The 115,343-nt window shown below is 46.4% G+C and carries 102 protein-coding genes, 5 tRNA genes, 1 other RNA gene and 3 pseudogenes (1 of these 111 running past the window's edge); 75 read left to right on the top strand and 36 right to left on the bottom strand.

Annotated elements, in window-relative coordinates; all coding sequences use genetic code 11:
- Positions 1-1,522 carry the 3' portion of a monovalent cation:proton antiporter-2 (CPA2) family protein gene (locus tag W04_RS11645; protein WP_053910949.1) on the top strand. The gene continues 446 nt to the left of window position 1, outside the view, so 1,522 of the gene's 1,968 nt are visible here — the last part of the coding sequence; its start codon lies off the left edge, out of view; the stop codon is at positions 1,520-1,522.
- Here the strand turns inward: W04_RS11645 and W04_RS11640 are convergent.
- Positions 1,519-2,658 carry a patatin-like phospholipase family protein gene (locus W04_RS11640; RefSeq protein WP_022946669.1) on the bottom strand — a complete coding sequence of 380 codons (1,140 nt, stop codon included), beginning with the start codon at positions 2,656-2,658 and terminating at the stop codon, positions 1,519-1,521. The genes W04_RS11645 and W04_RS11640 overlap by 4 nt on opposite strands.
- A 146-nt stretch (positions 2,659-2,804) precedes the next feature.
- Between W04_RS11640 and W04_RS11635 the strand changes: the two genes are divergently transcribed.
- On the top strand, positions 2,805-3,695 hold the full coding sequence (locus tag W04_RS11635; RefSeq protein WP_053910948.1) for a DUF3014 domain-containing protein: 891 nt from the start codon (positions 2,805-2,807) through the stop codon (positions 3,693-3,695).
- A gap of 45 nt (positions 3,696-3,740) precedes the next feature.
- Here W04_RS11635 and W04_RS11630 read toward each other — a convergent pair whose 3' ends face one another.
- On the bottom strand, positions 3,741-5,585 hold the full coding sequence (locus W04_RS11630; RefSeq protein WP_053910947.1) for a M20/M25/M40 family metallo-hydrolase: 1,845 nt from the start codon (positions 5,583-5,585) through the stop codon (positions 3,741-3,743).
- Between the two features lie 59 nt (positions 5,586-5,644).
- A complete protein-coding gene (locus tag W04_RS11625) occupies positions 5,645-7,846 on the bottom strand; it encodes a M4 family metallopeptidase (protein ID WP_373432703.1) in 2,202 nt (733 codons plus the stop codon).
- A 447-nt stretch (positions 7,847-8,293) separates the two neighbouring features.
- Here W04_RS11625 and ffs point away from each other — a divergent pair.
- From ffs to W04_RS11610, 4 genes are all read left to right on the top strand, one after another.
- An RNA gene (ffs, locus tag W04_RS18730) (signal recognition particle sRNA small type) lies at positions 8,294-8,390 on the top strand.
- 131 nt (positions 8,391-8,521) lie between these two features.
- Positions 8,522-9,154, top strand: coding sequence for a TnsA endonuclease N-terminal domain-containing protein (locus tag W04_RS11620; protein ID WP_053910946.1), 633 nt, complete (start codon positions 8,522-8,524; stop codon positions 9,152-9,154).
- The gene (locus tag W04_RS11615; protein WP_053910945.1) at positions 9,144-10,982 is read left to right on the top strand and encodes a Mu transposase C-terminal domain-containing protein; all 1,839 of its coding nucleotides are present in this window, start codon (positions 9,144-9,146) and stop codon (positions 10,980-10,982) included. The genes W04_RS11620 and W04_RS11615 overlap by 11 nt, the downstream gene beginning before the upstream one ends.
- A gap of 2 nt (positions 10,983-10,984) precedes the next feature.
- On the top strand, positions 10,985-11,989 hold the full coding sequence (locus tag W04_RS11610) for a TniB family NTP-binding protein (RefSeq protein ID WP_053910944.1): 1,005 nt from the start codon (positions 10,985-10,987) through the stop codon (positions 11,987-11,989).
- A gap of 6 nt (positions 11,990-11,995) precedes the next feature.
- Here the strand turns inward: W04_RS11610 and W04_RS11605 are convergent, their stop codons facing one another.
- Complete coding sequence (locus W04_RS11605) at positions 11,996-12,688, bottom strand: HNH endonuclease (protein ID WP_053910943.1); 693 nt, start codon at positions 12,686-12,688, stop codon at positions 11,996-11,998.
- On the bottom strand, positions 12,685-13,761 hold the full coding sequence (locus W04_RS11600) for an AAA family ATPase (RefSeq protein WP_053910942.1): 1,077 nt from the start codon (positions 13,759-13,761) through the stop codon (positions 12,685-12,687). The genes W04_RS11605 and W04_RS11600 overlap by 4 nt, the downstream gene beginning before the upstream one ends.
- 198 nt (positions 13,762-13,959) lie before the next feature.
- On the opposite strand from W04_RS11600, the gene W04_RS11595 reads away from it, so the two are divergent.
- The 9 genes and pseudogenes from W04_RS11595 to W04_RS19185 all read left to right on the top strand — a co-directional run.
- Entirely contained in the window at positions 13,960-14,292 is a 333-nt protein-coding gene (locus W04_RS11595; protein ID WP_053910941.1) for a helix-turn-helix domain-containing protein, read from the top strand.
- 22 nt (positions 14,293-14,314) lie between these two features.
- Positions 14,315-16,570: a restriction endonuclease gene (locus W04_RS11590; protein WP_053910940.1), complete on the top strand. Its 2,256-nt coding sequence runs from the start codon at positions 14,315-14,317 to the stop codon at positions 16,568-16,570.
- Positions 16,571-16,637: 67 nt separating this feature from the next.
- Positions 16,638-17,816 (top strand): TniQ family protein, encoded by a 1,179-nt coding sequence (locus W04_RS11585; protein ID WP_053910939.1) that lies wholly within the window; start codon positions 16,638-16,640, stop codon positions 17,814-17,816.
- Between the two features lie 3 nt (positions 17,817-17,819).
- The gene (locus tag W04_RS11580; RefSeq protein ID WP_053910938.1) at positions 17,820-19,901 is read left to right on the top strand and encodes a type I-F CRISPR-associated protein Csy2; all 2,082 of its coding nucleotides are present in this window, start codon (positions 17,820-17,822) and stop codon (positions 19,899-19,901) included.
- A gap of 14 nt (positions 19,902-19,915) precedes the next feature.
- Complete coding sequence (csy3, locus tag W04_RS11575) at positions 19,916-20,908, top strand: type I-F CRISPR-associated protein Csy3 (protein WP_231658126.1); 993 nt, start codon at positions 19,916-19,918, stop codon at positions 20,906-20,908.
- On the top strand, positions 20,905-21,513 hold the full coding sequence (gene cas6f, locus W04_RS11570; RefSeq protein ID WP_053910936.1) for a type I-F CRISPR-associated endoribonuclease Cas6/Csy4: 609 nt from the start codon (positions 20,905-20,907) through the stop codon (positions 21,511-21,513). The genes csy3 and cas6f overlap by 4 nt, the downstream gene beginning before the upstream one ends.
- Before the next feature lie 935 nt (positions 21,514-22,448).
- On the top strand, positions 22,449-23,153 hold the full coding sequence (locus W04_RS11565; protein WP_053910935.1) for a hypothetical protein: 705 nt from the start codon (positions 22,449-22,451) through the stop codon (positions 23,151-23,153).
- An 88-nt stretch (positions 23,154-23,241) separates the two neighbouring features.
- Positions 23,242-24,279, top strand: coding sequence for a DUF5677 domain-containing protein (locus W04_RS11560; protein WP_053910934.1), 1,038 nt, complete (start codon positions 23,242-23,244; stop codon positions 24,277-24,279).
- Positions 24,280-24,673: 394 nt separating this feature from the next.
- Positions 24,674-24,826, top strand: a pseudogene (locus tag W04_RS19185) (endonuclease); the annotation flags it as partial.
- Between the two features lie 278 nt (positions 24,827-25,104).
- On the opposite strand, the pseudogene W04_RS11555 reads toward W04_RS19185, so the two are convergent.
- Positions 25,105-26,076: pseudogene (locus tag W04_RS11555) on the bottom strand (integron integrase).
- Positions 26,077-26,344: 268 nt separating this feature from the next.
- Between W04_RS11555 and W04_RS19095 the strand changes: the two are divergent.
- Complete coding sequence (locus W04_RS19095) at positions 26,345-27,556, top strand: AIPR family protein (protein ID WP_053910933.1); 1,212 nt, start codon at positions 26,345-26,347, stop codon at positions 27,554-27,556.
- A 6-nt stretch (positions 27,557-27,562) separates the two neighbouring features.
- The gene (locus tag W04_RS19245) at positions 27,563-28,168 is read left to right on the top strand and encodes an AIPR family protein (RefSeq protein WP_053910932.1); all 606 of its coding nucleotides are present in this window, start codon (positions 27,563-27,565) and stop codon (positions 28,166-28,168) included.
- 34 nt (positions 28,169-28,202) lie between these two features.
- Here the strand turns inward: W04_RS19245 and W04_RS11540 are convergent, their stop codons facing one another.
- On the bottom strand, positions 28,203-29,141 hold the full coding sequence (locus tag W04_RS11540; RefSeq protein WP_045979742.1) for an IS110 family transposase: 939 nt from the start codon (positions 29,139-29,141) through the stop codon (positions 28,203-28,205).
- 326 nt (positions 29,142-29,467) lie between these two features.
- Here W04_RS11540 and W04_RS11535 point away from each other — a divergent pair, with 326 nt between their 5' ends.
- From W04_RS11535 to W04_RS11510, 5 genes are all read left to right on the top strand, one after another.
- Positions 29,468-29,845: a hypothetical protein gene (locus W04_RS11535; protein WP_045979741.1), complete on the top strand. Its 378-nt coding sequence runs from the start codon at positions 29,468-29,470 to the stop codon at positions 29,843-29,845.
- Between the two features lie 91 nt (positions 29,846-29,936).
- Positions 29,937-30,227, top strand: coding sequence for a hypothetical protein (locus W04_RS11530; RefSeq protein WP_045979740.1), 291 nt, complete (start codon positions 29,937-29,939; stop codon positions 30,225-30,227).
- Between the two features lie 121 nt (positions 30,228-30,348).
- Complete coding sequence (locus W04_RS11525) at positions 30,349-30,906, top strand: GNAT family N-acetyltransferase (RefSeq protein WP_045978484.1); 558 nt, start codon at positions 30,349-30,351, stop codon at positions 30,904-30,906.
- 542 nt (positions 30,907-31,448) lie between these two features.
- On the top strand, positions 31,449-31,991 hold the full coding sequence (locus W04_RS11515) for a hypothetical protein (RefSeq protein WP_045978456.1): 543 nt from the start codon (positions 31,449-31,451) through the stop codon (positions 31,989-31,991).
- Between the two features lie 111 nt (positions 31,992-32,102).
- Entirely contained in the window at positions 32,103-32,555 is a 453-nt protein-coding gene (locus W04_RS11510; protein ID WP_045978455.1) for a hypothetical protein, read from the top strand.
- 433 nt (positions 32,556-32,988) lie between these two features.
- Here W04_RS11510 and hmpA read toward each other — a convergent pair whose 3' ends face one another.
- Genes hmpA through W04_RS11495 form a run of 3 tightly spaced genes read right to left on the bottom strand, consistent with a single transcriptional unit; the run spans position 32,989 to position 35,655 of the window.
- Positions 32,989-34,170 carry an NO-inducible flavohemoprotein gene (gene hmpA / locus W04_RS11505; RefSeq protein WP_045978454.1) on the bottom strand — a complete coding sequence of 394 codons (1,182 nt, stop codon included), beginning with the start codon at positions 34,168-34,170 and terminating at the stop codon, positions 32,989-32,991.
- Positions 34,171-34,185: 15 nt separating this feature from the next.
- Positions 34,186-35,382 carry an NnrS family protein gene (locus W04_RS11500; RefSeq protein ID WP_053910930.1) on the bottom strand — a complete coding sequence of 399 codons (1,197 nt, stop codon included), beginning with the start codon at positions 35,380-35,382 and terminating at the stop codon, positions 34,186-34,188.
- Complete coding sequence (locus W04_RS11495) at positions 35,383-35,655, bottom strand: hypothetical protein (protein WP_022945157.1); 273 nt, start codon at positions 35,653-35,655, stop codon at positions 35,383-35,385. It abuts the gene before it with no gap.
- A 174-nt stretch (positions 35,656-35,829) separates the two neighbouring features.
- Between W04_RS11495 and norR the strand changes: the two genes are divergently transcribed.
- The 6 genes from norR (at position 35,830) to W04_RS11465 (ending at position 47,835) form a co-directional block, all read left to right on the top strand.
- Complete coding sequence (gene norR, locus W04_RS11490) at positions 35,830-37,452, top strand: nitric oxide reductase transcriptional regulator NorR (RefSeq protein ID WP_053910929.1); 1,623 nt, start codon at positions 35,830-35,832, stop codon at positions 37,450-37,452.
- Between the two features lie 219 nt (positions 37,453-37,671).
- Positions 37,672-39,783 (top strand): EAL domain-containing protein, encoded by a 2,112-nt coding sequence (locus W04_RS11485; protein WP_053910928.1) that lies wholly within the window; start codon positions 37,672-37,674, stop codon positions 39,781-39,783.
- Positions 39,774-40,691 (top strand): diguanylate cyclase, encoded by a 918-nt coding sequence (locus W04_RS11480; RefSeq protein ID WP_053910927.1) that lies wholly within the window; start codon positions 39,774-39,776, stop codon positions 40,689-40,691. The genes W04_RS11485 and W04_RS11480 overlap by 10 nt, the downstream gene beginning before the upstream one ends.
- 84 nt (positions 40,692-40,775) lie before the next feature.
- The gene (locus tag W04_RS11475; protein ID WP_053910926.1) at positions 40,776-42,044 is read left to right on the top strand and encodes a PotD/PotF family extracellular solute-binding protein; all 1,269 of its coding nucleotides are present in this window, start codon (positions 40,776-40,778) and stop codon (positions 42,042-42,044) included.
- A 9-nt stretch (positions 42,045-42,053) separates the two neighbouring features.
- Positions 42,054-44,345, top strand: coding sequence for an ATP-binding protein (locus tag W04_RS11470; RefSeq protein ID WP_053910925.1), 2,292 nt, complete (start codon positions 42,054-42,056; stop codon positions 44,343-44,345).
- Between the two features lie 13 nt (positions 44,346-44,358).
- A complete protein-coding gene (locus W04_RS11465) occupies positions 44,359-47,835 on the top strand; it encodes an ATP-binding protein (protein ID WP_053910924.1) in 3,477 nt (1,158 codons plus the stop codon).
- A 101-nt stretch (positions 47,836-47,936) separates the two neighbouring features.
- Here the strand turns inward: W04_RS11465 and W04_RS11460 are convergent, their stop codons facing one another.
- Positions 47,937-48,116 carry a DUF6435 family protein gene (locus tag W04_RS11460; RefSeq protein ID WP_053910923.1) on the bottom strand — a complete coding sequence of 60 codons (180 nt, stop codon included), beginning with the start codon at positions 48,114-48,116 and terminating at the stop codon, positions 47,937-47,939.
- 112 nt (positions 48,117-48,228) lie between these two features.
- Here W04_RS11460 and W04_RS11455 point away from each other — a divergent pair, with 112 nt between their 5' ends.
- The 4 genes from W04_RS11455 to W04_RS11440 all read left to right on the top strand — a co-directional run bounded on the left by W04_RS11455 (position 48,229) and on the right by W04_RS11440 (position 50,549).
- A complete protein-coding gene (locus W04_RS11455; protein WP_022945154.1) occupies positions 48,229-48,549 on the top strand; it encodes a cupin domain-containing protein in 321 nt (106 codons plus the stop codon).
- Between the two features lie 77 nt (positions 48,550-48,626).
- On the top strand, positions 48,627-49,262 hold the full coding sequence (locus W04_RS11450; protein WP_053910922.1) for an energy transducer TonB: 636 nt from the start codon (positions 48,627-48,629) through the stop codon (positions 49,260-49,262).
- A gap of 41 nt (positions 49,263-49,303) precedes the next feature.
- Positions 49,304-49,942, top strand: coding sequence for an RNA polymerase sigma factor (locus W04_RS11445; protein WP_053910921.1), 639 nt, complete (start codon positions 49,304-49,306; stop codon positions 49,940-49,942).
- A complete protein-coding gene (locus W04_RS11440; protein WP_053910920.1) occupies positions 49,935-50,549 on the top strand; it encodes a hypothetical protein in 615 nt (204 codons plus the stop codon). Before W04_RS11445 ends, W04_RS11440 begins: the two co-directional genes overlap by 8 nt.
- Positions 50,550-50,586: 37 nt before the next feature.
- Here W04_RS11440 and W04_RS11435 read toward each other — a convergent pair whose 3' ends face one another.
- The 5 genes from W04_RS11435 to cmoA all read right to left on the bottom strand — a co-directional run bounded on the left by W04_RS11435 (position 50,587) and on the right by cmoA (position 54,832).
- Positions 50,587-51,384 carry a DUF3108 domain-containing protein gene (locus W04_RS11435; protein WP_082342220.1) on the bottom strand — a complete coding sequence of 266 codons (798 nt, stop codon included), beginning with the start codon at positions 51,382-51,384 and terminating at the stop codon, positions 50,587-50,589.
- Positions 51,317-51,976: a phosphoribosylglycinamide formyltransferase gene (gene purN, locus W04_RS11430; protein WP_045978443.1), complete on the bottom strand. Its 660-nt coding sequence runs from the start codon at positions 51,974-51,976 to the stop codon at positions 51,317-51,319. The genes W04_RS11435 and purN overlap by 68 nt, the downstream gene beginning before the upstream one ends.
- A complete protein-coding gene (gene purM / locus W04_RS11425; protein ID WP_053910919.1) occupies positions 51,976-53,028 on the bottom strand; it encodes a phosphoribosylformylglycinamidine cyclo-ligase in 1,053 nt (350 codons plus the stop codon). The genes purN and purM overlap by 1 nt, the downstream gene beginning before the upstream one ends.
- Positions 53,029-53,126: 98 nt before the next feature.
- Positions 53,127-54,095 carry a tRNA 5-methoxyuridine(34)/uridine 5-oxyacetic acid(34) synthase CmoB gene (gene cmoB, locus W04_RS11420; RefSeq protein ID WP_053910918.1) on the bottom strand — a complete coding sequence of 323 codons (969 nt, stop codon included), beginning with the start codon at positions 54,093-54,095 and terminating at the stop codon, positions 53,127-53,129.
- Between the two features lie 11 nt (positions 54,096-54,106).
- Positions 54,107-54,832 carry a carboxy-S-adenosyl-L-methionine synthase CmoA gene (cmoA, locus tag W04_RS11415; protein ID WP_053910988.1) on the bottom strand — a complete coding sequence of 242 codons (726 nt, stop codon included), beginning with the start codon at positions 54,830-54,832 and terminating at the stop codon, positions 54,107-54,109.
- 223 nt (positions 54,833-55,055) lie between these two features.
- On the opposite strand from cmoA, the gene W04_RS11410 reads away from it, so the two are divergent.
- Positions 55,056-55,745 carry a DUF3334 family protein gene (locus W04_RS11410; RefSeq protein WP_022945145.1) on the top strand — a complete coding sequence of 230 codons (690 nt, stop codon included), beginning with the start codon at positions 55,056-55,058 and terminating at the stop codon, positions 55,743-55,745.
- Between the two features lie 85 nt (positions 55,746-55,830).
- On the opposite strand, the gene W04_RS11405 is transcribed toward W04_RS11410, so the two are convergent.
- A complete protein-coding gene (locus tag W04_RS11405; protein ID WP_053910987.1) occupies positions 55,831-56,688 on the bottom strand; it encodes a DUF72 domain-containing protein in 858 nt (285 codons plus the stop codon).
- Positions 56,689-56,874: 186 nt separating this feature from the next.
- On the opposite strand from W04_RS11405, the gene aspS reads away from it, so the two are divergent.
- From aspS to W04_RS11325, 16 genes are all read left to right on the top strand, one after another.
- A complete protein-coding gene (gene aspS, locus W04_RS11400; protein ID WP_053910917.1) occupies positions 56,875-58,653 on the top strand; it encodes an aspartate--tRNA ligase in 1,779 nt (592 codons plus the stop codon).
- A gap of 111 nt (positions 58,654-58,764) precedes the next feature.
- Positions 58,765-59,286, top strand: coding sequence for a crossover junction endodeoxyribonuclease RuvC (gene ruvC, locus W04_RS11395; protein ID WP_022945142.1), 522 nt, complete (start codon positions 58,765-58,767; stop codon positions 59,284-59,286).
- Positions 59,287-59,288: 2 nt separating this feature from the next.
- Positions 59,289-59,909, top strand: a complete 621-nt coding sequence (gene ruvA / locus W04_RS11390; protein ID WP_053910916.1) for a Holliday junction branch migration protein RuvA — start codon at positions 59,289-59,291, stop codon at positions 59,907-59,909.
- A gap of 13 nt (positions 59,910-59,922) precedes the next feature.
- The gene (gene ruvB, locus W04_RS11385; protein ID WP_053910915.1) at positions 59,923-60,930 is read left to right on the top strand and encodes a Holliday junction branch migration DNA helicase RuvB; all 1,008 of its coding nucleotides are present in this window, start codon (positions 59,923-59,925) and stop codon (positions 60,928-60,930) included.
- A 798-nt stretch (positions 60,931-61,728) separates the two neighbouring features.
- A complete protein-coding gene (gene tolQ / locus W04_RS11380) occupies positions 61,729-62,430 on the top strand; it encodes a protein TolQ (RefSeq protein ID WP_022945138.1) in 702 nt (233 codons plus the stop codon).
- The gene (gene tolR / locus W04_RS11375) at positions 62,417-62,842 is read left to right on the top strand and encodes a protein TolR (protein ID WP_022945137.1); all 426 of its coding nucleotides are present in this window, start codon (positions 62,417-62,419) and stop codon (positions 62,840-62,842) included. The genes tolQ and tolR overlap by 14 nt, the downstream gene beginning before the upstream one ends.
- 1 nt (position 62,843) lies before the next feature.
- On the top strand, positions 62,844-63,776 hold the full coding sequence (gene tolA / locus W04_RS11370; protein WP_053910914.1) for a cell envelope integrity protein TolA: 933 nt from the start codon (positions 62,844-62,846) through the stop codon (positions 63,774-63,776).
- An 18-nt stretch (positions 63,777-63,794) separates the two neighbouring features.
- Entirely contained in the window at positions 63,795-65,141 is a 1,347-nt protein-coding gene (gene tolB, locus W04_RS11365; protein ID WP_371741523.1) for a Tol-Pal system beta propeller repeat protein TolB, read from the top strand.
- A gap of 122 nt (positions 65,142-65,263) precedes the next feature.
- Positions 65,264-65,797, top strand: a complete 534-nt coding sequence (pal, locus tag W04_RS11360) for a peptidoglycan-associated lipoprotein Pal (protein ID WP_022945134.1) — start codon at positions 65,264-65,266, stop codon at positions 65,795-65,797.
- Positions 65,798-65,814: 17 nt separating this feature from the next.
- On the top strand, positions 65,815-66,600 hold the full coding sequence (gene ybgF / locus W04_RS11355) for a tol-pal system protein YbgF (protein ID WP_053910913.1): 786 nt from the start codon (positions 65,815-65,817) through the stop codon (positions 66,598-66,600).
- Between the two features lie 186 nt (positions 66,601-66,786).
- Positions 66,787-66,862, top strand: a tRNA-Lys gene (locus tag W04_RS11350).
- A 47-nt stretch (positions 66,863-66,909) separates the two neighbouring features.
- A tRNA-Lys gene (locus W04_RS11345) sits at positions 66,910-66,985 on the top strand.
- Between the two features lie 42 nt (positions 66,986-67,027).
- Positions 67,028-67,103: transfer RNA gene (locus W04_RS11340), tRNA-Lys, on the top strand.
- 58 nt (positions 67,104-67,161) lie between these two features.
- A tRNA-Lys gene (locus tag W04_RS11335) sits at positions 67,162-67,237 on the top strand.
- Between the two features lie 143 nt (positions 67,238-67,380).
- Positions 67,381-68,424: a quinolinate synthase NadA gene (gene nadA / locus W04_RS11330; protein WP_053910912.1), complete on the top strand. Its 1,044-nt coding sequence runs from the start codon at positions 67,381-67,383 to the stop codon at positions 68,422-68,424.
- Positions 68,425-68,526: 102 nt separating this feature from the next.
- Positions 68,527-68,617, top strand: a tRNA-Ser gene (locus W04_RS11325).
- Between the two features lie 726 nt (positions 68,618-69,343).
- Here W04_RS11325 and W04_RS11320 read toward each other — a convergent pair.
- The 6 genes from W04_RS11320 to W04_RS11295 all read right to left on the bottom strand — a co-directional run bounded on the left by W04_RS11320 (position 69,344) and on the right by W04_RS11295 (position 74,720).
- Positions 69,344-69,628, bottom strand: a complete 285-nt coding sequence (locus W04_RS11320; RefSeq protein ID WP_053910911.1) for a hypothetical protein — start codon at positions 69,626-69,628, stop codon at positions 69,344-69,346.
- 14 nt (positions 69,629-69,642) lie between these two features.
- Entirely contained in the window at positions 69,643-70,581 is a 939-nt protein-coding gene (locus W04_RS11315; protein ID WP_022945972.1) for a LysR family transcriptional regulator, read from the bottom strand.
- A gap of 61 nt (positions 70,582-70,642) precedes the next feature.
- Positions 70,643-72,349 (bottom strand): bifunctional isocitrate dehydrogenase kinase/phosphatase, encoded by a 1,707-nt coding sequence (gene aceK / locus W04_RS11310; RefSeq protein WP_053910910.1) that lies wholly within the window; start codon positions 72,347-72,349, stop codon positions 70,643-70,645.
- 65 nt (positions 72,350-72,414) lie between these two features.
- Positions 72,415-72,897, bottom strand: a complete 483-nt coding sequence (locus W04_RS11305; protein ID WP_130147574.1) for a DUF4124 domain-containing protein — start codon at positions 72,895-72,897, stop codon at positions 72,415-72,417.
- A 115-nt stretch (positions 72,898-73,012) separates the two neighbouring features.
- Positions 73,013-74,503 (bottom strand): DUF3413 domain-containing protein, encoded by a 1,491-nt coding sequence (locus W04_RS11300; RefSeq protein WP_022945969.1) that lies wholly within the window; start codon positions 74,501-74,503, stop codon positions 73,013-73,015.
- 4 nt (positions 74,504-74,507) lie between these two features.
- The gene (locus W04_RS11295; protein ID WP_022945968.1) at positions 74,508-74,720 is read right to left on the bottom strand and encodes a DUF1414 domain-containing protein; all 213 of its coding nucleotides are present in this window, start codon (positions 74,718-74,720) and stop codon (positions 74,508-74,510) included.
- Positions 74,721-74,782: 62 nt separating this feature from the next.
- On the opposite strand from W04_RS11295, the gene yejK reads away from it, so the two are divergent.
- Positions 74,783-75,793, top strand: coding sequence for a nucleoid-associated protein YejK (yejK, locus tag W04_RS11290; protein WP_053910909.1), 1,011 nt, complete (start codon positions 74,783-74,785; stop codon positions 75,791-75,793).
- 101 nt (positions 75,794-75,894) lie between these two features.
- Here the strand turns inward: yejK and rne are convergent, their stop codons facing one another.
- Positions 75,895-79,116 carry a ribonuclease E gene (gene rne / locus W04_RS11285; RefSeq protein WP_053910908.1) on the bottom strand — a complete coding sequence of 1,074 codons (3,222 nt, stop codon included), beginning with the start codon at positions 79,114-79,116 and terminating at the stop codon, positions 75,895-75,897.
- 637 nt (positions 79,117-79,753) lie between these two features.
- Between rne and rluC the strand changes: the two genes are divergently transcribed.
- Together rluC and W04_RS11275 are read left to right on the top strand one after the other, a co-directional pair.
- Complete coding sequence (rluC, locus tag W04_RS11280) at positions 79,754-80,710, top strand: 23S rRNA pseudouridine(955/2504/2580) synthase RluC (RefSeq protein ID WP_045978430.1); 957 nt, start codon at positions 79,754-79,756, stop codon at positions 80,708-80,710.
- Positions 80,703-81,353 (top strand): HAD-IA family hydrolase, encoded by a 651-nt coding sequence (locus W04_RS11275; protein ID WP_269432204.1) that lies wholly within the window; start codon positions 80,703-80,705, stop codon positions 81,351-81,353. Before rluC ends, W04_RS11275 begins: the two co-directional genes overlap by 8 nt.
- Here W04_RS11275 and W04_RS11270 read toward each other — a convergent pair.
- Positions 81,342-81,929, bottom strand: a complete 588-nt coding sequence (locus W04_RS11270; protein ID WP_053910907.1) for a nucleoside triphosphate pyrophosphatase — start codon at positions 81,927-81,929, stop codon at positions 81,342-81,344. The genes W04_RS11275 and W04_RS11270 overlap by 12 nt on opposite strands.
- A gap of 120 nt (positions 81,930-82,049) precedes the next feature.
- Between W04_RS11270 and yceD the strand changes: the two genes are divergently transcribed.
- The 14 genes from yceD (at position 82,050) to W04_RS11200 (ending at position 93,774) form a co-directional block, all read left to right on the top strand.
- Positions 82,050-82,574, top strand: a complete 525-nt coding sequence (gene yceD, locus W04_RS11265) for a 23S rRNA accumulation protein YceD (protein ID WP_022945961.1) — start codon at positions 82,050-82,052, stop codon at positions 82,572-82,574.
- Positions 82,575-82,584: 10 nt separating this feature from the next.
- A complete protein-coding gene (gene rpmF / locus W04_RS11260) occupies positions 82,585-82,755 on the top strand; it encodes a 50S ribosomal protein L32 (RefSeq protein WP_045978428.1) in 171 nt (56 codons plus the stop codon).
- Between the two features lie 11 nt (positions 82,756-82,766).
- The gene (gene plsX, locus W04_RS11255; protein WP_022945959.1) at positions 82,767-83,801 is read left to right on the top strand and encodes a phosphate acyltransferase PlsX; all 1,035 of its coding nucleotides are present in this window, start codon (positions 82,767-82,769) and stop codon (positions 83,799-83,801) included.
- A 79-nt stretch (positions 83,802-83,880) separates the two neighbouring features.
- Complete coding sequence (fabD, locus tag W04_RS11250; RefSeq protein WP_022945958.1) at positions 83,881-84,810, top strand: ACP S-malonyltransferase; 930 nt, start codon at positions 83,881-83,883, stop codon at positions 84,808-84,810.
- A gap of 12 nt (positions 84,811-84,822) precedes the next feature.
- Complete coding sequence (gene fabG / locus W04_RS11245) at positions 84,823-85,569, top strand: 3-oxoacyl-ACP reductase FabG (RefSeq protein ID WP_053910906.1); 747 nt, start codon at positions 84,823-84,825, stop codon at positions 85,567-85,569.
- Positions 85,570-85,811: 242 nt separating this feature from the next.
- Entirely contained in the window at positions 85,812-86,048 is a 237-nt protein-coding gene (gene acpP, locus W04_RS11240; RefSeq protein ID WP_022945956.1) for an acyl carrier protein, read from the top strand.
- Between the two features lie 85 nt (positions 86,049-86,133).
- Positions 86,134-87,372 carry a beta-ketoacyl-ACP synthase II gene (gene fabF / locus W04_RS11235; protein ID WP_045978427.1) on the top strand — a complete coding sequence of 413 codons (1,239 nt, stop codon included), beginning with the start codon at positions 86,134-86,136 and terminating at the stop codon, positions 87,370-87,372.
- Between the two features lie 79 nt (positions 87,373-87,451).
- Positions 87,452-88,264, top strand: coding sequence for an aminodeoxychorismate lyase (pabC, locus tag W04_RS11230; protein ID WP_157576422.1), 813 nt, complete (start codon positions 87,452-87,454; stop codon positions 88,262-88,264).
- Positions 88,264-89,253 (top strand): endolytic transglycosylase MltG, encoded by a 990-nt coding sequence (gene mltG / locus W04_RS11225; RefSeq protein ID WP_053910904.1) that lies wholly within the window; start codon positions 88,264-88,266, stop codon positions 89,251-89,253. Before pabC ends, mltG begins: the two co-directional genes overlap by 1 nt.
- Complete coding sequence (gene tmk, locus W04_RS11220) at positions 89,243-89,866, top strand: dTMP kinase (protein ID WP_053910903.1); 624 nt, start codon at positions 89,243-89,245, stop codon at positions 89,864-89,866. Before mltG ends, tmk begins: the two co-directional genes overlap by 11 nt.
- Positions 89,866-90,765, top strand: coding sequence for a DNA polymerase III subunit delta' (gene holB / locus W04_RS11215; RefSeq protein ID WP_053910902.1), 900 nt, complete (start codon positions 89,866-89,868; stop codon positions 90,763-90,765). Before tmk ends, holB begins: the two co-directional genes overlap by 1 nt.
- Positions 90,766-90,778: 13 nt before the next feature.
- A complete protein-coding gene (locus W04_RS11210; protein ID WP_022945950.1) occupies positions 90,779-91,105 on the top strand; it encodes a PilZ domain-containing protein in 327 nt (108 codons plus the stop codon).
- Between the two features lie 34 nt (positions 91,106-91,139).
- Positions 91,140-91,919, top strand: a complete 780-nt coding sequence (locus W04_RS11205; RefSeq protein WP_053910901.1) for a TatD family hydrolase — start codon at positions 91,140-91,142, stop codon at positions 91,917-91,919.
- 19 nt (positions 91,920-91,938) lie between these two features.
- Positions 91,939-93,774 (top strand): alkaline phosphatase D family protein, encoded by a 1,836-nt coding sequence (locus W04_RS11200; RefSeq protein ID WP_053910900.1) that lies wholly within the window; start codon positions 91,939-91,941, stop codon positions 93,772-93,774.
- 3 nt (positions 93,775-93,777) lie between these two features.
- Here W04_RS11200 and W04_RS11195 read toward each other — a convergent pair whose 3' ends face one another.
- The 4 genes from W04_RS11195 to rsmF form a co-directional block, all read right to left on the bottom strand.
- Positions 93,778-94,095: a hypothetical protein gene (locus W04_RS11195; RefSeq protein WP_045978420.1), complete on the bottom strand. Its 318-nt coding sequence runs from the start codon at positions 94,093-94,095 to the stop codon at positions 93,778-93,780.
- 505 nt (positions 94,096-94,600) lie between these two features.
- On the bottom strand, positions 94,601-94,819 hold the full coding sequence (locus tag W04_RS19240; protein WP_373432704.1) for a polysaccharide deacetylase family protein: 219 nt from the start codon (positions 94,817-94,819) through the stop codon (positions 94,601-94,603).
- 77 nt (positions 94,820-94,896) lie between these two features.
- Positions 94,897-95,061, bottom strand: coding sequence for a hypothetical protein (locus W04_RS18885; protein ID WP_157576419.1), 165 nt, complete (start codon positions 95,059-95,061; stop codon positions 94,897-94,899).
- 527 nt (positions 95,062-95,588) lie between these two features.
- Positions 95,589-97,031 (bottom strand): 16S rRNA (cytosine(1407)-C(5))-methyltransferase RsmF, encoded by a 1,443-nt coding sequence (gene rsmF, locus W04_RS11190; protein WP_053910899.1) that lies wholly within the window; start codon positions 97,029-97,031, stop codon positions 95,589-95,591.
- Between the two features lie 229 nt (positions 97,032-97,260).
- On the opposite strand from rsmF, the gene W04_RS11185 reads away from it, so the two are divergent.
- The 6 genes from W04_RS11185 (at position 97,261) to azu (ending at position 104,509) form a co-directional block, all read left to right on the top strand.
- Positions 97,261-97,947, top strand: a complete 687-nt coding sequence (locus W04_RS11185; RefSeq protein WP_022945943.1) for a GntR family transcriptional regulator — start codon at positions 97,261-97,263, stop codon at positions 97,945-97,947.
- A gap of 24 nt (positions 97,948-97,971) precedes the next feature.
- Complete coding sequence (prpB, locus tag W04_RS11180; protein ID WP_053910898.1) at positions 97,972-98,850, top strand: methylisocitrate lyase; 879 nt, start codon at positions 97,972-97,974, stop codon at positions 98,848-98,850.
- 42 nt (positions 98,851-98,892) lie between these two features.
- The gene (gene prpC, locus W04_RS11175; RefSeq protein WP_053910897.1) at positions 98,893-100,017 is read left to right on the top strand and encodes a 2-methylcitrate synthase; all 1,125 of its coding nucleotides are present in this window, start codon (positions 98,893-98,895) and stop codon (positions 100,015-100,017) included.
- A 57-nt stretch (positions 100,018-100,074) separates the two neighbouring features.
- A complete protein-coding gene (gene acnD / locus W04_RS11170; protein WP_045978415.1) occupies positions 100,075-102,663 on the top strand; it encodes a Fe/S-dependent 2-methylisocitrate dehydratase AcnD in 2,589 nt (862 codons plus the stop codon).
- A gap of 43 nt (positions 102,664-102,706) precedes the next feature.
- Positions 102,707-103,876 carry a 2-methylaconitate cis-trans isomerase PrpF gene (gene prpF / locus W04_RS11165; protein WP_053910896.1) on the top strand — a complete coding sequence of 390 codons (1,170 nt, stop codon included), beginning with the start codon at positions 102,707-102,709 and terminating at the stop codon, positions 103,874-103,876.
- Positions 103,877-104,068: 192 nt separating this feature from the next.
- Positions 104,069-104,509 (top strand): azurin, encoded by a 441-nt coding sequence (gene azu, locus W04_RS11160; RefSeq protein WP_022943820.1) that lies wholly within the window; start codon positions 104,069-104,071, stop codon positions 104,507-104,509.
- A gap of 49 nt (positions 104,510-104,558) precedes the next feature.
- Here azu and W04_RS11155 read toward each other — a convergent pair whose 3' ends face one another.
- On the bottom strand, positions 104,559-105,461 hold the full coding sequence (locus tag W04_RS11155) for an AraC family transcriptional regulator (protein WP_053910895.1): 903 nt from the start codon (positions 105,459-105,461) through the stop codon (positions 104,559-104,561).
- Positions 105,462-105,599: 138 nt separating this feature from the next.
- Here W04_RS11155 and W04_RS11150 point away from each other — a divergent pair, with 138 nt between their 5' ends.
- On the top strand, positions 105,600-107,120 hold the full coding sequence (locus W04_RS11150; protein WP_053910894.1) for an aldehyde dehydrogenase family protein: 1,521 nt from the start codon (positions 105,600-105,602) through the stop codon (positions 107,118-107,120).
- Positions 107,121-107,224: 104 nt separating this feature from the next.
- On the opposite strand, the gene W04_RS11145 is transcribed toward W04_RS11150, so the two are convergent.
- The 4 genes from W04_RS11145 to W04_RS11130 form a co-directional block, all read right to left on the bottom strand.
- The gene (locus tag W04_RS11145; protein ID WP_053910893.1) at positions 107,225-108,736 is read right to left on the bottom strand and encodes a leucyl aminopeptidase; all 1,512 of its coding nucleotides are present in this window, start codon (positions 108,734-108,736) and stop codon (positions 107,225-107,227) included.
- 93 nt (positions 108,737-108,829) lie between these two features.
- Positions 108,830-109,864, bottom strand: coding sequence for a CNNM domain-containing protein (locus W04_RS11140; protein WP_053910892.1), 1,035 nt, complete (start codon positions 109,862-109,864; stop codon positions 108,830-108,832).
- Positions 109,865-110,017: 153 nt separating this feature from the next.
- Entirely contained in the window at positions 110,018-110,434 is a 417-nt protein-coding gene (locus W04_RS11135; protein WP_053910891.1) for a hypothetical protein, read from the bottom strand.
- 54 nt (positions 110,435-110,488) lie between these two features.
- Complete coding sequence (locus W04_RS11130) at positions 110,489-110,977, bottom strand: helix-turn-helix domain-containing protein (protein WP_053910890.1); 489 nt, start codon at positions 110,975-110,977, stop codon at positions 110,489-110,491.
- A 247-nt stretch (positions 110,978-111,224) separates the two neighbouring features.
- Between W04_RS11130 and W04_RS11125 the strand changes: the two genes are divergently transcribed.
- A complete protein-coding gene (locus W04_RS11125; protein ID WP_053910985.1) occupies positions 111,225-112,541 on the top strand; it encodes an AarF/ABC1/UbiB kinase family protein in 1,317 nt (438 codons plus the stop codon).
- A 63-nt stretch (positions 112,542-112,604) separates the two neighbouring features.
- Positions 112,605-112,874 carry a hypothetical protein gene (locus W04_RS11120; RefSeq protein ID WP_053910889.1) on the top strand — a complete coding sequence of 90 codons (270 nt, stop codon included), beginning with the start codon at positions 112,605-112,607 and terminating at the stop codon, positions 112,872-112,874.
- Positions 112,875-112,881: 7 nt separating this feature from the next.
- On the opposite strand, the gene W04_RS11115 is transcribed toward W04_RS11120, so the two are convergent.
- Positions 112,882-113,367 carry an acyltransferase gene (locus W04_RS11115; protein WP_306341152.1) on the bottom strand — a complete coding sequence of 162 codons (486 nt, stop codon included), beginning with the start codon at positions 113,365-113,367 and terminating at the stop codon, positions 112,882-112,884.
- Positions 113,368-113,621: 254 nt separating this feature from the next.
- Positions 113,622-113,771: pseudogene (locus tag W04_RS11110) on the bottom strand (transposase); the annotation flags it as partial.
- Positions 113,772-115,343 lie beyond the last annotated feature (1,572 nt).

The raw sequence follows: 115,343 nt of genomic DNA, 5'->3' as shown, positions 1-115,343 counted from the left end.
CGTGTTGCTGTTCCAAGATTTAGCCGTGGTGCCGCTGCTTATTACCATCCCGTTACTGGCCAGTGATACTGAGCAATCATTAACCTATAGTTTGGCAATGGCTTTGGCTAAAGGGGCCGTTGTGTGCACCTTGCTGTGGGCCATCGGCAAATGGTGTTTGCCACGGATCTTCAATGAAGTGGCGCGAATGCGTAATGAAGAGCTGTTTGTATTAACCACTTTATTGGTGACGTTATTTGCCGGTGGGCTGACCTACTGGTTCGGGTTATCCATGGCTTTAGGGGCTTTTTTAGCGGGAATGATGTTGGGTGAAAGCCAGTACCGTCACCAACTTGAAAGTGATATTCGGCCGTTCCGGGACATCCTTATGGGGCTCTTTTTTGTCACCGTGGGGATGCAGTTAGACCTGGCCTATGTATTAACGCATGCCCATATTATTTTCGCCGCGTTAGCGGTATTGATGCTCAGTAAGCTGGTGTTACTGGCTGGTATTGCGCAACTGATGGGAGAGCGCAAAAGCGATGCTTTAAGTGCAGGCCTGATGCTCTGTCAAATGGGGGAGTTCGGCTTTGTATTGGTGGCTTTAGCTGGAAACCAGGGAATTTTTGCCGGTGAGTTGGCGTCGTTTCTCATCGCCTTAGGGGTGTTTTCTATGGCCATTACTCCGTATTTAATAGAGCATTCGCCTAAGTGGGTACATCATCTTTTTCGCGCCAGTACTGAAGCCCCCGAACGCATTGAGTGTGTTGATGAAAGCCTCAGTAAGCATGTGATAATTTGTGGCTACGGGCGAGTTGGACAAAATATCGGGCGTTTTCTTTCCAGTGAGGCGTTGCCTTTTGTTGCCATTGAACTGGACCCTTACCTCGTGCAACAAGGAAGAAATTCCGGTTACCATGCCATGTTTGGTGATGTCACGCAAAAAAGCATTCTTGAGCGCGCAGGAACGGCACAGGCGCGTTTGGTGGTGATTACCTTCACTGATCTTAGCAAGGTACAAATGGTCGCCGAGGTCGTGAAACAAGTCGCGCCGCAGGTGAATATCCTCGCGCGCATGCCCGATGATGCCCATCTTGATGAGTTAAAAGAAAGTGGCGTGTCGGAGGTCGTGCCTGAGTCGTTAGAAGCCAGTCTGATGTTGTCGTCTCATGTACTATTTATGAGCGGGGTGCCGATGAAACGTATTATTCGTCGGGTTAGCCAAGAGCGAGAAAACCGTTACTCCTTATTGCACAGTTATTATATTAGTGATGAGGCGCCACATCGCGATGAAAACACCGAGCGTTTAGAGTACTTGCATGTGTTTGCCTTGGCAGATAACGCCTATGCCGTGGGTAAAACCATCGCCGAGCTCAACCTGCAAGCACGGCGTGTAAGTATTGCCGCGCTACGCCGTCAAGGACGTGAGATAGAAGCGCCCAGTATTGAAACCAGTCTACAGGGTCATGACGTGCTGGTGTTAAAGGGCAAACCACGGCGGGTAGAGCGTTGCGAGCGCTTTTTACTCAATGGCGGCAGTTAATCGAGACACAAAAACGCGCGCAGTTGCTCCAGTTGCGCCAGCCCGTCCTGATAACCTAGCTCCATCAAGTGTTGGGTATAACGGCGTTCAAACAACAAGTAGCTCGGCAAGCTCGACTCACTGTAGCGTTTTACGCCGATACCACGTAGTAGGGTGCGAATGGCCAGCGGCATGTCATCGTAATACTCGCTACTAATGGCATTAAAGTTATGTGATGGGTTGATCACCATCGTATCGATATGCTTGAGCTCACGATGTTTATCTTTCGCGCTCAACAACCCCACCGTACGGTTAATGCGCTCAAGGCGCTCTAAATCACCATGCAGTGTGTCAGCAAACACGCTGTCCAACAGATGCCCCGCGATATGCGAAATGCCCGGGTAGTGCGGCGCATACTTACGATGTTCCTCTTTGGGCTGTTCAACACCGATAACAAAGATGCGCTCGGCACCAAGGTGAATGGCGCTGGACAGGGGAGACATCTGGTGAATGGAACCATCACCATAGTATTGGTGTCGAATCTTTACGCTGGGAAAGACCACGGGAATAGCACTGGAGGCCATCAGGTGTTCTAAATGGATGCGAGCTTTGACACCCTGACGTTTGGCCCGCCGCCAGGGTTTGGCCTCATTGCTTTGGTAGAAGGTAACGGAGTCGCCGGTACTGTAGTTAGACGCAGTGACTGCTAACGCATCGAGCACACCACGGTGAATGTTACGGTCGATACGCTCCATAGGCAGCACTTCGGCTAATAATTGCCGCAGAGGGGCATTGTTGAATAAGCTCGCTGGGGCATGGTTGGCGTGCCCAGAGCGAAAGCTCGATAAAATATTTTTTATAAGGTGGCCAAATACATGCGCAAAATCACTGCGATAAACATCGCTGGTGTGAAACTGTCCCCAGACTTGCTCAAGCTTGCGGCTCGCCAAATGAGCACACGAAGCCCAACACCCAAGCGCCACAGAGTTAATTGCTCCGGCAGAGGTGCCTGTGATCACTTTAAATGGCAGTGGCGCCGTTCTTGGAAGGCTTTGTGTTAGCGCTTTGAGGACACCTACTTGATAAGCGGCTCGGGCGCCGCCGCCGCTCAGTAGCAACGCTGTTCCAGCGCGACCGCAATTAGTTTGCTTTCGCATTGTATTTGCACTTAAATGGACACATAGTGTTAATGTAAAAGATTCTAAAATAAAAAGATATGCTCAACGGCGAGTATACTCGCAGCAATTAGGGCAGATTACTTTTTGAAGATTGGCGATTTTGACTTTTTCATAACGGAGCCTTTATGAGTGAACAACCTACCGAACATGAGAGTAAACGCGGACCCAGCCGTAACAACATCATCCTAGCATTGGTGGTATTAGTGGTGCTGGCTGTGGTGGTAATTTTTGTCGTCAGCAAACAATCTCAACAGCCCTTACCACTTGAGGCCACCCCTGAGCCTGCGCAGTTGCCAGTGGAAGACAAACCTCAGCCTGTTGCAGAGCCCGAGCCTGAAAGTAAACCCCAAGCCGCGCCGGCAACCACAGACGTGAGCAACCCCGATGAGCAGCAACAGCGTCCACAGCCTCGTGAAGACGAACAGCCCGAGCCGCAACCCGAGTTGCCGGCCTTGGACGATAGCGATGAGATGGTCAGCGCCAGCTTGCAACAATCACTGGCTCAATCCAGCGCTAATTTGCTGGTCAATGATGACTTGATCCGCCGCACTGTGGTGTTTGTCAATAATCTTGCCGAGGGGCGTGTGGCCACAAACCACTCGCCAGTGGAAAAACTCGAGCAGCCTTTCACCGTGGAAGAGGGCGATGTGCTGACGATGGATCCGCAGAGCTTTGAGCGCTATGACCCGTATGTTGGTATTTTGACCTCGATGAATACCGATCAGTTGGTGGCACTGTATGAACAATATGAACCACTGATTGAACAGGCCTATGGTGAAGTTGGCGACCCTAACAGTAGTTTTGAGGCACGCTTAAAGCAGTCGATTGACTTGCTTTTAGAGACACCCGAAATGACTACTCAGGTCCCCTTATTACGAGATTCAGTCACCTACAAGTATGCTTATTCCGAATGGGAGAATTTACCACCCGCTCAGAAGCAGCTATTACGCATGGGGCCAGAGAATGTTGAGAAGGTAAAAGCGGTGTTGAAGAAGCTGCGCGCAGAATTGGATTAATTCAACGTTCGCTAAAAAAGGGGCCATCGGGCCCCTTTGTTATTACTAATTGGCAGTGATCGATAAATTTACACCCGTGGCGCTATTATAGCCGTACAAATCAATGTACCAAGTTCCACTTTGCGGGTTACTAATGGTACAGGTTTCATTGTTACCATTTTTGTATGGGCGGCATTGCCATTGCGACTGACTCGACGGTGAGCCAAGGTTTAAATACAGATCGGCATCGCCGCTACCGCCGGATATACTCACCTGTAATTGTGAATAGCCGCTAGTAAGAGGCTGCTCAAAGCGTTGCCATTGAGAAGACGCGACAGAAATCGGCCCTTCGCTACGATTAATGGGCGTTGGACCTGTTGAACCTGTTTGATACTCACCGACCAGATTAACACCGGAAATGGCATTCCAAGCCTCAACCATCACGTAGTAAGTCCCTGTTTGTGGTGCGCTAAAGCTGCAGCTTTCGGTGCTTGATGCTGTGGTGCTTTTGCAATCATAGCTACTGAGTGTCGGTGGCGTGCCAAATTGCACGTATAAATCAGCATCACCGCTGCCGCCATAGGTATTAAAGTTAAGATCAGTGGCATCGCTGGGTACATCCATGGTGTAAAGTAGCTGTTCCTTAGCGCCAGCGCTAAGGCCAGACTCAACCACACCATTAGTGAGCTCGTTATCACTCGGTGGTGGCGGCGCAGAGCCAGCGCTTTTCGCAAGCTCAGCGAGATAAACACTGGCCAAGCGTGCAAAATTGATGGCATGACTGGCATCAAACTGGTCGTCACTACTGGTGTGAATTCGGTAGTTGATATCACTCATTTTTGATTCAAACGGCATCGAGGCGGCAAAGCCTTGGTTATGCCAAGAGGCATGATCCGAGCATCCGTAACCACATTGATCATAGCCAATAACCAGGTCACTAAGATAAGTGCTGGCAAGGTTTGCCATAAATTGATTCTGGCCGCTATTGGTATAGTCGGTCATCAATACAATATCTTCAGCTGAGCCGTTATTACCGGTCATATCAAACTGCGCCATGCCCACCACATTGATGCCTTGGCTTTTGTAATCGCTAGCTATAGCGCCGGAGCCTCTGAGTCCCACTTCTTCGGCCGCAAAGCCCATAATTTTGATGGTACGTTTAGGCTTAAAGTCACTGTCGACGACCGCTCGCAGCGTTTCGGTTAATACTGCAATGCCGCTGGCATTATCATCAGCTCCTGGTGCACGACCTTGGCTGGGTGATGATTGGTTAATCGAGTCTAAGTGACCGCCAATGATCACCACTTCATCACTTAACTCTTGTCCGGCGATTGTCACCACCACCGAATCTTGAGCCCAACTATGGTTGTAACTTTGCACGGTGATGTCGCTGCGACTACTGGCGATTTGTTGCCAGTGGGTGCGTAACCAATCTGCTGCATCGACACCGCTTTGTTGTGAATAATAACGGTTATGAAATGCTGCTAGGGTACTTACGGTGTTATCTAGACGAGTGGTGCTCAGCTCAGCCAGCAGTGCCTGGGCTGCAGCAGGGTTATCGATGCTGTAATTAACAGTGGCAACTGTTTGCGTGTTATTGACTTGAGCCTGTTGCAAGTAAGCTTTCGCCGCTTGCTCAGATTTATGATAAATAAAGCCGCCACAGCGTTTGTACTCATGGTGCATAAAGTCGCTTAGCCGATGTATATGCTTAGGATCTATAGCGATAACATCAACTGCTGTGCCAGCGATTGATTGCGTTGCAGCGCTTTGCCACTGTGTTTTTTGCTGTTTCTGATAGTGCGCCATGGCATGGGCCTCGACCGTGATCCATGCCTTTTCCGGTGCCGCTAAGGCGCTGTTCGAAGCGCAAGTAAGCGCCGCACCGATGGCGAGGTAAGAATATTTCATAAGATGGGTCCTTAAACGAAAAAGGGGCCAGTAGCTGGCCCCTACTCAGGGAGAATGATTTAGTCTGCTTGGATGGATAGGGTGACACCACTTGCTGCGCGGTAGCCACGTAAATCCATATGCCATGTACCTGCTTGCGGATTGCTAAAGGTACAGGTTTCTGAGTTACCATTGCGATATGGACGACAATCCCAGTCGCTGGTGGTTGATTGCGAACCAAAGTTGACATACAGATCCGCATCGCCGCTACCACCGCTAATGGTTACCGTGAGGTTGCTGTAGCCACTGCCAATGTCTTGGCTAAAACGAGCCCAGCCGCCTTGGTTAACACTGATGTTGCTCTCGGTGCGATCAATCGGCGTTGGCCCCGTGCTACCATCGTCATAGTTACCTTCTAAGGTCACATTACTGATTTGGTTCCACGCTTCGACCATGACATAGTACTCACCGCCTTGAACAGGACTAATTGCACATGACTCAGTACTGGTTGATGACGTGCTGTTACAATCGTAATCGTTAAGCGTTGGACGTGAACCGTATTTCACGTATAAATCAGCATCACCTGAACCACCTGAGGTGTTAAAGGTAAGGTTCGTTGCACCTGCGGGTACATTCATAACGAAGAACATTTGTTCTTTCGCCGCACCGGAAATACCTGTACGTGGCACGCCGTTGGTGATTTCTTCATCAGGTGTTGGCGGAGTTGAACCACAGTCACTACCCGCGCTTAGGCTTGATGTTACCCCTACGGCTGCGAGGGCTGCTTTGACATCGTTAGGCTCATAACCAAGATCGCACGCGGCATCCATCACACCGTTACCTGCTAAGTCCCAGTTAGTGCTCGCTGTCCAATAAAGCTGGTTAGCACGTGCCATGGTCTTAAAGGCCTTTTGTGTATCCCAGCCGCTGGTGGTTGCCAACAAATAGAAGGCCTTGTTGTACACCCCAGAACTGTGATGCACATCCATGCCTGAGTAGTAATCTGATTGATTACCAATGGAGCTGCCGTCTTGTGGAGGGTTAGCCATGTAACGTAACGCACCATTACCTTTGAAGATTTGCTCACCGACGAGCCAATCATTACTACCCAGCATGTAAGCTTCCGCAGCTTCACCGGCCATATCGGAGAACGCTTCATTTAAGCCGCCTGATTTACCAGAATAAACCAATCCGGAGTTTTGCTCGGTAAAGCCGTGGCTGACTTCGTGTGCAGACACATCGAGGCTAACTAATGGGTAAAAGGTTGTGGCGCCGTCACCGAAGGTCATCGCTTGGCCATCCCAAAACGCATTTTCATAGTTATTGCCATAGTGCACGCGCATACGTAACTGGAATGACAATGGCGCAGTACCAACCCAGTCGTTGTACATATTAAACACTACGTTGCCAAAGTAATGGGCATCATTAAGAGGTGAATAGGCGCCATTCACTTGCTGGTAGGTATTTTCTGGGCAGGTAAAGCTGTACGCTGTTGAGCCGCTAGTACCATTATTGAGGTTAATGGTGCGCACATTGGCGTTTTCCATGGTACAAGTGCTGCCAGATTGGCTCACATCCAAATAGCCGTAGTCGGTTCCGTAATTGTATTGTCCGGTTTTCTGGTTGCCGCCTGGGCCGGTGGCATCAGCATGCTGTAAATTGTCGAACTGATGCAATACATTACCGCTTTTGGCGTCGATAATCATGTAGGGACGCGACGGGGTATCACCATAACTGTTGTAGGTCACCTCATAAGCAAGGTGCGCTTTGTTCGTATCGTCTAACCAAATGACTAAGCGAGACTGCTCATTCTCGATGGCAGGCGCTGCTTTGCCTTGATGCATTTTACGATGCATGGCGCGCACTAGTTTGCCTACTTGCTTCTTACTTACCTTGGCGTTTACCGAGGGGACGTCGGCAGCGATGTTATTGACCACGGCGCCATGGGCACGAATAAGCTGATCATCTTTGTTGTAAGTTAGAATGGCATGATCGCCGATAACAGGAATGCCTTTGTGCATTTGCTGATAGCGAAACGTTTTATCGCCGTTTTGACTGTTGTACTGCTTTACAACACTGATACCATCCTGAGTATCAAGGCCGAGTACCGTTGCAGCGGGGGAGGCTGAAACGGCAGTCGACTTTGCCATCATAATATCTTTAATTTGATTTTGTTCACTTAGGTAGGTTTTTTGCGCCGCAATACTCGTTGCGGGCAAAATTGCTGCCAGTGACACGGCTATTGATAAGGTTGATAGCATAAATCCTTGAGGTTTATTCATTGTTTGCTCCCGATTAGTTTTCCCGAATGGGTGGTGCTGAGCACCGCTAATGCTCGTTTGATCCTGCAAACTTCTTCAAAGCGAGCGAGCCTAATCTAGTCAAAATGGGTACTAATGTAAAATAAAAGTAAAAATTATTAATTTAAAATTAAGTAAATATTAAATTTATCCAGATTGCTCAATGCCTTGACGAGTAATTTAATGTGTTAAAACGTAATCAAGGTTAAAATGTGTACACTTTTGTTTCCAAAATGTGTAAGTGAAAGGTTATTGCTTCACGTTGGGTTAGCGAGTTACAAAAGTGGAGCAGGGCTAAAGTGATGCGTATCACTGCGAAATGGTCAGTTACTAGGCAGTTGGTAGTAAATAGTAGGATTTTCCTTGAATCCCAGTAGTAAAGTCGCGATAATCCCTCCTGCGCCCAACGAAGGCCCTCAATGGTAGCCTTATTGGTCCTCTCGCAACACTAGCAGGTGAATCTGGTCAGGCCCGGAAGGGAGCAGCCACAGCGTGTGACGTGTGTGCCGAGATGTGGCTGGTAAGGCTGCCACCCAAATTTCCCTCTTTGTTGTTTGAAGTATAAGTTGACAAATTTGAAGTTAAAGTTGACATAAATTTGAACAATAAGTTGTCATAGCCTATTTTTTAGTCAGTGCGCTAAAAAAAGAAACGGCTATGTACCGACGTAAACTCAAACACTCCAGAGTAAAAAACCTTTTTAAGTTCGCCAGTCAAAAGAACAAGGCTACCTGTCTCGTAGAGTCGGCATTAGAGTTCGATGCTTGTTTCCACTTCGAATATTCCCCAGCGATTGTCGCATTCGAGGCTCAGCCTCTTGGCTTTAAATACGACTTTGAAGGCCGTACTTGCCCATATACACCTGATTTTCTATTAACTCACAGCGATGGCACGCAAAAGTATATCGAGATAAAGCCGGTAAAAGAGCTTGCTAAGGATGAGTTTCGGCAACGCTTTGAGCTGAAGCAATTGGCATCAAAGCAGCTGGGTATTGAGCTTATATTGGTGACAGATAAGCAAATTCGAGTATTTCCTGTTTTAGATAATCTGAAGCTATTACATCGTTACTCGGGTTTCCAGGTATTGACTGAATTACATACGGTAGTTGTTGGGTTAGTAAAAAGTACTGGGTTAGTGAAGGTCGCGCAGCTTGTGAATTACCTAAAGGTTTCTGCCGGAGAAGTTTTATCCATCGTTGCAAGGCTGTTGTGCATCGGGCAATTGGCAACAGATCTCACTACAGATGCACTTTCATTGGACTCTGTAATTTGGGCCTCCGATGAACAGTAAAAGTCTGGGGTTGTTTGACGATGAATTCCAACATCCGATACCCCAAGTAGAAGCACCAAAAAGCACCAAAGCTGAAAAAGATCTCAGTGCCTACCCGCAAGAAATACAGCAGACAACATATGCACGGCTTAAGTACATTCGGTGGCTTAAAGAACGTATAGTTGGGGGCTGGACTGAGAAAAACCTTGCGCCACTCATAAACGAAATGCCTAAAGTCGAAGGTGCAGATAAACCTAACTGGCGTACTGCGGCTCGTTGGTTTAAATCTTATTCTGAATCCGATGAATCCATTTTTGCTCTTATTCCCAAACACCAAAAGAAAGGGAAAAGAACACAAAGAACAGACACAGACAAGTTCTTTGAAAAAGCACTTGAACGATTTTTGGTAAAAGAAAGGCCTTCTGTTAGCTCAGCTTATCAATATTACAAAGACTTAGTGGTAATAGAGAACGAAAAAGTAATAGGTGAAGATTTAAGGCCTTTAACGTACAAGGCGTTTAAGAACCGAATAGATAAATTACCACATTATGAAGTATTACGAGCCCGCTATGGTAAACGTATCGCAGATTTGGCCTACAACAAAGTAGAGAGCCACAAGAGGCCGACACGAGTGTTGGAAAGGGTAGAGGTAGATCACACTCCATTAGACTTAATTTTATTGGATGATGAGTTACAAATACCGCTAGGGCGGCCAACCCTAACCATTTTAATTGATGTCTATAGCCATTGTATTGTCGGGTTTTACCTTGGTTTCAATGAGCCTAGTTACGATGCAATTCGGCGGGCGATGCTAAACGCAATGAAACCCAAAAACTGGATTAAAGAGCAGTATCCGGATATAACCCACGATTGGCCTTGTTGCGGAAAGATTGAAACCCTCGTAGTAGACAATGGTGTTGAATTTTGGAGTAATAGTTTTGAGTCTGCGTGCGCGCAGATCGGCATTAGCTTGCAATACAACCCAGTTGGCAAGCCTTGGCTTAAACCATTTGTGGAGCGAATATTTGGAGTAATAAATACCCAGTTATTGGATCCTATTCCAGGAAAAACCTTTTCAAATATGATGAAAAAGGAGGGCTATGATCCAAATAAAGACGCCATCATGCGCTTTAGCGCGTTTATGGAAGTATTCCACCACTGGATTATAGACGTCTATCACCAAGAAGCTGACAGCCGCTTTAGTTACATTCCCGCCCTTGAGTGGGATAGGGGATACAATCAGCTTCCGCCAGCGCCATTATCTAGTGACGATATCCAGCGATTGGAAATCGTGCTGGGTATAAGCACTTGGCGGCATATCCGTAAGGGCGGTATTCATTTTGAAAATTTACGTTACGACAGTAACGAACTTGCTGATTACAGAAAGCGCTTTAGCCCCAAGGCTTCAGTAAAACTACTGTTGAAGGTGAATCCGGAAGACCTTTCTAGGGTCTATGCCTTTTTACCTGAGTTAGATCACTACATTGAAGTGCTATGTATCGATCCTAACGGTTATACAGCGGGCTTGAGTCTACACCAACATAAGGTCAATGTTCGCTTACAGCGTGATTTTATCGGTTCTCATATGGATGTTGCTGCTCTCGCTAGGGCGAGGATGTTGATCCACGAAAAAATTCAAAGCGAAGTTGAATTGCTAGCCAACTCGACGCGAAAACCCAAAGTAAGGGGCGGTAAGGCTTTGGCAAAATATCAAAATGTCGCCAGTGACAATCTTGTATCGGTGAAGCCTAGTCCACCCACTAAAAAGCTACCTAACAAAGTAGAAACAGAGGAAGCGCAGAATAAAGGTGATTGGGACGACTTCGTGTCAGATTTAGAGGGCTTTTGACTATGCTCTCAGAGATACAAACGCAGCGCCTAAATGAGTTTATTGATGTATTCATTGAATACCCATTAATGAAGACAATCCTCAATGACTTTGAACGATTAAGGGCGGGTCAAAAACTTGCCGGTGAGAAACAATGTATGTTGCTAACGGGTGACACAGGCTGTGGTAAATCTTCTGTGATTAACCACTACAAGAACAAACACCCGGCATGTCACATCGATGGTGTCTACCATCACCCAGTATTAGTTTCCCGCATTCCTAGCCGTCCAACATTGGAATCAACCATAGCGCAGCTACTTAGTGACCTTGGTCAGGTAGGAGCTGCAAAAAGGAAGTTAAAACGCAATGATGCCAATCTTACCGATTCATTAATTGCTAATTTAAAATCGTGTGGCACTGAGCTTATCATTATTAATGAATTTCAGGAGTTGGTGGAATCTAACCAAGGGAAAAAGCGCAACGAAATTGCAAATAGGCTCAAATACCTAAACGAAGAGGCGGGTATTCCGATAGTTTTGGTAGGTATGCCATGGGCCGAACAGATAGCCGAAGAGCCTCAGTGGTCATCGCGTTTGATGATACGGCGCTTTATTCCCTACTTTAAGCTCTCTGAAGATGTAACGCTGTTTGTCCGGGTGTTGATGGGCTTGGCCGCACGTATGCCGTTTCGTGAGAAGCCTCGTATACAACAGCAAGATATTGTCTATGCCTTGTTTGCGGTATCTAAAGGCTGTTTTCGCACCTTGAAGCATTTTCTGAATGAAGCTGTAAAACAGGCTCTGATGTGCGGCTCAGAGGCGTTAACTAAGCAGCATCTCAGTGCTGCTTTTGAAGTGTTTTACCCGGGCATAGAAGACCCGTTTAAATTATCGGTGGATGAGATCACTGCCTGCGAGGTAGAGCACTATTCGGTATATCACACCGATAGTAGCTCAGATAATGAGGCGCATAATCCAACGAGGTTCACGGAAAGGGTAGCTATCAGTCAGCTGCTAAAGAGAAATTAAAAACTTTCAGTAATCAAACCAGTTCAAATTTTGTTCAATCTTAAGCTGATCCAAAAGCTTTTTTGATCGTGCTAGTTGTCCTTTACTTAGAGCCTTTGAAGCTAGGATTGTAAGCCTGAGTTGTCTGGCTTTTATACACTCACTATTTTTCTCAATGGTCTCTATTTTATCTAGTTCACATTGTTTAATCATGGTTGTCGCAGCATGCGCTCTAGGGCTTCCTTTTTTGACTATGTATACCCAGCCTTTTTTAATCTCTATATTATCGTGATAACTATCAAAATATGGATGAATCCATTTGAAAGTACCTACTCCGGAATAAAGCCCTTTGGAGCGCTGTACTTTCGAATCCCCCAAATCCTTAGTACTTTTTACGAAGTTACAAGCTCTACACGCGAGTGTTAAATTTACAGCGCTAAATGTCCACCGTCGGTAATATGATTTTGACTTATCCAAAAAATGCTCAATGTCTTCGTTAACATTTCTTCGTTCGCCTTTAATGACCCTACGGCAGAAAATACACCTTCCCTGTTGTGATACCCTCAGCTGTTGTCTAACGGACTTCTTTAATTTAGCTAAACTTTTATCAGACCATTTTAATTTTCCAGCCAAATATTCTTGGATCAACTTTTTGTTCTGCTTTCTGTTAATGATTTTTCTATGACAGGTTACGCTTAATTTGCTTGGGCCGAGGTTCATAATGTTTCCTCAGCAAAAGCTGTTATGGTGTTGTATGCATCATACAGAGGATCGTTCTCATCTAAAGAAATTTGCATTTCTTTAAGTGTTTCAAATTTTTTCTTGAAGTCAATGTGTTGGTGTGTCATAGCTGTTAAACAGCTTTGCATTGCTTCGATAAATTCCAGTGAACGAGCTGACTTTAAACCAAAGTGTTGTTTAAGTACTGTGTCAACATTATTACCATTGTATTTTGCATTTTCAGCTGAGGGTGCTTTGGTGCGCCTATTAAATATGTGAGCTAATTCATTTGGTACACTAGACAAAACTAATGGGGAGTGTGTCGCAATATAAAGTGCTGAATTCGGAGCATATCTTTGGAAAATATTACACAAAACTCGAGTGATTTTTTCTTGCCACTTTGGGTGCATCGAATTTTCAGGTTCATCAAAAATAGTCAATGAATTATTTGTCACAGTAAAGCAAAGAGATAGAATGGTAATAAGGAATAATCTTTCACCTGAGCTAAGGCCTGAAATTGGTATGTCATTTCCATTTTTGATGAAAAATATAGTCTTCAAGTGAGCCTTCTCTTGAAATATCAACTCTTTTACTGAGTGCTCATATAATCGAGTTGTATCCTTGTCGAAATCTAGTATTAAAGGCGTGAAGCTTTCATTTTCTCTAGAGTTTCGAGCCCATCGAAAATCTAATTTTATCTCAGAGCTAAACCCAATCTCTTTGAGAAGTTTAGCAACGTAGCCGCTCCTTTCTTCCACTAATCCAGCGTTACTGAACATGGAGTTCAAAATGGCCCTGAAAGGAGTTATTTCTGAAAACATGTTATTATTGGCTTTGTAACCAAAATAATAGTAACTATTGCTGGAAAAATATGCAGGGTTTTTATCCGGTTTTGGGTACTTTTCATACACCGTTCCAGAAAGGCAGATAAGTTTATCGTACAGACATATTTGTTTCGAAAGGTCTTTTTTAATACGTTGCGATAATTTAGTAAGGAATCGGGTCTTCCCAGTTCCATTATCACCAGTTATAAGAAATATACCGTACTTTTGATCAATGTGTCTTCCATTCACCAATTAGAACTCCTATAAATTTATTATGGTACTAATTTTACTAAAAGTTTGTGGCCATCCTACAGAATTTAAAGGATGAACTTTTCTCAATATTTGTCAACGAGTTATACCAGCGTTTGAAACTAAAATATCCTTAGTACACTTCTGTCTGATACACTAAGAGAATCTTAGCTACTGAAATTAGTAGCTAAGGTTCAAATGGATACGCCAACACCCGCTCGCCTGAAAGCAGCCCGCAAAGCCTCTGGGTTTACTCAACAGCAACTGGGGCTCGCTTTGGGAATGGAGCCAAATACAGCAAGCGCAAGAATGAACCAGTACGAAAAGGGCAAACATGCCCCCGACTTTTTAACCATGAAGCGAATTGCCGAAAAGTTGAATGTTCCGGTTGCTTATTTTTACTGCGAGGAAGAAACTTTAGCAGAGCTGCTTTGCGCCATCAGTAAACTGCCTTTGAGTTCACAGGAAGAGCTTCTCGAAGAACTGAAAAATGCAGATCTTACGGAGGCAAAATCAGGCGACCGCCGCTAATAACACCAAGAAGGGGTTTTTAATGCTAAGTAATTTATCCCCAGTTGAGTTTGAAGATCTTTGTATAGATATAGCTTCATATAAGCTAGGAATTCGGTTTTCAGGATTTGGGCCAGGGCCAGACGGGGGGATTGATGGCCGATACTCCAAAGGGCCTGATAACATAATCATTCAGTGTAAACATTATGCTGGCTCAAACTTTTCGCAATTACGCGCATCAGCTAAAAAGGAAGTTGAAAAACTTAAGTCGATTTCTCCAAGTCGATATTTATTTTTTACTTCATTATCGTTAACGCCTATGCAGCAGGAGGAGCTCAGAACTATTTTTTCTGAGTTTGTTGACTCGACCGACGACATATTTGGCAAAACGGATATCGAAGGAGCCCTGAGATATTACCCGGAAATAGAAAAGTCCCACATTAAACTTTGGCTCAGCAGCACAGCAATATTAGAAAGGATACTGCATTCAGGCTTAGAAAATTATTCCAGAGCAACTGAAGATGAAATATTGGACGCAGTAAGGGTCTACGTACATAACCCTAGCTATGATGAAGCAGCTAAAAAGCTTGAAGATGAAAAGGTAGTTGTTCTCTCCGGTTCTCCGGGAGTTGGTAAAACGACGCTAGCGAGAATGCTCGCTTACAGCTATCTAAATGAAGGATGGCAGCTTTGTTCAATGACGTCTCTAGAGGATGGGTTCAAAAAGCTTGATGAACGCAGTAAAACGGTGTACTTCTTCGATGATTTTTTGGGACGAATCGAGTTAGATAAAGGCGCTCTACTGAAAAATGAAACTCCTCTTAGTACATTTGTCAATCAAGTAAGAAAGAGTAAAAACCTGCGGTTTATCCTCACAACTAGGGCACATATCTTCGAAGAGGCTAAGCAAATTTCTGATCACCTCGATAGCAAGCGATTCCAGCTAGCTAGGTATCTACTAGATGTGGGTTGTTACAGTCGTAAAATAAAAGCACAGATACTTTATAATCATCTTTATGTTTCTAATATAGGGGAAGAATATATATTTGAATTGCTGAAAAAAGACATACTAGGACAGATCGTCGATCACCGTAACTACAATCCAAGAATAATATCTCATGTGTGTAATGAAGCGTTATTTGGAGAAGATGCGGTCGAATTCCCTAGCTTTATTTTGGCAGCTCTTGATGACCCCAGTTTGATTTGGAAAAAACCGTATTCAAATTTGGCACTCAAACAAAAAAATTTGTTAATGGCTTTATTTTTTTCAAACGAATTTGGAATCAAGCTTGATGCTTTGCGTGATATTTTCGGCTTGCTACACCGGAAAGTATCAGCTCATTACTTGCGCTCTACTTCTCCGGCAGACTTTGAGGAAGCTCTCAAAACGCTAGAATCAGGTTTCATTTCAATTTCTGGAGATCAGGTTAGCTTTATAAATCCTTCACTGGGCGACTTTTTAAAATCTCACCTTAACAATCTAGAGTTGCTCTTACTCTTGCCCGATACAGCGCAAAGCGTTAGGTGGCTAAATAAATTATGGGCTCATGTAAGGCCACTTCTATCGGAACAGCCATCAAAATTCAGTACTTGGTTTTCTGAGTGTATAAAGCTGCTTCCGCTGTTTGTAATCTCCCCGACTTCTAGAGAAGATAAAACATCCACTGGTACATTCATTCGCTCTGCTGATCTATGTGCGTCAGACAGAATTGTTACGCTTTTGGATATGTGGAGTGATTCTCGAAATGAGCAGTTCCTTGAAGTAGCACTTCAAGTAATGGCATCACCAAATCTCGAGTTTAGCTTCTGGTTGGATGCTTCAACACTGTTTCAGACATATATCAATCTTAAAGGTTGGGGAGAAAATGGTCACTGTTTAGCGGAACTTCATCGAAGCCTCGAATTGAAACTTGTTGAGTTAATTGAAAAAGGTTGTCACATAGAAGAGCTGATCAGTTTCATAGAAACGGTAAATGAATACCAAGGGGTAGAGGTTCCTATAAGTATAGTTTCTGCCATTGAACGAAGCGTAGACAACGAACTCGTATACACCAATCTTAATCTATACAACCTGGAAACAGAAAGTGATTTGCAAGAGCATATAGAATTTTTAGAGGAGCTAGGGAAAATTACCGATAGATGCCCTAATAGGGCTATACAGGAAGTAGAAAATAAATTGTATGAGGTGGAATCTTCATATACAGAAAAATCAGAAGTACACTTCCCAAAAAGAAATGCTGATGACGATTTTAATGACAAGCAGATGAAGAGTCTGTTTAGTAGTCTTTTGAAAAAGTAAATAAAATTAGAAAAACCAAGAAGATTCGACTAAACCTAAACTAAGATTAACTTAGTTTAGGTTTAGAATGCATTTCATAGTTCAAACTAAGCCTTTCAAGGATGAAACCCTAGAAAGCTACTTATTACGTTTAACGCGAGACAACGCTTATGCCGACTACCATGAGCTGGCCGATATTATTTGGCAGAGCTTGGTTGAGTGTGACCATGAGTTGGAAGGGGCATTTCCGCTAGATCTGAAGACTGCCAACCTATACCACGCCAGCCAATCAAGCCGTTTTCGCGTCAGGGCGTTCAAGCTCGTTGCGCAGTGGGCTGCTCTGGCGCCGCTTGAACTTATTCGCTTGTCCTGGCTGCGAAGCAATACTCAGTTTGGGCATTTGACCGCCCTTATTCGCGACCAACTTCTTATACCCAGAATGCTTCTAAGAGAAAACTATGTTCCAATTTGCTCAGAGTGTTTAAAGGAAGAGAGCTACTTTCCCTATTATTGGCACTTAAAGCCCTACAAGGCCTGTCACAAGCACAAAGTGCAATTACAGTCTCATTGTGCTGAGTGTGGCGAACTAATCGATTACAGAGCGTCTGAGCAGTTCTCACAGTGCAGTTGTGGTGCAAAGCTAAAGACCATGGCTCCTGCAAGTGAAGCGGACATAGCGGTTAGTGAAGGGCTTAGCGGTGCGGATGCGCACCATTGGGTGGGTAAGTTGGCATGGTTTGCTTATCAGTACGGTCATGACCAAGAGCATGCCAGCTTCAATGAAGCTTTCATTTCTTATTTTAAACATTGGCCTGATAACTTTTTCGCAGAGTTAGATGAAAAAGTATTTAGGGCACGAGAAAAACAGCTGAGGCCTTTTAATCACACAAAATTTGATAGTGTTTTTGGCGATGTGATCAAAGTCGGCAAAGTAGCCGCGCCTAATGTTTTAAGATCTAATTTTGTCGTTGATTCACTGCTGAGTTATTTCAGTGACTTGGTAGAAAAGAATCCAAAGCAAAAGCATCCCAACATTGCAGACCTGCTGTTAAATAGCTTGGATTTCGCAACGTTGCTTGGTACGACTTTGGAGCAGGTGTTTAGGCTATACCAAGAGGGGCAATTGACCTGTTGCGAGAGGTTGAACAAGAACGAACGTTTGCAGCCAGACAGGTGTGTTTTCTACTTGCGTCAGGTAGTTGAATTGGCGCAATCGCAAGGACGCTATGTCGGTGACTTCAAAAATCAACTTATCACGCCTTGGTGAATTATGGACTTAGCTGAAGCATTGGCGATCAAATCTGTGCGTGAAAAATCTGATGCACTCCGAAAACTTTTTGCTCCCTATGCTCCATCCGTTGTGGTCGACGGATATGAGCATCAGGTGGCTACCGTGCTAATCAACTTGGTTTACAAGCGCAATGAACAAATTGATCTGACAAGCATCAAAGCGGCGAAAGATGTGCTTAAAGATACAGAGCTAATGGCGAAGTGTATCAGTGAGGTGAAATGGTTTCACACCCATAACCTGAAATATCCCGATATTCGAGTCAGTCACCAACGCTTGATTGCACAAGTAATCGATAAGGATATTCCAGCTATCACCAGCGCTTCTTTACCTAAATTGCTGGGCTGGTCTCACAACAGTGCCGAGATCAATCATGCAAAACTGTTTTTGACCTCATTTAAGTGGCAGGGCGAAGTAAATAATCTAGCGGGTGTTTTGGTTGACGAACATCCCGCTTGGGTAGAAGCGATGAGAAACTTGGGTTTAACCAAAAAGTCCGTAATGGCAATAGCTACGCATATCCGAGAGTTATTACCTGCCACTGACTTACCGGGCGAGGTCAGCGAGTTCACCCCTCAATTGATGATGCCCTATGGAAAAGACTACCTGAGTGTTTCTCCTGTGGTGAGCCATGCAATGCTGGCCAGGGTTCAGCAACTGGCTCGGGATAAAGCGGTGAATTGGGGAACGGTTGAACATACACGGCCTGCAAATGTCGGTGATTTACCTAGTTCCTTAGGTGGTAATGTACGCGTGCTCAGGTATTTTCCTGCAACTTCGCTAAAAGGCAGCTTAGGAGAATATATTGAAAACGACCCGAACGAAAGACTGTTCAAGCATAAGGTACTAACAAGCAAAAGCTTTAAAACGTCACTTATTATTTTGACTGGTAAATCAGTTTATAACACCTTGAGGCAGAAACGATTAGCCCGTATTGCTGCGATACGTCAATTACGAAGAACTTTGATGCACTGGTTAGACAAAATTATAGAGTTTCAAAATAATGGTAACCACAATCTTGTGCCAGAGCCTATGAAGTCGCTCATAGAAAATTTGAAACCGAATCTCAATGGTGTAGTTTGCGAGTTAAGTGGCTTGTTGAATGAGCAGTTGTCTTCCCATCACTCATTGAAGAAATTTGCATACCACCCTGACTTAATGTCGGTATTGAAACGCCAGCTGCAATATGTGCTAATGCACGAGGAAACGGTAGACGAGACCTTAGTTGATCCTCAAATTTTGTACGTTCACTGTAAAGGGCTCCGAATATTTGATGCTGAGGGAATGCCAAATCCTTATTTGCAGGGCATTCCGTCGTTAACCGCATTGGCGGGAGTTGCACATAAATTCCAGCGCAAGCTTCAGTCTATTGTTAGTCCCTCTATCGAATGCATTGGTTCGGCTGTATTCTTACACAGCTACCAGTTACATACCGGCAAGCCGTTGCCTGAGCAGAATCAGCTTAAAACTAACCAAGGAATTACCTCGGCAAAAAGACCAGGCATTATTGATAGACCCAAATGTGATATGACGATTGATTTGGTATTTCGGTTTTTTGTGCCTCACGAGAGCACTCGGACTCAATTAACCGACAATATGTTTAAGGCAGCTTTCCCTACCTCTTTTGCTGGCGGCACCATGCACCCGCCATCGCTGTATGAAACCGTCGAGTGGTGCCAGGCATTCACCAGTCCAACTCAGCTTTTTGGAGAACTGAGTTTGCTGCCGTCGAGAGGTTGTTGGCTTTATCCTTCAAAACACCAGGTGAGAACGTTCGAAGACATGGTGGAATTACTAGACGCAGATCCAAATCAACGGCCCGCTGGGTTAGGGTTTGCGTCACTGGAACAGCCGACCCAGAGGAAAGGGGCGTTAGGATCTAAGCATTGTTATGTTGAGCCCGCAATTGGTTTATTAGAATGCTTTAACCCAATTACTACACGCATGGGAGGAGCAAAGGCATTCTTTCATAATGCCTTCTGGGTAATAGGAGTCGAGAAAACGTCTATGCTTATGAAAAAAGCCAAGTTTGAGTACACTCAATGCGACTCCCGCGACATCTAAGTTATACGCGCTCCTTGTCTCCAGGCAAGGCCGTATTCTTTTATAAAACCCCCGAATCCGACTTCGAGCCATTGCAGATAGAGCAGAATAAACTAGTCGGGCAGAAATCTGGTTTTGCCGATGCATATCAAAAGCCCGGGGAACCAAAAAGCCTTGCCCCTCAAGATCTAGCGTTCGGAAATCCTCAGACTTTAGACGTTTGCTATGTGCCACCGACTGTAACTGAGGTTTTTTGCCGTTTTTCTCTGCGGGTAGAGGCGAATAGTGTTGAACCATATGTTTGCGATGACCCTAAAGTGAGCTATTGGCTGAAGCGCTACGTCGAGACCTACAAGGAGCATGGCGGTTTTAAAGAATTAGCCTCACGTTATGCGAAAAACATACTGATGGGAAATTGGCTATGGCGAAATAAACAATCGCCAGGATTTGATATTGAAGTGCTGACGGAACACCCAGAACCAATCGTGATTGAGGGTGCTCAAAGGTTAAAATGGAATGGCGTTTGGGGTAACGATGAGGCTGCATTAGCAACCTTGACCGACGTTATTGAAAGTGGCTTGGCTAATCCTCGGGCCTATTGCTATTTGGATGTGACCGGCAAAATTAAAACGGCCTTTTGCCAAGAGATCCACCCTAGTCAGAAGTTTGTAGATAATGTTGAACAAGGAATGTCATCCAAGCAACTTGCCTATACCCAGATTAATGGTAAACAAGCGGCAAGCTTGAATGCGCAAAAAGTTGGCGCTGCGATTCAAACGATAGATGATTGGTACACGGAAGATTTCAAGCGTTTACGTATTCATGAGTACGGTGCTGACAAGCAAGTGTTAATCGCACATAGAACGCCTAAAAATGGTTTGGATTTTTATTCTCTGCTTCCCAAGGTCGCTATTTATATCAGGTATATGGAGCGTAATGGCTTAGCTTGTGATGAAGAGTCTAAGTGTATTCATTATTTAGCATCGGTCCTTTTAAAGGGCGGTTTATTTCAAAGGACTAAGGGATGAAACGCAGCTATTTCACGGTAACTTACCTTCCAATTAATTGCGATTACTCACTGCTCGCGGGCAGGTGTATCGGCATACTGCATGGCTATTTAAGTAGGTTCGAGCTCGATAGTATTGGCGTGAGCTTTCCAAATTGGAATGATGAGACTGTAGGTAATCAAATCGCTTTTGTTTCCGAGAGCCAGAGCCATTTGCAAGCGCTGCGACAGCAAAATTACTTTCAGATGATGAGCCATGATGATCTCTTCAAGTTGTCTGAGATAAGAGCTGTTCCTGGGTTTGACGATGAAGTTCAGTTTGTGCGCAACCAGTCCATCTCCAAAGCTTTTGCTGGTGAGAGGCGAAGAAGATTGGCAAGGGCAAAGCGAAGGGCCGAAGCCCGGGGGGAAGAATACAATCCCAGTTATGAATTTGTGCCCAAAGAAATAGAGCACTTTCATTCGATACCGGTTACGAGCAATAGCAATAAAAATGAGTTTGTGCTCCATGTTCAGCTTTCTGAAAAACCTACAGTCTTGTCCTGCCAGTTCAATAAATACGGCTTTGCTACTAACGAGCATTACCTCGGTACAGTACCGAGCCTTTCTGGCCTTTTAATTAGTTAATCGAAATTAGTCATTTTAAATCAATGCATTAAGAACAGCGCTGATAAGAAGATGAAATTGAGTTTTTAAGCTTAACCCTTTGTATGTAATGAATATATTGACTAACCTTTATTGTGAATTGCCGAGTAGGCAGCTGAAAATACACTTTCACAGTTTGTGAAGTGGAAATAGAAGTGAACTGCCGAGTAGGCAGCTGGAAATAATAGCATTTCCACCGTAAACGGCGCTGTAAAGTGAACTGCCGAGTAGGCAGCTGAAATTAGGCCAAGAAGTAATCAATCACATCATGTTACTTTTAACTGCCGAAAAGGCAGGGCTCACTTTGAAACACCCCAGCAAACGCTGGGGTGTATTTCTTTAAATACAGTGATAATCTGAAAATTATCTAATAGTAAGCAATTTGTCTGGGAGCTTTGTTATGAATGACGTCCAAATATTTGGATTGGCAATGTTATCACTAACAGTAGTCACCTTTGTTGTCGGCATGTACATTCTGGCAAAGCGAGTAAAAAGTAAGTGATCTAACTTTAGTCTGTTGTATGCTCGTGATAAGGAGCAAGAATGGGCGTTCAAAAGAAGGTCGCAGTGAGTCTAATTGCCTCAATTCAATATATAGGACATCTTGCCAACTCATTTATTGCCCCACAATAAGTTAACGTAAATGCTCTAAGGGTGGCATTTAGCGAAAAGCTGACGTTCATCCTTCCACCTAGATTACTGTTTATATATCCATAATCATTGCGTTTCTTCCATAGTCAGGAAAACAACCCAATCGCTCGTTTTTGTCGTGTCTACATTTTAAGCAATGCAGCGTAACTTCAATGCTGGTAAGTACTTCCTAAATTTGCTATCAATGACCTAAGGACAAAAACGAGACAGATTGCGGCAGAAAGACGACCCAATCGCTCGATATTAAATTTTTATGACTTAAAACGATGAAGTGGATAGAACTAATAAAATACTCGAGTGTTCAACTGCGAAAACTTGATGATCAGGGCGTGCCTTGTGGTTTTGGTTCCGGCTGTCTACTTGATTTCAAAGGTGGACGTTTTTTATTGACTGTATTCCATGTTGCACAAAAATCATCAAAATGGAGTGCGCAGATAAAGTTTGATGATGAAACTCAAAAAATAGAAGTTTTATTTTTAAATGAATTTAGTTATTTGGCTGGCTTTTCAGAAGATGGAAAAACGATAAAAGATGTAGAATTCTCTTTCCATCCTGTTCGTCCAGATTTCAAAAGCTTTTATCACAATAGAAACTGGAAGGGTGAGACTCTTGAGCTTAAAGAAAGGCCTATTTTTACGGTGAGTGATATTGGAGAGCCAAATAAAAATACACTCTATGGGTTCTCTGGTGATATCAAGCCAACACTATTTCCTAGTCTAAATGCTTTTGAAACCACTCAGAATATCTACCGTGGACTGAGGTTTGATAGAGTGGAAAATAACGTATTGTATTTTAAATTACCTGAAGATCATCCAGGGCATGAAATGTTTCAAGGCTGTAGTGGTGCCCCAATTATTGGAGAAGATGGTAAGGTTGTAAGTCTTTTGAGTGGTGGCTGTGATAAAACCAACGAAATTTTCGGCTGTAACCTTGCCAAATGTATAAGAACTTTAGATTACTTTTTGGAGTAGCTTGTCATAACAAAGCCAGCCAGAGGGACAGCCAAACCGCTGCGCGTTTTGTCTGCCCCAGCTGGCGGCGTTATGCGAGGAGGAGAGTATGGATATCCTGCAAAACTCATTCGACGATGTTGTAAAAGAGCTGATTGAATCAGCCGAAAGTGAAGAGGAGCTTGAAAGAATTGCGGAGGCTCTCCCCGAAAAAATTACAGAAATGCTTAACCATCTACCTCACGATATCCTTGAGTCAATAAAGTCGACAGCTAAGGCTGGTTTAGCCGAACGAAGAGCAATTCATTCGGGTTTTGTTGAAAGAAATATTGATCGCTGGATGGAAGGATTTAATCTTTTAGAGCTGTTAATCGAGGTATCAACTGAGGCAGGAAGCGAATTTAATTCCAGATACCGGCCTGAGGCAGTTAAAGAAAAGAATATTACATTCGATACTATAGTGAGATTGCATGCGAAAGGCTGCCTTATTTCGAAAGAAATAATGACGCTCTTTGCTAATGGGTTCGCAGATGGAGCTCATGCTAGGTGGAGAGCATTGCACGAATTAAATGTAACGGCCATGTTCCTGTCAAAGTTTGGCACTGAGGCTACGATGAGATATCTAGAACATGAGTTTGTTGAGGCCTATAAAGGTGCATGTCAGCTCAATAAATATGAGCCTAGGATTAATGCAAAAGGTTTTTCCGATAAAGAAATTAATGATTTTAAGAAAGATTATGATCGGGTTGTTAAAAAATATGGCAACGAGTTCAAAAATCCATATGGTTGGGCCGCATCGTTTGTAAACAGTAATAGGCCCAACTTTTCAACGCTAGAAGAAGTAGTAGGCCTAGACCATTGGAGGCCATATTATAAATGGTCTAGTCAAACGATACATGCAAATGTTAAAACTATTAAAAATTCACTCGGTACTGTGGAATGTAAAGAAGATATCCTTCAAGTAGGTCCGAGTAATTCAGGGATGGCAGAACCGGCTCACTCAACTGCGATAACGCTTTCTCAACTTACATGCACCTTGCTATCACTGGCTCCGAATATAGACGATATGGTTTGTACGAAGATTGTATTGTCTTTGGTAGATGAAATTGGGGATGCCTTTCTAGAGTGTGACAAAAAGAGCATATAACAAGCCAATGCAGGCGGAGCCAGCTACGTTGCGCCGATTAGTAAGGCGCTACCGAATAAATACTCTAACTTATTTCTGTCCAAAAATGAGCTGGTGTGAACGTCTGATTATTTAATTGGTTGTATGATGCACTAGCCGAACGACTGAAAATGTACAAAAGGGACGCGTGAGGGTCAATATCAGGAAAGCAAGGGACTTTATGCCAGCTTTTACTTCAAACTTATGTCAACTTATACTTCCATAATATCCAAATAGAGCCCGGAGCTAGGGCTCGTCTTATGTCAACTTATACTTCAAACGACACTCTTGTTGTTTGAAGTATAAGTTGACATAAATTTGAACAATAAGTTGTCATAGCCAATTTTTAGTCAGTGCGCTAAAAAAAGAAACGGCTATGTACCGACGTAAACTCAAACACTCCAGAGTAAAAAACCTTTTTAAGTTCGCCAGTCAAAAGAACAAGGCTACCTGTCTCTTAGAGTCGGCATTAGAGTTCGATGCTTGTTTCCACTTCGAATTTTCCCCAGCGATTGTTGCGTTCGAGGCTTAGCCTCTAGGCTTTAAATACGACTATGTGAACTGCCGAGTAGGCAGCTGAAATTAGGCCAGGAAGTAATCAATCACAACATGTTATTTTTAACTGCCGAAAAGGCAGGGCTAGACATTATAAACACCTGAAAATAAAGGGGATTTTCTTTTGTTCAAAAGGTAATCTGAGGTATATCTACCTGTATTGAGTTAGGTTAGGAGCTTTCCTATAAATAGTGTTCGAATATTTAGATTGGCAATGTTATCACTAACAGCCGTTACCTGCCCCAAAACAAGCTAGAAAATTTTGCTCAAAGGACTAACAACACCGTTTGCGCCTTGCTGTAAAACATGCGTATATATTTGCGTTGTCTTCACATCGGAATGACCCAGTTGAGCTTGCACGGTTCTAATATCTGCACCACTTTGTAGTAAATGAGTAGCAAATGAATGTCTAAAAGTGTGGGGCGTTATAGGTTTTATTATTTGTGCTTTTTTGGCGGCCTCTTTAACCGCTTTACGTACACCTGTTTGATGAAAATGATGTCGGCGAATCTCGCCAGTTTCAGGATCAGCACTTAACTTATTTGAGGGAAATAGATACTGCCAAGCAATTGACTTATTGGCGCTAGGATATTTTCTTGCTAGTGCCTTTGGCATCCATACACCAGCGTATTGTTCATTCTGGGAATCTAATTTTAAGTATTCATCAGCCTGAGCTATTTGATTTCTTAGCAAAGGTATAAGTTCTGTGGCGAGTGTAACCACCCGATGTTTATTCCCTTTACCATTCCAGATCCGAATGCACTTGTAGTCAAAGTCAATATCCTGAACTCGTAGTTGAACAGCTTCCATTACACGTAAGCCGCTACCATACATTAAACCTGAAATTAAATAATATCGTTTACTTAAAAACGACATGAGGAGTTGAACCTCCTAGGGGGTCATAACAATTGGTAACTTAGATTGGCGCTTGCTTCTAACAAACGTTAGATTCGGACACAATTCCTGTTTAATTATTTGCTTATACAAAAAAGATAACGCATTTAACGCTGTCGCTTGTGTTTTAGGCGACACATTCCGTTTAAGTACAAGGTAGTCGAGATATTCGACAACCTCGTTATTGCCCATTGAAGCTGGGTGACGTTTATCATGATAATGAATATAGGAAGAAATCCACTTAATATATGTATCAACGGTTCTGAGTGAATATTGCTTGGTCAACATTAACTCGGCGATGTGGTTTAAAAATGGTGAACGAGTTCTCATTGAGCTAGCTCCAATAAATGGCTGTACATATGTACAGTGTTGTTGTGTTTCTCCTATAGTCAAGAAAACGACCCATTGGGTCGTTTTTTTCTTATCCACGTTTAGAGCAATGTAACGTAACTTCAATGCTGGTAAGTACTTCCTAAATTTGCTATCAATGGTCTAAGGACTAAAACGAGACAGGTTGCGGTAGAAAAACGACCCAATCGCTCGATATTAAATTGTTAGTTTCACATCAAGTTTGGTCGTCATATCTAGAGGAAGGTGTATGACAAAGTATGAGAATTTAGTAAATATCTTAGATCAGGTTAGGTTTGAATCTCCAAAGGAATTCAAAAGTTATAGACCTAATCAAGACGATTTGGAAAAAATAAACCAAGCTCGTGGAAGAGCATTAATACACCTTTATTTAAAAGTTACCTTTGGTATTTTAGATTTCAAATCAAGGGAGAAATTAATTACAGATAAAGGCTATGATGCTGGAATTGATGCGTACTATATTGATACTGAATCTAAAAACATTTATTTCATTCAATCAAAATTTAGAACCAATAAAGATAATTTCGAAAGTAAAGAAATCTCTCCTGATGAATTGCTAAAAATGGATATAGATAGAATCGTCGATGGCGAAACACATGACGAGGATGGCAATGAATATAATGGAAAAATAAAGCAACTTCTTAGAGAGCTATCTCAAGTAGATGATATTGGGAGGTATAATTATAAAGTTATAATTCTTGCAAATTTGAAATCCCTCAAGCCCAGTCAAATCAGAAGACTAACTAATGGATTTCCAGCTTATATTTTTGATAACGAGAAAGTTTACAAAGACTTATTATTTCCTGTAATCACGGGAACTTATTATAATAATAATCTGTTATCGATATCACTAAACTTAACAAATAAAAACTCTTCCAGCGCAAGAATCAGTTATAACGTTGAAACTGAATTTAAAGATTGTGATATTACCGTTGTGTTTGTTCCAACAGAGGAAATTGGTAGGGTTTTATACACATACAAGAACTCAATCTTAAAATATAATCCTCGTTGCTTTCTTGAAATGAAAGCTAAGTCTGTGAATAAAGAAATTCACAATACTATAACTCAAAAAAGTACCAATGAATTTGCCCTTTTTAATAATGGGATAACGATGCTTTCTGATGAAACGTCTGTTAATGAAAGAATAGGTCAAAAAGATAAAGCCCAAATAGTGATCTCTAACCCTCAAATAATAAATGGTGGGCAAACGGCTTTTACGTTAAGCCGTATATATGAAGAAATTCAAAAAGGGGCTGAAAATGGAGATATTTTTGAGAACAAAGAAGTATTACTTAAAATTATTACATTTGGCGAGCACTCGGCAAATAGCGAAACGAAAAAACGTTCGTTAATTGAAAGTATCTCTAAAGCCACAAATAGACAAAATGAAGTGTCTGATGCTGATCGGCGTTCAAATGATAAAATTCAGATTGATTTGTAGGAACTATTGTTTCATAAGTTTGGTTATTATTATGAACGTAAAAAAGGTGAATTTGCTGATGGTATTAAAGATAAATATATCTCACGAAATCAAATCATTGATAGAGAGCTATTATTAAGATTAGCCATTTGCTGTGACATGCATCCAGCTGTAGCTAGGAGGTCTAGTGGAAAGTTTCTTTTTCAAGAGTCAAACTTTACGAAATATCTCAATGATTCAGAAAGAGTTACAGAATATTTTTATGCATTTAATATTTATCAAAGCATTAATAACCTTGAAAAGTCATTGAGAGAAGATGTAAATGATCGCTTTGGTACTTCTGCATATGGGCAAGCAATACGTTATGGGCGATTTGCCGTAACCGCTGTTTGTGTAAAAACGTTATATAAAGGTCCAGAGTCTTTAAATGAAATAGACCAACACTTAAAATCTGTAATTGGCAGATGGATTGAATTTGAAAACAGTGCCCAAGAAAATGCTAAGAATTCTTCATATTTCAGAACATACAAAGATGAAGACACAGGCGTTTTAAAACAAGATTTAAATTATGAAGGGTATTATAAAGGTCGTACAATTCAAGACGACTTAAAGAAGTATTTCGAAATTAAGTGAAACTAACAAGAGACTATGGCGTCAATAGCTCTTTTTAAGTTTTTGGCGCTTCCCACATTGCCCCTTCTCTGAGCATCGAATTTAAGATCACCACCATTTTTCTGACACACGCAATAATGGCCACTTTTTTCGCAATCAGGCGCTGATATGTGGTTTTAAACACCGGATTACACTGCATCGCAGACATCATTGCCATGTACAGCACAGTCCTCACCTGGGGTCTGCCGCCCTGGATGGTTCTGAGGCCCTTATAGCGACCGCTTTCCCGATTCATGGGTGCAACACCGACCAGAGATGCGGCCTGTTTGTTGTTAATGTAACCGAGTTCAGGCAGGTTACTTATGATGGACGCAGCAGCGATTTTACCTATGCCGGGCATGCTCTGTAAAATGTCGCTTTTTGCCTGATAGTCAGGACAGCTTGTGATCAGCGCGGCAATTTTATTTTCTATTTTTTCAATCTGATTTTTAAACGCTGTCAGGATAGGTTTGATGGTCATCGCCAGATATTTAGGCATGATGTTCAGGCGGTTCTTTTCCATCGTTTGCATGGTCAGTAGTTGGTTTCGCCGTGTCACCAAGTCACTCATAGCCTGCATGGTCTCTGGCTTGAGTGCTGACAAATTGGGTTGAATGGCTTCGCCGTAATGGGCAATCAACTTGGCATCGAGCTTGTCGGTTTTAGCGCGTTGGCCGATGGCACCGGCAAAGCGTTTTACATGAATCGGGTTGGCGACAACGAAGGGTAAATCAGCCTTCGCGCAGGCAACTATGAAGTTGAACTCAAGTCGTCCTGTGGCCTCAATCACGATACGAACAGGGTTAAATTTCTTCAGTTTGATGATGGCCTCGCGGATCCCTTTACCGTCATTTGAAACGGTAAAATAGATATCCAGCGGGCGAATATAGATGTCGAGTTGGGATTTACCAGTATCGACACCGACGTTTATATTTTGATCCGTTTTAGTATTCATAATAAGCTAACTCTTGCTTGCACAATGCGGGCTCGAGACCCAGTAGACTATTCGAGTATGGTGCTTGGAGTCCTATGCAGCGTTCGTTCTTGTTATCGGTCTCTCAACTGAGGAGCCAGCGCTCAATCGAACTGCCGCATGGAAAGCTTAAGTTGCAGCTTAAGCCTGGGTCTCACATTACCCTAAACTGGTTTAAAATAATAAAAATATGGAGTTATTATCCATACAAGGTGCTTAAACGGATAAAAAACAGCTGGCTTTTGCTCGTTCCTCGCTAATTTTAGCCAGCTATTTTTCTGCCGCTTAGCAATGCGTTAACTGTCTCTATGAAGAAAGCACTAAAGATAATTGGCGTCATTACCACGGTACTTGTTCTAATCGGGGTTGGAGCGTACTTATACATTTTCAGGCAGCAGGAAATTGCCATTCGTCTTATCCCCAACGAGTTTGAATATTGCGGTAAAAAAGTATGGGGTAACGACAAGAATTACCAAGAAATAGTCACATGGCTTAAACAGAATAAAGAAGGCTGGGTTTTATCCTACGTAACTTATGTGCCAAAACAGGTATATCGGCACCCAGCATTTACAGTAAACGTAATGGAAGGTGGCGTAGCGGTCTCCTACAAAACTGACTACGGTTATCCTCAGTATGCCAAAACAATTAACCATGGTATCAATTTAGAATGTACCAGCAACAGTTAACAAGGCCAGGCACAATCGCCCCTTCGGGGCTGGACCTCCGCACTGCGTGCTCCGGCCTGTGCTGGCGGCGTTATATGTCTATGGGAGTTCAGTGAAAGTTTCAGCCAAAGTTACATTTTTGTATATCGAAAGACCCCCTCACGGGTTTAGGTATACCGGAAGCGTTTGGCCAAGAATTCACTATCTGGGTAATGTCGATACTAGTTGTAGGCTTATTTTTGAAGACGGTGTGGAGGCGTTTGATGGAGATACTGTTGAGTTAGCAATGGGCTTTTTGGATGACACTATTCATGAAGCAAGAATTTACAATGGAATGCCTTTTGAACTATTTGTGATGGATATCAAGATTGCTGAAGGCCAGATCCTGAACATTGAAAAATAGACATATAACAAGATGATAAAGGAAGTGGACGTCTTAAGGTTGGCTAGATGTTCGTTCCTCACAGTTTTTAGCCAATATTAATACGCCTCTTATCATGGCGTTATATTTCACGGAGGATTTAGTGCAATTCCCAGAACTTGAAACATCGCGTTTAAAGTTATCAGCTTTAAACGATAGTGATGCCAAAGCAGTATTTGAGTTATTTTCTGACCCATTAGTTACTCATTATTATGATCTAGAACCGTTTAGTGAGTTATCACAAGCACTAAAGCTGATCGAGTTTTTTCAATCACGGTTTGAGGAAGGTTCAGGTATCCGCTGGGCAATCCGCTTAAGAGAAACCAACCAACTGATAGGAACTTGCGGCTTTAATTCGTGGAACCCTAGAATGAAAAATGCAGTGCTTGGTTATGACTTGATGCCTAACTTTTGGGGTAATGGTTATACAACTGAGGCTGTCCATAAAATTATCAATGCTGCATTTTCTGGAGAGCTTGCATGTGGTGAGCTTAACCGTATTCAAGGTGATACCGTCCCTGGAAATGATGCTTCAGAATCTGTTTTAAGAAAAATAGGCTTTAAAGAAGAAGGTCTACGACGTCAAAGTGGTTACTGGAAAAATCAGTTTCACGACCTTAAATGCTTTGGGCTTATAAGATCAGAGTTCAGTGAAATATAACAAACGCATCAAAATGGACGTCTAACAGTTGGCTGGCGCTCATTTTTCGCTAATTTTAGCCAACTGTTATCCGCACTTTATGCGGGCGTTAGGGTTACAAGGAAAGTAAGTGCAAAAACTCAGGTTCATTTTTTTATCATTACTGATTTTTGGAGCTTTCGGTTGCAGTGAAAAGCCAACTGATATCATTACTTGTAGTGGTTCTATCCGAGGGAAGTGTTTGGGTTTCTATCTCACACGATAATCAAGTTAAAATTGGCAGTTCACAATTTTCTGAGAGTTTGCTTCGTTCAAAGTATCACTTGGTTAAACAATCTTGTAAGTCTGCTACTGTCATGATTCAAGCTGACAAATCAGCAAAAAACAAAGTGGTTTATGACACAATCCAAACTATTAAATCAATGGGTTATCAAGTGTCACAGTAACCCTAACAAGGCAATTATGAATGGGACGTCTAAAGCTTGGCTGGCGCTCATTCTTCGCTAATTTTAGCCAAGCTTAATACGCCCCATATTGCGGCGTTATACCACTAGGGCAAGTTTGTGCGTGATCAACTGAAAAATTTAACAGAAAAAGATTATTGGGTTTATGGAGTCACCGAGCCTGACTTTGATCATGCTATGAATATCGTTCGAGAAATGATTGACGCTCGTACTGAACAGTACAAAGCTGAGGAAGCTCGAGTAAGGGAAGAGAGTCCAGATGTTGCCGACGACATACTTGATGATGTTGCATACTACAGATACACAGATAATCAGTATCTTTGGCAATTTTCACTCTGGAGACTCCAAGGTCTTATTGAGGCAGTAATTGCTCATCAACTAGTTGAAACTAATAGTACTAAGAAGCTTTTTGGCCTCAAAGCAAAATTAGAAGCATTAAAAGGCATCGGATATAGCATTGAACAACAAGAAATAGATGAGCTTTTACTGTGGGCTAATTTAAGAAACGCCTTGTCTCATGCACCACCAGAGCAGTACAGGCCAGCTCCTTTGCGCGAAGAAGACATCGTTGAATATCACGAATTTGTCAAAAGTTTATATCTTCGCTGGCAAAAAGAGAAAGCCAATATAAACGTGGTATAACAAGTGCCTAAACCAAGGGACGCAAAACAGCAGGCTTGCGCTCCTTCGTCGCTAATATTAGCCTGCTATTTTGCGCCGGTTAGGCAAGCGTTATACGTATTGGAGATCTCATTGAAGCTCGTAGCATTATTTTTATCATACTTTTTTGCGACTATAGTGTTTGCATGTGGAGATCCTTCGACAGAAAAATTTCTTCCTTTCGCTAAGGTTATTAAAAATGGTGAAAGTAAAGATATGAAGTCATTTGAAGTTAACTTTCCCACTCAAGAAAGACGATTTTTCTTGAGCGATATGACAGCTATTTTGCCACAACAATTTCAAATTGAACTAAATCATAGTGATATTAAATATTATGAGGGTAACTATTATACTGCGTATGTAACAGTCAATGATAAAATCACAGAAAACCTTGAAATAGTTGCCAGCTACAATGCTCTAAATAAAGAGGTGACTTCGCTGGTTTTGTGCGGAAACTTTAAACGCTATAAATTAAAACAATTGTTGCAAGCGGCGATTCCAGAAGTACGCCCAATGGAACCACCAAAACCAATTATTGAGAAGTAAAATACGTATAACAAGGTAATTATGGATGGGACGTCTAAAGCTTGGCTGGCGCTCATTCTTCGCGATTATAGCCAAGCATTTATACGCCCCATATTACGGCGTTACCGAATAAATACGTTAACTCAATTCTGTCCAAAAATGAGGTGGTTTGAACGTCTGATTATTTAATTGGTTGTATGATGCACTAGCCGAACGACTGAAAATGCACAAAAGGGACACGCGAGGGTCAATATCTGGAAAATATGGGACTTTTTGTCATCTTTTACTTCAAACTCATGTCAACTTATACTTCCATGAAATCCAGATACAGCCCGGAACAAGGGCTCGTACTATATCAACTTATACTTCAAACAAGCTCACTGAAAAAGCACAGCTGGCTCTGTCCTCTAGCCAGCTGTTTCAATATCAATAGCCCATTATGTAACCAAACCAGTTAAAGCTCAGCGTGGGGGCCAAACACTTCGTAGTGTATACGATGATCACTCACCCCCAGGGCGATTAAGTGGGTTTTTACAAACTTCATAAAGGCCAGCGGACCACACACGTAAAAATCACCATCGTCGATGGGCAGTGTGATAGCACAGAAGTTCATGAAGCCGTTAAATGTATTTACCATGTCGCCTGGCTCGTGGTTATACCAGGTCGCATGTTGCCAGTGGTGATCAGCGCATAGCGTTGCGGTGCGCTGAGCGAACGAGTGTTGAGCACGGGTCTCGCAGGCATGGAGATAGGTTACAGGGAAGGGGTAATTACGTGCGGCTAGGGTTTCTAACATGGCTTGCATGGGCGTTACGCCTACGCCTGCAGATATTAATACCACAGGGGCTTGTCGGTCTTGCCAGAAAAAATCTCCCGTTGGCGCATGTAAGTCAACAATGTCGCCAAGTTTAAGATGATCATGTAGGAAGTTCGACATGACTCCTGTATGTTCACCCACTTCACGCTTGACCGAGATGCGGTAACTTTTGCCGTTTGCTGTGCTCGATAGCGAGTATTGGCGGATTTCGGTGTGGGCCGAAGTAGAGGGCTTAAGTTCAATAGCAAGGTATTGCCCGGGTTTAAAGTCCATCACTGCTTGCTGATCAACGGGCTCGAATGTAAAGCTGGTGACCAGCTGTGATTCCTTTACCTTGTGAGTCAAGCTAAAGGCGCGCTTGCCGCGCCAGCCACCGCTTGCTTGCTCGCGAGCTGTATAAAGTGTCTGCTCACGCTGAGTAAACAGTTGTGCCAACACCGTATAGGCAGCGCGCCAAGCCTGCTCAACCTCACAACTAAAGTGGTCACCTAGCAGCTCGCGCATGGTTTCAATTAAATGATGACCAACGATGTGGTAATCATCAGGCTGTATGTTAAAGCTCACATGCTTGTTAGCAATACGCTCCACAGCGTGCTTGAGTACAGCGACATTATCAAGGTTGTTAGCATAGGCCATTATAGCTTCAAATAATGCCACTTTCTGGCGTCCTGAATGTTGATTACTTAAGTTAAATACGTCTTTTAATTCAGGGTTATGGGTAAACATCCGTTGATAAAAATGTTCGGTCACTGTCGGCCCTGCTGCACTTATTAAAGGCAGCGTTGATTTAACCGTATTGATGTGGTGTGAAGATAACATGCATACTCCGCAAGGTTATTGGCGCGGTGCACTGAGCACCGGCCAGTAGATGAAAAAGAAAATCGTGAATGAAGCAACCCAAAGCGCGGCGCTCAAGGCCCAGCCTACAAATGCATGGCCAGTCAACGTCAGAGTAAAGCGCAGCAATGTAGCCCCAACCAAGCATATAAAAGCGGCTGTAATCTGGGGTTTAACGTTGAGTTTGCGCCCCGTGTGCCCTAACGAGACGCGACTTATCATCGCCAGGATCATCAAACCAATGGCTCCGAGGGTAATTAGGTGCAGGGCGTTGCTAAAGAGTAATGTGTCGATGTAGTAACTCAGACCTAGCGCAATAAGCCCGAGCCCCATAAAGGCGTATGCGCTATGCAGCGACCACAGCAAAGGCATGGTGAAGGTACTTAAGCTAGACCACGCTTTCATACGAATAAGGTGCACGCACCCTGTGACTATCAACAATATGGCTGGGGAAAAGGGCAATAATTCGAAGTGACTGGTGATAAACACAACCAGGCAAGTGACCGTGAGTGGCACCTGTATTTTCTCTGCCCATATCATCGGTGTTTGGGTATCAATATTTGCACCGCGAGCCGTAAAAAACGGGATCACCCGGCCGCCAACGACCCCAATGAGAAGCGTAAACAGCAATACAGCTGAGCGGATAAGGTGCAACGCGATTAAATGCTCACCCATGAGCGCGAGCATCAAGGTGGCTGCGTTTAGTGTCGCCAATGCCATTAGCATGGGCACGAAAAGGTAGTTGCGCACATTGCCCGCGCTGAAAACGATACGCGTAAAGGTGAATACAATGACGGCCCACCATAAAAGCGACATAATTAACGCGGCGATAATAGTGGTGTGCGTGTTAATAAATACCAGTATACGAATACACAACCAAAGTAACAGTAAAGCTGCCACGGGGAGGCCCGTTATACTGGGCAACCCTGTCCATGTTTGCACCGCTGTCATTATAAAACCAACGGCGATGAGCGCTGCAAAACCAAAGATCATTTCATGACTGTGCCACAGCACGGCTGGCAATATTGGTTGCGGTAAAGTGATGAGCCCGGCCAGCATCGTTGCCCATAAGGCAATGGCTGTCGCCGCAAATAGCGCGCCAGTTAAGAAAAATGAGCGAAACGCTAATTGCCAAAACGGATGGTGAAAGCCATTTTGTTTATTGTCGGGCGTGTTGGGTTCTTGTATTTGCATTTAAAACACCCTGTAGCCCAAGCCATAAACGCCGACACAACGCACCACATACGCCAACTTAAAGATTGCCGCGAACACTATGGTGCCGATATGAGCAGTTATCTGCATGGAGATGGGTAAATATGAGTCGAAATAAAAGCTCATTAATAGGCTGCAAATCACGAGGCCAAGTGACAACACCATGCTCCAGTTAGCAGCAATAATGCATTTTTGAAAGCTTAACTGTGCCCCCTCGAGTGCATGATTAGTGGGAAGAACAAACTGCGAGTACATAGGCGCTCCTACAAATGAATCTATTGGAGCTATATCAAAACTAGTGCCATCTTTTTAACTTGTTGATAAATATAAGGTATCTAATGAATTAGATTGTTTTTGTGTCATTAAGACATACTTGTTATGCGTGTCTTAATGACTACAATGGAGTTAAAATGATTTCGGGCCACGTATATGAACCGCCTTACCGACAACCAGCTTTTGGAATTATCCATCACCCTCGCGCAGAGCGTCGCCAGTCAACAGCGCTTTGATGAATTGCTCAGTGCCATTCGTAAAGTGATCACCTGTGATGCCATCATGTTACTGGCTCACAAAGGCGACTATTTACAGCCTCTGGCTCATCAAGGGCTGAGCCATGAAATACTTGGGCGTCGCTTTGTTATTGCTGAGCACCCTCGGTTTGTTGCGATTTGTCAGTCATTAACAGCCACGCGTTTTCCCGCAGAGTGTGAACTGGCTGACCCATATGATGGCTTACTCACGGCCATGGAGGGCGACTTACCTGTGCATGCGTGTATGGGGATCCCGCTGTATTTCCAAAATCAGCTACTTGGTGTATTAACGTTGGATAGTCTATCTCCAGGGGTGTTTGATTCACTTTCAGAACGCTCATTGGCGTTAATTGCATCCATGGCCTCGGTGAGCTTACATACGGCACTGACTGTTGATTTGCTCGAGGCCAATGTCAGCCATTCACAAGAAGTATTGCGTGCTCTGAGCGTACCCAGTGCTTCAGGCTGTCCGGCGGAAATCATTGGCCAAAGCCCGTGCATTGATAAACTTAAAAATGAAATTTCCTTGGTGGCCCCATCCAATTACTCGGTACTTATTGAAGGCGAAAGCGGCACAGGTAAAGAGCTGGTGGCGCACAGTGTGCATCAGCAATCAAGCCGGGGTGACCAAGCGCTTATTTATGTCAATTGCGCGGCGCTGCCAGAGAACTTGGTAGAGAGCGAATTATTTGGTCATATTAAAGGTGCGTTTACCGGGGCTGAGCGCAAACGAGCCGGTAAGTTTGTCATTGCCAGCGGTGGCACCTTGTTTTTAGATGAGGTGGGGGAGTTACCCTTAGCTGCGCAAAGTAAGCTTTTACGGGCGTTACAAAGTAATGAGATTCAACCTGTTGGCCAAGATGAAGTGATAAAGGTGGATGTGCGTGTTATTGCCGCCACCAATCGTGATTTAAAAGCTGAGGTGGAAAGCGGGCGCTTTCGCAGCGACTTGTATCACCGCCTCAACGTATACCCATTAAAAGTGCCGCCTTTACGTGAGCGTATGGCAGACATCCCACTATTGGCTGGTTTCTTTATCGAGCGTGCAAGGCGAAAACTCGGTGTAAACCAGCTGAAAATTTCCCCAGCGCTTTTAGACAGACTCGCCCAGTATACTTGGCCGGGCAATGTTCGCGAGTTTGAGCACTTATTGAACCGCGCAGCATTAAAGGCCTGTGCCAAAGTACCAATACACAGCCGCCATGATAGCCTAGTGACTGTGACGCTCGGTGACTGCGATGAACTGCATGAGACAACGCAAAGAAAATCAGACCCGCTAAACACCGAGGAGAACACGCAAACGCCACTTCTATCAGATATAACGCCTGGCTCCATGACGACAGAGCAACCGATTAATTTGCGCCAGGCTGTGGATGATTACCAACGCCGGATAGTCAAACATGCCTTACAGGCTCATCAAGGCAACTGGAGCCGAACAGCCAAGCATTTAGGTGTTGATCGCGCCAACTTAATTCGTCTGGCTAAGCGTTTGCAAATACACGTTGAGAAAGTCGTGTTTTAAAAAAGGCGATGATTGACTTCGGGGTCACTAGCTAAAGAGCAGTCACTACTTAAATGATCATTAAAGAAAACGCTGTGTCGAAGAGGTTTGCTTAGTGTGACAGCATAATTAAGCAATAAAGTAGACGCTGCGCCCATGACTAAACTCGTTTTGTGGTGTCGCTTTTCAATATGTTTAACGCTATCTTTATTGAGCGTCTTGTTTGTTGTGAGAGTGTAAATGACCGAACTAAGTAAAATTCTCGTGATTGATGATGAGCCCATTAATACCCTTCAGCTTGAACATGCGTTGGCGGGGATAGGTGAGGTTCAATCATGTAACGAGAGCAGCGAAGCGATGGCGCTTATTGCCGATTTTAAGCCAGATATTCTGTTGCTCGATTTAGAAATGCCTACCGTCAGCGGTTTTGACTTACTGGCCCAAATTCAACGCCAGCCCTCACCTAGTGCGCTGCGCATTGTTGTTATCACTGCACACAACGACCCGGAAATCGAAGAGCGCGCACTCGCGCTGGGTGCCATCGACTTTATCTCCAAGCCTTTGAATCTTACGTTGTGCCGTATGCGAGTAGAGAACCATGCCAAAGTGCGTGCACAAGAGCGAGCATTGGAAAAGACACAAAGGTTACTGGCGGCAGAAAAAGAGCATCTGCGCATTACCCTAGACTCTATCGCGGATGGCGTAATTTCGACCGATGAGCATGCCTGTATCACCTACCTGAACCCGGTCGCACAACGTTTGACCGGTTGGTCGCAAACCGCTGCTAAGGGACGACATATTGAAGAGGTGATGAAGCTAAGGGATGTCTCAACGAAAGAAGCGTCTATTAATCCTTTGACCGTGGCATTAAAAGAAAATAGGCCTGTGGCCATGGCAATAAATACTCAACTGGTCAGTAAACAAGGGCTGGAGTATCGCGTGGAGGACAGTGCTGCGCCAATCCTTGACGAGCAACGCCAGAAGCGTGGTGCCGTGATGGTGTTTCAGGACGTGAGTGAAACCCTCGCTATGTCAGTGCAAATGACCTACCTCGCTCATCATGATCAGCTCACCGCACTGCCTAATCGAGTACTGTTGCACGACCGGCTTACACAAGGTATTGCCAGAGCTTCGGCCGGCAAACGTAAAGTGAGCTTAATGCTGCTTGATTTAGACAACTTTAAATATATAAACGACGCCATGGGCCATCACATCGGCGATGAAATTATCGCGCATGTTGGCCACAGTCTTGACCGCTTTGCCTGTAGTGATATTACTGTTGCTCGTGTCGGCGGCGATGAGTTTGCGTTGGTGGTGCCGCAAGAGAAAAGTTCGTTCGGGTTGGAGGGGTTAATTAGCCAGTTGCTAGATGTCATCGCTAAGCCTTTTCGGTTGGGAGGTGAGCAACACAACTTGAGTGCCAGTGTGGGTATCAGCGTCTATCCAGACGATGCCTCCAGTGTTGAAGAAATGCTTCGTCATGCCGACTCAGCTATGTATAAGGCGAAACAAGCAGGGGCGAATAGTTACTGTTATTTCAGCGATGATTTACAACACGAAATGAACCAACGCTTAGCTGTCGGCTATACGCTTCGTGAAGCACTGGAGCAAAACGCGTTAGAAGTTCACTATCAGCCTAAATTTGACTTAAATACCAATAGCATTATCGGAACAGAGGGGTTAGTGCGATTAAGAGACGCAGATGGCAAGTTAATATCGCCAGCCCAGTTTATTGAATATGCTGAAGAGTCAGGGTTGATTTATCGTCTTGGTGAACAGGTTTTAGAGCAATGCTGTCGTGACGCCAAAACATGGCTCGATGCTGGGCATGCGCAGAAAGTGGCGGTTAATATATCGGCAAAGCAGTTTTCTGACTCTGCGCTGGTCGATACCGTTGCCGCTATACTTGAGAAAACTCAGCTGCCGAGTCGATATTTAGAGCTCGAGGTTATTGAATCTGCACTGATAGACAGTTACGAGCAAACGGTCACTCAGCTACAATCCATCGCGGATATGGGTGTGAGCATTGCTCTTGATGACTTTGGTACCGGCTACTCAAGTCTTTCTTATCTAAGGCTCTTCCCCCTGAATGTGCTGAAAATCGACCAGTCTTTTGTGCGAGATATGCTGGCAGAGCCCCAAGCGTTAGATATTGTGACGGCTATCATAGATCTAGCAAATTCGTTAGGCTTGGAAATTGTCGCAGAGGGCATTGAAACCGAACCGCAAGCCAGAAAGCTCCGCTCTTTGGGGTGCGGCATTGGCCAAGGGTATTTACTGGCTAAACCTATGGTATCTGTGTCATTGTCACAATTATTAGAGCAACAAGCAGCAGGAACGCTATGCACCTAGATATAAAACCGCTTTCCCAGTGTAAAGTGCTGGTAGTCGACGATGATGAAATTGCACGGCTAACCTTAGAAGCAATGTTAGAAGAGTACTTTGATGTCACCACATTGAGTGATAGTTCTCAGGTTTTAGCGCACTGCGCTGCTGAGATACCCGATTTAATTGTACTCGACGTTAACATGCCCCATATTAGTGGCTTAGAGGTCTGTAAAGAGCTAAAACAAAGCGCTTTGCTTGAACAAGTGCCCGTGGTTTTTGTGACTGGCACCTATGACACCCAATCGCAAAATGCATGCTGGGAGGCGGGAGCCAGTGATTTTATCGGAAAACCCGTTGCGGCCTCTACGTTAATCCACCGGACGCAAAATCACCTTGAAAATAAACTGAGACTGGAAGCTCTCATTAAGCTCACTTATAAAGACTCTTTGACAGGACTTTACAATCGCCACTACTTAGATGAGGAAGTCGTGAACTCATTGCGTCAATCTATACGTGAATGTAAACCTTTTAGTGTATTGATGGTCGATATTGACCACTTTAAGCAATACAACGACCACTATGGTCACCCCCAAGGCGATGAATGCCTTAAGCTGGTTGCGCAGGTGTTGCAACAGAGCTTGCGTAGACCCCATGATGTGGCGGTACGCTTTGGCGGTGAGGAGTTCTTAGTGATCATGCCCTATACGGATGCAAGTGGTTGCGAATTTATTTGCAAGCAAATAATGAATAATTTAAGCGTAGCTAATCTTAAACATGACTATTCGCCGTCTTCGCGGGTGACCGTTAGTATTGGTGCTACAACCAGTAATCAGAACGCTGAAGTAGCCCTTGAAACACTGATAGCGGATGCAGATCAAGCCCTTTACGAGGCTAAACGAGCGGGTCGAAACCGGTATCAGTGTCTCGATTAAGTACTGCCAAGAGGGAAGAAAATTTTTCTAATTTAAGGGCTTAGTCTACACTTTGTAGCAAACTTAACGACAGGAGTCCGGTTGATGAGCTACTCTCCCACACGTCGGCGATTTTTACGTACCCTAGGTGAGGGGGCGGCGGTATCAACGCTTGCTCTCAAAGCGCCCTATGTCTTCGCAAAGAAAAAAGTCACCCTTAGGGTCATGGGCACACATGTGACCTTACAAGAAGAGCTACGCCAACGAGCGATGCGCGAGTTGGGTATTCACTTGGTGTTTTCCCCTATGGGCAGTGCGCCACTGTTACAAAAAGCAGCGGCAGATCCAAGCTCATTTGATGTATACGAGCAGTGGTCGGACTCTATTAATATTTTATGGCAAGCAGGCGCGATACAACCCATTGACGTTGATAGGTTAACTTACTGGGATGAAATTAATAACCTAACAAAAACGGGGCAACTGACTGAAAACGCAAGAGTGGGGGTAGGGGATGCGCCCAATAAAATCTTGTATGTGCAGGATGATGGCCAGTTAGGGCCGCAGGCCACAGACAAAGTTAGCTTTATGCCTTACGTGCACAATGTTGACTCTTTTGGCTATAACACTCAGCACATTGCTAAAGGTCGAGCTTATGAAACAGAGTCTTGGTCATGGCTCTTGGATGAGCAAAACAAAGGTAAAGTGGCGCTTGTCAATGCACCAACCATCGGCATTTTTGATGCCGCTTTGGCAGTGCAGGGCCAAGGACTCATGACATTTAAAGACATGGGCAATATGTCCATTGCTGAAATTGATAAGCTGTTCAGTATTTTGCTTGCTAAAAAGCGCCAAGGTCATTTCTCTGGCTTTTGGACCTCCGTACCCCAGTCGGTCGATTTTATGAAAACGAACCGAGTGCATATACAAAGCATGTTTTCGCCGGGAGTGAGTGCTTGTCGAGGGCAGGGGATCCCTGTGATCTATGCAGCGCCTAAGGAAGGCTACCGGGCATGGCATGGGGTCATGTGTTTATCAGCACACACCTCCGGAGCTGTCAAAGACGCAGCGTATGAATATATGAATTGGTGGTTATCAGGTTACCCAGGGGCCTTTATTGCACGCCAAGGCTACTATATTTCTAACCCCCAGCGTAGTCAGCCATTGATGTCCAAAGCAGAGTGGCAATATTGGTATGAGGGTCATGAAGCCAGTATGGATTTGCGTGGCACTGATGGCAAGGTATCGGTCCGGGCTGGGCAAATACGTAACGGTGGCAGTTACACAAAACGTTTTTCTAATGTTGCGGTGTGGAATACGGTGATGCCAAATTACGACTATAGTCTTGATAAATGGTATGAATTACTCAATGCGTAAGGATAGGTGGTGATTGAATTCATATCTCGCTCCGTTGCCGCAAAAATTACTTTAGCATTGACGCTGGTGGTGGTTACATTGGTTGCCAGTTACCTTGTAATGGACCGCAGGCTAAAGAGTATAGAACGCTCTGTTGATGATATTACCGAAATCAGCAACCACGCTATCGGTATTTTGCGTATTAATAAAGACATTGTTGAAATGCAACGCGATATTTCGGTATATGGGGCCTCTGGGAGTATCGCCGTATTTGAAAAAATAGAGCAAAACTACCGCAGTATTCAGCAGCGCCTTGATATACTCGATGACGCCAGTGTAGCGCCTAGCGAGCAAACCTATATTGATGCAATGAACGATTTGGTCGAGCGCTATGGTAACAACCTCGCGGTGTTGACTAAACGCTACACCATCCGCAGCTCACTGATTGATGACGATTTACCAAGAATTTATCAAGGTGCCATTGACCGTCTAGAGGGCCTTAAAGAATTATCCACTAATACCGACGAGCTTCTTGCGCTCACCGAGGCAATAAACTCTTGGCACCGTTTGCACTATAACGCTCGATTGTTTTTAACAAAAAAAGATTATGCTAAGCGCCAAGAAGTCAGACAAATTATTAAGACGATTTTAGCTTTCGATCGCAATCTCAGTGCGCAGTTAGTGAATAAGTATCCAGAGTTAGTAGGCTCAATCGTGCCATTGGTAAAAGCGTATCAGAGCGCATTTAATAAAAGTGTGCAGGCCAACCGTAATTATTTCACCTTAGTTAATGTAGTGATGGCAGGAGATGCCATTGAATTTAGCGCCCTAGCGGATACATTAAGAGAGCAATCACTTGAAAGACTGCAGCAAATCAAGCATACGGCAGAGTCCAGTGTTTCGAATACAACTCAGATCCTTAATTTCTTGGGGATGTCGGCTGCACTTTATATTGTCGTTCTGGCGCTGTTTTTCCACTTTCATATTGCCAAAGCGGTGCGCAGACTGACCAATAGTTTTCGTTGTTTTTTACAAGGTGATTTATCTGCACCGATTACTGACACTGAACGCAAAGATGAAATAGGCGTCTTAGCTGGCGCTGCTAATCGTTTTCGCGAACTCAGTAAAGACTTAATTGTTGCTAAACAGGCAGCTGAGCGTACGAGCAAGGTGAAGTCAGAGTTTTTAGCCAATATGAGCCATGAAATTCGCACGCCCATGAATGGTATACTCGGTATGGCAAGGCAGCTTAGTAACACGGCATTAAGCCCAGAACAAAAACGCATGTTGGGTATGATTCGCTCTTCTGGCACGAGTTTGCTGGTGATCATTAACGATATCCTCGATTTAAGTAAAATTGAGGCTGGGAAAATTGAATTAGAATATCAGCCTGTTGAGCTTACTTCCCTTCTTGAGGAACTTCGTCACCTTTTTGCTGCGCAAACTGAGGCCAAAGGTGTTCAGTTATTTATTAGCGCAACACAGAGCGACAATAATCTTATTTTTGACGCAGATGAGACCCGGTTAAAGCAAATACTCATGAATTTGTTAGGCAATGCCGTGAAATTCACCGAAAAAGGCAGTGTGGCTTTGAATGTGACCATAAGCCAGCAAAAAGGCGATGATCTAACATTACTGTTTAGTATCTCAGATACAGGGATTGGCATAGCACCAGAGCATATCTCCTCGCTTTTTGAAGCCTTTTCTCAAGCTGATACATCCATTACTCGACGTTTTGGCGGTACGGGCCTGGGACTCACCATTACCAGCAAACTATTGGCGCTAATGGGAAGCGCTTTAAAGGTGGAAAGTGAGCTTGGCCAAGGTACGCATTTTTACTTTGAGCTCAGCACTCAAGTGAGTGCGCACAAGCAACAGACCGATGTAAGCTTGCAAGAACAGAATATCCACGAGCAAGACCTATCAACACTGAGCGTGCTGGTTGTCGAGGATAATGAGATTAATCAAGTGGTGACAGAGGCGCTACTTAATGAGTTCGGGATATCGGCTATCAGTATGGCAAGCGATGGGGAGCAGGCGATTGCCATGTGTGAGGCTGGAGCTTATGACATTATCTTTATGGACATGCAAATGCCAGTACTTGATGGCCCGCAGGCGACGCGCGTAATTAAAACGTTGCCCAGTTACGGCTCAGTCCCAGTGGTTGCGCTAACGGCCAATGTGCTATCGGCAGACCGACAACGCTGCTTTGATGCAGGGATGGATGATTTTCTTACTAAACCTATTGAGTATGAGCAATTGTCTGCGGTCTTGCGCAAGTGGTGCACTGACAGTGAACCGCTCTGTGATATAAATAATTAGCAGGGAAGTAAACATGAGCAAAGCAAAACACAGCAGTTCAAGAAAACTAAAGTCCGGCGCCTTTATATGGGCAGCGACCTTATTATTTGTACTTATTACCATTGCCACAGTGTTCATATTTGAAGGGAATGTAAAACAAAATACATTAAAGCAGATACGTGTAGACCGGGAGGAAACTGCGGAGCGACTTAAAGAAGTGGTGACTAAATCCGTTGCTAACTATAAGGCCAACCTGCGTTTTTTACATTCTACGCCGCCAATCTCTGGGTTGCCCCGAGCACATTTTAATAACGGCGTTGATGCTTATGATGGAACCACGTACACACAATGGAAAGAACGTCTCGAAACCATTTTTATCGGTTTTATGGAGAACAACCTTGCTGTAGAGCAACTACGGGTCATCGCCATAAATGCCGAAGGCAATGAATTGGTTCGTGTGCAGCGTCGTGGCGCTGCAGTGGAAGCCGTGCCGGATTATTCCTTACAGAATAAAGCGGGTGAAGGATATTTCTTACCCAGCTCACAGCTGGGGTTAAACCAAATTTACATGTCGCCGTTATCGTTAAATCGTGAATTTGGTGATATATCCTTCCCCTATAAACCTATGTTGCGTTTTGCAATACCTATTTACAGTGAGCAAGGCAAGCGGTTCGCGTTTTTGATTATGAATGTCAATGCCAACCAGCTTATCTCACAACTAGTAGAAACCACGTTTGATTATTCACATCTAGTGATCACCAGCTCTGAGGGGGATGTTATTTACCACCCCAACGAGCAGTATCGATTCACTCGTGATTTAGCTCCAGATATAACCTGGTCGTCGCTATATAGCAGGCCTATTGAGTATGAAAATACATACTTTGCAGAGCAACGCTTTTCAGAGCAACAGGGCGTGTATATCTATTCTGAAAAAGTACAAACTCGGCCTAACAATAAGTATGGGTTTGTTAACTTTAATGTACTCACTCCTGAAACCTATATTAACGGGATTATAAATGAGAAGCGGCTTTTAACTTATTCATTTTTAGCCGTGGTTGTGCTGCTCTCTTCAGTTTTAATTGTTACTTTTCATCGCAGCGCCATTCGCAGTCAATTGCTTGCGGACGCGCGTCGTGAGTCCTCAGCGATTGTGGAGGGTTCGATTGATGCCATAGTCGGTATTGATTTAAAGGGGCAAATAACGAGTATAAATCATGCTGCTGAGCAGCTGTTGGTTGTCACTAGCCAAGCTGGAATTGGTAAATATTACGAGCAACTATCGCTGTTACAAAAACTACCGGTGGAAAAGTACATTACTGATTTGCAAACATCGGAAACACAGATAAAAGATCAGTGTGAAGTGGCTATTGACGAGCGTGCTTTATATTTGGCTATTTCGGTTAGCCCCGTCGTATCTGAATCTCAAGATTTAATAGGTATCGCGCTCATTATTCGCGATATCAGTAAAGAAAAAGCGGCAGAGCTGAAAGTCAAACGCCTAAACTCTGAATTAGAGGCCAAGGTCCGACAGCGTACCCAAGCTCTCGCGCAAGCTAAAGATGAAGCTCTAAAGAATAGTGATATCAAAAGCGCATTTATTTCCAATATCAGTCACGAACTACGTACCCCTCTTAACGGTGTAATTGGCACGCTCAACATTTTAAAGCGCGAGCCACTGCCCGAGAAGGCTAAGAAATTAACCGATATGATGGAGCTAAGCGCGTCTAACTTAACGCTGCTGATAAACGATATTTTAGACTTATCAAAAATAGAAGCCGGAAAGCTCGATTTAAATGCCAAACCTTTTGACCCCGTGTCGCTATTGGAAAGCTTGGTTGAGTCCTGTGCTGCTCGTGCCTATGATAAGGGGCTGGAAGTGTTTATCGATACCCAGCAGCTGTGCTGCACGCAGGTAGTGGCCGATCCTCTTCGCTTTACGCAAATAGTGAATAACCTTATCAGTAACGCCATTAAATTCACGGAACAAGGGTATATTCGTGTCATTGCTATAGGTGATGTCATTGATGGCCAATCATATCGTTTACAAGTTAGTGTGGAAGATAGTGGTATAGGCATTAATGAGCAGGCACAATCGCAGTTATTCAAGGCATTCAGCCAAGCCGATGGCAACATTGCCGCACGCTATGGGGGAACGGGCCTGGGGTTATCTATTTGCAAGCAATTATGCCAATTAATGGCTGGTGATATAAGTGTAAGCAGCCAAGAAGGTGAAGGCAGCAGGTTTAGCTTTTATATCTCCTTGCCCCTGGAAAGTGTGAGGATGACTCAGAAAATAACTCATTTCGACCAAAAACGCAGCGCTGTGATAAGCCAGAATAAATACACGCAAGCGCATATATGTCACTTGATTGAAGGTGAAGGAGGGCTTGTTGACAATGATATAGAACAAGCACCAGGTGGTGCAGAGTACGACTTTATCTTTATTGATGGTGTAGCTTACAGTGCTGAGGAGCTAAGTAAGTTGGTCACCAAGTGGCAGCAAGACTGCCCACAAGCCCAACTTTTATTGCTACAGCAGCCGGGTACGGGATCGCCAAAAAGCCTCAGTGTTGATGTTGTTACAATCAGTAAGCCTTTGACTCACAGCGACTTGTTAAGGCTCATAGGCGCAAAAGAGGTCATACCCTTAACGCGCGGAAAAAATGAAGCTAATGAGCGCGCTGATGATATTTCTGAGGAGTTAATGCAGCGCATCAGTGGTTGTCGAGTGTTGATAGTTGATGATAATGAAATCAATGTTGAAGTGGCGTGCGGCGTATTGAATACCTTGCCAGTAGAGCTTGAAAAAGCGTATAACGGCAAACAAGCTATTGATATGTTGCAAAGCAGTGCGCGCGAGGGCAAAGCCATTAACTGTGTATTGATGGATTGTCAGATGCCTGTTCTCGACGGTTACCAAACTAGCGAGCAAATTCGTGCGGGTGTTGCCGGTTCTGAGTTTACCAATATTCCCATCATTGCGATGACGGCAAATGCCATGATGGGGGAGCGAGAGAAGTGTTTAACAGCGGGCATGAGTGATTATATTAGTAAGCCTATCAACCCAGATGAGGCACTGGAAAAAGTTCTGCACTGGGGGTTATCAAATTATGACAATCATTCTCAGCCCCAGGCAGTTGAGCAACTTAGTCATACGCAAGACTCTGAACAGCCTCTCTGGGATAGAAACGCGGCGCTCTCTCGGCTATTAAATAAAGAGGTGTTGCTAAATAAAATATGCCGACTGTTTATCAAAACCGCACCACAAAAACTGGCTCAACTGCACCAAAGCCTTAACGATGAAAATCATGAACAGGTGCGTCAAGTGGCGCATTCTCTAAAAGGCTTATGTGGCGAAATTAGTGCAACAAGATTACATCAACTACTTGCTGAGGTGGAGCACTTGGCTGGCAGTGGAACCTTAGAGGTGCAGGTCGAATTGCAAGAAATCGACACTAGCCTGCCTGAGCTTATTGCAGATATTGAGCATTATTTAGAAGGGTCTGACTAGATATTGCTGTGAAGGGCGCAAGCCCATGCATCGGCAAATGCACCTGCTATAAATAGAAGGCAGCAATGGCCTGCATATAGTTCGGTGCTGGTATCTCTTTTTTAGATGTTTTGCGCTTTTTCTAGCTCTTTAATCTTTTTATAGATTTCATCGGCCTCGTAGGTTAATTGTGAATAACCGCGAATGTTGCCGTTGCGCTGGGCATGCATGGCTTGTTCGAGTTTCTGCGCGTGTTGGCGTTCAAGTTTTTTGGTGGGATTCGATTTAAACCATGAGAACATCGGCTGACTCCTTTTTATTGTCCACACTCATACGAGGTCTAAACCCAAAGAGTTTAAAATCATCTATATTTTTCATCAGTGGCAATATTTTTCACACCATTAAGGAGCACGAATGCCCGGAAGTTACCCAGATAAAATACGTGAACTGGCGCTCTATGATGGCCGTTTTGATGCCTATCAATTAAAAGCGCAGGGCTGCGACGTGTTATTTGCTTCATACCCCGCAGGTACCACCATTGCTGCGCACACCCATGACACAGACAACCATGGGGTGATCATAAAAGGAGAATTAATACTGACGATGAATGGTAAAACGCAGCGCGTTGGTGCAGGGCAGTGGTATTGCGTACCTGCTCATGTTGAGCATGAGGCGCACTTTGAAGTGCAGACCGATGAGATTGAGTTTTGGTTTAACGCAGAAAAAGAAAAATAAATTCACCCCTTTTTGTTTCCCCCGGCGTTTTGTTGCTAAGCCCGTTTAAATGGGTGTGTTTTCAAAAGGGGATTACTATGCAACAAACGCAAACATTTCAGAATCAGCTCTTCGCTCCCAGCGCAAAAATATTGGCGTGTGTATTTCTTGGTAGTGCGGTGACCTTCGCTATTTTCTTATTTATGGTGTCTTTACTCGATGGCCCTGCCAGGGTGCCTGATGCACCGAAGGAGTATCCCATCGTCGAGATCCTCCAGCCCAAAGAGCCAACCAAGGTCATTGAGAAAGCGAAACCGGTGCCGCCTAAAGTACCACCGCGACCGCAGGAGCGTCCACAAGTAGCGGCTGAGCCTGCCTTTGAGGGTCCGGGGACAATAGCGGTTACCCCTGATGTACCCGCACCTTCGACTCAACTTGATGCTTTTCCAAGTGCGGCACAAGGCGCGGCAAGACCTTTGGTAAGAGTACCACCTCAATATCCACCGCAGGCGGCGCGCGAGGGTATCGAAGGGTTTGTGGTATTAAGATATGATATCTCCGCAACGGGGGCGGTAATGAACGCTGAGGTTATAGACAGCGAACCCAAACGTATTTTCGACCGCCATGCCTTAAAAGCACTGCGCAAGTGGAAGTTTAACCCCATGCTTAATAACGGTGGTGCGCAAGTACAGCGCAATCAACAAGTAAGGTTAGACTTTAATTTGCAGCAATAAAGGGAGAGCGGCAACTGCGGTTGCCGCACCAAGGAGTCGTTATGATAAAAGCCGCAGCGGCTTGGTTTTTAAAGCCAAAGTTACAACAAAATGAGCCGTTGAGCGATGAGCAGTTAGTGCACCAAGCACTCAAGGGGGATGCTCAGAGTAAAGCGGCGAAGCACGCGTTAATATCGCGCTTGAGCGACGATTTACTTTACTTTGTGCAAGCGCAACTAGGCAGTGTGATTGACGATACGCACACCCGTCGGCAACTGGCATTAGATATGCTGCAGGAAATATGGCTAATGTGGCTCTCGCATCCGCAGCGCTATCAAGACCAAGGTCACGGCAGTTTTAAAGCGTGGCTGTTTCGTGTCGCTCGAAATCGCGTAATTGATTATGCCCGGCGGGTTAAAGTGACGCTAGATATCGACACGGATGAAATAGCTACCATCTTGAATATAGACCATCAGCAGGTTGATAGACTCATTGCTGATGCTGAACTAGCCCAGTTATCAGCGGCCATGCAGCAGCTGCCCTTTCATCAAAAAGAGGCGCTGATGCTCCAACTCGAGGGGTTCAGCTTGGGTGAGATCGCGACCATTACTCACACCGCCAAAGAGAGTGTCAAAACCCGTTTACGCTATGCCAGAGACAAGTTGGCGATAGTACTGCAAGCAGGAGCAAAGAATGACTAAGTTAAGTGACGAGCGTTTACACCAAGCGCATCAGCGGCAAAAGCGAGAGCAGCGATTAACTGATACTGAAAAGAAGCATTTGCACCACACCTTATTTAAATCAAGGCGCATCAAGCAAGCATGGTGGATGCGAACACAGTGGCTCATGGCTTGTGCCGCTGTATTTGTGCTCGGCGCGATAAGTTGGCAGCAGTATCATGGGCCTGCACCGAGTACTTACACCTTGGCGTCTTATCAGCGTATTGAAATCTATGATTTGCAAGGCAGTGAGCAGCGCGTGCGTGTGAGTGCGGTGGTGCCCAAGGAAATTCGCAACATTGAAGATGCTGAGCGTCAATTAAGCGCGCAGTTACAGCGCCAACAACTTGCTTATGGTGCGGCAATTGAAGGTGAGTACCAGCGTATAGCGCGTGTTGTGCACCTTGATGATGATTGGCTACTTGCTGATTGCCAAGAGCAAGTGCTGCTTGCGTTGAGTGCCCCGTTATTGGCGCGTTTAAATACGCCGGCGAGGGTGCCTGAAAAGGATATGCTTATGCAGTTAGAGTTTAATATTCAAGGCCAACTCGTTGCCGTGCGTGGCGCACCGAGTCAATCATGTGGGTAGAGAGCGTGGCAAGCAGCGATGCTACTTGCCGACATTTTTATAGCGGGGTGTAGGGAACATATTTGGCCAGTTCAACCTGGAATTGTTCGACACCATCTTTGCCCTTGTACATACGCACCATCATGTAATTCATTTTGGGTGCAAACCAAGCGATTGCTTGGCGCTTATCGTTATCGTAAAGGCGCTTTACCTTAACTGTTTCTACATTGCCAATAGGTAAGGTGATGGTTTCAGTGCCGACAACCTCAAAAGCATATTCGCGACTATTACCTTTTTTATCCACTATGGGGTAGGCAAATCGCTCTTGTCCTTCAGCTAATGCTTTGCGCAGGGCTATTTGGTAAGACAGTACATCTTGATAATCTGCTTTCCAAGGGCAATCGAGCGCGTATTTAGACTCATTACTGAATACTTGTTGATTGCTGTGATCGAAGCTGATTTTGTACTCTTTATCAGGGCCTGTACCGGTGCGCTCCATGGTGTAGTAAATAGGCGTTACTTCGCCATCGGTAAATTGAAAGCGACTGGTTTCTTCACGTTCATCGGAAAAAATCATCCACTCTATATCGCTGCGGTAACTCAGTTGGTAGTGGCTATCGTCAATACGCGTGAGGGCGCGCCTTGCTTTACCGTGGCGTTCACCTTGGCGAGTGACATGGTACTCCGCGCTGTATTCAGTAAGGGCAGAGGTTGCATCGCTGGCTTGAGATTGCGCCTGTGCATCAGCGGCGAAAGAGCCGCAGCCTAACGCTGCGACCAATAAAATATTAGCTGTCCAAGTACGCGTTAAGGTCGGCACCTTGGCTAGGAAGGGTGTTGTTATCGAGCACTGCATAGTTATCTTCCATCGTCAGTCGTTGTTCGCTGAACCACTTTACTACCAACGGATAGATTATATGTTCTTGTGCATGGACCTTTTGTGCCAGCGTTTGTGCTGTGTCACCATTTTCAATGGGCACTTGGGCTTGGACAATCACAGGTCCGCCATCGAGCTCCTCGGTAACAAAGTGAACGCTAACGCCATGCACTTTATCGTTTGCATCTAGTGCGCGCTGGTGGGTGTTCAGCCCTTGATACTTAGGCAACAATGAAGGATGAATGTTCAACATTTTTCCTTTAAATTTTTGCACTAAGCTAGGGGTTAGAATACGCATAAATCCAGCTAATACAACACAGTCTGGTGAAAAACTATCAATAAGCTCACCCAGAGCCACATCGTATTCATCGCGAGAGGCAAAAGCTTTATGGTCTAGTACTTCAGCGCGGATCCCGCTATTGCGAGCGCGCTCTAGGCCATAGGCGTCGGCTTTGTTGCTGATCACCGCGCATACTTCAGCGGGAATATTTCCCGCTGCACAGGCGTCAATAATCGCTTGCAAGTTTGAGCCGCTGCCCGAAATCAATACAACGAGTCGGGCATGGGCCATTACTTACTTCCACCTAGAATTTCTACTTGCTCTTCATCAGCGCCGGCATCTTGAATTTCACCGATGTGCCATGCGTCTTCACCTGCGTCTTTCAGGATGCTTAAGCTTTGCTCTAGTTTATCGGCTGGCACAGCAATAACCATACCGACACCACAGTTAAAGGTGCGGTACATTTCGTGTGTTTCGATATTGCCGTTTTCTTGTAGCCAGTTAAATACCGCAGGCCACTGCCAGCTATCGCCTTTGATCACGGCTTTAGCTGATTGTGGTAGTACACGTGGAATATTTTCCCAGAAGCCGCCACCTGTGATGTGTGAAAGCGCATGCACATCGACTTGTTTAAGTAGTTCCAGTACCGGCTTAACATAGATACGGGTAGGTTCCAGTAGATGTTCGGCAAGAGGTTTGCCGGCAAATTCGCTGCTGGTATCTGCGCCCGACACTTCAAGTACCTTGCGGATCAGTGAATAGCCATTGGAATGAGGACCACTTGAGGCTAACGCAATGAGTTGATCGCCAGCTGCGACTTTGGTGCCATCGATAATGCCTTGTTTTTCCACCACACCAACGCAAAAGCCAGCCATGTCGTAGTCTTCACCTTCGTACATCCCTGGCATTTCTGCAGTTTCACCACCTATAAGGGCACAACCTGAAAGCTCACAGCCTGCGCCAATACCGGTGACCACATCGGCGGCGGTATCAACATCTAACTTTCCAGTGGCGTAGTAATCTAGGAAAAATAATGGCTCCGCACCTTGGACAATCAAGTCGTTGACACACATGGCCACAAGGTCAATCCCTACCGTGTCGTGCTTTTTTAGGTCGATAGCGAGGCGTAGCTTAGTGCCAACGCCGTCAGTACCAGCAACAAGAACAGGCTCTTTGTAGCCAGTGGGGAGCTGGCAGAGCGCGCCAAAGCCACCAATTCCGCCCATCACTTCAGGGCGTTTAGTCTTTTTAACAACGCCTTTAATGCGCTCAACGAGGGCGTTACCAGCGTCAATATCGACGCCAGCGTCTTTGTAGCTAAGAGACTGTTTTTGTTCGCTCACAGGTTTTCCTCAAATAAATTTAGGGGTTGCTTAGAAACGCCGGGCATTTTACAGCAAATGCCCCTTGGAGGCTAGAAAAAGGAGGACGAATGTCCTTGTTAGGCTGTGGCAACCAGCACGGCACGAAGTGGCGCTGGATACCCTTCAATGGTTTTGTTGACATCATTCGGGTCAAGGAAGTCGGCCAGCGACTCATTTTCCATCCACGACGTGCGCCGTTGCTCTGCCAATGACGTCTGATCGGTGTCAACAACGCGGATATCTTTAAAGCCGACGCGTCGCAACCACAGCTGCAATGCGTCGGTGCTTGGGATATACCACACGTTGCGCATCTTTGCATAGCGGTCTTCTGGCATCAGTACCGTGTGAATATCGCCTTCCACGACTAAGGTTTCTAACACCAGTTCACCTCCCGGGCGCAATTGCGCTCTTAGCTGTGCTAAGAAATCGATAGGGGAGCGCCGATGATAAAGCACCCCCATGGAAAATACCGTATCGAAGGCTCTTAATGCTGGTAGTTGTTCAACGCCCAAGGGCAGCAAATGCACAGCGGGATCTGGGTGATATTGTTTAATGGCTTGGAATTGACACAAAAACAAGTCACTGGGGTCGATGCCCACCACCAGTTCGGCGCCTTCACCACGCATACGCCACAGGTGGTAGCCTGAGCCGCAGCCAATATCTAGGACCTTACGATGTGATAAATCGCTGATATGGGGTAACACGCGATCCCATTTCCAGTCGCTGCGCCATTCGGTATCAATGTCGATACCAAACAGTGAAAACGGGCCTTTACGCCATGGCATAAAGCGCTTTAGTAGATGCGTTAACTGTTTACGTTCGCCGTCGCTAATGTCTTCGGCTTGGCCTATTGCGACCTGCGTACGAACATCAATGTTTGATGGCGTTAACTCAGGCAGGTTGTTCAGCACTTTTTGCCATTTTGGCATATCGCCATGACGAGCTTGGTCCTGCCAATGTTGCAACTGCCCAGGCAAGGTATTTAGCCAGTGGCTCAAATCGGTGCAGGCAATGTGTTGATAAAACTGATTAAACCATTGATTCATAACTGTTCCGTTTATTTAATTGCGACCATAGAGCAAAAGTTAAAGCACTGATACCACACTTGGGTTTGGCTAAAGCCGACATCTTGCAAGCGTTCAATGTGGGTGCTCAAGGTGTCGGTGCGCATGACATTTTCAATGGCGGTGCGCTTTTGGCTTATCTCTAATTCTGAGTAGCCATTGGCACGCTTGAAATCATGATGGAGGTCAATCAATAACTCATCGACATCGGCATTTTCGCCCTTGAGTTTTTCACTTAGCAGCAACACACCGCCGGGCTTTAGGGCGTTAAAAATGCGCGTAAGCAGGGCATGGCGTTGCTCGGGTGGAATAAATTGCATGGTGAAGTTCATCGCCACGACAGAGGCGTTTTCAAGCTTAGCATCAAGAATGTCGCCAAGCTGCACGTCAACGGGCACAGCAGAGCGAAAGCCTTGCAAATGCATGCGACAACGTTCAACCATGGCTTGAGAATTATCAATGGCGACTATTTCACAGCCACTTTGGGTGAGGTTGCGGCGCATACTTAAGGTGACGGCGCCTAGCGAGCAGCCTAAATCATACAGCCGTGTATGTGGCTGTGCGTATTTGCCGGCTAATTTACCAAGGGTGCTAACGATGGTGGCATACCCTGGTACCGAGCGTTCAATCATATCTGGGAACACCTCGACGACGTTGGCATCGAAGGTGAAATCTTTTACTTGCTGTTCAGCAGCATAAATACTGTCTTTCACTGACACTTTGCTAAGCTCTAGATAGAAACAATGACAATATTTTATCAAATTTGTTGGCGCTGTGGTGAGCTTTAGCAGCACAAATCGGCCGCATTAGGCTGCATTCGCTTTCGTTGAGTCACAAAAGGTGCCAAAAAATGTAAACAGTACTGGCTAGTTTTTCGGTTATTCAGTAAGTTAACCGCTGTAGTATGGTTTTATGCCAGTAAATAAAGATGTGAGACAGTGCATGAAAAAAAGCAAAGTAATTAGTACCGAGGATATTCTTTCCACGTTATGTCATTCGGTGACCGAGGTGTTGTCTTCTGCCAGCGGCAATAACATTAGCTATTCGGCCATGGTGCAAAAAATTACCCGCACCTGTATGCGCCCGGACATTGGCTGCTTCGTGTTATTCGATGGTGGCTTTACAGGGTTGGTGGTGACGAATTTTACCGCGCAAGCGGCGATGGAAGTCTATTCGGACTACTTGCGCAACATGGGCATGCCCGAGGAAGAGTTAGCGAAGAGCCACCTTTCTGATGATGTGTCCAATGTGCTAGGGGAGCTCATGAACCAAATTGTTGGTGATTTTACGAATAAAGTCAGAGAGCAACTGCACACTTCGATCACCCAAAACCAGCCGAAAATGATGGCCATCAACAAGCAAGTGCAAATCTCTGTGGATACCACTATGGACAGGCCTCAGGCGCGCCGTGTGACGTTTACCACACAGAACCAAAATATTTTTTACCTTGAATTGGCGATGGATAAAACGGAGTTCATCAAGCTTCATGATTTTGACATCACCGATGCGGTAGACCCTGATGACATCATTGAAAGTGCCCACGCCGATAAGCAACAAGCTGAAGAAAAAGCAAAAAAGCAGCAGGCTGAGCAGGATATCGATGACGATTTTATGGAAAACCTAGGTCTTTAATAGCCCCATACACGGCGTGTGGCTAACATGACTTGCGACCCTCTGTGACTGATGTGATGTCAGCACATGGGCCAGTGCAGCGGTGCTAAAAGAGCTGTTCCTGTTGGTGTTTTTCACCCGGGAATGGCTCAACGGCACGGTGATAATAGCCACAAAAGCGCTGCAAATCCTGGGCAAACTGGCGTGCCAGTAAAGGCGCTCCGTCGTTGTCAGCGGTGTGTAAAAACACATAAGGTGACTTGCCTTCATCTAACCACTGTTTAATCTTTGCCAACCAAGGCTGGTAATAGTGCTGATACTCATCACTTAGCGCAGCAATCACAAAACGCACCACTGGGCGTTCGCCCAAGGCCACCGCATGCACCGGTAAATGAGGTTTCTTCTGCTGTGCGTCAATAATGGCGTCATTATAGGGGGAGACTGCAAACAGCGCCCGGGTGTCCATACAAACACGATCAATATTATGTTGATGTAAAAATCGGTTCAGTGCGCGCTCGCTGTCACCTTTGGTAAAAAAATCGCGGTGGCGCACTTCCACGCTGTAGTGCAAGTCTTTGGGTAGTTGGGCAATAAAGTGCTGCAGTCGGGGGAGGTGCGTTGGCGCAAAGCTTGCTGGCAATTGCAACATCAAGCTGCCTACTTTGCTGAATAGGGGCGCCATTAGTTTAAGCCAGTGTGTGAGTTCCTCGTGCGGAGCTTGCAAGGCACTGTCGTGGCTAAAACGCTTTGGAAATTTAAAGGTAAAGCGAAAGTGCTCATCACTGCTGTGCAGCCAGCGCTTTACCACATCGGGGCTAGGATCGGCATAGAAAGTGGTGTTTCCCTCCACGGCATTAAATACTTCGCTGTAACGGGCGAGCATCTGTGATTGCTGACAGTGTTGGGCAAATAATTGTCCTTTCCACGCGGTATTAGACCACTGTGGACAACCTAGATAAAGCATGGCTAAAGCACGGTTCATAGTGATTGGCAGCTATGCTAGCACAGCTTTATGGCTTTAGGTGCTCAATAAGTATGCAACTCGGAGTTTGCTTCGTGACATTGACAGCCGTTTTTATATAATTGACGCAATTAATTTGGCCACTGCGTGCTTAAACCAATGCGCGCTTACAATTAAAACAGGAATATTATGCGCTCTATATATTGCGGACACTTAAATAAAAGTCATGTCGACCAAGAAGTTACTCTGTGTGGGTGGATCAACAAACGCCGTGATTTAGGTGGTTTGATCTTCGTCGATGTGCGTGACCGCGAAGGCTTGGTGCAGGTGGTGTTCGACCCGGAAGTCGAAGGGCTTATGGATGTGGCGAATAAACTTCGCCAAGAATTCTGTGTACAAGTCAAAGGGGTAGTCCGCGCTCGCCCTGACAGCCAAGTCAACAAAGACATGAGCACAGGGGAAGTGGAAATTCTGGGTACTGGCCTTGAGATCATTAACCGCAGCGACGCTCTCCCACTGGATTTTAACCAGCAAAACTCCGAAGAGCGCCGTCTAAAGTACCGTTACTTGGATCTTCGCCGCTTAGAGATGAGCGACCGCATTAAGTTGCGTGCCAAAGCCACAAGTTTTGTTCGCCGCTTCCTTGATTGCAATGACTTCCTCGATATTGAAACGCCGGTACTGACCAAAGCGACTCCTGAAGGAGCACGTGACTACCTTGTGCCAAGCCGTGTGCATCATGGCAGCTTCTATGCACTGCCGCAGTCGCCACAGCTGTTTAAACAACTGTTGATGATGTCTGGTTTTGATCGTTACTACCAAATCGTTAAATGTTTCCGTGATGAAGATTTGCGTGCCGACCGCCAGCCAGAGTTCACGCAAATCGATATCGAAACCTCATTTATGAGTTCAGACCAAGTTCGCGGTGTCACTGAAAAGCTGATCCGTGATATGTGGCAAGAGTTGCTGAATGTTGACTTAGGCGAGTTCCCAGTAATGGCCTATAGCGAAGCCATGCGTCGTTTTGGTTCAGACAAGCCTGACCTACGTAACCCGATGGAGCTTATTGACGTTGCTGATTTGGTTAAAGACGTTGAGTTTAAAGTGTTCTCTGGCCCTGCTAATGATGAAAAAGGCCGCGTAGCCGTACTTAGCGTGCCAGGCGGTGCGTCGTTATCACGCAAGCAAATTGATGAGTACACCAAATTTATCGGCATCTATGGCGCTAAAGGTTTAGCCTGGATGAAGGTCAATGACCGCAACGCGGGTGTGGAAGGCGTGCAATCACCGATTGCTAAATTCTTGAACGAAGAGGTGATCACCGCCTTACTTGAACGCACCAATGCGCAAACTGGCGATATCATTTTATTTGGTGCCGACTCACGCAATGTGGTCAATGAAGCCATGGGTGCGCTGCGCTTGAAAATTGGTTTAGACCTTGAGCTAACTGATTTAACTAAATGGGCGCCATTGTGGGTCGTAGACTTCCCGATGTTTGAAGAAGACGATGAAGGCAATCTACATGCTGTTCACCACCCATTTACTGCGCCAAAAGATGTCAGCCCAGAGGAGCTGGAAGCGAACCCTGCCGGTACGCTGTCTGATGCCTACGACATGGTTCTTAATGGTTACGAAGTGGGTGGTGGTTCGGTGCGTATCCACAATAATGCGATGCAACAAGCAGCGTTCCGCGTATTGGGGATCAATGAGCAAGAGCAACAAGATAAGTTCGGTTTCCTACTCGATGCGTTGAAGTATGGTACACCGCCGCACGCAGGCTTGGCGTTCGGCCTTGACCGTCTAGTGATGTTGCTTTGTGGTACAGACAATATTCGTGATGTCATTGCCTTCCCGAAAACGACGCAAGCATCTTGTTTGATGACCGATGCCCCGAGTGTGGCAAATCCCGATGCTCTGCAAGAGCTGGGTATCGGAGTGACTGTCTCTGAGAGTGAACAAAGCGAATAAGCGATAGCGATAAAAGAAGCGGCTCAGGCCGCTTTTTTTATGCTTCAGCTTTACACTGGTCATACATACAGTTACCATTTCCATAAGCGAGAATAATAATAAGGTCAGTGGGTGAGTATAATTTTGGGAATTGACCCCGGCTCGCGCTTTACCGGCTATGGTGTCGTGCAGCAGCAAGGGCATAAGTTCCATTACTTGGGCAGTGGCTGTATTAAGCTAGGTGACAACGCTTTCCCGTTGCGTCTAAAAATGATTTTCCAAGGCGTCAGCCAACTCATTGAGCAATTTAACCCTACCGCGTTTGCCATAGAGCAAGTGTTTATGGCCCACAATCCTGATTCGGCATTAAAGCTAGGACAAGCTCGGGGCGCAGCCATTGTTGCCGCGACCTTGGCCGATATTGACGTGTCAGAATACTCCGCGCGGCAAGTGAAACAAGCAGTGGTTGGGCGAGGCTCTGCGGAAAAGGCACAGGTACAACACATGGTGAAGCATATCTTGAAACTGCCAGCCACGCCGCAAGCAGATGCCGCCGACGCCTTGGCTATTGCTATGTGTCATGGCCACTCACAACAAAACTTAATAAAACTGTCCGGTCAAGCACGTAAAACCGTGCGCGGACGCTTGAGGTAACAATGATAGGACGAATTAGAGGATTGTTGGTTGAGAAGCAGCCCCCTGAGGTGTTAGTGGAAGCAGCGGGCATTGGCTATGAAATCAACCTCCCCATGAGTTGCTTTTATGCACTTCCCGAGTGTGGCGAACAGGTCACCTTGTATACCCACTTTGTGGTGCGAGAGGATGCGCAGCTGTTATTTGGGTTTAACACCAAAAACGAACGCGCCCTGTTTCGTGAATTATTAAAAGCCAATGGGGTAGGGCCTAAATTAGGCCTAGGTATTTTATCGGGGATGTCGGCAGAGCAATTTATCCATTGCGTTCATCATGGCGATGCAAGCACCTTAGTAAAGCTTCCTGGCGTTGGCAAAAAAACCGCAGAGCGGTTAGTGTTAGAAATGAAAGACAGGCTTAAAGATTGGGGTCCTGACTTATTTACCCCTCACACTGATTTGGCACCAATAGATGCGCCCAATGGCGATACTTTGGTCGCGAGTAATGCCCAAGACGATGCGGTTGCCGCACTTGAGGCTCTGGGTTATAAAAATGCTCAGGCAGTGAAGTCGGTAAAAGCAGTTGCGAAGCCAGGCATGGCCTCCGAAGAAATGATTAAGCAAGCGCTCAAAGCGATGCTATAACAGAGATACCATCATGATAGAAGCGGATCGGCTGATTGAGCCAGAGGTACAGGGTAATGAAGATGTGGTCGATAGAGCCATTCGGCCTAAGTTATTGGCCGACTATCACGGCCAACCTCATGTTAAACAGCAGATGGATATTTTTATCGAGGCTGCACGCTCACGTAGCGAGGCCTTAGATCATCTCCTTATATTTGGTCCCCCTGGGTTAGGTAAAACCACGTTAGCCAATATTGTTGCTAATGAACTCAATGTGAGTATTAAAACGACTTCCGGTCCGGTGTTGGAAAAAGCCGGCGATCTCGCCGCCTTACTGACAAACTTAGAAGCTCATGATGTGCTGTTTATCGACGAAATTCATCGCATGAGCCCGCATGTTGAGGAAATACTCTATCCAGCCATGGAAGACTATCAACTCGATATCATGATTGGTGAAGGCCCCGCAGCGCGCTCGATTAAACTTGATTTACCGCCATTTACTTTAATTGGTGCTACGACCCGTGCAGGCTCATTAACCTCTCCGCTGCGCGATCGTTTCGGTATTGTGCAACGTTTGGAGTTTTATTCTGTTGCCGACCTTGCTGCCATTGTCAAACGCTCCGCCGATCATCTTGGTTTAGCCGTTGACGAGCAGGGCGCTTTAGAAGTCGCCAAGCGCTCGCGAGGGACTCCCCGCATAGCTAACCGGTTACTGCGCCGAGTGCGAGATTTTGCTGAAGTTAAAGGTGATGGTCGCGTATGCATTGATATTGCCGCACAAGCGCTCGATATGGTCGATGTAGACAAAAGCGGTTTTGATTATATGGACCGTAAATACTTGTTAGCGATTATAGAAAAGTTTATGGGCGGGCCGGTGGGGCTGGATAATCTCGCAGCAGCCATCGGCGAGGAAAAAGAAACCATAGAAGATGTGATTGAACCCTATCTAATACAGCAAGGCTTTATCCAGCGTACGCCGCGAGGACGGATTGTATCAGATCATGCCTATGCGCATTTTGGTCTCAGTAAAACAACAGACTAACCTTGGCACACCATGCCGAGCGTTTTGGCTCGGCCCAACCTGCCTCATTCTCTTCCCAATATACCCAAGTCTAGGTCGACGTTACTAAGCTGACCGCCTCATAAAGCTTATTAAAAGCAGAGTAATTCACAACAGATTAAGCTGTGCTTGGTATCTTATTGCAGGCAAAAAAAAGCCCGCTAACAAAGCGGGCAAAACAACAAGTTGAAGGAAGTAAATCCAAATAAGCCAAGTGAATGAGCAACGCTAAAGTTAATCAATCAATGGCCGAGGTGGGGAATCAGAAACCACCTCTTGAACTGTGCATAAGAGCTCAATTGGTTGCGCTAGCTCAGTACAGGGTGAATATTACGGACTAAATGGGCTCTAATCAAACTAGAAAAATTATATTTTTCGGATAAAAAAATCTAATATTGAATAGTTTTTTAATATGGTATTTTTCATCGTAAAGTATGGGGTTATGTTTTCTTTATATTGATATTAAAGGGAAATATTATTTGTGTGTTTTTTTTGTTCTATTAGATTTACTAGTTTCTAACGTGTAGATATTTTGGCAAATGAAAGCTTATGCGCACAAAGTGCATAAAACGCAATTAATTTGAACTTTTGTTAGGGTTTTAGAGCCCAATAATGGCGTGTACTTTTTTACATCGCATCATTAATTAGGTGTTTAACTTGGGTTTGTAGCAATTCGTGGCAAGGCCATTGTCAGCGCTACAACGACTGGTTACACTAGTGCTCATTGTGTCGTGCTCAAAGACACGTGGAAGTTGTAAACTGCGCCTCAGGAGAAAAGACGTGGATTCTGGATTAAATTTTATTGATCTTATTTTAAAAGCCAGCTTTTTAGTACAGCTGGTGATGCTTACCTTAGTAGCTCTGTCGGTAATATCGTGGGCCATCATCATTCAGCGTCGTAAAACCTTGGGCCATGCGCTTAGTAGCGCCAAGAAATTCGAATCGCGTTTTTGGTCAGGTGTTGATTTGTCGAAGCTCTACAGTGAGATTTCGGCGCGTGGCAATAAAAGTGAAGGATTAGAAGCGTTATTTACCTCAGGCTTCAAAGAGTTTGCACGACACAAAAAGAATAATGTTCATTCTGCGGGTATGGTCACCGAAGGCGCACATCGTGCGATGCGTGTGGCACTTTCTCGTGAGATTGAGAAACTTGAAACAAGCTTGTCCTTTCTTGCAACCATAGGTTCAATCAGCCCTTACATTGGCTTGTTTGGTACCGTGTGGGGGATCATGACTGCCTTTATCGCCCTCGGTGAAGTAAAGCAAGCAACACTGCAAATGGTCGCCCCAGGTATCGCCGAGGCCTTGATTGCTACTGCAATGGGCTTGTTTGCAGCCATCCCTGCGGTTATTGCGTACAACCGCTTTGCCAACAAAGTTGAGAAAATAGAGTCGCATTACGCCAACTTCATGGAAGAGTTTTCCAATATTCTTCATCGCCAAGCGATCACCCAAGAGGTAAAGTCGAATGTATCAGCGTAAGAAACGTCGTCCGGTCGCAGAGATCAACGTTGTTCCTTACATCGACGTGATGTTGGTGCTGCTGATAATCTTTATGGCTACAGCACCCCTTATCACCCACGGGGTCAAAGTTGATTTGCCAAAGATGGAAAAATCCGAGCTGGTGGAAACTAAAGATGCACCGCCGATTATTGCCTCTATTGACGCCGACGGTAAGTACTATGTGAGTGTGGGTACCGACCCCGAAGCGCCGATGGAAGCGGTGGATGTTGCCGCTGTCATCAAACTCAAGTTAGAGCAAAACCCCGATACTCCAGTGATGATTAAAGGGTCAGGCCGCGTCAGTTATCAAGAAGTACTGCTATTAATGGACTTTTTGAAAAACGCCGGGGTACCCGAGGTGGGCTTAATGACGGAGTCGTTTGAGGATTAGCATGCAGCAGTATAAAACGCCACTTCTCATTTCCCTCGCTTTACACCTTGCGCTTATCGGTGCTTTGGTGGGCGTGGGTTTATTTCGTGATTCAACACCTGAAATCATGAAAGTGACTCTAAATACACCGAGTAATGAAGATACGCCAGAGCAAGCTGTTAGCGCCGTGTCTGTTGATCAAAAACAAGTGGAGCAACGCCTCGCTGATCTTAAGCAAAAAGAGGAAGCCAAAAGACGTGCCGAGCAACAGCGTATTAAAGAGTTGGAGGATCGCGCCGCCGCCGCCCGCAAACAGCGTGAGGCCGAAGCCGAGCAGATCAAAAAATTAGAGCGGCAGCGCCAAGCCAAAGAGCGTGAACGTAAACAGGCTGAGGCCGAAGCGAAACGTGCTCGAGAGCAAGAACGTAAAGAGCGCGAAAAAGCACGTAAAGCCCAGCAGGAAAAAGAAAAGGCAGAGCAAGCGGCTAAAGCGGCTGCTGAAAAACGTCGCAAGGAAGAAGAAGCGGCGCGCAAGGCCGAAGCTGAACGTAAACGCAAAGAGCAAGAAGCTGCCCGCAAGGCTGAAGAAGCAAGACAAAAAGCGCTGGCTGAGCAACTGCTGCAAGAGCAATTGGCTGCCGAGCAAGCGGCACGCTCGAAAGCGCGTCGACAGCAAGTGATGTCAGAAGTGGATAAATACCGCGCCCTGATCGGCCAACGCATTCAGCAAAACTTGCTATTAGATCAGAGCTACCGTGGTAAAGAGTGTCGATTGAACATTAAATTGGCATTCAACGGCTTGGTCACCAGTGTCAGTTCACTCGGTGGCGACCAGCAAGTCTGTGAAGCTGCGGTTCGTGCAGTGCGCCGTGCTGATACCTTACCGGTCTCCAAAGATCGTGATGTATTTGAAAAATTAAAAGATATTAACTTAACGGTTAAACCAGAGTTTTAGGGGAACACCATGGTAAAGATGTGCCGATACCTGTTTATTTCCATGCTAGCTAGCGTCAGTCTATGGGCTAATGCGGCCTTGGAAATTGTTATTACTGAAGGGGTCGACAGTGCCCGACCTATCGCTGTGGTGCCGTTTGCCTACGAAGGCACCGGTGAAATGCCGATGCGCATTAGTGAAGTGGTCGCCGCTGACTTGCGTCGCAGTGGTAAGTTTAAGCCTATCGCCAGCATTAACATGCCACAGCGCCCAAGTACTGATGCTGATGTAGACTACAGTGCCTGGGTTCAAGAAGGGGTGGAAGCCATTGTTGTTGGTCGTGTACAGCAACAAAATGGCGGCCGATACCTGGTCAGTTACGAGCTAATCGACGTGCTCCGTGGGCAAATAACCGGTGGCGAGACACGCATTCTCAACAACGGTAAGTTAATCAAAAGCCAAGACCATGTACTTGATGCTCGGGAAACGGTCATCACGGCGCAAAACTTCCGCCGTTACGGTCACCGTATTAGCGATGTCGTATACGAGGCGTTAACGGGCGAGCGCGGCGCATTTTTAACTAAAATTGCCTACGTCATTGTACGTGATCAGGATGATAAGCCTTATCAGCTTGTTGTGGCGGATTACGATGGCTATAACGAGCAGGTACTACTGCGCTCTAAAGAGCCACTGATGTCACCCTCATGGTCACCTGATGGCAATAAACTGGCTTATGTCACCTTTGAAAATCGTCAAAGTCAGATCTATATCCAAGATATTTACACAGGCCAGCGACAGTTAGTCACCAGCCACCCAGGTATCAACGGTGCCCCGCAATTTTCACCTGATGGCACGAAATTGGCTATGGTGCTATCAAAAGACCGTACCGGTGCTACTGAACTTTATTTGTACGACTTACAAACAAAGCAAGAGCGTCGTTTAACTCGCCACCGTAGTATCGATACCGAACCAACCTGGCATCCAAACGGCAAAGAGCTCCTGTTTACCTCGGAAAGGGGTGGTAATGCCCAGATTTATAAGTTAAATTTAGATTCAGGCCGAGTGAAACGCATGACGTTCGACGGTGATATGAATTTAAATGGCTCAGTTACGCCCGATGGCAAGCACTTAGTGATGGTAAATCGGACGCTGGGCCGTTATCACATTGCTAAGAAGGATCTTGAATCAGGCAACTTCCAAGTACTTACACGTACACGTTTGGATGAGTCGCCGAGCGTGGCGCCCAATGGCTCCATGATTATTTACAGCACGATGCATAACAACAAAAATGTATTGGCTTTGGTTTCAATGGATGGCCGTTTTAAAGCGCGTTTACCCGTACTTGATGGACAAGTAAAAGCGCCAGCTTGGTCACCGTTTTTATAATTCGCTCAGGGTATAGTCAGCTTTGGACGCATAAACTTGAATTTTATGTAAATTGCTTACTATATTAAGACAAATTGAAAATCAGGTGCTGGTTTCACTTTTTGATAATAGGAATCTACTCAATGCAACTTAAAAAAATAGTTAAAGGTCTGCTTATTGCAGTGCCAGTTATGACGCTAGCGGCATGTAGTTCTTCATCTAGCCAAGATGAAGGCCAAGCCAACGAGACAAATCAAGTTGAAACCCAAACAACTGATACGGTTGAAGTGGAAACAGTAAAACGCGAGAAAACAGCAGAAGAGAAGCTGCGCGAAAAGTATGAAGCGCTTCGTCAACAGCAAATCATTTACTTTGATTTTGACAAGGCAACCATTCAGAGCAAGTATGCTGAATTGCTACAAGCTCACGCTCAGTTCCTAACGCAGAACCCTTCTGTAAAAGTACTTATCGAAGGCCACGCAGATGAGCGTGGTACGCCAGAGTACAACATTGCACTAGGTGAAAGCCGTGGTCAGTCTGTAGAAAAATACCTACAGAGCCTAGGTGTTAACCCTAACCAAATGTCTGTTGTTAGCTACGGTGAAGAGAAGCCGATGGTTAAAGCGCGTAACGAAGAAGCGTTCGCCAAAAACCGCCGTGCAGTCTTGGTATACTAAAATTTAAAAGAGTAACAATGAAGCCGAAAATTATTTTGGCAGCCTTACTCATGAGCGGGAGCACCCAAGTTTGGGCTGCTCCCGCTCCTGTTTCAGAGGCCTCTGCCAGTGAATCAAGTGTCGAAAAACGTTTAAGCCGCTTAGAGCAAATGATGCAAACGCGTAATTTGCTTCAAGCCGATCTACAACAGCAACTGGATCTGTTGCAAGATGAAGTGAGTCAGTTGCGTGGCGTCACTGAAGAGCATAGCTACAAACTAGAAAAGGTGCTGCAACGTCAACGCGAGCTATATCAAGAAATAGAAAACCGTGTTAGCGCCGCTTATTCGCAGCAGCAACAGCCAAGCTATGATGATGGTTACAGTACGTCGAGTGCCGCGACCACCAGTGATAGCGCTGCCAACAGTGCCGCGCCGATGAGTAGCAACCTGTCGGAAAATGAAGCGTATGACAAAGCGGTCAAGCTGATCATGCAGGACAAGCGCTACGATGCAGCTATTCCTGAGTTTCAAGCATTTCTGCAAACCTATCCAGAGTCAGTATACGTGCCGAACGCACATTATTGGTTAGGTCAACTTTTGACGATTAAAGGTGATACGAGCGGCGCCAAGGGCCACTTCGAAACCGTGGTGAATCAATATACTGATTCTAATAAGCGTGCCGATGCGATGCTTAAGTTGGGTACCTTGGAACAACAGCAAGGTCAAGTCGCCAAAGCGAAGCAATTGTTTAATAAAGTGATTGCTGAGTACCCTAACACCACAGCTGCTAAATTAGCGACCGAGCGTGTTAGTAAGTTGTAGCAGATTTTGCTAAGTGTTTGCTTTTAGACCGCAGGCTGTTTAAAGCGGTCTAAAATTAGGCAACTAAGCGGAAAAACTAAAAAAAACCGAGCATTTGTATTGCACTTGGTTTTTAAATAAGTATTATAAGCGCCCGCAGCAGACGATAACCCCTCGGGGATAACGCTGCGCAAATAACGACAAAATGGGTCATTAGCTCAGTTGGTAGAGCAGTGGACTTTTAATCCATTGGTCGATGGTTCGAATCCATCATGACCCACCATTTTTCGTTATCCAGGCATTGCCTGCTCAAGAAGCAAGCAAGGTGTTGGGTCATTAGCTCAGTTGGTAGAGCAGTGGACTTTTAATCCATTGGTCGATGGTTCGAATCCATCATGACCCACCATTTTATATAAAGCCTACTATCTAGCGATTTATTCGCAATGATGGGTCATTAGCTCAGTTGGTAGAGCAGTGGACTTTTAATCCATTGGTCGATGGTTCGAATCCATCATGACCCACCACTTTACATCATCAGCTACATGCGTAGCGCACTTTCTCATATTGAAAGACACCAGTTATGGGTCATTAGCTCAGTTGGTAGAGCAGTGGACTTTTAATCCATTGGTCGATGGTTCGAATCCATCATGACCCACCATTGCCTTTTCTCATTATTACCCCAACTTCTTATAATTAAGCGCACAAGAATCTAGTCGTAGCGCAGACCTTTGCTTCTTTTTAGCGTCATAGTTTCGTATAATTACGGCAATACTTTTGCAATGTAGATGTAGTTTGACCAGTATGGGTATTAGCGAGAATATCATGCCGGAGGATTATATTTTTCCTCCTAAGCCAGCTCCTCTTTCTGATGAGCAGAAACAGCAGCACAAGGCGCGCATTAAACAATTACTGCAAGAAAAAAATGCAGTGTTAGTGGCGCACTATTATACCGATCCAGAGATCCAGGCCCTAGCAGAGGAGACCGGCGGCTGCGTGGCAGACTCGTTGGAGATGGCTCGCTTCGGCGCGCGCCAAGAGAACGCTGATATGATCATCGTTGCGGGTGTGCGGTTTATGGGTGAGACAGCGAAGATCTTAACTCCAGAAAAAACCGTGGTCATGCCTACCCTAGAGGCAACTTGTTCATTGGATGTGGGTTGTCCAATTGATGAGTTTAGCCGCTTTTGCGATCAGCATCCTGAGCGTAAAGTAGTCGTGTATGCGAATACTTCAACGGCTGTGAAAGCGCGCGCTGATTGGATCGTTACTTCATCGTGTGCGTTAGAAATCGTTGAGCATTTAGATAGCGAAGGCGAGAAGATCATTTGGGGCCCAGATAAGCATCTAGGTAGCTACATTCAAAATCAGACCGGCGCTGATATGATCATGTGGAATGGTGCATGTATTGTTCATGATGAGTTTAAGACTAAAGCGCTCAAAGATATGAAAGCGCTGCACCCTGATGCAGCGGTCTTGGTGCATCCTGAGTCACCTGCTGAGATAGTTGAACTTGCTGATGCCGTAGGCTCCACGAGTCAGCTTATAAAAGCGGCACAAACCATGGATAACAAGAAGTTTATTGTTGCCACCGATCGCGGTATTTTCTATAAAATGCAGCAGCTGTGCCCAGAGAAAGAGTTTTTTGAAGCGCCGACCGCAGGTGAGGGCGCAACGTGTAAAAGTTGTGCCCACTGCCCGTGGATGGCCATGAACGGTCTCAAAGCCATAGAGGAAGCGCTCATTGATCCGCAAGGCAAAGAGGTGTTTGTGGACATGGAACTGCGCCAAGGCGCACTGCGCTCGCTTAATCGCATGCTAGACTTCACCGCCGCCATGGCACGCTAACGGTGTTTTACTAACCAGTTGATTTGGTTTTGTTAAAAACACCTTGCAACCCCGGCAGTGATTGCATAGTATATGCGGCGCTGCCAAGGCAGCGAAAAGTGCGGAGAGGTGGCTGAGTGGCTGAAGGCGCACGACTGGAACTCGTGTATACGTTAATAGCGTATCGAGGGTTCGAATCCCTCCCTCTCCGCCATTAATTCAACACAAAAACGCCCAGCATTATGCTGGGCGTTTTTGTTTCAGTGTCCGGCCGCAAGCTTATTCCCATCCATCAACCTCCACTTTGTAGGTAAGGCTTTTAGCCTTACCTACAAAGTTTAGTCAGGCTAAAGCCCGACCTACAGAGAGGTTGTGTTGTAGGCAAGGCATTGGCCTTGCGATTGTCAGGCTAAAGCCCGACCTACAGGGGGGGTTGTAGGCAAGGCAATGGCCTTGCGGTTGTCAGGCTCAAGCCTGACCTACAGAGAGGTTGTGTTATAGGCAAGGCATTGGCCTTGCGATTGTCAGGTTAAAGCCCGACCTACAGGGGTTGTTTGTAGGCAAGGCATTGGCCTTGCGGTTGTCAGGCTCAAGCCCGACCTACAGGACTGTGTTGTAGACAATGCATTGGCCTTGCGGTTGCCAGGCTCAAGCCAAACCCATAGGAGTTGTTTGTAGACAATGCATTGGCCTTGCGGTTGTCAGGCTAAAGCCAAACCCATAGGGGTTGTTTGTAGACAAGGCATTGGCCTTGCGGTTGCCAGGCTCAAGCCAAACCCATAGGATTGTGTTGTGGGCAAGGCATTGGCCTTGCTGTTGTCAGGCTCAAGCCAGACCTACAGGGAGGTTGTGTTATGGGCAAGGCATTGGGCTTGCGATTGTCCGACTCAAGCCCCAACCGACAGAGATACTTGCGCATTGCTGCTTGCGTTACTATTCCCTACTCACACTTTATTTGCTGCTCACCGAGGTGATATACGTTATTAACGGCGACATAGCCACCAGAGAGAATGGCGGTGGCGGGCAGAAGTATCGGCGTGAGTAATATCCCAGAGAGAGAATAATAAGTGTTTGTCTCTTCAGCTACGTTAACAATGCGTAAAGTCTTCTTATCTGACGAGAGCTCACACTTGCGCTCTACATAAGGGGTATCGCTGGGCATCACAACGCAGGCGCTACAGATGATACACAGCGTGGCTACAACGAGTGATTTAAGGTATTGCATCGTAGTCCCTTCGCTTAAGCTAGTTCATCGGCGACTTCAGCTATTTTTTGCCGTAACCATACGTGGCTGACGTCGCGATGTAATAGCGGCGACCAAATCATATCCAACTCAAAAGGCGCGATGGGGAAAGGCGGCTCTAAAATGGTGAGCCCGGGATCGTCTTTGTAAATTTTTGCGGCTTTGGAGGGCAAGGTAGCAATGAGATTTTGCTCCTTGGCCAAATGAATAGCGACGTGGTAATTACGGGTAAAGGTGGCGATATTTCGATGCTTACCAAAGTGTGCTAAGGCTTCGTCCACCCACCCGAGTTTTTGCACATCCTCTGGGTCCATGCCCACACCCACACCAAAACCGGTTTTGCTGACCCAAATATGGCGGGCATGAAGATAGCTGTCGAGGTTAAAGTTATTTAAAATCGGGTTGTCTGATTTGACCAAACACGAGAAGCTGTCTTTCCAGATACGTTTATGATGAAACGATTGAGGCAGTTTTTCAAAACGGTTAAGCGCCATATCAACCTTGCCATTTTCAACATCATGAAAGGTCACATCACTGGGCGTAAGAATATCCAAAGTGGTATCCGGGGCTTCCTCATGTAACTTACTCAGTAATCGTGGAGCCAAGGTACTGGCTGCATAGTCACTGGCCATCATGCGAAACACACGCTTACTGCTTTGCGGCTCAAAGTCGCGATTCGGTGCAAGCGTTTCCTCTAACGTCATGAGCACGCCACGGATCACGGGTTGCAGCTCCAGTGCGCGCTCAGTGGGAACCATGCCCTCACTGGTGCGCACCAGCAGCGGATCATTAAGCAGATTTCGTAAGCGTTTTAAACCATTACTCATTGCCGGCTGAGTAATACTCAACTGATTCGCGGCCTTTGTTACATTGCATTCGCGAAGCAAAGTATCAAGATAGACGAGTAGGTTTAAATCAATCTTATTTATATTCATTACTTGCTGCCATTTTTATTATTTATGCCTAGTGTAGCTTAAAGGTGGCTAAGAAAACACACTACCAATGATGTATAAAGCGTTGGCACTGTGGGTAGGGATAAACCTGCTTATACTCACCTTGAGTGATTTTAGCTTGTGCTTGGCGCCAGTAGGCGGGGTCGAGAAGCTCAGGGTGAGTGGCCAGTAGTGCTTGTTTGTGCACCGGGTTGGGTAATACAAAGGTGCTTAGCTGCTCGGGGAACACATCGTTAGGTGCGACCGACAAAGTGCTTTCTTCGCCGCAGGCATCGTCATGGCCAAGCTCGCGAAACTGCATATCGGTGAGGTACTGCACTTCGTCATAGTCATAAAATACCACTCGGCGATGTTTCGTCACGCCAAAGTTCTTTAATAACATATCACCGGGAAAGATATTGGCGGCAATCATATCTTTGAGTGCTTGGCCGTATTCATCAATGGCTTGTGCGGCTTTAGTACTATCCACTTCTTGCAAGTATAAGTTCAACGGCGTCATACGGCGCTCAATATACAAATGCTTGATGATGAGCATGTCGCCTTCAATACGAATAGAGTTGGCAATACTCGCCTTAAACACCTCAAGTAGTGGCGCGCTAAAGCAGCTCAAAGGTAAAGCAACATCTGAATATTCCAAGGTGTCCGCCATGCGGCCAACACGGTCATGACGCTTAACCAACTGGTAGCGCTCGAGCACTGTTTTACGGCCAAAGGGTTTACTTGAGCCAAAGCGATCACGAATTACTTTAAACACATAGGGAAACGAGGGCAGGGTAAATACCATCATCACCATGCCGGGGGTGCCGGCGGCCAATTCAAACTGCTCATGAGCGTGACCCATATGCTCGAGTAACTCGCGGTAGAATTCTGTCTTACCTTGCTTATGAAAGCCAATGGCATTGTAGAGCTCGGCTTTGGTTTTACCGGGCATCAACTGATTGAGAAAGTGTACCAGCGCCGAAGGAGCATGAGTTTGCACCATAAAATAAGCACGGGCAAAGCCAAAAATGACCCGCATTTGCGACGACCGAGTCAGCAAGGCATCAATATACAGGCCCTTGTCACCATCATGAAGCACGGCGATGACAAAAGGTTGCGTGCCCGTTTGCGAAACCACACGGCCAACAATATAGGCGGCCTGGCCGCGATAAAAGGGCGCTTGTAAAATATCAAAGCGCATTTGGTAACTTTGCACATGAGTCTCGGGCGCTTGCTTGATAAAGGCTTTCACTAATAAACGAATGTCTCTATCGAGATTGGCAAACGCACAGCCAAATTCAAATTGCGTAATGATTTTGCGAATAGTCGGCTTAAGCCCCTCGGTGACCGGAAAATAACTACGATATTCGGCTTCCACTGGGAGCGCGGGAGCATCGGCAAGCGTGGCTTGCACAAAGATAAAGTTATTATGGTAATACTTGCGATGGAACAAGCGACAAAATACCGAGTTATAAAAGGTTTCGGCCAGCTCTGCTTGGGGGTGAAAAGTGAGGAAAGCGCGGTAACATTCTTTGGTTTGGGTCCATAAACTAGCCTGTTCAGCCGGGTCACCGACGCAATCGCGAAGCTGCGCTACAGTCTCATTCACGCGTTTGTCGTAGTAACTAATACGCTTACTGGCGATGGCGCGCATTTGGCTCCAATCGCGCTCAGCAAAAGCCGCAGGAGCCTGAACTGTTATTGATTGAAACAACTGATAGTGATGGTGAAAGCCATCAAGAATGCGTTGCGCTACGGCCTGTGCTTGCACTGGGATCCCTCTTAGAGTAGAAGCTCTAAACTAGACTATGCCAAGGGCAAGCTATGGTGCAAGCCTTATTGATATTTTTTTAACGACTTTTCTAATTGCGCCAAACGCTTTTCCGTTTGCTTAATGCGTTCGTTGTAGCGCTGCTCAATCCCCTTGATGTTAGCATTAACTTCTTTTTTCAGGGCTTTACGCTCATCATCAGACATTAAGCGTTCTAAACGCTGCTCTTCGGCGAGTGTTTTAGCGCTACGTTCACGTTTTAAAATAACCAGCCGGTGTTTAGTCGAACGTAACTGCAGTTCGATATTATCTCGGCGCTGTTCTAGCTGTAGCTCGGTAAGTTGCTTCGAAAAGTTGTTATCAAGCGGCTTAATTTCGACATTAGAGTGACGTACTTCATGCTCTTGTGCTTGCTCATCACAGGGAAACTGGCTAAACGTCGTGCCATTTTTTGTCTCGCATTTATAGTAAACGGTATTAGCCGTAGCCTGTGTAGCGGCGGCCGCACACATTGCCAAGGCAGTGGCAATAACTCTTTTCTTTGTCACTTTGATACCTCTGATCAGACCTCATTCATTTTTTAATATAGATGAACTAAAAATGAATGTCACTAAAGCAATACTAAGGTATGAAAAAGGTTCAATCAGTCACGCCCAGCAGTACCTACTGAGCGTTGAATTTCTTCAGCTGTTTTAAGCCTTGAATAAGGAAGGGAATATCAAGCTGTTGATCAACGCCAAAGCCCTCGGTGGCGGAAATATGTTTATAACTACCGTCGCTGTTGAGCAGCGTAATGCGGTCTTTACGCATGGCAATAAATACGCCCTGCGAGTAATTGATATTCGCCATGGCGTCGGTGTGAGTTAGGCTGTTAGCGATAAGGGCGGCGCGAGCTAACTCATCGCAGCCCCAATATTCGCTAAGCACTGTGGCGATAATATCTTGTGGCTGGGCAATGAGCGTACTCTGTTGTAGCTGAGGGTCATTGCTCCATAGCTGTGAAATAGCGGTGATACGAGAAGGGTGCTCAGCCTCCAGAGCAAAGGCAAACACCTTACGTTGGCCATCTAGTGGTGCGGTATTATCCTGATCGATGCGCACTCGAGGCGAGGGATCGCTGTGGATAAAACGGTAGGCATCGATATTGGTATCGAAGGTGATAGGCGTGCGGCGCCACAGAGGGTCAATACTGTCTTTAGTGAGACTCTGACGATAGTAGCTAGGCAGCCCATACACTAAATTGAACAACGCATCTTGCTTGGCAACCGGGTGTAGTAGCTTTGCTGCAGGTTGCAGTGCAGGGTTTGCAGCGACAAACTCGGCTAGTTGCTGGGTGGACGAGAACACTCGAATATCGACTTGCGGCGCATCGGCGTCAAGTTCACAGCTCGGTAAGGTTGCGGGCATGACAAAACTAACAGTTGGGCCATTAACATTGACCTGGCGTGCTTGCTCATATTGCTCAAGATCTAATAAATCGTTTTTTGCCAGTAGCGACTTGGCTGTTGTCGGATAAGACAGGGGTAACATATTGTCTTGTTTAGTAATATCAAACTCTAGTGCAGCGTCCGCCCAAATATGAATACTGTGGCTTAGCGCAAAACACAGCACCAACGAAGCGGAGATATATCGGCCAAAACGAAGTCGTTTTAACTGCGCTAGGTGGTGCCAAGCATAATTACTTATCAGCAACTGATAGGCGAGTATCATCAAAATTAGGGCGCTCACCAGCAAGGTCGACAACGCGGGCGTGTTGGTTACGTTGCGCCAAAATAACGATAAGATCTCCCCAAGTGCACTGTAATTTAGATGATACCCGAGGTTGTAATACACGAACGCATCGACCGCCAGTAGCGTCATACCTGCCGTGGCAAGTACCGAGGCCATACCGCGAATATGTCTGGGATAGGGGAAGATAAGTGACAATGGGAAAATAGTCAGCACAAAGGCTAAAAAGGTAATAAAGGCGGTGTGGCTGAGCCACGTAACCACCATATAAACACTGCCAATAGCTGTTGTTGGGGCGGCATCAGCAAAGAGGTAGGCAAGGCTAATAACCAGCGCAAGACCAATATTCGCCAAGGTAAACCAATGGCCCCAAGCAAGAAGCTGACTCGCTTTTGAGGCGAATTGATTTTGCGCAGATAAGTTCATTACCTTACTTTACCGAGTCGGCAAGGGCGTTGGCAAAGTTTTGTGCAACTGAGGCCCTTTTTGCTTCGGGCACATGCTCTTTAATAATATGCGTGATAGTATTGCCCAAACACATCAGGCTTAAATCTACCGGCGCCTTCTTTTCGGCAAGGACAGCAACTAGCTGGTCGACAAGTTGTTCTACTTCTTCATTAGTATATTTAGATAACGCTGGCATCGGTGGATTTCATACTGATTATATATTCTTGTATTTTAACACCGCAGGAGTGAAAAACAAAGATGAGCACTGAGGTTAAAAAGCTGGTTGTGCACTACGTCGACAAAGAAGACGACAGTACCCAAATTCATTTGCGCAACGACGAAATGCCAATTAATGATCGTGTAAACGTGTTTATTGAACAGCTCCACCATGCTTATAACGGCAAACCTGGAAAAGGCTTTTGCGCCTTCAGCCCTGAGAAAAGCAGTGTGGTTGCCAGCAGTATGCAAAGTTATCGAAATAACGAGTTGGGATTTTGGCAGGTTACCGAGCAAGCGGCGAGTGTGCTAAAAGAAGAGCTCGATAAATACGCTTTCAATGAAAGTGGTTATTTAGTTTTTTGCCATTATCAATATGTTGCCAGTGACTATATTTTAATCGCGCTTATTAATATTAAAGAGCATTATACTATTACCTCCGAGCTTGATTTGGCGGCGTCTCGCCATTTAGATATTACCCGCATGCAATTGGCAGCGCGTATTGACCTTGCCGCGTGGGATACACAGCCCGAGGATAATCGCTATATCTCCTTTATTAAAGGTCGCGCAGGGCGCAAAGTAGCCGACTTCTTTTTAGACTTTTTAGGGTGCGAAGAGGGCATTGATCCGAAGCAGCAAAGTCGCTCTATGCTTAGCGCCGTAGAAGATTACTTAAGCGAGCAAGAGCTAGATAAAGAAGAAAAAGATGAGCGCCGTCGCGAGGTGTTTGACTACTGTAGCGACAGAATCAGTAGTGGTGAAGATGCCAACATTGAAGACATAGGGCGCGCTATCAGCAAAGATGATGAGCAAAGCTTTAACAGCTTTTACGAGCAGCAAAGCTATGATTTGGCTGAATCTTTCCCGGTGGATAAAAAGACCGTAACCGGCATGGTTAAACTCTCGGGCATGGGTGGCGGCGTGAGCGTGGGGTTTGAGCGCAAGCATCTAGGCGAGCGAGTGATTTATGATCCAGTCAACGACACCTTGACTATCAAGGGCGTGCCGCCAAATTTAAAAGATCAACTCGATCAGCTCGCTGATGAGTCTTAGTACTATACAGTGGGGTTAACGTCCACTGGTAACTAAGCGTTATAGAGATACAAAAAAGCCGCTGTGAAAACAGCGGCTTTTTTTATGATGGTACAAGCGCCTTAGTCGTTGACTGTCTGTGCTTGATGCTCATCTTGGTGTGTAGCGTGTGCCACCTTGGTGTCAGTGGACACTGTCTTCGGCGTTGCTGCATCGGCGTAAGCATGGCTTACAGGTGCAACCGAACCAGGCTTCAATGTGCTGCTTTGAAGCGTCATACGCGCTTCGCTTGGCATGGCTTTCGGCACTTCAGAAGTAGCCACCAATGCTACCGCTTGTGGTTGTGTCGCAGGCGCACTGGCATGACCTAAAGTTTTGCTTACAGCGGGTGTTATCGCTCGCTGCGGCTCAGGTGCAGGCTCAGGCTCAGCTGAAGGCTCTGCCGTTTCTTGCTCAACTACGGCTGCGGGTGCAGGTTCAGCTGACGGCTTATCTTCTGGCTCTGATGGTGCTTGCTGTTTCGCTTCGTTAGACGCGGATGCTTCAGCGGCCTCAGGCTGCTGTGCTGATTCTCCGGATTCTACTTCAGTAACGCTTTGCTCAGGTTGTGCCTCGGCTGCTGGCTCATCAGTGTCAATGATTTGCTCAGCGGCGGGAGCGGTCTCTTCTTGCACGGCCGCGACCGGAGTTGCTTCAGCTTCTATAGCCGGGGCTTGCTCAGCGGTCTCTTGCGTACCGTTAGCAGGCGCTGTTTCTGCTGCTGCGTTGTCTGCTGCTGCAGTCGTTTTTGTATCGTCGTTCACTTGCTTTGGCGTGTCATCGCTTGGTTGTTGCGACTGCTCAGCCATGGCTTGATCTGCGACGGGTACAAATGCCGGTGAATCACTGTCACCTTCTTGCTTATCACGACGGCGGCGTTGACCAGCTGCGCGTAAGTGACGTGGTGAACGGCGAGTACGGGTACGACCCTCTTTTTCACCTTCACCTTGCTCATTACTCTGCGTTTGCTCGTCAGTGGTTTGCGGTGCTTCGTCAAGCGATGCTTTCTTTGCAGCCACATCATTGTGCTTTTGCGCAGTTTCTTGCTGCTTTTGCTCTTTACCTTGTGTTGGCTTAGTTGGCTTATCCGCCTTCTCAAGTGCCTTTTCTGGCTGAGCTACAGCTGCTTGCTGCTCAGGGTTTTCAACAGCAGCAGCTGGCTTTTCTTCGCTTGCAGTGTTGTTCTGAGTGTTTTCTACACGTACTTTTTTACGCAGGTTGCGACGTTGGCGACGCTGCTTTGGCTTCGCTTGCTGTTGCTCGTCGCTTTGCGCGTCTTTGGCAGTGTTCGCAATATCTTTGCTTTCTTGCTCGTTGGTGGTGTTGTTGTCGTTGCGGTTATCGCGACGACGGTTTTGACCGCCACGACGACGCTTATTGCGATTACCACCGCGTTCGCCACCGCGCTCGTTTCGATTATTGCTTTCTTCAGCCTTATCTTTATCTTGCTCAGCAACTTCGGCGTTTTGCGTGCGCGGACTTTTTGGCTTATTGCGCGATTGGTTATTACGACGACGCTGGTTATTGCGGCGACGATCACCACCGCCACGACGCTCGTTATTGCTCTGTTGTTTGCGTTGCTTATCTTGCTCTGGCTGCTCTTGCTCATCACTAAACAAGCTCTTCAACCATTGCCCGATACGGCTTAGTAAACCTGGCTCTTCTGTGGCTTTGGGTTGCGCTTTAGGGGCGCTCACTGGCGCCGGGTCCTTCGGCATAACCACACCCTTAAGCACTGGCTCTTCGCGCTTCGGTGCGACAGGTGCGCGTGAGTATTCGACTGCTTCCGCCTCAGGCTCAGCAATCTGCTCGTAGCTAGCCGCTTCTAAGGTTTCATCTTTACGTAAACGCACTACTTCATAGTGAGGTGTTTCCATGTGTTGATTTGGAATGATCACTACATCACAGTTATGACGTTTTTCGATTCGTTGTACGCTGCGGCGTTTTTCATTTAACAGGTAAGCACCGACGGCAACAGGGACCTGGGCATTCACTTGTGAGGTGTTGTCTTTGATTGCTTCTTCTTCAATCAAGCGCAAAATTGAAAGCGCAATGGATTCGTTTGAGCGGATAGTGCCTTGGCCACTACAGCGTGGGCAGGTGCCTTGGCTCGCTTCACCAAGAGAAGGGCGCAAACGTTGACGCGACATTTCCAACAGGCCAAAACGTGAAATCTTACCGATTTGCACGCGGGCACGGTCTTGGCGTGCAGCGTCTTTAAGGCGGTTTTCTACTTCACGTTGGTGACGTGGAGGAGTCATATCGATAAAGTCGATTACGATCAGACCACCAAGATCACGCAGGCGCAGTTGGCGGGCGATTTCATCGGCTGCTTCTAAGTTGGTGTTCAAGGCCGTTTCTTCGATATCACTGCCTTTGGTTGCCTTTGACGAGTTGATATCAATAGACGTCAGGGCTTCAGTTGGGTCAATAACGATTGAACCACCTGATGGTAAGCGCACTTCACGCTGGAACGCTGACTCAATTTGGCTTTCGATTTGGTAATGAGTGAACAAAGGCACATCGTTTTGATACAACTTTACACGGCTCATGAAGTCAGGGCGGAAGCGCTCAATATGCGCTTTGGCTTCTTCAAATACCTTTGGCTTATCAATTAGGATTTCACCAATATCACGGCGTAAGTAATCACGAATAGCGCGGAAAATCACGTTGCTTTCTTGGTGAATCAAGAAAGGGGCTTTATCGCTATCAGCTGCTTCTTTGATTGCTTGCCAGTGAACCAGCAGGGCCTTAAGGTCATAGTCAAGCTCTTCGAATGATTTACCAACACCAGCTGTGCGGACAATCAACCCCATACCTTTAGGCAAATCTAAGCGGCTAAGTGCGTCTTTTAATTCGGCACGCTCTTCACCTTCGATGCGACGAGAAATACCGCCGGCGCGAGGGTTATTCGGCATCAGTACAAGGTAGCTACCAGCAACACTAATAAAGGTAGTCAGAGCCGCGCCTTTTTGACCACGTTCTTCCTTATCAACCTGAACAATGACTTCTTGACCTTCTTTGATCACGTCTTTGATGTTTGGGCGACCGTTGAAGGTATAACCGCTAGGGAAGTATGTACGAGCGATTTCTTTTAGAGGTAAGAAACCGTGGCGTTCGGCGCCATAATCAACAAAAGCGGCTTCAAGTGAAGGTTCGATGCGGGTAATTTTACCCTTGTAAATATTGGCTTTTTTTTGTTCGTGTCCAGGGCTTTCGATATCTAAATCATACAGGCGCTGGCCATCAACCAGTGCAACGCGCATTTCTTCTTGCTGCGTCGCATTGATTAGCATACGTTTCATATTGTTACTCTTAAATTCTGTGCATAGTGCCCGACCACTTAGGTCTTTCGGCGCTCTTATTTTTGTCTTCGGTGCAGTCTCACGACTGGGCTTTTAACGCAAAAGCTTAACGTTCTAGTTTCACCTTGTGTTGCAACTGGCGATAAAAATAGCGGCCAAAAGGGCCTTATTTGCCACGCTCAATGCGTGGACTTTACGCAGTGCAGTTTATCTTCAACAAGATGACTGTGTCGTTTTTACCGATACACCTTCACGGTGGTCGATAGCATTATGTTCATTGTCTACATTAGTGGTATTTGCCCTAAGCATGTGCTTAATCAAAGCAAAAACCCATCGTTTTATTGTTCGTTTCCGCTTGCCCTTTTGGGCGCTTGCCACTTGCGGTCGCAGCCAGCGAAGCAATCTATTACGCGCATTGCTTGCTACTGCCGTCACGTGGGTTCTGGGTGATAAAAGCTGTGGAAATACGAGCTCGAATCTGTATGATCGCTTTCCCAGAATGTGTTTCACGCAAGTTTGGCCTAAGCCAATGGCAACGTAAACAACTACCGCTTAACGGTGGTTTTACGTGCTTGGATTATCCCATTAAAACCGCTGCGTTAGCAACTAAATTATGACTCAAATCAGTGATTAGGCAATGAAAGACTCCATAGGCACTCAGGTAAGCTTTGTAACAGTCGATGAAGACTACAGCGGACAGCGCATCGACAACTTTTTGATTACCAAACTAAAAGGGGTGCCCAAAAGCGCGGTATACCGTATTTTGCGCAAAGGCGAAGTGCGGGTGAACAAAAAGCGGGTGAAGCCGGTGTATAAGCTGCAAAGCGGCGATACTGTGCGCATTCCGCCGATAAAAATTGCCGAGCGTCCTGAGCAGCAGGTACCTACTAATCTTGATAAAGTGAGCAAGCTCGAAGACGCTATTTTATTCGAAGATAAGTACCTTATTGTCATCAATAAACCCGCAGGTATGGCGGTGCATGGTGGCAGCGGCTTAAGTTTTGGCTTGATTGAGGCGTTACGAGCGCTGCGTCCGCAGGAGAAGAGCCTGGAATTAGTGCACCGCTTAGACCGTGACACCTCCGGGTGTTTATTGATTGCTAAAAAACGCGCGGTGTTAAAAGGCTTGCATGAGCAACTGCGAGAAAAAACCATGGAGAAAAACTATTGGGCGCTGGTTGCCGGACAATGGGATGCTAAGGTGCGCAATGTGACTGAGCCGCTCAATAAAAATACGCTGCAATCCGGTGAGCGGGTGGTGCGGGTTGACCATGAACGGGGTAAAGCGTCCCATACTCGTTTTCGCGTGCTCGAGCGTTTTGAACAGTGCTCCTTGGTACAGGCATCGCCTGTGACCGGGCGGACCCACCAAATCCGCGTGCACACCCAGTGCAAAGGCCACCCGATTGCCTGTGATGATAAATATGGCGAGCAAGTATTTGATACCGCGATGCGCGAATCAGGCCTGAACCGCTTGTTCTTGCACGCTCGCGAGCTGCGTTTTATTCATCCTAAAACGGAAACCACTTTGGCACTTGAAGCACCGTTAGACAAGGCATTAACGCATTGCTTGGAGAAGTTACGTCGTGCTTAATAGCAAAGAGCTTATTATTTTTGATTGGGACGGCACGGTGATGGACTCGGTAGGCAAAATAGTTGCCACCCTGCAAGGCGCTGCGCGTCATTTTAGCGTGCCAGAACCCACTGATGAGGCGGCCAAGAATATTATCGGGTTGAGCTTAGAAACCGCGATTGCCACGTTATTTCCCGAGCACAGTCAACTCCACACCGACCTGGTGGCGCGCTACAAACATCACTATGTGTATGAAGATAATACGCCAACGCCACTTTTTGCTGAGGTTGAAACGACCCTTGCAGCGCTTAAGAGCCAGGGTTATCGGCTGGCGGTGGCAACGGGTAAAAGCCGCAAGGGGTTAGACCGTTTACTCGCTGAGTCTCAGTTGGCTGATTACTTTGAGTGTACGCGCACCAGTTGTGAGGCTCATTCAAAACCACACCCCGATATGCTCGAGCAAATTTTAACAATGTGTGATGTCAGTGCCGATAAAGCACTGATGATTGGGGATACGCAAATTGATATGCAACTGGCGGCCAATGCCAAGGTCGATGCCGTGGGAGTTACCTTCGGGGTGCATAATGCCGCGCAGTTGCAACAGTTTTCCCCCGTTGCAACCGTCGATCATTTCAGCGAGTTGCGCACGTTATTACAGCGCTAGCGGGTCAATTTGCCAATTCAGTAGCATGGTGTTGAGTTGCAACAGCGGTAGCCCTATCAGGCTATTAGCGTCATTCCCTTGCATGCGAGCAAATAAACAAATCCCTAAGCCTTCGCTTTTAAAGCTGCCTGCACAATTAAGCGGTTGCTCTTTAGCAATGTAATTGGCAATTTGCTGCTCGCTTAGGGTGCGAAACTGCACCGTAAAAGGTTCGACAACTACTTGGGTCTTATCCGTTTCTAAATCAAGCAATGCCAGCGAAGTTAAAAAAGTGACTTCATCGCCACTAAAGCGCGCCAGTTGTTGCTGAGCTCGAGCAACCGTATGCGGTTTTCCTAAAATGTCGCCTTGATGCACAGCGACCTGATCAGAGCCTATTACGATGCCTTTGTTATAGTGTTGGTGTGCGGCATTGGCTTTGGCGAGGGCGAGGCGGCGCACTAATACTTCAGGGGCTTCATTGTGTTCAGGTGTTTCATCAATATCTGGGGAAAAATGAGTGAATTCTGGGATAATTTTTTTTAATAATTGCTGCCGAAACGGCGAACTAGAGGCTAAGATAAAAGCTAATTTCATGGCCCGATCATCGATTTGTTAAACATCGACCTTAGAATACGGCGCAATCGGGCGAAAAACAAAAGGAAAGTCGAATTTTATTTTGACTCTACTAGCAACTATCTATATGATGCAGCCCCTATGCAAAAGGTGAAGATTCCCGTCACCCTTGACCCGGGCAGGGCCGCAACACGCAAGTTAGAATATGACGGCGTGATTCGGCTTGAAGAACTTTCTCGATTCGAGCAAGTTGTGCTGGACTCAAGTGGTGAGATAGCGGTACATGTTCATTGCAAACATGACGAGCAAGGTTTAACGGTGCTGTCGGGGTCGATTAAGACCACGGTGACACTAACCTGTCAGCGTTGCAATGAAGAGTTTAGGTTGGATTTGGATCAACACTTTGCTTATACGCCAGTTGGCATAGGTGCAGAGTCTGGTGATCTTCCGGATTACTATGATGTCGTGGAGCTAGATGAGAACGGCGAAGTCAACCTTCGGAAATTAGTGGAAGATGAGTTGATATTGGCTATTCCTATCGTGCCTATGCATGACGAAGCATCTTGTCGATACTCTGAAGAAGCGAAAAGCTTTGGAGAGATCGAGGCAGAAGATGAAAAACCAAATCCATTTGAAATTTTGAAACAACTTAAGAAAGATTCTTAGGAGAAGGCTAATGGCGGTACAAAAAAGCAAAAAGTCTCGTGCAAGACGTGGTATGCGTCGTTCACACGATGCGATCAGTGGTCCAGCTCTAACAGTTGATAAAGTGACTGGTGAAACTCACCGTCGTCACCACGTCACTGCAGACGGCTACTACAAAGGCGTTAAAGTAGTTTCTAAGTAAGAGATTGCTTTATGCAACGCAGTCTAACCATTGCGTTAGATATGATGGGGGGCGATTACGGCCCCCGTTCATCTATCCCCGCCGCAGTTGAAGCGGTTCATCTACACCCAACACTTACCCTGATCCTCTGCGGTAATGAGCAGTTATTACAAGAGCAGCTTTCTCAGCTCGATGCACTGCAACATCCACGATTAAAAATTCAGCACTGCACGCAAATCGTCACCAATGCTGACGAGCCAGCTTCTGCGCTGCGTAATAAAAAAGACGCATCAATGCGTATCGCCCTCGATTTAGTCAAGCAAGGTAAAGCACAGGCTTGTGTTAGTTCAGGGAATACCGGCGCATTATTTGCTATGGCCCATTATGTGCTAAAAATGCTGCCTGGTATTAAACGCCCAGCGCTGATCTCATCGGTGCCCACTGAGACCAAAAAACCGGTTTATTTACTTGATTTAGGCGCTAACGTTCACTGTGATGCCCATACTTTGTACCAATTTGGCATTATGGGATCGGTGGTTGCTCGGGAGTCACAAGATATCGAGCACCCCCGTGTGAGCTTGCTTAATATCGGTTCGGAAGACATTAAAGGTCATGAAGGCATTAAAGAAGCGGCGCAGATGATGCAAAAGAACCCCGCGCTTAATTACACTGGTTACAGCGAGGGCAGTGATATTTTTAGCGGCAAGTCAGATGTGATCGTGTGTGAAGGATTCGTTGGTAACGTGGCGCTCAAAACCTGCGAAGGCATTGCTAAATTGATTATGCACAAGATGACGCGTGCATTGAAAAAGCATTTGCTTTATCGCGGTTTGGCGCTAATTCTTATGCCTGTCATAAAAAAAATATATAAAAAGGTGAACCCCGACCAGTATAACGGTGCATCTTTGGTAGGATTGCGCGGTATAGTGGTTAAAAGTCACGGAAATGCCTCAGCGAGTGCATTTCTTGCGGCAATTAATGAGGCTGTAAGGGAAGTGCAACGACAGTTGCCAGAGAAGATACAAACGGCCTTTGCAGAGCATGAACCCATGCAAGACGCGAGTTAAGCGCTGCGCCAACCTCCCTCCTCATTAACTGCCTGCCAATATTCGCGAACATCGCTAAAACAAACGAAAAGAGCAGCATATGTCTGAAAAAATCGCAATTTTATTTCCAGGTCAAGGCTCCCAGAGCGTTGGTATGTTAACCGAGCTATTGGCTGAGTCGAGCACTGTGCAAGAGACCTTCCGTGAAGCGTCTGATGCCCTTGGCTATGATTTGGCTGACTTGGTACTTAATGGTCCACAAGACAAGCTAAACGAAACCCATCGTACGCAACCAGCACTCCTGTGTGCATCAGTGGCTATTTTCCGCCATTGGCAACAGCAAACAGATCAAGGGCACGAGTTGGTGCTTGCTGGGCACAGTCTAGGCGAGTATTCAGCGCTGGTGTGTGCTGGGGTATTAAGCCTGGCCGATGGCGTGAAACTTGTAGAAAAGCGCGGCCAATACATGCAGCAGGCGGTTCCTGCTGGCGTCGGCTCAATGGCTGCGATTATTGGTTTAGATGATGATGCAATTGCCAAAGCGTGTGCCCAGAGCGCGCAAGATCAAGTGGTTGCGCCGGTGAATTATAACTCACCAGGCCAAGTGGTGATTGCCGGTAACAAAGAAGCCGTAGAGCGCGCCAGTGAAGCCTGTAAAGAGGCCGGAGCGAAACGTGCATTGCCACTTGCTGTGAGTGTGCCATCGCATTGTGAGTTGATGAAGCCAGCGGCAGAGCAATTAAAGGCTGATTTAGATGCGTTGGCGTTGCAAGCACCTAAATACAGTGTCATTAACAATGTTGATGTCAGTGCCGAGCAAGATATTGAAGCAATCAAAGATGCCTTGGTCCGCCAGCTGTATTCACCTGTACGTTGGACTGAAACCATGCAAGCGATTGCAAAACAGGGCGTGACACAAGCGTATGAATTTGGCCCAGGTAAAGTGCTTACAGGGCTGGTGAAACGAATTGATAAATCAGTTGCATGCAGTGCAGTGAATGATATCGCCAGCATTGATGCAGCGAAATAAAAGAGAACAATGATGGCAAATTTATTTTCCTTAGAAGGCAAAGTTGTATTAGTAACGGGCGCCAGCCGAGGTATCGGTAAAGCGGTCGCTGAATTACTCGTAGAGCAGGGCGCCACGGTTGCCGGCACCGCGACCAGCGACAACGGTGCAGAAAAAATTTCTACATACTTAGGTGAAAACGGTAAAGGCTACAAGCTAAATGTCACGGACAGTGATTCTATTGCTGACACGTTAGCAGCCATTAAAGCTGATTTCGGCGATCTTGATGTGCTTGTTAATAATGCCGGTATCACCCGCGATAACCTCTTAATGCGCATGAAAGACGATGAGTGGCAGGATATTATCGACACCAACTTGTCGGCTATTTATCGTTTATCGAAAGCAGTGTTGCGGCCAATGATGAAGAAAAAGTCAGGGCGTATTATTAACATCGGCTCGGTTGTTGGCACCATGGGTAATGCTGGGCAAGCAAACTATGCCGCTGCCAAAGCGGGTGTTATCGGTTTTTCAAAGTCTTTAGCCCGTGAAGTGGCTTCGCGCGGCATTACCGTAAACGTTGTGGCTCCAGGTTTTATTCAAACAGATATGACTGATGAGCTGACTGATGAGCAAAAAGCGGCTACGCTTGCCAATGTACCGGCAGGACGTTTGGGACACCCGTCTGAGATTGCCGCTGCGGTTTGTTATTTAGCCTCTGATGCCGGCGCATACGTTTCTGGTGAAACTTTGCATGTAAATGGCGCAATGTACATGGTGTAAAGGCTAAAACAGCCGTAAAAAGGTCGCAAAAACTCGGCTCAAAACGTTGAAGTTTTTGTGATCTTGCTTTAAACATACTTGAAATCGCTGTGAAAATGGGCGATAAAAGGGCAACTTTTGAATCTTAGAGGTTTGACCAGCCAAAAAACTCTGGGCAAATCCTTGAATCAGACAAATATGCTGCGTAAACTACGCCGCAATCTGAAAAATAACGCAATAGCGTTTAAATAAAGGAAAGAAGAATGAGCGACATCCAAGAACGCGTAAAGAAAATCATCGTTGAGCAGCTAGGTGTTAAAGAAGAAGAAGTAAAGCTTGAAGCGTCTTTCGTTGACGATCTAGGTGCGGACTCTCTTGATACTGTTGAGCTAGTAATGGCGCTAGAAGAAGAATTCGATACTGAGATCCCAGACGAAGAAGCTGAGAAGATCACTACAGTTCAAGCAGCTATCGATTACGTTACAGCTCACGCTGAGTAATCAACGCATTTCTATTTAAGGGCAGCATTCAGCTGCCCTTAGTCTATCTGAGACTCCCATCACATATTCCCTTTTGGAGGACACCGTGGCTAAACGTCGAGTCGTAGTGACTGGCTTAGGTATGCTAACGCCGCTGGGTAACGATGTAGCGTCTACCTGGCAAGGCTTATTAAATGGACAAAGTGGCATTGGCCCTATCACCCATTTTGATACAACAGATTTTGGCACCAAGTTCGCCGGTTTAATTAAAGATTTTGATGCCACTGATTACATGGCAAAAAAAGATACCAAGAAAATGGATTTATTTATCCAATATGGTATCGCTGCAGGCCTTCAGGCGTTGGACGATTCTGGCTTAGAAATCACCGAACAAAATGCTGATCGCGTTGGTGTAGCTGTAGGTTCTGGTATTGGTGGCTTGTCTCTGATTGAAGAAAACCACGAAAAGCTGCTAAATGTAGGCCCGCGTAAACTGTCGCCTTTTTATGTGCCATCGACCATTATTAATATGATCTCTGGCCATCTATCAATTATGAAAGGTCTGCGTGGACCGAATATCTCCATTGTTACCGCCTGTACGACTGGTTTGCACAATATTGGTCATGCAGCGCGTATGATTGCCTATGGCGATGCTGATGCCATGCTTGCCGGTGGTGCTGAAAAAGCATCCACGCCAATGGGTATGGGCGGCTTTAGCGCCGCACGAGCGCTCTCCACTCGCAACGACGACCCGCAAGCGGCGTCACGTCCGTGGGATAAAGACCGCGATGGTTTTGTACTCTCTGATGGTGCAGGTGTGATTGTGCTTGAAGAGTATGAACATGCTAAAGCGCGAGGCGCTAATATTTATGCTGAGCTCGTCGGTTTTGGTATGAGCGGCGACGCTTTCCATATGACTTCGCCGCCAGCGGATGGTGCTGGTGCTGGTTTATCAATGGCTAATGCTATAAAAGATGCAGCCGTGAACCCAGAACAAGTGGGTTATATCAATGCGCACGGAACGTCGACCCCAGCAGGTGATAAGGCAGAGACCCAAGCCGTGAAAAATGTCTTTGGTGATGCCGCCAATAAAGTCATGGTCGGCTCTTCGAAATCGATGATGGGCCACCTTCTAGGTGCGGCGGGTTCTGTCGAATCAATCATCACTATCCTATCGCTGCGCGACCAGCAGGTGTCACCGACCATTAATTTGGATAACCCGGACGAGGGCTGTGATCTTGATTACATTGCCCATACTGCGCGAGATGCAAAACTTGATTATGCGCTGTGTAACTCGTTTGGCTTTGGTGGTACTAACGGTTCATTGTTATTCAAAAAAGTATAAAGTGAATCCCTAGTCACGGCATAGACCGCACTAGGGCGATACTGGTACTATAAGCTCGGTTATGACCGAGCTTTTTTATATGGATAAAACAATAATAAACGGCCAAGTGGCCACTTCTTTAAGTATCAATGATCGTGGGTTGAATTATGGTGATGGTTTTTTTACCACCGCTAAGGTCAGCCAGCGTGAGGTTGAACTGTGGCCTTTACATATTGCTCGGTTGCAACAGTGTGCAACCCGCTTAGGCTTCCCTGAATTAGACATAGCTGCCCTCGAAGTAGATGTAGATGCTTTAATAGCAATAGCCCCAAGCGATGACTATGTTCTTAAAATAGTGTACACACGCGGCAGTGGCGGGCGTGGTTACGCTCCACCAACAGATGCCCACATCCAGCGTATTGTGCGCTTAATGCCATACCCCACTCAGTATCAAACATTGGCAGAGACCGGCTTGAGCTTGTCGATTGCGCAGACCCGTTTAGCACAGCAACCGCTGTTAGCAGGATTGAAAACGCTTAACCGTTTAGAGCAAGTATTGGTGAAGCAAGAAGCCGCAAAAGCATCCAGTGATGATATGCTAGTACTTGATACAACTGATAATGTTATTGAGACTTCCAGCGCTAATTTGTTGCTGTATCAACAAGGCCAGTGGTTTACTCCAAAACTCGACCAAGCGGGAGTAAAAGGGGTGTATTTAACGCATTTAAGCCAACATTTAGCTGTGCGCGAGCAACGTGTAAACTTGGCTACACTCTTCAGTGTGGATGCCTTGTATTGTTGTAACAGTTTGATGGGAGTGATCCCTATAAAGCGCTTGGCACATCACGACTACAATGTAGATATTAGTAAAAGCGTGCTCACCAAAGCACTGAATAATAAGGGATTGGGTTAATGTTACGGGTAGTCATATCGGTGTTGTTGTTAGCCATTGTTGCGACGGCAACGGGTTACTATCAAATTAAACAAGCTATGGTGGCACCACTGCATTTACCTGAATCTCAGTTGGTGGAGGTACACAGTGGCACCGGGTTCAATCAACTGTGCCGCCAGTGGCAGCAAAAGCAATGGCTTGATAGCTGCTGGCGATTCCAAGTATTAGCCAAGCTTGACCCCACGTTAACTGATCTTAAAGCCGGACTTTATCAGCTCAATCCGGGCACTGCACTTGCCGCATTTAGACAAATTAGCCAAGGCAAAGAGCACCAGTTTAGCTTCACCATTATTGAAGGCGATAACCTGCGCCAGGTGCTAAGTCGACTTCAGCGCGCTCCCTATATAGAAAAGCCGTTGCATTGGGGCGACGAATTTCTTGGAAAGCCGCTGGATGAGCAGCTGGAAGGGCGTTTTTTTCCCGATACGTATCATTATCATGGCGGAGACCATGCCGTGCAGGTGCTGACTCGCGCCTATCGTAAAATGGAAAGTGAATTAGACCAAGCGTGGCAGCAACGTAGTAGCAGTTCGCCACTCAATAGTGCTGATGAGGCATTAATTTTAGCCTCAATTATAGAGAAAGAAACCGGTGTCGCTGGGGAGCGGGCGTTAATTGCATCGGTGTTTGTTAACCGTCTTAACAAAGGCATGCGCTTGCAGACTGATCCTACGGTTATCTATGGTATTGGCCCTGAATTCGATGGCAATATTACCCGCGCCCATCTACGTGAAAAAACGCCATATAATACCTATCGTATTGATGGCTTGCCGCCTACGCCCATTGCCATGCCGTCAAAAGCGGCCTTATTGGCAGCGGTGCAACCGCAACAATCAGACTATTATTATTTTGTCGCCAAGGGCGATGGCAGTCATCAGTTTTCTAAACGGCTTGAAGATCATAACCGAGCCGTACGTCAGTATCAGTTAAAGAGTCGAAATGACAGCTAAGTTTATTGTAATTGAAGGCCTTGAGGGGTCGGGAAAGTCGACGGCAATGAAAATTTGCGCCGACACTTTGGCGCGCGCCAACATTGACTATATTACTACCCGCGAGCCCGGTGGCACGCCCGTGGCTGAGCAGCTGCGCACTATTGTTAAACATGCAGAGAAAGAATCCATTAGTACGCAAACCGAGTTACTATTGATGTACGCTGCACGCTCGCAGCTATTGGAAAATGTGATTCGCCCGGCGCTTGCCAGTGGCCAATGGGTGCTTGGCGATCGTCACGATTTATCATCACAGGCTTATCAAGGTGGCGGTCGACAAATTTCTTGTGAAGTGATGAACTTCCTTAGCCAGTATGTACTGGCCGATACTCGCCCTGATCTTACTGTGTATTTAGACATCGAACCTGCTTTAGGTCTGGCTCGTGCTCGAGGCCGAGGTGAGTTAGATCGCATCGAGCGTGAAGACTTAAGTTTTTTTGAACGAACACGCGCGCGCTATCTTGAACTTGCTGAACAGGATGAACGCATTGTTGTTATTGATGCCTCTCAAGCAATTGAAAAAGTGCATCAGGATATTGAGCACACGCTCTGTGAGTTTATAGCGAGACGATAATGTACCCATGGTTAAGTGCTATTGGGCAACAGTATGCCCGCCAGTTTGCGCAAGGGCGTTTGCACCACGCACATTTACTCTACGGTCCACAGGGCGTTGGTAAAAGGGCACTTGCTGAGTATTTAAGTGAGGCGCTGTTATGCCACCATAATGAGGGTATGCACCCCTGTGGACAATGCAAAAGCTGTCAGCTCAACCAAGCAGGCACACACCCAGATAGCTTAGTGTTGAGCGATGAGGGGGCCTCTATCGGGGTCGACAGTGTCCGTGCCATTAGTGATTTCGTGCATCACAGTGCGCAGCAAGGCGGGGCTAAATGTATCATTGTCCCTGAGGCTCAACGCATGACGGTGGCGGCCAGTAATGCTTTGTTAAAAACGTTGGAGGAGCCTAACGCACACTGTTACCTGTGGCTATTAAGTTCAGACAGTGCCACGTTGCCGGCAACGATTCTAAGCCGCTGTGCTAAGCAACACGTATATGTGGATGATGAGCATGCAGTGCAGCAGTGGTTAACTCACCATGCGGCGATGGCAATGGCAAGCGCCTTTGCAAAGCATTTTATCTCGCAACCTTTGTTACTAAAGCACTGGCAAGATAATGACGAGCTAGAGCAAATTCAAACCTTGTATCAGGCAGTTAGCCAGCTACAAAATAGCACAGATGGGCACAAGTTAGTTGATATTTTGACGCAAAACTCACAATATATTGCTATCTTTAGGCTGTTTGTCAGCCAATTTTTATTGCAACAGTCTCAAAAAGGGGCCAGTTTTGCGTCGCTGCAACGTTGTGAACAGCAATTGCAACGCTTTAGTGAAACGTTAACACAGACCTCAGGACTGAATATTACTTTGGCGGTGTCGCAGTTGCTGCGCACCCTAAGACGAGAATTCCAATAATAAAGGAGCCAATGTGCAAGAGCTACTTGTAGAATTAGACGATTTGGATGAGTTGTATCGTTGTTATATGCCTTATATAAAAAGTGGCGGCTTGTTCGTGCGCACCAACATGAATTACGAAATGGGCCAATCGCTGGCGCTACGCGTTACCTTGCCAGACTCGCTCGAAGACGATGTGGTCACTGGGAAAGTCGTGTGGGTGACGCCTATTGGCGCGCAGAGCTCTAACCCCCCGGGTATCGGCATCGGTTTTATCGACGATAAGACGCATGTGCGCGACAAGATCGAAAAAATGCTCGGCACTATGTTAAACTCCGGCAATCCAACGTACACCATGTAAGGCCCAAGGCCTTACATCAACCAAGCAGTATTTCATGATTGTAGATTCGCATTGCCACCTCGATAAACTTGACTTTGATAAGCTAGACACCGACTTAGACGGTGTTTTACAACAGGCGCGAGAGCGTGATGTTGAACACTTTTTGTGTGTTAACGTGACCTTGGATAAATTTCCACAAATGCTAGAGACGATCGCTCCTTACGGCGATGTATCGGCATCTTGTGGGGTGCATCCATTGGACCAAAAAGACGCGCTCAATATTGACCAGCTCCGACAATTGGCTGCCAGTGATAAGGTCGTTGCCGTTGGTGAAACTGGACTTGATTACTATTACAGTGCTGAAACCAAGCCAGTACAACTAGAGAGTTTTGTCGGCCACATTGATGTCGCCAACGAGTTAGATAAACCGCTTATTATTCACACTCGAGATGCGCGCGAGGACACCATTAACCTCATGCGCGAACACCACGCTGAACGCTGTGGTGGCGTGTTGCATTGCTTTACTGAAGATTACGACATGGCAAAAAAAGCCATGGATTTGGGCTTTTATATCTCTATCTCCGGAATTGTGACATTTCGCAATGCTGAGCAGTTACGTGATGTCGTTAAGCAAATTCCGCTCGACAGGTTACTGATTGAGACCGACTCGCCTTATTTGGCACCGGTGCCGCATCGTGGGAAAACCAATCAGCCTGCGTATGTGCAGGATGTAGCCTACTTTATTGCTGAGCTTAAAGGCATCAGTTATAAAGAGCTGGCAACGGCCACTACAGACAACTTTTATCGCTTGTTCAACCGTATTCCTCGGCGTTAATTAGGGTAGGGCCGGCGCAATGACATCGTTCCCAGTGTTGCTTTTAGGCCCTGTGGTGCGCCGCGCTGAGAAGCAGCAAATCCGCATCCAGCTGGCGACCTCCCAGGCGTTAGAGCCAGTGTTTAAGCTTCATCAGCACCCCAGTGAGCAACACACCGAAACACTGCGCCTGGGAGAGCATTTATACCTCCATAACTGTACCCTTACGCCAGTGAATGGCGCATTTAGTACCGGTATCCACCTCGCTTACAGCCTGTATTTTGGTACTGAAGCCCATGATTTGAGTGATTATTGTTACGCTGATACCCGGGCGCCAAGTGTACTTATCCCGGAGCAACTGCGCTCTGTGCTTCATGGCTCGTGCCGCAACCCTCATCACTACAGTGAAGATGCCCTCGTGCAGGGCGATAAGTTAATGCAGCAAAGTCATAGTAATGCCGAGAAAAGACCCCAGCTGTTGCTCCTTAGCGGCGATCAAATTTATGCTGACGACGTGGCTGGGCCGATGCTGCTGGCTATCCACCAGCTGATTGAGCGTCTCGGCATTTATCGCGAGGGTGAGCAGCTGATAGCGCTCAGCCAACAAGTACAAGATGACTTGTATAATCGTGCTTGTAAATTGCCCCATACGCCATGGCAAAAGCGCTCGAAGTGGCAATTAGGCTATTGGCTGCGCCGCGACGAGCCGCACTTTAGTAGTGTCAAAAGTGCCAACCACTTAGTGCATTTTGAAGAATTCATAGCGCTTTATCTATTGAGCTTGGGAGCACCGTGTTGGCAACTAATCGACACCGAGCAACTTCAACTCAGTGACAGTCACCCCCATTACCAAGCCTTCCAACAAGAGCGCACCCACGTGCTTGATTTTGCAGCCTCGCAGCCTTATGCGGCGCGGCTATTTGCTCATGTGTCGAGTTTGATGATTTTTGACGACCATGATGTGACTGATGATTGGAACCTTACCGCAAATTGGGAGCAAGCGGTGTATACCCACCCGGCTAGCCGTGCGATTATCGGCAACGCCATGCTCAGCTATGCGTTGTTTCAGGGTTGGGGGAACTGCGCCAGTGACACGCCATGGCCATTCTTTGAGGCATTGAAAAAAGCCCGAGGGGATGGCTTTTGGCATTTAGCGCCACTGTATAAGCCATTATTAAACTACGACTATTGGCACTATGAATTGCCAACTAGCCCTAAGGTTGTGGTACTTGACACGCGCACCCACCGCTGGCGTAACGAACAAGATTTTGACGAACCTTCAGGGCTATTAGATTGGCAGCGACTACTGGAGTTGGAGAACAGTCTTCAGGGCTCGGAGCAAGTATTACTGGTATCGCCTGCGCCGGTATTTGGGGTTAAGTCCATTGAAGCTATTCAAGCAGTGTTTACTCTGTGTAATCAGCCGCTAGTGGTGGATTGTGAAAACTGGATGGCACATGAGGGATCAGCTAAAAAGCTGCTGAATATTTTCCGCCGTTTAGATACGCCCCAGGAAACCATTATTCTCTCTGGCGACGTTCATTATTCGTTTTGTTTTTCGGTGCGGGCGCGTTTCTCCGAACGAGAAAACCGCATTTGGCAACTAACCGCTAGCGGCATTAAAAACGAATTTCCACGAAAGCTGATTAACGTGCTCGACAAGCTTGATTCGATTTTGTACTCACCACGAAGCCCACTGAATTTATTCACTAAACGCTGGCAAATGAAAGTTGATAAACACGACACCACCTCTGGGCCACAAAAGCATTTGGTCAGTCATGCAGCGATTAGTCTTGTGGAGCTAGAGCACGGCAAATTGTGTCGTTATCGACTGTTACACAGTGACAACAGTGTCACCGAATATGAGCTAGATTAGCCCTTAGCTACGCTGTAGGCACTGAATGATGCTTTGCGCCAAAACTAAGCTGGTTTGCGGTAAAGTGCTGAGAGAGTTTGCTAGTGGTTGATAGTTTTCGTCGCTGTTATTACAGGTATCTAGAAGAGTGAGCTTGGGCGCTGCAGCAGAATAGCTGCGCTGCTGTAAAAATGCGTAACTGTCTGAGTCTTTGCTGTATTTGGGCGCCACTTGCGCGTGCATTTGTGCATCAATACTGCGCTCAACCAAAATTGGAGGGATCACACCGATAAGACCAAATAGACCAAATGCGTACACTGTGTTTATTATTTTATCCTTCATCGCTATTTTCCTCTGTGTTTGTAAAGTTTTCGCGGACATTGAAATTTTTATCAATAAATGTCGCTAAATAGCGACATTTTTCGCCTTTGCACGGTTAAGTATCAAAAACAGTGCCAACTTAGTTCAACGTGTTCTATTCGCGCTGATAATAGTGTGAAAGCTCCTGTTTGGGAGCTGGATAAAGGGGCAAAAGCCCGGTCTTCGAATGTGCTGGTGAAAAGGCCAGCAAAGTGCAAACATAGATTGGTGATGGACGCATTTCATTCGCTGAAGATGGTCAACCAGAGACTAAAGCACAAGTGATGCGCTTTGAAAATGGTGAAACAGTGGTGCAGGGAGATATGAGTATTGTGCTCAACAATGCCGTGGCGTTAGCAGGTAAAGTGACGTTTAACTTTAAGTGATTGGCAACGCCTTGACTAAGGTGTACGCATGCTCGCAGCATTAGTGCGAGCGATAAGACAATATAACTATCTGAGCTGGCTGAGGACATGGTCATAACTGACTACCCCCGGCCAACAAAAGTATGACCACAGGGATAGGCAAACGCGCGAGGGTTCACACCTAAATGTTTCTTAAAAGAGTGGTTAGCCTCTTTAATGTCGTTTTCTAACCAGACTAGGGTGGTCTGCTCTAGAGACAGGCCTTTTTTACGCAGCCATTCAAAGTTACCTGAGCATAAATGGTGGCTTGTGTGATTGCCTAATTCATGGCCATTGTTAATTGCCGTTTGCCACTGCGCTAAGCGCTCAGCAATGGGCTCAGGTTAGGCATAGAAAGTCGCTTTTACTTGGTATTTGTCTAAAATGGCCATGCCATATCAACTTGAGAGTGGCGACCATCATCAAAACTTAGACTAATGGCATTGGGCTTCCCATTGAGGTAGCTAAACCCGCTATAAAGACCGTTTGGTTGAACTTGGGCTTTTGCTTTTGCGTCACTCATTCCCAGTGCAGTACTCAGCATAGTAGTTACCAACAAAACTCCTCGCAAAACCATAATAACTCACTCCCTATCAGAACCTTATGCCACTATATTAAAGGAGAGTGAGCACGGCTAGAGGAAAAGGGTAAAGCAAAAATTTCATGTTCGCAGCGCCTTGTTGGGAGATAGGCACACCGTATTATTGCTCAGACAAGGAGTAGAATGCCAAGGGCAGCTAGAAATGCCCAATCAACCGAAGGTTAATTAGAATTTCTTTAACTTTCAATGTGTTAAAATTGGCTTTTAAAGAAGCAGGAGGCGAAAAAATGCCCAGGACGAATCCGCATTGTCCTGGGCCTAGGGGAATGGCTCATGATGAGCCGTGCGCTAACTAATAAACTTTACACATTCATTCGGGAGAAGCGAAAGTTCTTATAATTGTAGCTAACGCCGGGCGAAAATGGAAATAAAAACCTAGTATTAAATTACTATAAAAAACAACTTATTAACTAAACCCTGTAAATACTTGTAAAAAACTGGTCAGTGTTTCTTAACCGTTTATTACCAAGTTATACCCAAGTTATTAACTGCCCATCCATCACTAAATCGCGGGCCAGCGCATTCTTAATTTTCTGCCCTTGCCATTTACCTAAGCCTACGGGCGCGCCGTTAAGCGTGAGGATCACCTCACCTTTGTGCTTGCTCGGCTCATCTAAGCGGATATCCTGACCGTGAAAGTACTGCTGAGCTTGCTGTGGGTTTAGCGCCATGGTATTGCGCGTTGCATACTGGCCTAAACAGGTTGCGAACTCATGCTCTAGCCGCACCCCATTTCTGTGGGTGGTGCCTATCTGAATACCAATGCGCGAGTATTTAATGGCTGTAAATAATTGCTCATCGTCGATGTCGGGGAACAACCATACTTCCTTATCGCGTTGCATCAGTCGGCCAGCTAATTTATCCATGGCAAATTGTTGCTGCACATATTGCTGCAGTTGCTGTTGGGCCTTTTTCTCCATTGCCGTAAAAGGGAAGCGACCTTTCTTGGTTTTCGGCGTACAGCTGCTTTGACTGCCCAATTTTTTAAAGCGGGCGATAAAGAAGCCTTCACTATCGAAAAGCTGTGGCCACACATGTAAATAGCCTTGCTCAGTGCAAGCTTCATTGGCATCAGGGAACAGCCCATGCAAGGGGTCAATCTCGATAAGCCCTGGAAATTGGGCGAGCAAATACTCGCATACCGCATGATTTTCTACCGGGGTCAGTGTACAGGTAGAATAAACTAGTGTACCGCCGGGTTTTAAAGCATGAAATGCGCTTTTGATCAGCGTTTTTTGCACGTCGCTAATATCAATATTGGATTGCAGTGACCAGTTCTTTAATGCGTCTGGGTCTTTGCGCACGGTGCCTTCACCGGAGCATGGTGCATCGAGCAAAATGGCATCAAAGCTTTCCTGCATATAATCGCCAAAAACGGCACCATCAAAGTGCGATAAGCCAACATTGCGAGCGCCCACTCGTTTGAGTGTGGCACTGAGTGCTTTTAGCCGTGATGATGACAGTTCGTTGGCCACCAGCAAGCCTTGGTTATCTAATAGCGCCACTAGCTGCGAGGTTTTACTGCCTGGTGCCGCTGCCATATCGAGCACCGTTTCAGCGCCTTCAAGGGCATCGGCTAGGGCCATCGGCGGCAACATGGAGCTGGCCTCTTGCACATAAATACAGCCGCTTAAGTGAATGTCGGTGCGGCCAATGGGCAATGCCTGTTCTTCCTCTTGCGGGCGAGTGAGCCAAAATCCCTCAGGGCACCATGGAATAGCAGTAATGTGCCACTGTTTGTCGGCGCAATAATCGCGAAATGCTGCCACCGACATTTTTAATGTATTCACCCGTACCGCACGTTTCAGCGGGCGCTGGCAGGCAGCAACGAAGTCTTGTAATTGCAAGTGTTCGGGGAGGTAGGACGCAACGTCGTCCAAAAAGGCATCGGGAATATAAGTATGCTTATCCATCGCGATTTTAACTACAGCGGCTGTGACGGTGAGCTATAGTTTATCGCATCCGCTTTGGCATTGCTTTGCTTTTTAAGCTGTCGACACTTTTATGTAATAAAGCGAGTTTACAGTGTGTATAACGCTATAAACTGTGTTTATGTCGACAATTAGAGGTAGAGGTTATTGACAATTACCGGCATCGATCCCATAGTACAGGCCTAGATTGTCGACAATTTCGAGAAAAGCCGTGAGCGAACAGCTGCATTCACATCAACCTATTACTACTGCTGCCGATCAAGTGTTTGTTGATCTGCGCCGCGCTATTGTCGAGGGCGATATTGAGCAGGGCTCAAAAATATCCGAGCCCGAGCTGGCCAAACGCTTTGGGGTGTCACGTGCCACCCTGCGCGATGCTCTTAATCGCCTAGAGGCCTGTAATCTGGTCGAGCGCAAAGCCAACGTCGGTTGTCGCGTGGTGGCGCTTACGCCGGAGCGGTTAATTGAAGTGTATCAGGTACGCGCCGCACTCGAGGGGCTAGCCTGTCGCCTTGCCGCCGAAAACATGGCTGATGAAGAAATTGCCTCGCTGAAAGGCTTATTGAATAAACACCTTAACGAGCAACGTGTTAAAGAAGGTGAATCCTATTACCAAGAGGCGGGTGACTTGGATTTCCATTATCGCATTATTAAAGGCTCTAAAAACGAGCATTTATTCAACTTGTTATACAACGACCTATATCAGTTGATCCGCATGTATCGGGTGCAAATGGGAATGACAGGGCCACGGGTATCCAAAGCCTTCGACGAACACCTTGCCATTATTAATGCCATTGACAATCGCGATGGTGAGCTTGCCGAGTTGCTGATGAAACGTCATATCAGCTACTCCATGAATAATATTGAAAATAAGTTTAACGCGGCCCACTCAGGGTAACCGCGCATCTAACAGGAGAACCCCATGTCCGCAGGAAAGAAATTTAGACAAGCATTGGCGGCAAACAAGCCGTTGCAAGTAGTGGGCACCATCAATGCTTACTGCGCCATTATGGCCAAACAACTGGGTCATCAGGCAATTTACCTCTCAGGTGGTGGCGTAGCCAACGCCTCTTATGGGTTGCCCGATTTGGGCATGACCTCATTGAACGACGTAATTGCCGATGTGCAACGTATTACTTCGGCCTGTGACTTACCTCTGTTGGTCGATATCGATACCGGTTGGGGCGGCGCATTCAATATCGCTAAAACTATTCGCGATATGGAAAAAGCCGGGGCCGCAGCGGTGCATATGGAAGATCAGGTGGCGCAAAAGCGCTGTGGTCACCGCCCGAATAAAGAAATCGTCTCAGTTGACGAGATGGTTGATCGCATTAAAGCCGCCGTTGATGCGCGCACCGACCCTGACTTTTTCATTATGGCGCGCACCGACTCGTTTGCTCAAGAAGGTCTAGAGGCCGCCATTGAACGGGCAAAAGCCTATGTGGCCGCCGGTGCCGATGGCATATTCGCAGAAGCGGTGCAAACCGAGGAGCACTATCGCGCCTTTGCTGAGGCCCTTGATGTGCCGATTCTCGCCAATATTACCGAGTTTGGTAAAACCGAGCTTTGGAATCGCAAAGAGCTAGGCGAGTGGGGCGTGGATATGGTGCTTTACCCGCTGTCGGCGTTCCGTGCCATGAATAAAGCGGCGGAGAATGTGTATAAATCAATTCTTGAAAATGGCGACCAAAAAGCGGTACTAGATGAGATGCAAACACGCATGGATCTGTACGATTATTTGGGCTATCACGAATACGAGAAAAAGCTCGACGCCTTGTTTGCCGAAGGCAAAAACAAGTAACGCATTGACAGTTTCAACAGGAAAAAATTCAGGAGCAAGAAAATGGTAGATAAAGCATTAGGTGGCGCAGGCTTGCGCGGACAAGTGGCCGGCGAAACGGCGTTGTGTACAGTAGGTAAAAGTGGCTCAGGGCTGACCTATCGTGGTTACGATATCAGTGAGCTGGCTGACAAGGTGCAATTTGAAGAAGTGGCGTATTTATTATCGCGCGGCGAGTTGCCAAACCAAGGCCAGCTGGTTGAATACAAAGCCAAACTAAAGTCGCTACGGGGCCTACCGCAACCACTGAAAAGCGTGTTAGAGACCATCCCTAAAGATGCACACCCGATGGACGTGATGCGTACCGGCTGTTCTATGCTTGGTAACCTAGAAACCGAAAGTGATTTTGCCAATGCTGATGATGCTATCGACCGCATGGTGGCTATTTTCCCAAGCATTATCTGTTATTGGTATCGCTTTACCCATGACGGTGTGCGTATTGACGTAGAAACCGATGATGACACTGTGGGGGCGCACTTCTTACATCTGTTACATGACAAAGCGCCATCACAACTGTTTGCCGACGTAATGAATGTGTCGTTGATCCTTTATGCTGAGCATGAATTTAACGCCTCAACCTTTACCGCTCGTGTGTGTGCTTCAACCTTGTCAGACATTCATTCATGCGTAACCGGCGCCATTGGCTCATTGCGTGGTCCACTGCATGGCGGTGCCAATGAAGCGGCGATGGATATGATTGAAGGTTTTAAAGACGCCGAACACGCCGAGCAAGAGTTAATGGGCATGTTGGCACGAAAAGACAAAATCATGGGCTTTGGCCACGCCATTTATCGTGAGAGTGACCCTCGCAATGTGATCATCAAGAAATACTCAGAGCGCTTGGCGAAAGAGGTGGGCGATGATGTGCTTTACCCCGTGTCGGTGCGCTGTGAAGAAGTAATGTGGCGCGAGAAAAAGCTGTTCTGTAATGCCGATTTCTTCCATGCTTCGGCGTATCACTTTATGGGCATCCCTACTAAGCTATTCACGCCTATTTTCGTGATGAGTCGCGTTACTGGCTGGACTGCTCATGTTAAAGAGCAGCGTGCCAATAACCGTATTATCCGTCCAAGCGCCGAATACACTGGCCCGGATTCTCGTCCCGTGCCCGCGATGAGCGAGCGCTAAGCACCGTTTCTTTATGGCAGCCCTTGGGCTGCCTTTTTCTGCAATGTAGAGCGAATTATGAATTCTTTATACCGTAAGCCGCTGCCCAACTCGGATCTGATTTACTACGATACCCAAGAGGCGGTGGATGCCATTGAGCCGGGGGCTTATGCCAAGCTCCCTTACACCTCTAAAGTTCTGGCTGAGAACCTTGTGCGCCGCTGCGAACCAGCGCAGTTAACCGCAAGCTTAGAGCAACTTATTTACCGTAAACGCGATTTGGATTTTCCTTGGTACCCAGCTCGGGTGGTGTGTCACGATATTTTGGGGCAAACCGCGCTGGTGGATTTAGCCGGTTTGCGTGACGCTATCGCCGCGAAAGGCGGCGATCCGGCCAAGGTTAACCCTGTGGTGCCAACCCAGCTGATCGTTGACCATTCACTGGCGGTGGAACATGCAGGGTTTGAAGAGGATGCCTTTGAGAAAAACCGCGCCATTGAAGACCGTCGCAACGAAGATCGCTTCCACTTTATTAACTGGACCAAAACAGCGTTCAAAAACGTCGATGTGATCCCTCCGGGCAACGGCATTATGCACCAGATTAACCTGGAGAAGATGTCGCCGGTGATCCAAGCCCGTGATGGGGTTGCCTTTCCAGATACCCTAGTGGGCACCGATAGCCATACCCCGCATGTGGACGCGTTAGGCGTTATTGCCGTGGGCGTTGGCGGCCTAGAAGCCGAAAGCGTGATGCTCGGGCGAGCTTCTTATATGCGCTTGCCTGATATTGTGGGTGTGGAGCTAACCGGTAAGCCCCAACCGGGCATTACCGCAACCGATATTGTTCTGGCGCTAACCGAGTTTTTACGTCAGCAGCGTGTTGTTTCAAGCTACTTAGAGTTTTTCGGCGAGGGTGCAAGCCACCTTACTTTGGGCGATCGCGCCACTATTTCCAACATGACACCAGAATATGGTGCCACGGCGGCAATGTTCTATATCGATGAGCAAACCATTGATTACCTTAAACTCACCGGTCGTGATGACGAGCAGGTACAGTTAGTTGAGCAGTACGCGAAACACACAGGCCTGTGGGCAGATGCGATGACCCAAGCTCAGTATGAGCGGGTATTGCGTTTTGATTTAAGTGCCGTGGGTCGCAACTTAGCTGGGCCATCAAACCCTCATGCTCGCCTTGCGACCGCCGATTTGCAAGCACGAGGCATAGCCAAAGAAGTTGAGCAACAGCCTGGGTTAATGCCCGATGGAGCGGTGATCATTGCCGCCATCACTAGTTGTACCAATACCTCAAACCCACGTAATGTGATAGCCGCCGGCTTGTTGGCGCGTAATGCCAACAAACACGGCTTAATGCGTAAGCCTTGGGTGAAAACCTCACTGGCGCCGGGCTCTAAAGCGGTAAAACTCTATCTTGAAGAAGCCAATCTACTGCCGGAGTTGGAGCAGTTAGGTTTTGGTGTGGTTGGTTTTGCCTGTACATCCTGTAACGGTATGAGTGGCGCACTCGACCCGCAAATTCAAAAAGAAGTGGTGGAGCGAGATCTGTACGCCACAGCGGTGCTCTCAGGGAATCGTAACTTTGATGGTCGTATTCATCCCTACGCTAAGCAAGCGTTTTTAGCATCACCGCCTTTGGTGGTCGCCTACGCCATTGCCGGTACCATTCGCTTTGATATTGAAAAGGATATTTTAGGTCACGATAGCGATGGCAATGCCATTACCTTAAAAGACCTATGGCCAAGCGATGAAGAAATCGATGCGGTGATTGCCAAAAGCGTCAAGCCGGAGCATTTCCGTCAGGTCTATGAGCCGATGTTCGATTTAAGTGTCGACTATGGCGAGAAAAACGACCCGCTCTATCAGTGGCGAGAAAAAAGCACCTACATTCGTCGTCCGCCTTACTGGGAAGGCGCGTTGGCAGCAGAGCGTACACTCACGGATCTGCGCCCTTTAGCGGTATTAGGGGATAACATCACCACCGATCACCTGTCGCCATCAAACGCCATCCTCGCCAGCAGTGCGGCAGGGGAATATTTAGCGTCGATGGGGGTGCCCGAGGAAGACTTTAACTCTTATGCCACGCACCGTGGTGACCACCTAACCGCTCAGCGGGCGACCTTTGCTAACCCAAGACTACGCAATGAAATGGCCGTGGTAGACGGGGAAGTGCAAGAGGGCTCACTGACGCGTTTAGAGCCGCAAGGCGAAGTCATGCGTATGTGGGAAGCAATAGAAACCTACATGCAGCGCAAACAGCCGCTGATTATCGTTGCCGGTGCTGATTATGGTCAGGGCTCATCACGAGACTGGGCCGCCAAAGGTGTACGCTTAGCGGGTGTGGAAGTGATCTTAGCCGAAGGCTTTGAGCGCATTCACCGTACCAACCTGATTGGTATGGGTGTGTTGCCGCTGGAGTTCAGTGCCGGTGAAAATCGCAAGACCTTGGCCCTTGATGGCAGCGAAACCTACAGTGTGGTGGGTGAGCCAGCACCGGGAGCCAGTCTTGAAGTGCGTATTACCCGTGCCAACGGCGACGAGCTCACTATCACCAGCAAATGCCGTCTCGATACCCAGGAAGAGCTGTCGATTTACAGCGCCGGCGGGGTATTGCAGCGCTTTGCGAAGGATTTCCTCGAGGCCACCACCTAGCAACAACAGGTGGGCTACGGCCCACCTTGACTGAGGTAGATAAATGTCACAACAAATAAAAATACCGGCCACATACATGCGCGGCGGTACCAGCAAAGGGGTGTTTTTCGCTCTCGATGATTTACCTGAGCCAGCGCAACAACCCGGACCTTATCGTGATGCCTTGTTGCTCCGTGTTATCGGCAGTCCCGACCCCTATGGCAAACACACCGATGGCATGGGTGGGGCGACATCCAGCACCAGTAAAACGGTGATCCTTTCAAAAAGCACGCAAGCCGAGCACGATGTTGACTATTTGTTTGGTCAAGTGGCCATAGATAAAGCATTCATCGATTGGAGCGGTAATTGCGGCAATTTAACCGCAGCGGTGGGCGCGTTTGCCATCAATAATGGCCTAGTCGATAACCACCGAATTCCTGAAAACGGCATCGCCGAGGTGCGTATTTGGCAGGCCAATATTGAAAAAACCATTGTTGCCCATGTACCCATGCAAGACGGGTTAGTGCAAGAGTTGGGTGATTTTGAGCTCGATGGCGTTACTTTTCCCGCCGCAGAGGTCAAAATTGATTTTATCTCGCCGGTGGGTGAGGGCGCAGTGCTGCCAACGGGTAACGCAGTGGATAGTCTAGCGGTGCCGGGCGAAGGGGAGCTTAAAGCCAGCTTTATCAATGCTGGGATCCCCACCATTTTCGTTAATGCCGAGGCGCTGGGCTATCGTGGTAATGAATTGCAAGAACACATTAATGGCGACCCTGAGGCGCTGGCTCGTTTTGAGCGTATCCGTGCCTATGGCGCCTTAAAAATGGGGCTTATCAAGGATATTGACGAGGCGCAAGCGCGTCAGCATACACCGAAAATTGCTATGGTGGCACCGCCGAGCGATTATACCGCTTCCAGCGGTAAAGCAATCAATGGCGATGACATTGATGTGCAAGTACGCGCTTTATCAATGGGCAAATTACACCATGCGATGATGGGCACCGCCGCCGTAGCCATTGCTACTGCCGCTGCGATACCCGGCACCTTAGTGAATATTGCCGCCGGTGGGCAAACGCGAAACGGCGTGACCTTCGGACACCCCTCAGGGACTTTGCAGGTGGGAGCGAAGGTGACGATGCAATCCCAAGATTGTGACGTGCACAGCGTCAGCATGAGCCGCAGCGCGCGACGACTGATGGCAGGCTGGGTTTACGTTCCTGAACCGCAATCGTGACACTCAACTAAACCGAGCACCTTGAGGGTTGCTCGGTTTTTTTGTACCCAGAGCTGATCTCTGCTACCGTAACTGCCGTACTGAAAAATAGTCAATAAAGCTTTGCTATCAAGCGATTATGGCTAATTCTGTTGCTTTTTTGGGTTTTATTTAATAATCTGAATGATAGCTATTAACATTACGGAGAAAGGTATGTTTAAATCTCTCACTGCCATTGCGGCTTTGTTCTTTTCGTCAATGACCTTTGCCAATTGCGAATTTACCATCGAAGGTAACGACGCAATGCAATTCAATAAAAAATCAATGGAAGTCCCTAAAAGCTGTGAAACAGTTAAAGTCACGCTTAAGCACACAGGTAAGATCCCTAAGAAATCAATGGGTCATAACTGGGTGCTAACCACTAAAGGTGACATGCAGGCTGTAGCCAGTGCCGGTATGGGCGCGGGCTTAGATAACAACTACCTGCCTGCAGGTGATGAGCGCATTATTGCTGCTACCGACATCATTGGCGGCGGTGAGCAAACCACGGTGGAATTTTCTACCAAAGATATGAGTGCTGACGGCGAGTATATGTTTTTCTGCTCGTTCCCGGGTCACTCAGCGTTAATGAAAGGCACTTTCAAGCTTATCTAACGCCGAACAAGCCGAGCACCTGCTCGGCTTTTCTATGTTTTCCCCGCCTTTACCTTTCGCGCTTGTTATTTTGTGCAATATAAGCACTCGGCGCTTGCCCGTAGTACCGCTTAAAGCTGCGGCTGAAATGACTAATACTATTGAATCCACAGGCAAAGCAAGTTTCGGTGACTGCTTTAGAGCGCTCTAGCATTAAACCTGCATGTTCTAAACGGCGCTTAAGAATGTAAGCATGGGGACTCATGCCCAAATGGCGGCGAAACTCACTAAAGAATTTGCTGCGGCTCATACAGGCGAGACGAGCAAGGGTATCCACATCGGGTGGGGCGGCAATATGCTGCTCAATGTGGCTTAAGACTTGATGAAGAGCGGTTGCCTGCGGGTCGTGTAAAGCGCAGCGCAATAATGCGTGATGATCTTGTTCGCGCAGTAGCCGCACAATTAGCTCGGTGGTTGCCAGCTCAATCAGTAAGGCTCTATCGCTTTTATTTTCTGTAAATGCCCCGGCCAAGCGCTGGTAGATGGCCTCGGTGGTGGTGCTATGGGTAAGCTGCAAGGTTGCAGGTTGCTGCTCATGATAGCTGCACTGGGCGCTTAGTGACATTTGCTCGGCCACATTGGCGATGCGCTCGGCGTCGACTTCAAGGGTCAGGCAACGGGTTGGACGCTCTAGGGTCGCTAATGGAAAGTCGATGTGCACCTGCTCATCGGCGGCGATAACAAAGCTTTGCCCTGGGGTGAAATCCCGCGCCTGCTGTAAGCTTTGGTGATGCATTACCTTTTTACCCTCGACCATGGCACAAAACATCAACTCATCGGTGCGAAAGGGGACTTGTTCACAGCGCTCAAAGGTTTCATACATGCACAATTGAATGCCAGGCGCATTCACGACACTGCGATGGTCAATAAGAGTGTGGACGCTGTCGAAAGCGCTGGGGTTGCCATATAACATGTTTAATTCCTTTGCTTTGTGCTTGCTCTAGCATGGCTAAAAAATGGACATTTAGTCAAGCGCTTTGGATGTAAAGACAACCGCTTCACGGGCAAAGTTGTGTAGTTTTGCAGTGATGCAACAACAAGGACAATAACGATGATATACGCAAATCCTAATACTCCCGGTGCGGTGGTTGATTTTAAGCCGCAATATGAGAACTACATTGGTGGCAAGTGGGTAAGCCCGGTGCAAGGTCGGTATTTTGATAACACCACACCGGTGACTGGGGAGGTTATTTGTAAAATCCCGCAATCGTGTGCAAAAGACATTGAACTGGCCTTGGATGCGGCGCACCAAGCACAGCAATCATGGGGCAAAACATCGGTGACAGAGCGCAGCAACTTATTGCTGGCGATTGCTCAGCGGGTGCAAGAGCACAGCGAGCAGCTGGCCGTTGCTGAAACCTGGGATAACGGTAAAGCAGTGCGCGAGACGCTGAATGCCGATATTCCCCTGGTGGCCGATCACTTTCGTTATTTTGCCGGCTGTATTCGCGCTCAAGAGGGCAGTATTGGTGATTTAGATGAGCATACCGTGGCCTATCATTTTTACGAGCCTTTAGGGGTGGTTGGGCAAATTATTCCCTGGAATTTTCCGTTGTTGATGGCGGCGTGGAAACTAGCACCGGCACTGGCGGCAGGGAACAGTGTGGTGCTCAAACCGGCGGAGCAAACCCCAGTATCCATTTTGAAATTTATCGAACTCATTGGCGATATTTTGCCTGCGGGGGTACTTAATGTGGTCAATGGCTATGGCGCCGAAGCGGGTCAGGCATTGGCCAGCAGCACGCGCATTGCAAAAATTGCCTTTACTGGCTCGACCCCGGTGGGAGCGCATATTCTTAAGTGTGCCGCCGAGAATATCATTCCCTCCACGGTGGAGTTAGGCGGTAAATCTCCCAATGTCTATTTTGCCGATGTATTGAACCAAAGTGATGAATTTATCGATAAGTGCGTTGAAGGCGCTGTGCTGGCTTTTTTCAATCAAGGGGAAGTGTGTACTTGTCCATCGCGGTTATTAGTACAAGAGAGTATGTACGACGAATTTATCGCCCGGGTGATTGCCCGCACCAAGCAAATTAAACGCGGTAATCCGCTCGATACCGACACCATGGTTGGCGCTCAAGCTTCACAGCAGCAATTCGATAAAATCATGAGTTACTTTAGCATCGGCAAAGAGGAAGGTGCCGAAGTGCTTATCGGCGGTGACGCCGAACGCTTCGACAATGAGCTTAATAATGGTTTTTATATTCAGCCGACCTTACTCAAAGGGCACAATCAAATGCGGGTGTTCCGCGAGGAAATCTTTGGTCCTGTGGTCAGTGTCACTACCTTTAAGGACGAACAAGAAGCGATTGCCATTGCCAACGATACCGAATTTGGGTTGGGCGCAGGGCTTTGGACGCGGGATATGAATCGTGCCTATCGGGTTGGCCGAGCCATTGAAGCGGGTCGGGTGTGGACCAATTGTTATCATCATTATCCTGCCCATGCCGCGTTTGGCGGTTATAAAAAATCGGGTGTTGGCCGCGAAACGCATAAGATGATGCTTGAGCACTATCAGCAAACCAAAAACCTACTGGTTAGCTACAGTGATAATGCCTTAGGGTTTTTCTAACTCACCATCACCCATAACGTCTTGATATATTTCCTTGGCAAGACAACAAAAAAGGGCAGGTAACCCCTGCCCATAACTGACTCATAGTGCGCTATCAGTGCACCTTATTTGGTTTTGAGTAACCATTCGCTTAGTAGCCTGACCCCGTAGCCGGTGCCGCCTACATTCACTTCACCGTCAGCCTTGCTCGCTAACGCATTACCGGCAATATCGAGGTGAACCCAGCGAGTGTCTCCAGCAAAGTGTTGTAAGAATGAAGCCGCCGTGGTTGCTCCCGGGCCTCCTGAGCCGATGTTTTGAATATCAGCAATGTCTGACTTTAACTTGTCTTTATAGCCTAAAGGTAAGCGCCATACTTGCTCGTTCACCGCTTTGCCTGCTGCCGTTAATTCGCTGACTAATTGCTCGTCATCAGAGAAAATTGCGCTATAGCGATTGCCTACGGCGCGTACTTTTGAGCCAGTGAGTGTGGCTACATCCACCATAATCTGCGGCTTAAACTGGCTGCGCGCATACCACATGGCATCGCTGAGCACTAACCGGCCCTCGGCATCGGTATTGAGTACCTCGACACTTAAGCCTTCAGCGGTGCGCAGGATGTCTCCCGGCGCTATGGCGGTTTCAGACACCATGTTGGCGGCCATGCCCATTACGGCAACGACATTAACGTCGGCTTTGCTCAGCGCCATGGCTTTCACGGTACCTAGCACCGCCGCAGCACCGGCCATGTCGGATTTCATCCGCGCGATTGAAGCGCCGGTTTTAATGCTATAGCCGCCCGAATCAAAGGTAATGCCTTTACCAACCAAAGCAATGGGTGCGTCATCGCTGCCTTGGTAATGTGCAACCACCAGTCGAGCACCGTCTTTGCTACCTCGGCCAACGCCTTCCAACGCCCCCATGCCGAGAGCTTTAATCTGCTCAGGCCCCAATACCTCGACTTTAACACCGAGCTCGCGTAGTTGCTGGGCTGCTTGTGCAAACTCTACAGGGGTTAAGGCGCTCGGCACCTCGGAGGTGAGGTCACGGGCTAAAAATACACCTTGCTCGATATGACTTAAGGCTTGATATGCCTGCTCAGCGCGCGCTTGATCAGCAACATCAAAGTGATAGCTTAGCGTCGTCTTTGCTGCATCGCTTTGTTTATAAGTGTCGAAGCTGTGGTCGCGTAGGTTAACGCCATGGGCAAATTGAGCCGCTAATTCGGTATTAGATAGCTGCCCATTGATAGTGGCAAAATCGATGTTTGCCGTCGTTACCTTCATGCCCTCAAGCAGGCCATGCACGTTGCCACCGAGTTTGGCGGTACGCGCTGCATCAAGCTCATCCTGAGCGCCAAGGCCGACGACAACGACGCGTTCATAGTTTGAGTCTACAGGGGCTAGAAGCTGTACATGCTTATTATACTCGCCGTTAAACTGGGCGGTTTTGAGTGCTTTTTGTAATTGTTGTTGCGCTTGTGGTGATAATACTGAGGTATTGAGTGGTTGGTCTTGCTCTTGCAGCAACACCAAAGTGCCGTTACTTGCTAATTCGTTCTGGAATTGGATATCGGCTCCATGGCTGCTGGCTGCAACCATGGCTAACGACAATGCACTGAGTTTAAGGTACGACATAGACTTTCCCTTTAATACGTTAAATCGCTGCCTTTTTACCTTATTTCAGTGCATTTGATAACAGTTTGTCGTTCAATCGCGGGTTTCTGCCGACTAACGCCCTGATTGTGAGCGGCGCTCATGCTTCTTGCGCTGCAACCAGCGTCGGCGCGCGAAACGGCGCATGTTAGCAATTTGGTCGGTTTCATCCAAAATAGCTTGGCCAATAATGGTTTCTATGATGTCCTCTAAGGTGATTAAACCTTGCCATGAGCCGTATTCATCATACACCAAGCACATGTGTTGCTGCTCTTCAATTAACTGGCTTAACAAGTGTTCCACGCTGATGTTATTGGCAACCACTTTAGCCTTACGCGCCAGTTCGATAGCGTATTCTTTGTCGCCGGTGGCAATTAAATCACTTTTAAACAACACCCCATGTGGGGCTTCATCGTCATCAAGCAGTGGGAAGCGAGAAAACTGGCTCTTGATTACTTTTTCACGCACCTCACTAAGATGGGCATCGGGTTTGAGCGTTTCACATACAATGCGCGGCGTCATAATATCGCGCACCTTGATGGTATGAAGGTCTAGAATGTTGGCGATAGCGCGGTGCTCACTGTCATCAATACTATTTATTTCTGCTCCCAGTGATGCCAAGGCTTTTAACTCGACGCGCAAATCTTCCTCAGTGGCGCTGCCGCCGAGCAGTCGAGTGATTCTGTCTGATATCCAAATAAATGGTTTGAGTACCCATATTAAAAAGTTGAGCAGTGGAGGCATGGCCACCGCAATTTGCGGCCAGAACCGCGCACCGAGGGTTTTCGGGATGATCTCCGAGAGCAATAAAATAAGAATGGTCATCACCGCTGAGGCAATGCCTAAGTAACCATTCCCAAACACCACGGTGACTTGCGCACCGACACCCGCAGCGCCGACGGTGTGGGCTACCGTGTTTAAGGTAAGAATGGCAGCCAAAGGTTGGTCGATGCGATCTTTTAAGCGCTTGAGTTGGGTGTAGCGCTGTGGATGTTCAAGCTTTTGCTTGGCGATAAAGCTGGGGGTGATGGATAGCAATGCTGCTTCAAGAACAGAACAAATAAACGACACGGCGATAGATAGCACCGCGAAAGTGATAAGTAATATCATGGTTGCTCTGGGCAATCCTTCTTAGTTAGTTGAAAAATGCTATACGCAAAGCATGTATATTGAGGTCAAAAACAATAGATCAAGCGCGACCTTATGACAATATAGCAATCAAAATAACGCGGGCTAAAACTTATGTTCAGCCCGCGTTTGGGATTAGCCTGCCAGCTTGGCTTGGGTGCTATGAATAACCCAATATGCCCCGGTTATTACTGCAAGTGTGGGCAGCGCTAATTTGGCAAAATGAACCATCAGCGGCTGCTCAAGGTGTGTGAATACGCTTAGCAAACCATACAGTGTGATGAGCATTGCCAAGGCCAGGGCATTGCGTAAACCTTGGCTTTTAGTCATGTAGGTCACCAACATCCCCGTCAATATGCATGCACTGGCGCCAAAGGTTAAGGTCAGTGCAGTTAAACTCATATCTTGGCTTGCTAAGCTTTGCGCCTGAGCCATATCCACTCCTTCTGGCAGCCAAACTTGGATTGCTACGGCACTGGCGATTGCAGTAACCAGCAGATATGCTAAAAAAGCCAGTATTACAGATTTTATTACTAATTTATCGTTGAACATGGTGCTCTCCTTTTTGTTAATTGAATCAGTTAGCAAGGAGTGCAGGGCATGAACTTATAAGTCGAATTTAAACACCTGATTGCGCCAACCGCGATAACAAATAACCGCAATAGATACTAATAAAGAGACAGCAACGGTATCCTTAAGTAGGGTCATGGTCTGTTGGTCAATGCTGCCACTTTGAAAAGCGGAGTATATCCCCCAAAAACCAAAACAATTTGCCGCAATCACTGCCAGCAGCCCAATCAAGTATTTTACGCGCAGGTGTTGCGGTGCAGGTAAAGGTTGAGGAGGTATAGGCTGTGATGGTGGCACAGGTGCCTCGGTATTGCGCGTTGTCGGTTGCGCAGCCAGTAATTGCTGGCAATCTAAATCAAGAGCGGCAGCAATGCTTTTAATGGACTCCCCTGAGGCCACGCCTTTGGCTTCTATTCTTTGTACTGTGCGTAAGCTCAATCCGGCTATCTCGGCAAGCTGCTCTTGTGATAGGCAACGTTTATCTCGTTGGTTTTTAATTTCTGTAGTATTGACGTTCATTTTCATTGTTGTGGTCTCCTTGCTGACTGAGCCTTAAAATTAGCAAGTGACCCGCTCCTACTGTACGTTAGCGATGTTATCTACCCGACACTTTTACGACACTCAAGCGCCAGCGCCTGTTGTTAGTGGCTTTAACAAGCCTTGCATGCAATTTAAACAAATGCAACTTGGCGGTAAACATACGGGTTGCTCGATCGTTTTTTCGGCTTTTTTCGTACTAAGTCATAGTTTTAGGATCACAATTAACGCGCAAATGAGTAAAGATAAAGCAGTGCCCACTTCCAAGTTCTCCCGAGCCTTACGGTTTGGTTCATTGGCTGGGAGAGTAGCCAGCAATGTTGCCTATGGCGGCTTAAAATCCATGGTCACAGGGCAAAATAAAAGCACCAAAGAGTTAGTGTTAAACAGTAAAAATATTGAACAATTGGCGCAGCAGTTAGCGCATTTGCGTGGTGCGGCGATGAAACTCGGTCAGTTATTGTCGATGGACGCCGGCGAGCTATTAAGTCCAGAGCTCAGTGCGCTATTGTCGCGGTTGCGTAACAAAGCCACACCCATGCCACATAAGCAGCTGACCCAAACCTTAAAGCAGCAATGGGGAGCACATTGGCTAGACGGTTTGGCTAATTTTGAGCTGCGTCCTTTCGCTGCGGCATCCATCGGACAGGTTCACCGTGCATACACTGATAGCGGCACAAAGTTAGCCGTGAAAGTGCAATACCCTGGGGTCGCCAAAAGCATTGAAAGCGATGTGGATAATGTCGTGAGATTGCTTAAGCTCACTGGTTTACTACCAAAAGGGTTGGACATTGACGAGCTAATTGCCGAGGCGAAAGCTCAGCTGCTTAATGAAGCGGACTACACCCTAGAGGCCCATTACATGAATCAGTACCAAGAAAAGCTGGGGCCAAGTGCACACTTTGTGGTGCCAAAAGCGCAGAGCGAGCTGTGCACTGCGCAGATTTTAGCCATGGAATTCGTTGAGGGCGAGGCCATTGAACAGGCGCTTACCTGTACGCAAGAAGAGCGCAATCGTTTAGTGATGCATTTACTCACCCTGTTTATGCATGAGCTCTTTGACTTTCGCTTAATGCAAACCGACCCCAACTTTGCCAATTACTTGTATCAGCGCGACACCGGTCGTATTGTACTGCTCGATTTTGGTGCGACCCGCGCTATTAGTGAGCCCATTAGCCGGGGATATTGGCAGCTTATTCAGGGCGCCATAACAGGCGATCGCGGTGTCATGGCACAAGCGGCCCGTGATATCGGTTATTTTAGTGATGATGTGGATAAAGGCTATGAGCATAACGTGCTCGATATTTTTGCTTTGGCCTGTGAACCGCTAACGGCAGACGGTGAGTACGACTTTGCCAGCAGTGATTTGGCTGCGAGAATCAAGCAAAAAGGCTTGACGATGAGCAGTCGCGAACAGCAATGGCACAGCCCCCCTGTGGATGCACTGTTTATTCACCGCAAACTCGCTGGGCTATTCTTAATTGCAGCTAAGTTGCAGGCGAAGGTCAATGTCAGCGATATTTTGGCTAACTTCAATGGTAAGACACGGTAGGCTTTAGCTGCAAATTTTGCTGTAATAGGGCCAAGGGAATGACATTATTGCAAGGAAGAACGAATGGGTTTTAAAGTAAACCATTACGCCGCAAAAACGATCAATCGCACCTTTAGTACTGATTGGGAAACACTCATCATCGAGTTGATCATTGGCGGCATCTGCGCGTATTGGCGGTCGTTGGCTATCAAGCAAATTTACTACTGGTGTTTGGCCCCGCAGGGCTCATTAGCGCCATTTGCTTTTTGGGCATTACCTATAACCTATACCAGTATTGGCAGGATAAGCGCCACTCGGCGAAAGGTGATTAGAGAGGCTGTAGGCTCAAGGTAATTCGACGTTAGACTATCCAATGATGAGCGAGTAGGTTTTCCAGAGCAAAAGTAACCATGAGCGATACGCCTAGCAAAAGAGCATTTGTCGTTGCTCGAACCAACCAGGGGGCTTCTGTATAGGAGAGCCTCTTGGGGGTTGATACTAATGCCAGTGCACCCATCAAGCCAAACCATGGAGTGAAAAACACAATTAGCTGCCATTTGATCAGGGAGACCGCTAAATCATGCAGCGCACCACTGAACAAAAACGTAATCCACACAGCTAACGCCTTAGGTAAGTAGATATTAAGAGGGCGCATAATATAACGCGACAAGTAATAGCCCCAGATGGGGTTCCAGTAATGCCAAAAGGTTGCGAACGAGCCTGCTCCAAAGGCGCGATAAAGCATATTCCTCAATGAGTGCGTTGCCCCCATGGGCACGCCATTTGTTCTTTTTACATATTGACGAAGTGACAGCATAAAGGCCTTTATCATAGAGATGATGAACATAGCCACGTACAAAGCGGGCTTGTGTGAACTAACGTCAGCTCACAACCGATTAGATCAAACTTATCATCAGTGCTGCTATGTGCCAATTTTAACTATTGGTATAGTCAATTTTACGAGTTCGGCTATACTCCTGCTATCTCCAGCTCAACACACATACCAACATAGCCCTTAGACTAAGTGAAAACTGGTGAACAGGTACTGGGATTAAGCGGTTTATATTGTTTCTGAGCCCAGTTTAAGGGAAGTGGACAATAGGCCTCCATTCCACCGTATTTGGACTTCCAGTTGTAATAGATTGCACTACTGATACCGTGTTGACGGCACACTTCCTCAACCTTCTTACCCGCGTCGACTTCTTGTAATTCTGCGATGATCTGAGATTCTGTATCGCGTGATTTTTTCATAGTCGTCTCCCGCATTAAGCATTACAGAAAACTCTAATTATGTCTGTCTCAGCTTAGGGGAAGTGGACATTATCAAACGATACAGAAATAGGTGAATTGGGTGCTGAAGAGCGGCAAAAACAGGTTAAAAAAGCAGTGCAGAACTACCGCAAAAATGTGTAAGAAGAACCTGATTGTAAGCAAGTATCGCCGATGCTAACTGAAGATGATAAAACAGCATGGCGCTTACAAAGTGCAATGTTCCTGATATAAATAATCAGGGTGAGGCGCTGAGTAAGGCGTTGTCAGTGTATGTGGAACTGAAAGGGTATAAAGGTGAAACGGAAAGCTAACCCCTTGTTAAAATTGATGACGGTTGCGATAGCGCTATAAGTATTTTATGCGGCTGGCGGTGGCAACAGTCCGTCTGTACCGACCCTTTTTGACGCCGATAACGGTGGCGGAGCACAGCCTGGCAGTCCCAAACGCTAGACGGACTACGTGCAAGCGCATTGATTTGGTGAGATAGAGCGTGTTTTACCGGACCGGACGCGAGTAGACTGCCTGACACGCTCGCCATTGAATACGACTGGGGCAAAAGTGGGCCTAAGCACTGGCGCAAGCTTTGTACTATTCGGCTATAACAGGCAAAAGACCGGGAGTTGTATTGATCACCAACCCCCGCACCAAGAAGCGCCTCGAATCCGCTATAAAAGCGCATGAGTCAACTGCCGATCAATAGGAGCCGTCACAGAAAAGCTTCCAAACTGAAATAAGGGGCGAGCGCCCCTTATTAGTCCTCAAAAAATAGAGATTGGCTGACCGAGATACAGAGAGGCTATAGTGATGCAAGTAGCACATATAACCCCAACTGTTTTTCGATTCATTACGATGATTAGCTTCATCTGAACCTCACAGGTTAATGGTTAAATATAATTGACCAATAAAGAGCCGCGATGTTATCCTTTGAGCGCTTAAACTACATAGGATGTCTTGGCTTTACGGTCAAAACCTCCAACACTGAAGCCTGAGCTAATGCTCGGGCTTTTTGTTGTTGTGAGAATTATACATCGCTCAAATATTGTCCGCAAGTAAACTTAACTCTAACTATATGTATTTAAAGGATTTAATAAAGATAACCTGCTCTATCCCAGTTAAATTTAACCCACTATGCCGCCAGCATAACGTGTTGAAAAACCACCAAAACTTGAGGCGCTGTGTTTGTTGGCAATATCGGAATAGCTGTTAATGTAAGATTGAGTGCAACAATACTAATCCACCTCAAACCAGTCCGACGAACCAGAAAAACCCTCTTGCCGTGCTCGCTATCTTGCGGAATCTGCGTCCAAAAAGAATAAACCCAAAGCGGAAACTGGCAGGCCAAGCCACCAAGTAAAGTTAGTGCCTAGCGCTAGGCCTATGATCATAACCAACAGCATGCGATGATGTGCATGATGACTTACACATTAGAAATAGTTATCAACTAAAATTGGATTTTATGCCATTTTTAGAAATTTATTTTACTACTGAATTACTACCGTAATTTAAGCATTACAGGATCAAAAAAGGGTAAGTTATTGATAGGGTAAGGAG

It is taken from the genome of Pseudoalteromonas sp. SW0106-04, assembly GCF_001293805.1.
GTDB classification, from domain to species: Bacteria; Pseudomonadota; Gammaproteobacteria; order Enterobacterales; family Alteromonadaceae; genus Pseudoalteromonas; species Pseudoalteromonas ruthenica.
This window is presented reverse-complemented; position numbering and strand designations above follow the sequence as displayed.

What these genes read in the sequence shown, in the direction of transcription:
- W04_RS11540 (WP_045979742.1), bottom strand. Translation starts at nt 29,141, where the DNA reads ATGAATACTAAAACGGATCAAAATATAAACGTCGGTGTCGATACTGGT.
- W04_RS11465 (WP_053910924.1), top strand. Translation starts at nt 44,359, where the DNA reads ATGAGCAAAGCAAAACACAGCAGTTCAAGAAAACTAAAGTCCGGCGCC.
- fabG (WP_053910906.1), top strand. Translation starts at nt 84,823, where the DNA reads ATGGCAAATTTATTTTCCTTAGAAGGCAAAGTTGTATTAGTAACGGGC.
- W04_RS11125 (WP_053910985.1), top strand. Translation starts at nt 111,225, where the DNA reads ATGAGTAAAGATAAAGCAGTGCCCACTTCCAAGTTCTCCCGAGCCTTA.
- cas6f (WP_053910936.1), top strand. Translation starts at nt 20,905, where the DNA reads ATGAAACGCAGCTATTTCACGGTAACTTACCTTCCAATTAATTGCGAT.
- W04_RS11620 (WP_053910946.1), top strand. Translation starts at nt 8,522, where the DNA reads ATGTACCGACGTAAACTCAAACACTCCAGAGTAAAAAACCTTTTTAAG.
- W04_RS11140 (WP_053910892.1), bottom strand. Translation starts at nt 109,864, where the DNA reads ATGATATTACTTATCACTTTCGCGGTGCTATCTATCGCCGTGTCGTTT.
- W04_RS11205 (WP_053910901.1), top strand. Translation starts at nt 91,140, where the DNA reads ATGATTGTAGATTCGCATTGCCACCTCGATAAACTTGACTTTGATAAG.
- mltG (WP_053910904.1), top strand. Translation starts at nt 88,264, where the DNA reads ATGTTACGGGTAGTCATATCGGTGTTGTTGTTAGCCATTGTTGCGACG.
- rpmF (WP_045978428.1), top strand. Translation starts at nt 82,585, where the DNA reads ATGGCGGTACAAAAAAGCAAAAAGTCTCGTGCAAGACGTGGTATGCGT.
- W04_RS11485 (WP_053910928.1), top strand. Translation starts at nt 37,672, where the DNA reads ATGACCGAACTAAGTAAAATTCTCGTGATTGATGATGAGCCCATTAAT.
- W04_RS11435 (WP_082342220.1), bottom strand. Translation starts at nt 51,384, where the DNA reads ATGCAGTGCTCGATAACAACACCCTTCCTAGCCAAGGTGCCGACCTTA.
- W04_RS11475 (WP_053910926.1), top strand. Translation starts at nt 40,776, where the DNA reads ATGAGCTACTCTCCCACACGTCGGCGATTTTTACGTACCCTAGGTGAG.
- cmoB (WP_053910918.1), bottom strand. Translation starts at nt 54,095, where the DNA reads ATGAATCAATGGTTTAATCAGTTTTATCAACACATTGCCTGCACCGAT.
- W04_RS11300 (WP_022945969.1), bottom strand. Translation starts at nt 74,503, where the DNA reads ATGAACTTATCTGCGCAAAATCAATTCGCCTCAAAAGCGAGTCAGCTT.
- W04_RS11480 (WP_053910927.1), top strand. Translation starts at nt 39,774, where the DNA reads ATGCACCTAGATATAAAACCGCTTTCCCAGTGTAAAGTGCTGGTAGTC.
- norR (WP_053910929.1), top strand. Translation starts at nt 35,830, where the DNA reads ATGAACCGCCTTACCGACAACCAGCTTTTGGAATTATCCATCACCCTC.
- yejK (WP_053910909.1), top strand. Translation starts at nt 74,783, where the DNA reads ATGAGCACTGAGGTTAAAAAGCTGGTTGTGCACTACGTCGACAAAGAA.
- W04_RS11495 (WP_022945157.1), bottom strand. Translation starts at nt 35,655, where the DNA reads ATGTACTCGCAGTTTGTTCTTCCCACTAATCATGCACTCGAGGGGGCA.
- W04_RS11580 (WP_053910938.1), top strand. Translation starts at nt 17,820, where the DNA reads ATGGACTTAGCTGAAGCATTGGCGATCAAATCTGTGCGTGAAAAATCT.
- tolB (WP_371741523.1), top strand. Translation starts at nt 63,795, where the DNA reads ATGTGCCGATACCTGTTTATTTCCATGCTAGCTAGCGTCAGTCTATGG.
- W04_RS11135 (WP_053910891.1), bottom strand. Translation starts at nt 110,434, where the DNA reads ATGTTCAACGATAAATTAGTAATAAAATCTGTAATACTGGCTTTTTTA.
- W04_RS11145 (WP_053910893.1), bottom strand. Translation starts at nt 108,736, where the DNA reads ATGTCGTACCTTAAACTCAGTGCATTGTCGTTAGCCATGGTTGCAGCC.
- W04_RS11635 (WP_053910948.1), top strand. Translation starts at nt 2,805, where the DNA reads ATGAGTGAACAACCTACCGAACATGAGAGTAAACGCGGACCCAGCCGT.
- plsX (WP_022945959.1), top strand. Translation starts at nt 82,767, where the DNA reads ATGCAACGCAGTCTAACCATTGCGTTAGATATGATGGGGGGCGATTAC.
- prpC (WP_053910897.1), top strand. Translation starts at nt 98,893, where the DNA reads ATGGTAGATAAAGCATTAGGTGGCGCAGGCTTGCGCGGACAAGTGGCC.
- W04_RS11445 (WP_053910921.1), top strand. Translation starts at nt 49,304, where the DNA reads ATGATAAAAGCCGCAGCGGCTTGGTTTTTAAAGCCAAAGTTACAACAA.
- rluC (WP_045978430.1), top strand. Translation starts at nt 79,754, where the DNA reads ATGAAAGACTCCATAGGCACTCAGGTAAGCTTTGTAACAGTCGATGAA.
- W04_RS11295 (WP_022945968.1), bottom strand. Translation starts at nt 74,720, where the DNA reads ATGCCAGCGTTATCTAAATATACTAATGAAGAAGTAGAACAACTTGTC.
- W04_RS11410 (WP_022945145.1), top strand. Translation starts at nt 55,056, where the DNA reads ATGAAAAAAAGCAAAGTAATTAGTACCGAGGATATTCTTTCCACGTTA.
- ruvA (WP_053910916.1), top strand. Translation starts at nt 59,289, where the DNA reads ATGATAGGACGAATTAGAGGATTGTTGGTTGAGAAGCAGCCCCCTGAG.
- purN (WP_045978443.1), bottom strand. Translation starts at nt 51,976, where the DNA reads ATGGCCCATGCCCGACTCGTTGTATTGATTTCGGGCAGCGGCTCAAAC.
- fabD (WP_022945958.1), top strand. Translation starts at nt 83,881, where the DNA reads ATGTCTGAAAAAATCGCAATTTTATTTCCAGGTCAAGGCTCCCAGAGC.
- W04_RS11155 (WP_053910895.1), bottom strand. Translation starts at nt 105,461, where the DNA reads ATGTTATATGGCAACCCCAGCGCTTTCGACAGCGTCCACACTCTTATT.
- acnD (WP_045978415.1), top strand. Translation starts at nt 100,075, where the DNA reads ATGAATTCTTTATACCGTAAGCCGCTGCCCAACTCGGATCTGATTTAC.
- W04_RS11150 (WP_053910894.1), top strand. Translation starts at nt 105,600, where the DNA reads ATGATATACGCAAATCCTAATACTCCCGGTGCGGTGGTTGATTTTAAG.
- W04_RS11585 (WP_053910939.1), top strand. Translation starts at nt 16,638, where the DNA reads ATGCATTTCATAGTTCAAACTAAGCCTTTCAAGGATGAAACCCTAGAA.
- nadA (WP_053910912.1), top strand. Translation starts at nt 67,381, where the DNA reads ATGGGTATTAGCGAGAATATCATGCCGGAGGATTATATTTTTCCTCCT.
- W04_RS11560 (WP_053910934.1), top strand. Translation starts at nt 23,242, where the DNA reads ATGGATATCCTGCAAAACTCATTCGACGATGTTGTAAAAGAGCTGATT.
- W04_RS11460 (WP_053910923.1), bottom strand. Translation starts at nt 48,116, where the DNA reads ATGTTCTCATGGTTTAAATCGAATCCCACCAAAAAACTTGAACGCCAA.
- W04_RS11440 (WP_053910920.1), top strand. Translation starts at nt 49,935, where the DNA reads ATGACTAAGTTAAGTGACGAGCGTTTACACCAAGCGCATCAGCGGCAA.
- W04_RS11405 (WP_053910987.1), bottom strand. Translation starts at nt 56,688, where the DNA reads ATGCTTTATCTAGGTTGTCCACAGTGGTCTAATACCGCGTGGAAAGGA.
- ybgF (WP_053910913.1), top strand. Translation starts at nt 65,815, where the DNA reads ATGAAGCCGAAAATTATTTTGGCAGCCTTACTCATGAGCGGGAGCACC.
- W04_RS11320 (WP_053910911.1), bottom strand. Translation starts at nt 69,628, where the DNA reads ATGCAATACCTTAAATCACTCGTTGTAGCCACGCTGTGTATCATCTGT.
- W04_RS11195 (WP_045978420.1), bottom strand. Translation starts at nt 94,095, where the DNA reads ATGAAGGATAAAATAATAAACACAGTGTACGCATTTGGTCTATTTGGT.
- W04_RS11200 (WP_053910900.1), top strand. Translation starts at nt 91,939, where the DNA reads ATGACATCGTTCCCAGTGTTGCTTTTAGGCCCTGTGGTGCGCCGCGCT.
- tolR (WP_022945137.1), top strand. Translation starts at nt 62,417, where the DNA reads ATGTATCAGCGTAAGAAACGTCGTCCGGTCGCAGAGATCAACGTTGTT.
- W04_RS18885 (WP_157576419.1), bottom strand. Translation starts at nt 95,061, where the DNA reads ATGCTGAGTACTGCACTGGGAATGAGTGACGCAAAAGCAAAAGCCCAA.
- W04_RS11595 (WP_053910941.1), top strand. Translation starts at nt 13,960, where the DNA reads ATGGATACGCCAACACCCGCTCGCCTGAAAGCAGCCCGCAAAGCCTCT.
- prpF (WP_053910896.1), top strand. Translation starts at nt 102,707, where the DNA reads ATGTCACAACAAATAAAAATACCGGCCACATACATGCGCGGCGGTACC.
- W04_RS11120 (WP_053910889.1), top strand. Translation starts at nt 112,605, where the DNA reads ATGGGTTTTAAAGTAAACCATTACGCCGCAAAAACGATCAATCGCACC.
- pabC (WP_157576422.1), top strand. Translation starts at nt 87,452, where the DNA reads ATGGATAAAACAATAATAAACGGCCAAGTGGCCACTTCTTTAAGTATC.
- W04_RS11535 (WP_045979741.1), top strand. Translation starts at nt 29,468, where the DNA reads ATGAAGAAAGCACTAAAGATAATTGGCGTCATTACCACGGTACTTGTT.
- W04_RS11630 (WP_053910947.1), bottom strand. Translation starts at nt 5,585, where the DNA reads ATGAAATATTCTTACCTCGCCATCGGTGCGGCGCTTACTTGCGCTTCG.
- tmk (WP_053910903.1), top strand. Translation starts at nt 89,243, where the DNA reads ATGACAGCTAAGTTTATTGTAATTGAAGGCCTTGAGGGGTCGGGAAAG.
- tolA (WP_053910914.1), top strand. Translation starts at nt 62,844, where the DNA reads ATGCAGCAGTATAAAACGCCACTTCTCATTTCCCTCGCTTTACACCTT.
- W04_RS11130 (WP_053910890.1), bottom strand. Translation starts at nt 110,977, where the DNA reads ATGAAAATGAACGTCAATACTACAGAAATTAAAAACCAACGAGATAAA.
- rne (WP_053910908.1), bottom strand. Translation starts at nt 79,116, where the DNA reads ATGAAACGTATGCTAATCAATGCGACGCAGCAAGAAGAAATGCGCGTT.
- W04_RS11455 (WP_022945154.1), top strand. Translation starts at nt 48,229, where the DNA reads ATGCCCGGAAGTTACCCAGATAAAATACGTGAACTGGCGCTCTATGAT.
- rsmF (WP_053910899.1), bottom strand. Translation starts at nt 97,031, where the DNA reads ATGGATAAGCATACTTATATTCCCGATGCCTTTTTGGACGACGTTGCG.
- azu (WP_022943820.1), top strand. Translation starts at nt 104,069, where the DNA reads ATGTTTAAATCTCTCACTGCCATTGCGGCTTTGTTCTTTTCGTCAATG.
- acpP (WP_022945956.1), top strand. Translation starts at nt 85,812, where the DNA reads ATGAGCGACATCCAAGAACGCGTAAAGAAAATCATCGTTGAGCAGCTA.
- prpB (WP_053910898.1), top strand. Translation starts at nt 97,972, where the DNA reads ATGTCCGCAGGAAAGAAATTTAGACAAGCATTGGCGGCAAACAAGCCG.
- aspS (WP_053910917.1), top strand. Translation starts at nt 56,875, where the DNA reads ATGCGCTCTATATATTGCGGACACTTAAATAAAAGTCATGTCGACCAA.
- W04_RS11565 (WP_053910935.1), top strand. Translation starts at nt 22,449, where the DNA reads ATGAAGTGGATAGAACTAATAAAATACTCGAGTGTTCAACTGCGAAAA.
- W04_RS11615 (WP_053910945.1), top strand. Translation starts at nt 9,144, where the DNA reads ATGAACAGTAAAAGTCTGGGGTTGTTTGACGATGAATTCCAACATCCG.
- W04_RS11315 (WP_022945972.1), bottom strand. Translation starts at nt 70,581, where the DNA reads ATGAATATAAATAAGATTGATTTAAACCTACTCGTCTATCTTGATACT.
- W04_RS11450 (WP_053910922.1), top strand. Translation starts at nt 48,627, where the DNA reads ATGCAACAAACGCAAACATTTCAGAATCAGCTCTTCGCTCCCAGCGCA.
- W04_RS11500 (WP_053910930.1), bottom strand. Translation starts at nt 35,382, where the DNA reads ATGCAAATACAAGAACCCAACACGCCCGACAATAAACAAAATGGCTTT.
- W04_RS11610 (WP_053910944.1), top strand. Translation starts at nt 10,985, where the DNA reads ATGCTCTCAGAGATACAAACGCAGCGCCTAAATGAGTTTATTGATGTA.
- yceD (WP_022945961.1), top strand. Translation starts at nt 82,050, where the DNA reads ATGCAAAAGGTGAAGATTCCCGTCACCCTTGACCCGGGCAGGGCCGCA.
- W04_RS11115 (WP_306341152.1), bottom strand. Translation starts at nt 113,367, where the DNA reads ATGTTCATCATCTCTATGATAAAGGCCTTTATGCTGTCACTTCGTCAA.
- W04_RS11270 (WP_053910907.1), bottom strand. Translation starts at nt 81,929, where the DNA reads ATGAAATTAGCTTTTATCTTAGCCTCTAGTTCGCCGTTTCGGCAGCAA.
- hmpA (WP_045978454.1), bottom strand. Translation starts at nt 34,170, where the DNA reads ATGTTATCTTCACACCACATCAATACGGTTAAATCAACGCTGCCTTTA.
- W04_RS11590 (WP_053910940.1), top strand. Translation starts at nt 14,315, where the DNA reads ATGCTAAGTAATTTATCCCCAGTTGAGTTTGAAGATCTTTGTATAGAT.
- ruvB (WP_053910915.1), top strand. Translation starts at nt 59,923, where the DNA reads ATGATAGAAGCGGATCGGCTGATTGAGCCAGAGGTACAGGGTAATGAA.
- pal (WP_022945134.1), top strand. Translation starts at nt 65,264, where the DNA reads ATGCAACTTAAAAAAATAGTTAAAGGTCTGCTTATTGCAGTGCCAGTT.
- holB (WP_053910902.1), top strand. Translation starts at nt 89,866, where the DNA reads ATGTACCCATGGTTAAGTGCTATTGGGCAACAGTATGCCCGCCAGTTT.
- W04_RS11605 (WP_053910943.1), bottom strand. Translation starts at nt 12,688, where the DNA reads ATGAACCTCGGCCCAAGCAAATTAAGCGTAACCTGTCATAGAAAAATC.
- W04_RS11625 (WP_373432703.1), bottom strand. Translation starts at nt 7,846, where the DNA reads ATGAATAAACCTCAAGGATTTATGCTATCAACCTTATCAATAGCCGTG.
- W04_RS19095 (WP_053910933.1), top strand. Translation starts at nt 26,345, where the DNA reads ATGACAAAGTATGAGAATTTAGTAAATATCTTAGATCAGGTTAGGTTT.
- W04_RS11640 (WP_022946669.1), bottom strand. Translation starts at nt 2,658, where the DNA reads ATGCGAAAGCAAACTAATTGCGGTCGCGCTGGAACAGCGTTGCTACTG.